Consider the following 95,176-nt stretch of genomic DNA (forward strand, 5'->3'; position numbering starts at 1 on the left):
TTTCCGGGGCCTGGGTATCGCGAAACGCATCAAGGACATGACTTTCCAACTTGCCCGCATGCGCTGGCCGAAAGCGAAGATATTCAGCCTTACCTCCGGCGCTGCCGTGATGAAGATGAATACCGAGCTGGGATATGTACCGGTTACGTTCTCCGACTTGACGGACGATGAGGCTTTCTGGCGAGGTTGCAACGGTTGCGTGAACCACGATATCTTGGAACGCACCGAACGTAAGTATTGCATCTGCACGGCCATGCTGTTCGACCCGGCCGATCCGCATCGTGCGCAACGAGAGCGGGAGGCCCGTAATCAGACTAAAAAGGACTAAATTAATACGATAGAAAAACAACATAAAATAAAGAAACGATGAAGAAGAAAGTAGTAGTAGCGTTCAGCGGAGGTTTGGATACCTCATTCACGGTCATGTATCTGGCTAAAGAAAAAGGATACGAGGTATACGCCGCTTGCGCTAACACAGGTGGTTTCAGCGAGGAACAATTGAAACAAAACGAGGAGAACGCCTATAAGCTAGGCGCCACGAAATACGTGACGATCGACGTTACGAAAGAGTATTACGAAAAGAGCTTGAAGTACATGATTTTCGGAAACGTGCTGCGTAATGGTACGTATCCGATCTCCGTAAGCTCCGAGCGTATCTTCCAAGCCTTGGCGATCGCCCGCTATGCGAACGAGATCGGCGCCGACGCTATCGCCCATGGTTCTACCGGAGCCGGTAACGACCAGATCCGGTTCGATATGACTTTCTTGGTATTGGCCCCGAACGTGGAGATTATCACGTTGACCCGCGATATGGCCTTGAGCCGCGAGGAAGAGATCAACTACTTGAAGGAGCACGGTTTCGAGGCCGATTTCACAAAGTTGAAATATTCCTATAACGTAGGTCTCTGGGGAACCTCTATCTGCGGTGGCGAGATTCTTGATTCCGCGCAAGGATTGCCCGAGAGCGCATATTTGAAACAGGTGGAGAAGACCGGCAGCGAGCAATTGCGCATCGAGTTCAAGAACGGTGAGGTTCATGCCGTGAATGGTGAGGTGTTCGAGGATAAGATCGCCGCTATCCAGAAGATCGAGGAGATCGGGGCCGCTTACGGTATCGGCCGTGATATGCACGTGGGCGATACGATCATCGGTATCAAGGGACGGGTCGGTTTCGAGGCTGCCGCTCCTATGTTGATTATCGGGGCGCACCGCTTCCTAGAGAAATATACGTTGAGCAAATGGCAACAATACTGGAAGGATCAGGTAGCGAACTGGTACGGCATGTTCTTGCACGAGAGCCAATATCTGGAACCGGTGATGCGCGATATCGAGGCGATGTTGCAAGAGTCTCAGCGTAACGTGAACGGTACGGCTATTCTGGAGCTTCGTCCGTTGTCCTTCTCTACCGTTGGCGTAGAATCTGAGGATGACTTGGTGAAGACGAAATTCGGTGAGTACGGAGAGATGCAGAAAGGTTGGACTGCCGAGGACGCTAAGGGCTTTATCAAGGTTCTTTCTACTCCGTTACGTGTTTATTATACGAACCATAAAGACGAAGAGATATGATTAAATGCGGAATTATAGGCGGAGCGGGTTACACGGCGGGTGAATTGATCCGCCTGCTCCTAAACCACCCTGATGCCGAGCTTACATTTATAAACAGTAGCAGTAACGCCGGTAACAAGATCACGGACGTGCATGGCGGTCTTTATGGCGAGACGGATTTGGTGTTCACCAGCGAGTTGCCGTTAGATAGCATCGACCTTCTGTTCTTCTGTACCGCTCATGGCGATACGAAAAAGTTCATGGAGAGCCACACGGTCCCCGAGAACGTGAAGATTATCGACCTGAGCATGGACTACCGGATCGAAGGCCCGGAGCACGATTTCGTGTACGGCCTGCCGGAATTGAACCGCCGCCGGATTTGCAACGCCCGGCATATAGCGAACCCCGGTTGTTTCGCTACTTGCATCCAATTGGGCGTATTGCCGTTGGCGAAGCACTTGATGCTGAATTCCGACTTGCATGTCAATGCCATCACGGGATCAACGGGAGCGGGCGTGAAGCCTTCTTCCACCTCTCACTTTAGCTGGCGCAACGACAACATATCGATCTATAAGCCTTTTACGCATCAGCACTTGGCCGAGATCAACCAAAGCTTGAGCCAGTTGCAGAAGAGCTATTCAAGCCGGATCAACTTCATCCCCGTACGCGGTAATTTCTCCCGTGGTATATTCGCCACGACATACATCGATTGCAAGATCGACTTGGTAGAGATCCGACGTATTTATGAGGAATACTATGATGATCACAGCTTCACGTTTATCACTGATAAGAACCCGGATTTGAAACAAGTGGTAAATACGAATAAATGCTTGATCCACTTACAGAAAATAGATGATAAGCTTCTTATCATCTCTATGATCGATAACTTATTGAAGGGTGCTAGCGGCCAAGCAGTCCACAACATGAATCTATTGTTCGGGTTGGAGGAGACGGTTGGTTTACACTTAAAACCCTCCGCGTTTTAAAAAATACTATAAAGATGAATTTATTCGACGTATATCCATTATTTAATATAGAGATCGTACAAGGCAAGGGATGTCATGTATGGGATAGCGAGGGAAACGAGTACCTCGACTTATATGGCGGCCATGCCGTGATCTCGGTGGGGCACAGCCACCCTACTTACGTAAAGGCGATTACCGAGCAGGTAAATAAATTAGGCTTTTACTCGAACTCGGTTATCAATAGCTTGCAACAAAAATTAGCGGATAAGCTAGGGAAGGCTTCCGGCTACGATGATTATTCGTTGTTCTTGATCAACTCCGGAGCGGAGGCGAACGAGAATGCGTTAAAACTGGCCTCTTTTCATAATGGCAAGAAGCGGGTGATCGCATTCAAGCACGCCTTTCATGGGCGTACCTCCGCCGCCGTACGTGTGACGGATAACCCGAAGATCATCGCTCCGGTAAATGAGGATCTAGCGGTTACTTATCTTCCATTGAACGACGCTTCCGCCGTAGAGGAAGAGTTGAAGAAGGGGGATGTATCGTCCGTGATCATCGAAGGTATCCAAGGTGTAGGTGGCATCCAATTGCCAACGGATGATTTTATGCGTGAGTTACGCAACCTGTGTACGACTTATGATGCCTGTCTGATCTTGGATGAGATTCAATCCGGATATGGAAGAAGCGGTAAATTCTTCGCGCATCAATATGCCGGTATCAAGCCGGATTTGATCTCAGTAGCGAAAGGTATCGCCAATGGCTTCCCGATGGGTGGGTTATTGATCAGCCCGAAATTCAAGCCGGTTTATGGTATGCTCGGCACTACTTTCGGCGGTAACCATTTGGCTTGCGCGGCCGCTATCGCCGTTCTTGATATAATGGAAGACGAGCGTTTGATTGATAACGCGGCAAAAGTGGGTGCCTATTTATTGGAAGAGCTTCATAAACTTCCGGGTATCAAGGAAATTCGGGGCCGTGGTTTGATGATCGGTATCGAGTTCGAGGAATCTATCAAGGAAGTGCGTAGCAAACTTCTCTTTGAAGAGAAAGTGTTCACGGGCGTAGCCGGAACCCATACGATCCGTCTGCTTCCTCCGCTTTGCTTGACGATGGATGAGGCCAAGGAATTTATCCGTCGCTTTAAGAAAGTCCTAAACGCTTAATTGTTCTTTATTTCATAAAAAGGGAGGATGTCTTAATCAGCGTTCTCCTTTTTTCATTCCTCCCCAACAGCTACGTAAATTAAGTATCACCCTTTGTCAAAAAAACATCATTCCCTTTTCCGAAAAAAACACTAACTTTACGCAGTCTAAACTTTGAGTCTCTAATTACTAATGAACACGATCGATGAAATATCTATTTATAGGAGTATTCACTTTGTTGTGCCTATTTGCCTGTCAATCTAACGATTCCAAATACATCATAAAAGGCACCCTACCCACCGCGCAGCAGGATGGGGAATGGATTTATCTGGCACCCATGGAAAACGCCTCGATCGAAAATATCGATTCTACGAGAATAGAGAACGCACGGTTTACTTTCCAAGGAACGGGAGAAGAGATGAAAGTCCTCCGTATGCGTATCCTCTTGCGTCTCAAGTTTCAAGAGTTACTGGTCGTAACGGAACCGGGTGTGACCTCGGTACGGATAGACTCCATCAGCTCGGCCTCCGGTACACCGCAAAACGACGCCTTGCAGCATTGGAAAGACCGGAAGCAAAAGACCGATGGCGAATCCTATGCCCTATGGACAGCGCTTAAGACCTGCTCGCCGGGAGATTCCATCCGCATCAAGCAGACATGGGATTCCTTGAGAGTAGAGACGCAAGCTTTTAATTATGCGTTCATGAAAGAACATATCAACCAAACGGTCGGGAAATTCCTCTATAAGATGATAAAAACCTCCTTGACCGAAGAGCAACGAAAGGAACTGGATGAAGCGAATCATTAAACAGGATCTGTCGATCACGCTAGCGGTACTGGCGATAGCGATCTTCGCTTTCTTCTTCTGGATGTACCCCTATCATTTGTTCCACAAAGAGCAAATGATGCTGTTCTTGTACAGCGGTGAGTTTCTCCGTGGATATTTTCAGGAGGAAGCGTGGCTGGCTTGTCTCACCGGCGATTTCCTCACGCAATTCTTTTATTATATCGGGGGAGGCCCGTTCATCCTAAGCGTTGTCTTAACTTTATTTGCCCTGCTTACCTATCGGACATTCCGGCAATTCGTCAGCAAGAGATACGCCCTTCCTCTTATGATACTACTTGTATTATGGGAGGCCGGAAGGTCTTGCGGACTCGCCTATCCGTTATCCGCGACTCTCTCCTTGATCGGAGCAGAAGGTGTTTTCCTGTTATATAGCCGGAGCCAAACTGAGGGGCAACGTCTTCTTACCTGCATTCCTGCCATGCTTCTTTGCTATTGGTGCTTCGGGTACGGGGCATGGCTCTGTCTGGCCCTTATGCTGGCCGCCGGAATCATAGCGCACCATCAAAAGCTAAGTGCCCTGCTCGCGGTTGGTATATTGCTTCTTCCAGCGACCCAATATCCCGCTACCACTTGGTGGAGTAAGCCGGATCTCGACCGGGAGTATGTACTCAGCCTCGATGTGGAACATTATTTCGGAAATATACAAAAGATGAGGAAACATCTCGAGACAGACCGCCAAATCCTTTGGGTGACCTATTACCGGAACCTGTACAATGCCACGCATCCATCCGAGATCAACTCACCCGTGTCTCTCTCCCGGAACCTCCTAGCGTGGAATCAACCGGGTACGAATGGGTTGATCCTTCCCGTAAACCCATCTGCTTCTTTTCTCTCTATCCTATTCGCCAACGAGTTATGGTTCACGTTAGGAGATATGACTATGGCCGAGCATTGCGCCATGCTAAGTATGATCTTCTCTCCTCGCAATTCGGGTAGCCGTATGATCAAACGGCTGGCTGAGATCAATCTGGTCAATGGGGATGATGAAGCAGCTCTTAAATATCTACGTATATTAGACAAGACACTCCTTCATAAAAGCTGGGCCGAAAAGAGAATACCCGGTCAGCAAACCCCGCGAGTAAAGGAGTGGCTGGAGAAGAAACGCAGAGACATCCCGACCCAAGACCAACTACGTTCCGGTAACGATGCCGTGACTTCCTTACAGAACTTAGTCGCCTCGAACGCCGGCAATCTCCGTGCTTACGAATACTTACTCTGCTATCATTTACTCTCCAAAGATCTCCGTTCTTTTGTAGAAGATTATGTACCGGGTAAGGTCTCTAGTCCCATTTTCGCCGAGGCCCTGCTGATCCATCTCGCCCGCCAAGGTAATATCCGTGCGGAAGAGCTTATAAAATACCAAATCCCGGTAGAGATAGCGAAAGAATTCGCCGATTATACCCGGCTTTATGAGGCAAAGGACACGAGTTTGAAAGAGAAATACGGCAAGACCTATTGGTTCTATTATCATTTTGCGACCACAGAGCCCGGAAAGGAGAGTAAGCCATGAAAGAAGCAAGAATCATGAAAGAGAACATAACCTATTACCTCGTCTGGATAATCTGCTTGCTGGCAGGATGTGCCCCTACCCCGAAGCAAATAGAGGATACCACAGACCCAATCCCCATGTATCCCGATTATACGGATATCATGATTCCCACGAATATCGCCCCTCTCAACTTCTTATTGAGAAACGATGCGGACGCTATGCAAGTAACTTTGAAAGGGGAATCAAAAGAGATACAATTATCTTTCGGAAAGAAAGCTATTTTCCCTTTAAACCTATGGGAAAGCCTTTTAGAGCAGGAAGTGGGCAACCGCCTACAAATAACCGTAGTCGCCCGTATCAAGGGTAAATGGTTTCGTTACCCCTCTTTCTACTGGCAAGTAGTTCCGGAGAAACTGGATAGTTATATAAGCTACCGACTTATAGAACCCGGCTACGAGGTATGGAACAAGATCCAATTATACGAGCGGGAGATCAATACCTTCGAGGAACGGGTTATTGCCGACAACAAAGATACCGACGGTTCTTGCATGAACTGCCATATTTACGGAAATAAGAAAGGAAGTTTATCCATGTTCCATTTACGGGGAAAGCAAGGAGGCACACTGCTGAACCGTAACGGACATTTGAGGAAGTTGAAACTGAGCAACGACAGTCTGCCGAATGGGGCTGTCTATGGCGATTTCCATCCATCGGGGCAGTTCGCCGTTTTTTCCACGAATATTATCATCCCTGCTTTTCATTCGTTAGGAAGTAAGCGGTTGGAAGTCTATGATACGACCTCCGACCTAGTGGTCGCCGATTTCAGAAAGAAACAACTCATCACCTCCCCATTGACTAGCCGGAAGGATGAGTTAGAGACCTTCCCAACTTTCTCGCCCGATGGGAACTGGATCTATTATTGTTCCGCTCCTCTCCTGCCGTTGCCCGATAGCATCCATAGCCTAAAATATTCCCTATGCCGCATATCTTTCCATAAAGATACCAAAGAATGGGGCCAACGGATCGAGACCGTATGGGATGCCCAGAAGCATAATGGCTCCGCCTGCCATCCCAAGATATCGCCCGACGGTAAATACCTGCTTTTCACGGTAGCCGATTATGGAACCTTCCCGATCTGGCACCGAGAAACAGACCTGCATATGATGAACCTCCAGACCGGGAAGATAGATACCTTACCTGCCGTCAACTCCGATAAATCGGATACCTACCATAGCTGGTCCTCTAACAGCCATTGGTTTGTCTTTGCCAGTAAGCGGGATGACGGACTATACGGAAAGCCTTATTTCTCTTACGTGGATAGTACGGGAAAAGCCTATAAACCGTTCGTACTCCCGCAAGAGGATCCGGAACATTGCGATATCACGTTAAAATCTTATAATATACCTGAATTATCCACTAGCGAGCTTCCTTTCGACGCTGAAGATGTACAAGAGATCTACTACGACGAGGAAGCTGAGACTTTTAAATAATAGAATCATGGAAAATACACGTAAATATAGATACATAAGAGGAATCGCCTCCTTATTATTCGGCTGTGCGATTTGCCTGTTTTGGGGACTTTATTATCCTCATCATTTACATTACCACGAGCAATTCCAGTTATTCCTGTTCACGCCGGAATATGGAATCGACAAATGTCTCCATCCCGGAGGCATCGCTGAATATATAGCGGAGTTCCTGACGCAGTTCTATTATTTCGCTTGGGCAGGGGCTACGATCTTGGCGATCGTTCTCGTGCTTATCCAACGGCAAATAAACTGGCTGGCCAAACAAATGGGGGCTTCCGACTTTTGGTATCCGCTCAGCTTTCTCCCTTCCATCCTGCTCTGGGTATTTTTATGTGATGAGAATGCCCTGCTGGCATTCCCCGTCTCCATAACTCTCGCCCTCTTCGCTCTAGTCATCCAGCGAAAAACTGCTCATTCATGGGGACGAATTATCTATACGCTCCTAATGATGCCGGTGCTCTACTGGATCGTAGGTGGTGGGGCCTATTTCATCTTCGTGATCGGAGTAGCAATCGGGCATTGCATCAAATCCGTGCCAGCCACATACAACAAATCCTATATTTGGATTCCTATCTACATCTTGCTTGGAATCCTATGCCCCCTATTGGCACAAAACCTCACGCAATATCCATTGCTTAGCCTCATAACCGGTATCGATTATTATCGTTTCCCCATGATCGTTCCCAACACCCTATTACTGACAATCGCTACCGTAGCCATAATGCCCGGGGCATTAGCCTTGCTACCCCCACCGGCAAAGGGTACTAAAGTTTGGATGGCCGCTATCCCCACCCTGCTCCTTATCGGTGGTGGCACATGGATCTATGCCGCCAGCAATCCGGATAAGGAAGAGGCCATGAAATACGACTACCTCACCCGCATGAAACAATGGAACAAGATTATCAAAGCGGCGGAAAACAAAGAACCAAATTCCCCCTTCTCCGTGACCTGCTTAAATCTGGCTCTCGCCAAGACCGGACAATTAGGGGATCGCATGTTCCATTTCTACCAGAATGGAACGGAAGGATTGATCCCGACCTTCCAAAGAGATTTTACCTCACCGCTCCCAACCAGCGAGATATTCTATCATCTGGGAATGATCAACTCCTCACAACGCTATATGTTCGAGGCGATGGAGGCTATCCCCGACTATAAGAAAAGCGGACGTGCCTATATGCGTCTGGCCGAGACCAACTTGATCAATGGACAATACGCAGTCGCCGCCAAATACCTGCGGGCTTTGCAGCATACCTTGTTCTATAAGAAATGGGCGACCAACGCCATGAGCTATCTAAATAACGATGAAAAGATAGAGAAGCATCCCGAATGGGGATGGTTGAGAAAAGCCCGATATACGGAAGATTTCTTGTTTAGCGACACGGAAATGGATGTCATGCTAGGCTTATTGCTGCAACATAACAAAAGTAACCGGATGGCTTTCGAGTATATGTTAGCCTATGTCTTACAAAAGAAGGATCTGGAACGCTTCATGAAATATTATCCGCTGGGAAAAGATCTAGGCTATAATCACATACCCATCTCTTATCAAGAGGCATTGATTTTCATTTGGACACAGCAGCATCCTAATTTCCAAGGCCTTCCTTGGAGCATCTCCCGCAACGTATTGGAAGGGGTAAGCGAGTTCGCCCGTGTCTATATGACGCAGAAAGACTCCGAGCCTATCCTTCGCCCGAAATACGAGAAGACATTTTGGTATTACTTATTATTCAGAAAATAAACGGCCATGAGAAAGCTTATCTTATTATATAGTATATGTATAGCGTTATTTACCGCCTGTGGGGATTCGGTGGTATCCCCCGAACAAATAGAGAAATACCCGTCCATCTATCCGGATTATATCGGGGTAACAGTTCCCGCCACGATAGCTCCAATGAATTTCTCTTATACGGATACCTCCTATGAGCGGATAGATGTTATCGTAAAAGGGCACCAAGGCAAAGAGGTACATATAAACGCGAAGCATGTCAATTTCCCGGAAAAAGAGTGGAAGCAACTGCTCACCTCCAATCAAGGCGATAGTTTACTCTTTACTGTCAGTATCAAGCAAAAGGGTAAATGGAGTACTTACAAACCTTTCCCCATGTACATCAGCCCCCACCCGATCGATTACGGCCTAGTATACCGAAAGATCGCTCCCGGTTATGAAGTCTATAGCCGTATGGGTATTTATGAGCGTGATCTATCGTCTCATAAAGAAAGACCTTTGGTGGAAAACACGCTGGTCAAAGGTATGTGCGTAAACTGCCATGCCTTCAATCGTACGGACCCGAGCCATTTCAGTCTTCACATCCGAGGAACGCATGGAGCCACTTTTATGAGAACCGGCAATAAGGATGAATACCTCAACACGAAAACAGATCAGACAATCGCCGCTTGCGTCTATCCCTACTGGCATCCCGGAGGCGAATATATAGCGTATTCCACGAACAACACCCGGCAATCGTTCCATACGGTTAAGGACGAGCGGGTAGAAGTCTTGGATTTGGAATCTGATGTAGTCGTTTACCATCCGGCAGATCATCGTCTACTTCTTTGCGATTCTTTGCAAAAGAAAGACAGGTTCGAGACCTTCCCCGCATTCTCCCCGGATGGTCGTACGCTTTACTTTTGTTCCGCCGAGGCTAAAAAGATTCCCGAAGAATATAAAGAGATAAGATATAATTTATGTAGTATCGATTTCGATCCCTCTACCGGTACATTCGGGAGCCGTATCGATACGTTGGTGAACGCTGAGGCTTTAGGGAAAAGCGTATCTTTCCCCCGTCCTTCCTATGACGGCAAATATATTATGTTCACCTTATCCGATTACGGAAACTTTTCGATCTGGCATAAAGAGGCGGATCTATGGTTACTGGACTTGACAAGCGGAGACCTCCGCAAGCTATCCGAAGTAAATAGCGATGACACCGAAAGCTTTCACAACTGGAGTAGCAACTCCCGCTGGTTTGTCTTCAGTAGCCGCCGGGGTGACGGCCTTTATACCCGCCTTTATCTGGCTAGCATGGATGAGAATGGCAAGATAAGCAAGCCCTTTCTCCTTCCCCAGGAAGATCCGGAAACCTATTACGATCGCTCTGTCTATTCCTATAATGTCCCGGATTTCACGAGCGAGCCTATCAAGATCGACACAAGGGTATTTGAAAAGAAGATAACCTCGAAAGAACGTATACAGGTACAAGCTAAGAAATAAAAATAATACCACTATCCGATAAAATAATACTAGATTGTCTGCCCGATACCTCTTACATTTGCGTTCATAAAGAAAGACAGTTATCATGAAGAACACGAAATTAATTACCATGTTATGCCTAGGGGCATTAATCGCCTGTTCACCGTCGAAGAAAGGACTAGAGCCGACAAGCGAACAGGTTTCGCCGAGAGGACGTTTAATAGAGAACCTACGTGCGATTCCACAAAAAGGAATCATGTTCGGACACCACGATGATACGGTTTATGGGATCGGATGGGAATTTGACGAAGGAGGCTCAGACGTGCGAAAAGTATGCGGCGATTATCCGGCCGTTATCAGCTTTGATCTTGGAGAGATCGAACTCGGGGGAGATAAAAGCCTTGATAAAGTACCTTTCGAGAAAATACGCAAGGAAATCATCAACCAATATAACCGGGGAGGCTTGGTATCTTTAAGTTGGCATCCCCGTAACCCTAAAACCGGAGGGGACGCTTGGGACGTATCAGACCATGCTGTCGTGAAATCGATCCTTCCGGAAGGGGAGAACTATGAGAAATTCCAAAGTTGGCTAGGCAAAGTGAATGATTTCATCCTTTCCTTGAAAACAAGCGATGGCACCAAGATTCCCGTCCTATTCCGTCCTTGGCACGAACACACCGGAAGTTGGTTCTGGTGGGGACAGAATTTATGTACCACGGATGAATACAAAGCGCTATGGCGAATGACCGCCGATTATCTAAACGCTCACGGAGCAACAGACCAGATCGTATACGCTTATTCCACAGGTACAGAGCCGCAGGATCAAGCGTCTTATCTGGAACGTTACCCCGGACATGACTTGATCGACGTCCTAGGCTTCGACGCTTACCAACGGGAAGATAAGGATTTCTTCTTGAAAAGCATGGATACCAGTCTTTCAGTAATAGACAGCATAGGCAAAGCCAACCATAAGATCATAGCGGTCACGGAGACCGGCTACGAAGGGATACCAGACTCCACATGGTGGACGGGAACCCTGCTGCCTGCCATGGAGAAATATCCGGTCGCTTATGTATTGGTATGGAGAAACGCCCGTGAAAAAGTCACTCACTTCTTTGGCCCTTATCCCGGACAAGCCTCTGCCGAGGATTTCAAGAAGTTCTTTGAAAATCCGAAAACATTGTTCGCCTCCGATATCAACCTATATAAATAACATCATACATAACCAGATAAATCACGTCATATCCAGTTGTAGAGACGGGGCGTGCCCCGTCTCCCACCATCTGATAATATCATTTAAAGCAAAAACATCATGGAACAATTTCAAGAAAAAGTAAACGAACTCTTCGCTAAACACGAAACCTTGTTAAGCCGGAAAAATATCCCTTTAGAAGACGGAAACGGAATCTTCACCCGTTATCAACACCCTGTACTGACAGCCGCACATACCCCGATCTTCTGGAGATATGACTTAAATGAAAAGACAAACCCCTACTTGATGGAACGCATCGGCATGAACGCAACCATGAACTCCGGCGCAATCAAATGGAATGGTAAATATATATTAATGGTACGTGTAGAAGGAAGCGACCGTAAATCCTTCTTCGCCGTAGCCGAAAGCCCGAACGGAGTAGACAATTTCCGTTTTTGGGATTACCCGGTAACCATGCCGGACGATCTTGTCCCGGCCACGAATATTTACGACATGCGCCTAACCGCTCATGAAGACGGCTGGGTTTACGGAATCTTTTGCGCCGAGCGCCATGACCCGAACGCAGCTCCCGGAGATCTATCCTCGGCAACCGCCACGGCAGCTATCGCCCGGACAAAAGACTTGAGAAACTGGGAACGTCTCCCGGATTTAAAGACCAAGAGCCAACAACGTAACGTCGTATTACACCCGGAATTCGTAAATGGTAAATATGCCCTTTACACCCGCCCCCAAGACGGATTTATCGACGCGGGAAGTGGCGGTGGTATCGGATGGGCCTTGATTGATGATATCACGCACGCCGAAGTCAAGGAAGAAACCATCATCGACCAACGTTACTACCATACGATCAAGGAAGTGAAAAATGGCGAAGGCCCCCACCCGATCAAAACACCGAGAGGCTGGTTACATCTCGCCCATGGCGTACGGGGATGCGCCGCCGGATTACGTTACGTGCTTTATATGTATATGACCGCGTTGGAAGATCCCACGAGACCTATCGCCACACCCGCCGGCTATTTCATGGCTCCGGAAAATGAGGAACGGATCGGCGATGTATCCAACGTTTTATTCTCTAACGGATGGATCGCGGATGAGGATGGAACCGTATATATTTACTACGCATCCTCCGATACCCGTATGCACGTGGCTGTATCCACAATCGATAAATTGGTAGATTACTGCATGAACACTCCGGCCGACGGGCTGACTACGACCGCATCTGTCGAGACGCTGAAAAAGCTGATCGATCGAAATCTTCCACTCCTGAAATAACCTACAAAAACCACTCATATGATTAAACTAACAGAGAAGATAGGCTACGGTTTCGGGGACATGGCATCGTCCATGTTCTGGAAACTGTTTGGCGCTTACTTGATGATTTTCTATACGGACGTATTCGGATTACCGGCAGCAGCCGTAGGTACGATGTTCTTGATAACTCGTATATGGGACTCGGTCTTTGACCCGATTGTCGGCGTCGCGGCGGATCGTACGCAAACACGCTGGGGAAAATTTCGCCCTTATTTGCTTTGGCTGGCGATCCCGTTCGCCGCTATCGGAGTGCTCACTTTCACGACTCCTTCTTTCGGACAAACAGGTAATTTGATCTATGCCTATATCACCTATTCCTTGATGATGATGGTGTACTCCGCTATAAACGTGCCTTACGCATCCCTGCTTGGAGTAATGAGCCCGTTGCCACAAGACCGCAATACCCTTTCTACGTATCGAATGGTATTCGCTTATATCGGTAGCTTTATAGCTCTGTTGCTATTCATGCCGATGGTACGCTTCTTTAGCGAAAATAGCGATGAATTGGCGGATCAACAACATGGATGGACCCTAGCGGTCGTAGTTATCGCTATCCTGTGCGCCATTCTCTTTTATGGATGTTTCGCATGGACAAAAGAACGGGTAAAACCGATTAAAGAGCAACAAGGCTCGTTAAAAGATGACTTGAGAGACCTATTGCGCAACAAGCCTTGGTGGATACTATTGGGAGCAGGTGTCTCCGCTCTGGTTTTCAATTCCATCCGCGACGGGGCTACCGTATATTATTTCAAATACTTTATCGTTGAGGAAGCCTATGCCAATGTATCTCTTTTCGGAGTCTCCTTCGTCTTAAGCGGATTATATCTGGCGGTAGGACAGGCGGCAAACATTATCGGAGTAATCTTGGCCGCCCCATTAAGCAACCGGATCGGAAAGAAAAGAACCTATATGGGCTCCATGCTGATCGCCTCGGTCTTAAGCATCCTCTTTTTCTGGCTCGACAAGACGGATCTAGCCCTGATATTCACGTTCCAAGTGTTCATCAGTATTTGCGCCGGTAGTATTTTCCCCTTACTTTGGTCCATGTACGCCGATTGCACGGATTACTCAGAACTAAAAACCGGGAACCGTGCCACAGGATTGATCTTCAGTTCCTCGTCTATGAGCCAGAAATTCGGATGGGCGATCGGCACGGCTATCACAGGCTGGCTGCTCGCTTTCTTCGGATTTCAGGCCAATACCGTACAAAGCGAGGAAACGATTAGCGGAATCAAGATGTTCCTCAGTTTCTTACCGGCCGTAGGTACGATCCTGTCTGTTGTATTTATCGCTTTCTATCCGCTTAGCGAGACAAAGATGAAGGAAATCACCGCTACATTAGAAACCAAAAGAAAAGAAACAAATGAATAAAATCACCGAAGATTTACAAAACGAGGTTCAATGGGAGCTAGAGAACAATATCCTCCCTTTTTGGATGAACCGAATGATTGATAATGAGTATGGTGGTTTCCATGGGCAAATCACGGGAAACGGCCAACGAGTCGTACATGCCCCTAAAGGCGCCATCTTGAACGCCCGTATCCTATGGACATTCTCCGCCGCATACCGTTTATTACGAAAGCCGGAATATCTGGAAACGGCGACCCGTGCAAAACGCTACCTTATCGATAAATTCTACGACCAAGAATTCGAGGGTATTTACTGGGAATTAGACTATACCGGTCAACCGGTGCAAACCAAAAAGCAAATCTACGCCTTAGGATTCGCTATCTACGGATTAAGCGAGTACAACCGGGCTACCGGAGATAAAGAAGCGTTGGATTATGCGATCCGTCTCTTCAAGGCGATCGAACAATATAGTTTCGACCCGGAAAAGAACGGTTATATGGAAGCCTTTACGAAAGACTGGAAACTGATAGAGGATATGCGACTCAGCGACAAGGATGAGAATGAGAAAAAAACAATGAATACCCATCTGCATATCCTCGAACCTTATACCAACTTGTACCGGGTATGGAAAGACGAGCACCTCAAAAAACAACTCCGAAACTTGATCCTGATTTTCACCGACAAGATTTTGGATCACCGTACCTATCATTTAAACCTCTTTTTCAACGAGGATTGGGAAAGCAAATACCGTATCATCTCCTACGGTCATGATATAGAGGCATCTTGGTTACTGCATGAGGCCGCTATCGAATTGGGAAACAACGAGATCCTTCAGAAAGTAGAGCCTTTGGTTCAAAAGATAGCGATAGCGGCCGAAGACGGGTTATTAGCGAACGGTAGCCTCATTTACGAGTATCACCCGGATGAGAAGAAAGCCGACACGGACCTGCATTGGTGGGTGCAAGCCGAGAATGTAGTGGGTCATTTCAACTTGTATCAACATTTCGGAGATGAGCCTGCCTTAGGCACAGCCTATACATGCTGGAAATTCATTCAGCGTTATTTGATCGACAAGGAACAAGGGGAATGGCATTGGAGCGTATCGCTCGATCACGAGATCAATCGCGAGGATGACAAGGCCGGTTTCTGGAAATGTCCCTATCACAACGGACGGATGTGTATGGAGATTATCGAACGACTTACCGGCGAATAGCCGTCCGAAAGACCGCCTGCCGGCTCTTTTTTATCAGATTAACAACCGTCGGAAGTTTCCGACATCAAAAAAAACAAGCGATATGAACAAATTCTATTGGATGGCGATCGGCCTCCTTCTCGGTTTGGTGAACCTCCGGGCCGAGATCAAGCTGCCAGCTTTGGTAGGCGACAACATGGTACTCCAACAAGCCACTAAAGTACGGCTCTGGGGAAATGCAACCCCAAATTCAAGCCTGAAAGTCCGTAGTTCTTGGGACAATACGGAATACACGGCCCAAGTAAACGATCAAGGCAGATGGGAAATCTGGGTTCAGACGCCCTCGGCCAGTTTCGAAAAGCAACAGTTAACATTAGAGAATGGACAAGACAAGATTGTCTTGCATGATCTTCTGATCGGCGAGGTATGGTTCGGTTCCGGCCAATCTAATATGGAAATGCCATTAAGAGGTTTCTGGCACTGCCCTATCGAGGGAGGTAACCACGCTATCGCTACATCCGGGAAATATAAGAACTCGATCCGTTACGCTACGATCCAACGGGTCGGAGCCTTGGAACCGAAAGATTATCCGGTAGGTGGCGAATGGAAAGTATGTGATCCGCGAAACGCCCCGGAGTTCGGAGCTACCGCCTATTTCTTCGCAACCCTGTTGACCGAGGTGTTGAACGTGCCGGTAGGTATCATCAATTGTAGCTGGGGCGGCTCCACAGTGGAAGGTTGGTTGCCCAAAGACATCCTGCGGAATTATAGCGATATCGATCTATCCTTAGCGGGTAACGATGAGAAAATCCATCCGATGCTACAACCCATGATCATGTATAACGGAATGCTGAAACCAGCCAGCAAATATACGGTCAGAGGTTTCCTATGGTATCAAGGAGAGTCAAATGTCGGACACCCGGACTACGCTAAACGCCTAGCGACAATGGTAGAACATTGGAGAGGATTATGGGGACAAGGAGAATTACCTTTCTATCTGGTAGAAATCGCCCCTTACGAATATGGAGAAGGAGACCAAGCCGCGTACCTTCGTGAAGAGCAATACAAAGCCACCCGGTTGATCCCCAATAGCGGTATTGTTTCCACAAACGATCTGGTACAGGATTACGAGAAACGGCAAATACACCCCAAAGAGAAACAAAAGATCGGTGAGCGTCTTTGTTATATGGCTCTAAACAAAACCTATGGTTATACAACCATCGCTTGTGAGGGCCCCCAATACGATCATATGGAAATAGATAAAGATAAAATCATTCTTTTTTTCAAGAATGCGGAAGATGGCTTCAATCGAGATAACGGGATCATAGGCTTCGAGATAGCCGGAAAAGACATGCGTTTCCACAAGGCAAACGCAACTATAGACGCTAACAAGAAAACCGTTATTATCTCAGCTCCGGGCGTAAAAGCCCCAATAGCCGCTCGTTATGGTTTCCGGAATTTCCAAATTGGCAACTTGCAAAACATACAAGGATTACCGGTGCTTCCATTCCGCACGGATAAATAAAACGACTTAGAAAATAAAACACAATACGTTATAATATTCAAGCTTGTTCATACGTAATGTCTTATTTTCATTTGTAAGACGTATTTAGTTTTTATTTCATTCTATTGTGATAATAGAAATTACCCTCCTAAAGTATTAGTAAACTTAATTCTTCCCATAAAAAAATGGGAGATCTTATTTTACAAGGAATCAGAGACCTCCTCTGATTCCTATTTATTTTTCATTCATATCATAATGTATACAAAAAATGATAGTTTGTATACAGACCATACTAATACATTGCGCTTTTTTTGCATCTAGATTTACTGAAGGGGGAAATATTTGTATAACAAACTAAATAACAATAATTTCATGAACAAGCTTATTAACAGAATTTCTCCGGAAACATCTGAAAACCGAATCTTACACGCTGGCTTTAGTATCATATTGATGTCAGAGGAAATAACACAAACCTTATCTGGTTTATCCAGCGATATGATTATTTTTATCTTAAGCGGATCCATAACTATATATTCCACTAAAGAAGAAAAGAAAACAATCGGTGAACAGTATATGATCTTTCTAAGATCATTTGAAAATTATACATATGATATCACCCTAGGTTCAAAAATCATCATTTTCTTTTTTGACAGTTTAACGATGAATGAGTTACCGTATTACCAACATCCGTACGGAATATTACCTCAACCTATCTCTAAGTGGATAGAGCTGAAAATAGTGGAACCTTTATACGGTTTTCTAGAACTTGTCGGACAATATCTTGAAAATAATTTCCTGAACTACCCTTTGTATGAATTAAAGAGAACGGAATTATTCTACTTATTGAAAAAGCTTTATAGAAAAGAGGAATTAGACTACTTTTTCTATTTATCAAGTACGCATTCAGCAGAGTTTGAGAGACTCATCGCCGAGAATTATATAAAAGCTAAAACAGTAACAGATCTAGCTCAAATGATAGGTTACGGAGTAAATTCCTTTCGGATGAAGTTTAAAAAAGTTTTCGGTATTCCAGCCTACGAATGGCTGATGCAAGAGAAATCCAAACGACTATTGGTCGCCATAGCTAACAGCGAGGATGATTTTAAGAACATAATAGATGAATTCGATTTCTCCTCGCATTCGCATTTCTACAAATTTTGCAAGGCACGCTTTGGATATAGTCCCACGGAGCTAAGGAAAAAACTTAAATCGTTGTAGAAAACACCCCCTATCAGAATATACATTTAAATTGTCAAGTTGTATAACTCCTAATAAGTTATGCTCATTTATCTTTGCCTCATTGATTTTAGACACCTATCCGTATGGATGATCTAATAAAAGATAGTGTATAATGACCACCATATTTTTTAATGTTTTACTATTCCAAATTAAAGACTGGGATAAAATTTGTAAAGAAGAGGGTAAAATGACATCGCCGATAATTTGCTATATTTTGCTAGGGGTTATCTTATTCATAATCTTGATGCGTATACTTTCCATATTGCAGTTTTTGCGATTGAAGCGGAAGGTAAAGAAACGTATTTCCCCGAAACACGATAAACCTTCCTGTAAATAAAGCCTCAACCCACTTACATACATTAATAATTAAAGGAAGAACCAATTCGCTTCTTTCTATGTTTATATAGGAAAAGCGTTTAGATCATGGGCTTCAACATTCCTTACACAGACAAAAAGCGGGTCGTAATTATCGGGGGCGGATTTGGAGGGTTAAAACTAGCTGAGAAATTGAAAAAGAGCAAGTTTCAAGTAGTCTTAATCGACAAGAACAACTATCACCAGTTTCCTCCCTTGCTTTATCAAGTAGCGTCCTCCGGCTTAGAATATAATGAAATATCCTTTCCATATCGAAAGATATTCCAGAAGAGAAAGAACTTTTACTTCCGGTTGGCAGAGGTATATGGCGTCAATCCGAAAGGGCATACCATTCAAACCTCCATCGGCGAATTGGAATATGATTATCTTGTAATCGCCGCTGGAACTATCACCAACTTCTTTGGAAACAAAACGATCGAGGAACAGTCTCTACCCATGAAAACGGTAGAAGAGGCGTTAGCTTTACGAGACACCTTATTAATTAATTTAGAGAAAGCGACTACTTGTACGGACCCGGACGAGAAGCAAGCTTTGCTAAATATAGTTGTTGTAGGTGGAGGGGCTACAGGTGTAGAAGTATCCGGCGCTTTATCCGAGATGAAACGGTTTGTTTTGCCGAAAGACTATCCGGATCTAGGAAACTTTCATATGAATATCTATCTGATAGAAGGGTCCCCTAAATTACTAGGGGCCATGTCTCCGGAAGCCTCCTCCAACGCTAAACGCTTCCTTGAGGATATGGGCGTTAACATCATTCTTCAGAAGCGTGTCGTGGACTATAAGGATGGGAACGTTTTCTTAGATGACGGACAAACCATACCCACTAGAACCTTACTTTGGGTAAGTGGTGTGAAAGCGGTTCATTTCGATCATATCGAAGGAGAACTCTTGACCCGGGGGGAACGGATTATCGTCAATGAATGTAATCAAGTAAAAGGCTTATCCAATATATTCGCCATAGGAGATGTCTGCTGGATGACAGAACCGGATTACCCGAACGGACATCCGCAAGTCGCTCAGGTAGCGATTCAGCAAGGTGAGTTATTAGCCGAAAATCTACAACGGATCGAGGCTCTAAAAAAACCGAGACCTTTCCATTATAAGAATTTGGGAACTTTAGCTACTGTCGGCAGGAATAAAGCGGTTGCCGATTTAAATAAGGTGAAATTACACGGATTTACGGCATGGTTGGTTTGGATGCTCGTACATTTACGCTCCATCTTAGGAATCAAGAATAAGCTAATTGTACTGATCGACTGGATCTGGAATTATTTCACGTACGACCGTTCCATGCGTTTCATCTTGTTCATCCAAAAGCACAAACAAGATGGAACACAGGGCACGGAACCTACTTTATAAACGATAAGTCAACGTAAGCCAAGCTACCCGGGCATCACGATTGCGCTTTTGCGTCATTTCTAAGTTCGGGGCATCAATAATCGTTGTTTCTTCTAAACTATCGAATATATTGTTGATACTTAAGTTCGCGCATAATTTACGATTGAGGAAATATTGAGAGAGACCGGCATTTACGCTATAACGGCCTTTGATCTTACCTTGAGGCGTAAGCTGGTCGGAAACGTAGAAGCCGTCTACCTGAAAATCCGTAGTCGGCGTAATACTTACGTTCACATTCCCCTTGACATCCCAGCAAACCAAGGATTTCTTCTCGCCATAGCCTACCGTACGCCCATCGATCTCGTCCCGATAGATATCCCCGGAGAAACCGACCGTCAAGATACGTACCGGATTCCAGCTACCGGACAAGTCGGCTCCGACTGCTTGGCTATGTCCGATATTCTCTTTCTTCCAAACCGTCTCATCATTTACTTGGCCAGCGATCTCCATGATACGATTCGTACGATTCCGGTAATAAATAGCCGGAGTCAAACGAAAACGGGGAGCCGAAAACTGATATCCTAGCTCTACGTTATGTATAAACTCATCCTTCAAGTCCGGATTCCCCTGTATGATATGGGTAGGATCACTGTTATTCAAGAAAGAGCACAAATAGCTGCCATTCGGACGAATCGCCCGTTGCTGATAACTCAAGCTTAAACGATTGCTCTTATTCACCTCATAAGTAAAACGGGCACGAGGATACAAATGAAAACGAGAACTCTTGTTCTCTTTGCCTTTTATCCCCTGCCAATAAGGGTCGTTGATCCAAGAAGGGCTAAACTCATTCATCTTAAAATGACTAAATTCCGCCTGTATCCCTATCTCCGCGTTAAAAGCGCCCCAATTCTTAACCACGTCCGCATAGATCAAATTCAGATAACGGTTGAAATCGTAATTATACGATTTCGCCGGACTTAACTCAAAACTACCGTCCACCTTATCAAAAGCAGCCGTCAGATAATCCTCGTTTCGCGCACGACCTATATAACCAAGCTTGAAATCCCAACCATCGATCTCCTGCCCATATCCAAATCCCCAGAAATAATTATGTTTCGTATGGTCGATAAATTGGTTATCCTCCGAGATGATATTCCCGTTTTGAGGATTCTCATTCTTGAAATCATTATCCTCATCATACGAGAAATTATTATAGTTGAATACGGTATAAAAACCTTGATTCTCCGAAATCTCATGGTTCCAATACGCTTCGGCGGCATAAGCTTCCTGGCGCTGGTCGTTATACCGGTTACGGATCACGTACTTCATTTGCTCCCCTTTCGGGTTGAATACCCGGTTGTTAATGCGTCCATACCGGCTATAATCCATCAAATGATACAGGCCATGCACGGTGATCCGGTCTTTCGCGGAAAGATCATAGTCTACTTTCATATCCGCCACATGTACGTCCGGACGAGCCGTGGCATTATTATTCATCTCCGTCCGGTTTTTAGCGGTCGCGGTCGATTTGCTGAAAGATCGTTCCCGGTATTCCCTCCTATAATTGTATTTCGCGTTGATATGGAATTTTCCGGGATGCAAATTCAATACCGCTCCTGCGTTATATCGCTCATTCCATCCCGCCCCAAGCGTAACATATAGAGGGGAATCTCCCGTTCCATACATACGAGGCACCAGATTGAGTATGCCCGCGTCACCATCCGGCACCGCATTAATCGGAGGAAATGCCCCTAATGAGATCTGGTTAAAGAACAGGGCGGGAAGTTGGATCAGCACGTCACCGCTATATTCTTCCAGCAAACCGTAAGGAACTCCATCGACAAGCATCCCGACATTACCGGAGCCCCTGTATGTAACGGCTCCTTCCATATCGGTTATGACAGAAGGCAATTGGCGAAAAGCATCCGCCGCCGTATTGGTAACGCTACTCAAGTTATTATCTACCCGCAAGATTTTCATCCCGCCCCTCTCGCTCAACCCGGCGAAACGGGTACCCTGAATCTCTATGTTCCGGATCGTAAGCGTCGTATCGGCAGGAGTCTGCGAGAATACCGGCATAGCCAATAGAGCGGCCAATGGAAGAAGTAAAATTTGTCTCATATCATTATCTATGGTTTATAAACAAAAAAAGTCTGTATGTTCAACGCATACAGACTGTCCTCAAAACTCGTTTACTGATTATTATTCAGCAGGAGCAGCTTCTACGGCAACAGAGTCAGTAACCTCAACAGCTACAGAATCAGTAGCGGCAGCATCCTCTTCTACTACAGGAGCTTCCTCAACTACAGTAGCCTCTTCTGTTTCAGCAACAGATTCGGTAGATTCAGCAGATTTGTTGCCACAAGATGCGAATGATACAGCTGCGATAACAGCAGCAAATGCAACTAACTTTTTCATTTTGTTCTTAATTTAAACGGTCTATAATATCTTGTTGTTGTAAAACGATGCAAATGTATGTATTAATCATATATGTTGTACAACATAAGACGTTTTTTTTTGAATTATTTTCTACCGCTTTTACAATATGCTGAATATTAGCTGCGTTTGCTTTCTATTTATTTATCAATAATTACTGTATAGGTAACGCTTAATGCTTTTCTTCGGTGTTTTCTCAAATTCTGTCGGATACAATTGTATCTCCGAGATCGTTTCGTAAGGAGCCAGGAGCTTGTTCAACTCTATCCTATTTTGTTCCATGATAACTGGAAGATCCGTATGCGAGATACCCGTACTATCCACCGTATCGTAATCCGGATACACCATCCCGATCAATTTCCCGTTTTTCTCCACGACCAAACTCTCCATCACGAATGGCAAATTGTTCAATTTGGATTCAATCTCTTCCGGATAAATATTTTGTCCGCTAGCGCCCAAGATCATCGTCTTGCTACGTCCACGTATAAAAATACGGTTGTCATGATCGATCGTACCCAAATCACCAGTCCTTAGCCAGCCATCTTCCGTGAAGACATTTTGGGTTGCCTCATCATTCTTATAATAGCCTTTCATTACGTTCTCGCCCGATACTTGAATCTCGCCTACCTTATTATAAGGGTCTTCCGAATCGATACGGACTTTCATGATCCCTTTCAAGATCTGTCCGCAAGAACCGGGCACATACTCATTATTATGGTCATAACTGATCAACGGGCCACATTCCGTCATACCATAACCGATCGTGAACGGGAATTTGATCTTATACAAGAAATCCGTTACTTCTTGATTCATGGCGGCGCCCCCCACGATCACTTCACGGAAACGTCCTCCCAAGGCATCCACCAAATGTTTGCGGATCTGCGCATAGATACGTGAATCCAACAGTGGGATATTCAAGGCCAACTTCAAGGTTCGCTTATTCAACTGAGGAAGGATCATCTTCTTATAGATCTTCTCCAAAATCAGGGGAACCATCAAGATCAAGTTCGGCTTCACCTCCTCGAATGCCTTTAATAAGATCTTAGGAGACGGCACCTTACCTAATAAATAGACATGCACACCGAATGCCATGGGTACCAATAAATTGAAAGCGCAACTATAGGCATGGGCCAGAGGCAGGAAACATAACTCACGTTCACCCCGGAACAATAGATCCAGTGTCCGGGCATACGTCACGTTTCCGGCTAAATTATTCCCCGTCAACATAACCCCTTTGCTAAATCCGGTCGTACCCGATGTATAGTTGATCTCTACCACCTTGTCATTATCCAACTCAGCGTATTTGATATCCTCTTGGGTGAAGCCATCCGGATATTTCTCGGTCATCTTCTCATCCAGCGATTTCATCAACTTCTGGATATTCTCCCCATCCCGTTGATGCAAGCAACGATAATCAGAAAGAGAGAATACGCCGCGAACCTCCTCGATCTTATCTTCCTCCAAAGAATCCCAAATCCGGTCGCTAACAAACAAAAAGACAGATTCCGAGTGGTTAATAATATGATGTACATCATTCGGATTAAAGTCCTGAAGAATAGGCACGATAATCGCCCCATAAGTAACAACCGCCATATAAGCGATGCACCAACGGGAGCTGTCTTTACCGATCAACGCGATCTTGTCTCCACGACGGACTTGGCACTCATGGAATAAAAGATGAATACGTGCGATCTCCGTTGCTACATCACCGAAAGTAAAGGTTTTACTTTTCCCGTAATCCGTTAATGCCGGCAAGGCCCAGTTTTCCTTGAAACTCTCCTCGTAAATCTTAATGAAATTCTCTTTGATCATAGCACACTTTTGTGAAATTCGCGTAAAAGTAAAAACAAATCCTTACTTTTGCCATGATATAACCTATAAATTTAAAATAAGAATGAAAAGAATCACTCTCGCATGGGCATTGACCCTCTGTAGTTTTATTACATTTATCGCCTGTTCATCCCCAGATGTTGGAGAAAGAAGCGTAAGCATTATCCCCGCTCCGGCCCAAATGACAGTAGGCGAAGGTACATTCACGATCCATCCCGGCATCGAGATCGGTTATGCGGACGAATCCTTAAAGGGTATGGGCGAGTTGCTATCCAACGAGATAGAAAAGTTGTCCGGCATCAAGCTGGCTTCTGCCTCAGACAAAGAATCGAATTGCATCATCTTCCTCGAGTTGACAGATCCGAAAGAGTTCGCCGACCTGCCAAAAGCTTATGGATTGAGTCCGAAAGATAGTGTCCCCGTAGATGAGTCTTACTCCCTCTCCATCCAAAAGAGAAACATCTACATCAAGGCCACTACCCTAGAAGGTATCTATCGAGGTATCACTACCTTGAAACAAATCGTGGGTAGTAACCTACAACCCGGAGGCGAGAAGATTTATCTACCGCTACTGGAAGTGAAGGACGCACCTCGTTTCGCTTGGCGCGGACTCTCTTTCGATGTATCTCGTTGCTTCTTCGATCCCGAGGAAGTGAAACAAGTGATCGATATGGTCGCCTTATATAAGATGAACGTACTGCATATGCATCTTTCCGATAACCAAGGCTGGCGTATCGAGATCAAGAAATATCCCGAGCTAGCGGAAATAGGAGGTCAACTTCCCAACAACGGCAGAAAAGGAGGCTATTATACGCAAGAGGAGTTCAAGGATCTCGTTAATTACGCGAAAGAACGCTTCATCACGATCATCCCGGAAGTAGATATCCCGGGGCATACAGCTGCCGTATTCGCCGCTTATCCGGACTTCAAGAACGCTGTCAAATTCAAGACCAAGGTTAACATCCCGGGGCAGGCCTTCAATGCCCTCGACGTAGACGATCCGAAAGCGATGCAATTTACGGAGGATGTTATCGCGGAGCTAGCCGCTTTAGCACCCGGAAACTACATTCATATCGGAGGCGACGAGGCGATCGGCTTACCCCATGATAAGTTCGTCCGTTTTATAAATAAGACACGGGAAATCGTACTGAAGAATGGAAAGAAAATGGTCGGCTGGCAAGAAACCGCCCGTGCGGATATCTCGGAAGGCGATGTCATCCAGCACTGGATTTATCTGAAGCAAAAAAGCGAGAACTCTTCTAAGAAAAAAGATAATATACCTGCCGAATATAAAGAGATCATGGCCTTATTCGCCGAATTCATGAAAGAGGCACCAAAAGATCCGGGACTTGGTATATCCAAAAAAGCGAAAGTGATTCTCTCGCCGAGCGGTTACGTTTATCTGGACCATAAATATCTGGAACCAAGTGCGGACTCCACCCAAAACGCGGAGCAAGAACGTCTGGGCATGGCCGCCTATGAGAAACAAACGATCCAAGAAATGTACGACTGGGACCCGATGACCTTCAACCCAACTGTAGAGAATCCTCAAAAAGATGTAGCGGGTATAGAAGCCGCTATCTGGTGCGAGACGATCACCAATTTCAGAGATCTGCAATTCCTGTTAATGCCCCGTTTGGCTGGTGTCGCCGAAAAAGGTTGGTCCAAAGTAGAGAACACACATTGGGACGAATATAAAGTAAGACTTGGCGCGCAAGCCCCCTTATGGGAAAAGGCCGATTGGAACTATTTTAAATCATCCTTAGTGGATTGGAAATAACAGTACAAAATCTTCATAATATTACGAATATTTCGAAATAAATTAAATATCTTTGTCCTATTAACTTTAGGACAAAGATATTTTTATGAATAAATGGCTTATTATATTTGCGATATTACTAACCGCTTGTACCGGCACAAGCGAGAAATCAGAGGAATGTATAACAATTGACCTAGCAACTGTTTTTGACCATCAACCTCAAGAAGTAGCCTTAAAGAAATGGGCGAAATCCATCCAATTCATCCCTCTGCAAACGAATGACTCAATCTTGATCAAATACATCTCCCGCATTATTAAACACGGCGATAAGCTATTGGTGCAGCATGATAACAGAGCTTCCGTTTTCGACTTGGCAGGAAAATATTTATACGATATCGGCAAACAAGGAGGAGGTCCGGATGAGTTTAGTCGTATATCCGGACTAGAACCTCATGATCATCTTATTTATATAAAAGATAGCCCCATCCGAATAAAGATATACGATTGGCAAGGGAAATTCCACCAAACCATTCAAATTCCGGATAAGAACATCCGGGGATTTTATCCCCTCCCTAAGACGAACGTTATCCTAGGTCACGTACCCAACCTCTCTGGCAACGCACCCATTCGGTTCTATTTTTGCCAAGATACAGTCATATCGGATAGCATACCTTACTATAAATCTTATACAGAACCTCCTTTCGTCATGACATTTACCTATGAGTTCCGTCCTTTCGACGGAAATAAGATTGCCGCATTTAAGGAGTTGTTCTGCGATACGATATTTAAAGTTTCCAACGACATGAAGCTAATTCCTTATGCCGTCCTCGATCTAGGTAAATACCGAACGCCCGAGGAACTCCGTTATAATATCACGATAGACGATATAAAAAACGACCTGTTCAGGACAAAGACGATCCCTGTCATACCCGGGCAAATCGGAGACCGGCTCTATATGCATAACTTCTCCGATAAAGATACCTATACATTATATTATGATATAGCGGAGAAGCAATTAGCCTATGTACAATTCATATACCCGGAAAACTCATTTGAACTTCCCGAAGAAGCCTATTTCACTCCCAAATACATCTCAAACGACAACCGTTACCTAATCGATTGGGAGCAACCCGAGAATGATAACAATCCGGTATTAATCTTAGTGGAGCCCTAGTTGCCGTATTTCCTCTATCGGCACAATAAACAAAACAAGGCCGCAGCAAGGACTATTCGATAACAAGTCTTCATAAATAATGTTGCTTGACTGTATCTATTCCTTAAGTTCACGGCATGGTTTTTACAGACCACGTCATGGTTTATACAGACCACGACGTGAATCGCACAGACCACGACGTGGTTTGTAGAATATATCCAATAGTAAAGAAGAATAGATAGGCTTCCGGAAAACTATTTATGCAATAGTAAAGAGTTTTTAAGTCCATCTCAATCCGAACTCTTTACTAATCCGGGCTTAATTAGTACCTTTGCACTCTAACTAAATCGAAAATGATAGATCAGACCGTATTTAACAATAAAAAGGCCGCTTATTATACGCTGGGTTGCAAACTAAATTTCGCGGAGACCTCTACCATTGGAAAGCTATTAGCCGAACAAGGGGTACGCAAGGTGCGTCCCGGGGAAAAAGCGGATATATGCGTGGTGAATACTTGCTCCGTAACGGAACTGGCCGATAAGAAGTGCCGGCAAGCGATCCGCCGGATCAGCAAGCAACACCCCGGTGCCTTTATCGTGGTGACCGGTTGCTACGCACAGTTGAAGCCGGAGGAAGTCTCCCATATAGAAGGCGTTGACTTGGTTCTTGGCGCCGAACAGAAATTAGAGATCCTTCAATATCTAGAGAACCTAGAAAAAAAAGAACACGGAGGAACTGTTATCGCCTCACAAAGCAAGGATATACGTTCCTTCTCCCCTTCTTGCTCGGCCGATGACCGTACACGTCATTTCTTGAAAGTACAAGATGGATGCGATTATTATTGCTCCTATTGTACCATTCCTTTCGCCCGTGGAAGAAGCCGGAACGGGACGATCGCCAGCATGGTGGAACAGGCGCAGGAAGTCGCACGTAAAGGAGGCAAGGAGATCGTATTGACGGGCGTAAATATCGGGGATTTCGGCAAAAGTACCGACGAGACCTTTATCGACTTAATCCGGGCTTTGGATGAGGTAGATGGAATCGTACGCTATCGTATCTCTTCCATCGAGCCAAATCTGATTACCGACGAGGCCATAGATTTCGTGGCCCATAGCAAACGTTTCGCTCCTCATTTCCATATCCCTTTACAAAGCGGCAGCGATGCTGTCTTGCAATTAATGCGCCGCCGTTACAACACTGCTCTTTTCCGTCATAAGATCGAAAAGATCAAGGAAATAATGCCGCATGCTTTTATCGGTGTAGACGTAATTGTTGGAACCCGTGGCGAGACAGACGAGTACTTCGAGGAGGCCCGCCAATTCATCGATAGCTTGGATATAAGCCAACTGCACGTGTTCAGTTATTCGGAACGCCCGGGTACCCAAGCGCTGAAGATCGATTATGTAGTAGACCCAAAGACCAAACACGCACGCAGTCAACAACTCTTGGATATCTCAGACCAGAAACTTCATGCCTTTTATGAGGCCCATATCGGACAAGAAGCGAATGTCTTATTCGAACACACCAAGAAAGACGGCAAGATGCACGGTTTCACCGAGAACTATATAAAGGTAGAAATCCCTTATGATGCCACCTTGGTCAATGAGACCCGCAAAGTCGTACTAGGCGGCTGGAATGAGGATCGCACCGCATTAATAGTCAACAATCAATCATCAACCGTCAACTAAGATGTGGGATAAAATACAATATGCCTTTCTTTATAGCTGGGTAAAAGTACACGCCTTACTTCCCATGCGAGCTTTATACGTGTTATCAGACATCCTATATGTCCTTATCTATAAGATAGCCGGATACCGGGTAAAAGTAGTGCGCCGTAATATAACCGCCTCTTTCCCGGATAAATCCAAGGCTGAGTGGCGTCAGTTGGAACGCCGGTTCTACCATCATTTCGCCGATTATATCGTGGAAACGATTAAATTGGCCCATATCTCTCTGGATGAGATACAACAGCGAGCCTATCTGAAGAACCCGGAATTGGTTGACCAACTTATGGAGAAAGGCCATACTTGCTTCATCCTCACGATGGGGCATTATGGCAACTGGGAATGGTTCTCCGGATCGACCACCCGTTTCGAGGACTCACGCATCTATCAGATATACCGTCCGTTAAACAACAAGGCCTTTGATAAGCTATTCGCCGATCTCAGGACACAGTTCGGTTCTTTCGGCATCAAGAAAAACGATACGATACGGGATATCATCAAGTTAAAACAAGACAAAACCAAATCTGTCGTCATCTTCTTGGCGGACCAGACACCCAGCAAGGCCAACCTGCATTATTGGACCGAGTTCCTTCATCAAGATACAGCCATATTAACCGGTCCGGAGCGTATCGCACGGAAACTGAACCTGCCTGTGATCTTCCTCGATACCCAAAAAGTAAAAAGAGGATATTACACCGTAGACATGAAGCTGATTACGGAGAATCCAAAAGAGACTCCGGAAAATTACATCACCGAGCGATACGCACGACTTTTAGAGAAAATGATCTTGCGTGATCCGGCCTACTGGCTATGGACCCATAAACGTTGGAAACATAAACACGAGCAACAAGGATGAAAAAAGTAGCGATTGTCATCTTAAACTGGAACGGAAGAAAGCTAATGGAGGAATTCCTTCCTTCCGTCGTATCCAACTCTCCGGAATGGGCGGAGGTTATCGTAGCAGATAACGGTTCTACCGATGACTCGATCGAGATGTTGAAAGCAAAATTCCCGACCGTCGGCATTATCTCCTTCAACCAGAATTATGGTTTTGCCGAAGGATATAATCAAGCGCTCAAAAGGCTCGACCATGAATATTGCGTTTTATTAAACAGCGACGTAGAAGTTACTCCCAATTGGTTAGATGCCCCGATTGCCACTCTCGACTCTGATCCGTCAATCGCTTGTGTCCAACCCAAAATACGGGCTCAACGAAATAAAGAATACTTCGAGTACGCGGGTGCGGCCGGAGGATACATTGACAAATACGGCTATCCATTTTGTCGGGGGAGAATCTTGCATATCGTGGAAAAGGACGAGGGGCAATACGACACTCCCGCCGATATCTTATGGGCGACAGGAGCCTGCTTATTCGTTCGTACGGCTACGTATAAGGAAGTCGGGGGATTAGATGCCGGATTCTTCGCACATCAAGAAGAAGTCGATATGTGCTGGCGTTTACGTTCACGGGGATATCGGTTGGTATGCGTCCCACAATCCATCGTTTACCACGTCGGTGGAGCCACCTTGAACGCGGAAAGTCCCCGCAAGACCTTCCTCAATTTCCGGAATAGTTTGCTGATGCTTTATAAGAACTCCCGGGAAGCTGATTTAAAGCATGTGATGCGCATTCGCTTTTGGCTGGACTATATCGCCGCCGCTAAGTTTCTGATGGAAGGTCATATCCAAAATGCGAAAGCGGTTTATGAGGCACGGAAAGCCTATCACCAGCTGAAGCCGGAATATGCGCCCAAGCGTAAAGAGAATCTGGAGAAAAGTACACTGAGCACCATCCCGGAACTTATGCGGGACAGTTTAATTCTGGCATTTTATCTAAAAAGGAAGAGGACATTCAAAGCGATAAAGGATAGACGATAAAGAAACCGGCCTTCTTACTTCCCCTAAGGAGAAAAAGAAGACCGGAGAGCTTGGAGATAAGATAGAGAATAGATTATGGATTACTATTCTTTTACTTTTTTAATAGCTTTATAAATCTCACTATATGAATCTCGACCTTGATACTTCTCAGCAAGTTCACAAGCTTTAATCATTTTTGCATCTGCAATCATATCCCTTACCCAGCTATCTTTTTCCAGATATTTACGTGTTTTGCCGTATGTTGGAAGATAGCGCTTCAAAGCCCTTTCTGTAGCTGCTGAATCTAGGAAATGACGGCAAGTATCCTCAAAATGCAAAAGGAACCAATATTCGATTGATTGCAAACTGTCGCACAGAATAACATTACCATTCTTCTCATATTTCTTTTTCAGAGCTGCCATCTTCCTATTTTCAGCATCTGATCGTCTGCTAACATCGGCATCGAAAACACAGATTACAAATACATCTTCATTTAGAAGCTCCTTTATCTTTTTATCAATCTTCTCGATACTATTATTCTCAAACAGACGTGGAGATATAGAGTATCTGTAGCCTAGAAACTTTTTAAGATGACTGAAATAAAACAATTCAGTCAGTCCTTCACCCACAATATGAATGACTTGTCTAGTGGCAATATTCTTTCTAACTTTTCTCATAAGGCCGGTATTTATAGATTAGGAACTGCCCCAAATTTACCAAACTTATACGCCTTTTGTAGAGAGCTTATTCTATTCAAGCCTTTGAAATCAGTTAGAGGATATAGTACACTGGCTCCATCTGTGTTCTTCTCGGCGAACCAGATATTATCTTTTCTAAGCAGATCCTCTTCCCCCAACAGACCGTCATAATGAGTAGTAAGCAGTAACTGAGCTTGCTTTGACTCCTTCAAGAAACGTTCAATCATATATTCGATCAACTTAGGATGAAGAGATGATTCTATTTCATCTACAGCAAGGAATGCATTGCTTCCAATACTATTTTGTATCTGGGATGCCAAGCCGAATGTTCGTATGGTACCATCTGATTCATACAACTCCGGGAACTCATAGTAATCATTCCCCCCCAACCCGGAAGAGACCTTGTGCTGATACATGGTATAATTTACTACTCCCTTTTTAGTCTCCTGCTCTTTTGAAGAAATATTCGAAATATTGAAGTCTGCTTCCTGCAAATACCTTAGGATATATTCTTTGGCAGTTTCTTTTTTAATTGCCTCTTCTGCATAGCGGCTAAGTGATGATGTAGGTACTATCGCAGGCATCATTTGTTTAGTCAAATACTGAAGGGCTGTTTCCATTTCTGCAATATTGGTATTTACCTGCATGTAAGCTGCAAAGACAGACATATTAGGTAAACACTTTAAGGTTATTTCCTCTTTTGCAGCCGTACTGATTTTAACTTTTTGACCAAATTTGATGGAAGAGACATTGTTTTCCATGCTACGTTCAAAAACAGTGGCCGGTTGTTGACTGAGATAATAAATCAAGGTTTCCCGGACAATGTGCGTAGTCTCCAACAATACGGAATAGACATATCTGATAGCCTTGTCTCCATTCATGGCATAAAATGAAACAGAAAACTCTGATGCTTGTTCTTTACTTGTTCTATTTAGCAAGAACGGAACAATCTTAATTAGCTCCGCTTTATTAAGTGGAGTGCAAGTTATAAAGGACCTTATAAAATCGCAAACCTTAATAATATTACTTTTTCCTGAGGCATTGGCTCCATAAATGACAGCTAACTTAAGTAATTTTACATCCGGAGCCAGCTCAACAACATGATATGACTCCAAATCCTTACTCTTATCTGCCTCAAAGCTAAGAACTGTCTCATCTCTGAATGAGAACATATTCTTGAATTTAATTTCAGCTATCATATATCTATTGTTTTCTCACAAAGATACATATAAAAACCGAATACAAGGTATTCAGGCAATAACAACATGCGTATCCATAAGCAATCATTTATCTTATAACAGCGCTTAGATACCAATAATACATTTTTCTCACGCCATCCTCTATATCCACCCGGTGATGCCATCCCAACTCATGCAGTTTGGCCACATCGGTCAATTTACGCATAGTTCCATCCGGTTTTGTGGGATTGAACTCTACCTTACCTCGATAACCGGTTGTTCTCACGATCAAATCTGCCAAAGTAGCGATCGAAATCTCCTTCCCGGTACCTATATTAATATGGCAATTACGGATATCAGTATCTCCTTGCGAATAAGTATCCTTAAAATCCACATGTTCCATGATATATACGCTCGCATCTGCCATTTCCTCACTCCATAAGAACTCTCGAAGCGGCTTACCAGTTCCCCATAGCTCCACCTTATCCGAAGAGATCCCATAACGAGCCAAAACCAAAAGAATTTCCTCTTGGGAGCAATGTCCATCAATACCCTCCACTGGACGGGCATCTAAATCCCGGCAAACACCTTGCCAATCTCCCTCATTCAAACACTTGCCCAAATGGATCTTCCGTATCATAGCTGGCAATACATGGCTACGTTCCAAATCAAAATTATCATTCGGGCCATATAAATTAGTCGGCATCACAGCGATATAATTCGTACCATATTGCAGATTAAAACTCTCGCACATTTTCAACCCTGCGATCTTGGCGATCGCATACGGCTCATTCGTGTACTCCAGCGGAGAAGTCAGCAAAGCGTCCTCTCGCATCGGCTGCTCCGCATCACGTGGATAAATACAAGTGCTACCTAAAAATAACAATTTCTTGACCCCATGGCGAAAGCTCTCACCAATCACGTTCTGCTGAATCTGTAAGTTCCGGTAGATAAAATCAGCCCTATACTTACTATTCGCCATAATCCCCCCTACATGAGCGGCTGCGAGAATCACGTACTCCGGCTGTTCCTCATCAAAAAAGCGCTTGACAGCGATGCCATCCAATAAGTCCAGCTCTTTATGCGTACGTCCTACCAGATTCTCATATCCCTTTCTTTCCAGATTCTCCCAAATGGCAGAGCCGACCAATCCTCTATGGCCGGCTACATATATCTTAGCGTTCTTCTCCATCATTTCACGATGCCCTTCTCTAGATACTCAGCCAAATTAGTACGAACATGCGCAGAGGCACGTTCCACGGCCACCTTCGCCATATCCGCGTCCACCATTATCTTCACCAGTTGCTCAAAAGAAGTCTTTCGCGGATTCCACCCCAGCTCACGTCTCGCTTTCGATGGATCTCCCCAAAGATTAACCACATCGGTGGGACGATAGAAATCGGGAGATACCTCCACCAGCACCTTTCCCGTCTTGCGGTCGATTCCCTTCTCATTTTCTTCCTCACCTTGCCAGTACAATTCAAAGCCCACATAACGGAAAGCCAATTCGCAAAACTCCCGTACGGAATGTTGCTCACCCGTAGCGATCACGAAGTCCTCCGGTTTCTCATTTTGAAGGATCAGCCACATACATTCCACATAATCCTTGGCATACCCCCAATCACGAAGCGACGATAAATTACCCAATAAAAGCCTGTCCTGTTTCCCTTGTGCGATACGTGCGGCAGCCAACGTGATCTTACGAGTCACGAAAGTCTCGCCCCGTCGTTCCGATTCATGGTTAAACAAGATACCCGAGCAGCAAAACATATGATAAGCCTCCCGATACTCCTTTACGATCCAATAACCATACAGCTTCGCCACCGCATAGGGGCTATACGGATGAAAAGGCGTTTTCTCATTCTGAGGAACCTCCTCCACCTTCCCATATAATTCGGAAGTAGAGGCTTGGTAAATACGACAAGTACCCGTAAGATCATTTTGCCTTACCGCCTCTAGAATACGTAATACCCCGGTAGCATCCACATCAGCCGTGAACTCCGGTGAATCAAAAGAGACTTGCACATGGCTCTGCGCAGCGAGGTTATAAATCTCCGTAGGCTTTACCCTCTTCACCACCTGCGAGAGACTCGTGGAATCCCCTAGATCCGCATAGTGAAGATGGAAAGCGGGATGGCCTTCCAAATGCGCGATCCGTTCCCTGAAATCAACAGATGAGCGGCGAATGGTGCCATGTACATCATATCCTTTCTCCAAAAGGAATTCGGCCAAGAAGGAACCGTCTTGGCCGGTAATACCAGTAATTAATGCTACTTTTCTCATTTTATTTTCATGTTTATCTTTTCATATTCATAGATCTTGATAGTCCATTATACTGAAAGTTTATGTGAAGCAGTCCGCTTATTATCATTGTAATATTAATTCTTTCTTTTATTGTCTTGTATCCTTTTAATATATCGTAGATGATGTTCTTTCTCACTAATTGTCGAGAACCGATCCTTTATTTTCTTTGCAGGGACACCTCCCCAAATTTCACAGTCCGGAATGTCTTGTGTCACTACAGCTCCAGCCGCTATTACCACCCCTTTGCCGATAGTGATACCGCCCACGATTGTAGCACTATGCCCTATCCATACATCATCTTCAACAATCGTTATGCCATTGTACCCTCTTGAACTATTCCAGATAAGTTCACCCACAGTATCAAACTGATGATCATTTCTTCCGACAAAACAAACACGTCCGGCTATCAAGATATTATTTTTAAATACGACATCAGAAGCGATATTGCAATATTCTCCAAACTGGACGTTATGACCAATACTTATTTTCATGCCTCTGGCAAAAGTAGTGTGAGCCATAACTCTCACGAAACCATTGTATTTCACCCATGGATATTTCAAATGAAATAAATACCATGTTCGAACAATGTTCATTATGTAGCGTATGGCAAACGTTGTCATACCTGCCCCTTTCGGCATGTTATGATAATCTATTTTCACTTGTTTCGATTAATATTATAAAAAGCAGATACATAATTGTCAAAAGAGCATGGCATCAAGTTTGCCCTAGATAAAGGCTTATTGGAATATTTCCGACAGGCTTGCCTTATTATGTAAATGAATTCTGTTTCATTCATGGGATCAAATAACATTCCATTGCCTTTGGTCACAAAATCCGTGGCACCGATATACTTGCTTGCCACCACGGGACATCCGTAAACCAAAGACTCATTAATAACAGCGCCAAAGGGTTCATACCTACTCGGCAGAATAAAAAAATTGGCTATTTCATACCATGCATACAAACCGACATCGGTATGAAATCCGGCAAAAACCACTTTGTCTTTCAGCCCAAGTCGCTTTGCTTGTTGTTGCAAGCTTTCTGATAGTTCCCCCTCACCTACAATGACCAATCTATAATTTACGATTTGTGCTTTTGCAAACGCATTTAACAGCAAATCCAACCCTTTTGCTTTTACTAACCTACCTGTGTAAAGAATAACAGAAGTCCCTGCCAAACCATATTGTTGAATGTATTTTTGAAGGATAGGTTGAAACTGTGAGCGATAAGCCAACAATGTTTGAGGATTCTGTATATTAGGACATACCTCTATCCGCAATCGGGGGAATCTTCTTTGATACCATTGCTTCACAGCATCACCATAGACTATAATCCCATTGCTGTGGGTCAATACATAGCTCCTGGATTTAGCCTTCAATCCGGAAGATATTTCGGCCATTTTCAAGTTGTCAGATGTTGTCAGATAATAGTTGTAGTGAAATAGCCCCATTTGCTTATACAAGGCTACCAAAATACTTGTATAGGAATACTCATGGGAGAAAATGACATCGGGATCTATTTTTTTGATTAAATTGAAAATTCCCAGACGTACAGGCCTATTTCCAATCCTGAATCCTTTAGTCAAGAAAAGGACCTTAATATTCTCCAGTTTTTCCAGCAATTCTTTCCTGTTATAGGTGAATCCCTCACTGTCAGCATCCGTAAATGCGATGGTCATGTCATAATATTTACCCATCTCATTAAACACATCAATCCTCCATGGAGATAGGTACTGGTAAAAGACTAATGCTTTCAACTTATTCATCTTCCTATACAGTAATAATCAAAGCCCAAATGTTGAAGTTCTTCTGCGTCATAAATGTTCCGCCCATCAATGATGACCGGATTGTTCATCAATTTCAGTAATAGGCTCCAATTGGGTAGCCGGAACTGTTTCCACTCAGTCTGTATCAATAAAGCATCCACTTCCAAGACAGTATCATACATGTCTGCGGCATATTCCACACCCCCGCCCATACGACGACGGCATTCCTCCATTGCCACAGGATCATACACCCGTACTTTGCATCCTTCCCTCAGCAACCGATCAATAGTGACCAATGAAGTCGCCTCACGCATATCGTCTGTTTCCGGTTTGAAGGCAAGTCCCCAAACAGCAATCTTTTTCCCTTGCAAAGCCCCTTTATAATGCTTGAACAATTTATTGAAAAGTACACTCTTTTGCTTTTCATTCACAGACTCCACCGCATTTAGCACCTTCATTTCATATCCATGCTTCTCTGCGGTCTTTATCAAAGCTTTAACATCCTTCGGGAAACACGAACCGCCATAACCGCAACCCGGGTAAAGGAACTTGCTTCCGATACGGCTGTCCGAACCTATTCCCTTTCGCACCATATTCACATCAGCTCCCACCAATTCGCATAAATTGGCAATATCGTTCATGAAGCTGATACGGGTAGCCAGCATAGAGTTTGCTGCGTATTTTATCATTTCCGCACTGGGTATATCGGTAAATATTACCCGGAAATTGTTCAGCAGGAAAGGACGGTAAAGTTTACTCATCAACTCCTTGGCTCTTTTCGATTCCACTCCTACCACAACCCTGTCTGGCGACATGAAATCTTTGATGGCTGCTCCTTCTTTTAGAAATTCAGGATTGGAAGCTACATCAAAGGGAACATTCACACATCGTTTATCAAGCTCTGCCTGAATAACAGCCTTCACTTTTTGGGCAGTCCCTATAGGAACTGTTGATTTGGTGACAAGCAGGGTATATTTCTGAATATTCTCACCAAATTGTTTTGCCACTGCCAATACATATCGTAAATCGGCACTTCCGTCTTCATCGGGAGGTGTCCCCACGGCACAGAACACAATGTCCACATCATTCAAGACAGACGTTAGATGGGTCGTAAAGCTCAACCTTCCTTCACGAAAATTGCGCATCACCATTTCATCCAATCCGGGTTCGTAAATAGGAATCCGACCGTTCTGTAAGTTTTCTATTTTTTCTCGATTCACGTCCACGCAAGTGACATGAACACCCATTTCCGCAAAGCAGGTGCCAGAAACCAATCCGACATAACCTGTACCAACAATTGCTATATTCATAACTATCTTTTAACGTCTTTTCCTGCATGTCGCATATACCTGTGAAAAGAATCCTATGATTGTTTTTCTCAATCCCACAAGTCTCATCGTGAATATAAGCGGATGCTGAATTTTGTTCTCAAACTTCTTTAATTGTATATCTTCCATATTTAATATGACAGGAAGAGCCACTTTCAAGAAAGGGATACCATGATGTGTTGATCTAAATGGCAGTAAATGGATTCCCTTTGTGTCTCCCAAATATGACCGCTGCTCGATGTCCCATCTGGATTGATTGGAAAAGAAATAATAAATATTCATCATAGGCATAATAAATGGGACAATATCAAAATACTTCCTATAAGGACCATCCTTTAATCTAAAGATTAGCGGATTTGTCTTTTCATTACTCTTTGTTAATAGGGATGTCAATTCTACTTGAGGATTGAAAGCAAATACCCTTTCGACTTTGAGGATGGAACCATACAAAATGGCCGCATAACCACCTGCTGAACTGCCAGACATGATAGTACGGTATCCATCGGTTTCATTTTTCAGAAATTCGATTAGTCTTTCCGGAGAATCAATGCTTTGGTTGATACCGGACAAATACCACTGCTTGAATACATCACGAACAAAAATATGTTTATACGCTTTTTCTATCCTTAAATTATACCATTCAAAGAAGTTTTTCTCTACAATCCTTTTCCTGAAAATATCTTCAACGTTTGGATAATATAGATCATTGCTGCAAAAATAGACAGCACAATACGTTTTATCCTTACATTGTTCATTATACTCAATCAGATAGTTGTGTTGGGTATCATACACATTACGTACAATATCCGAATCTGTTTGAAAAACAAACATGGATTTATTTATTGTTTCCATAATTGCGGAAATAAAACTCTTATATGAATTGTAATAAAATGCTTGACGGCTGTCACAAATCCGATGTGCCTTTTTTCAAAAAGGAAAAAAGGTATCGGTTCTGCATACCCTAAGGGGGAATAAAGATTTTTTATCCGCCTAATGAACGGGATCTCTTTTCTTGCCCATGCAGGCAACTTTGGATTGCTCTCGCAAATGCCTAGATATCCAGTAGCAACATAATTCTTAAAGCCGGCTTTCCGTACCCTATATCCATAATCAATATCTCCAATGGCATGACGATAAGTCCAATCAAGATTGCCAACCTTTTTAAAAACACATTGTGGTATCAAAACGCAATTTCCATTAAACTTTTCACATTCCTGCAACTTTCCATTAGGAGTTATTTTTTGCGAACCATCATATCCGCTATACGTAGTAACGCCTTTTTCCCTTAACCTCATTGGTGCTACTATTACGGCCTGATGATTGCATTTTGCAGAATTATCTAACAAAGTAAACAACGCACCGTCAAATAAATAGCTATCATCATTCAACCATAGATAAAAATTATAATCTTGTTTGGCAGCTTCTTCCCATGCCCTATACATTCCTCTGTTCCAAAATAAGTTACCATCACCTTTGATAATATGAACTTTCGGGAATTGCCTTTTAATCGCTTCCGGTGTTCCGTCCGTACAACCGTCATCGGTTAGATAAATATCGAGGCGCAAATAATTTGGCAATACTTGTTTATAAAGATTTTCCAAACATCTCAATGTTTTATTCTTCCTGTCATGAACTGTCAGTAATACGGCAATGTTTGCCTCTATCTGTTCCATTTTAAGATCCTTGATATAACTTGAATATTTGCCTTACGTTTGTTGGCAGAAAAAACTTTCTCATAACCATTTCATATCCGTTCTTGATTATCATTTCCTTTTCACCGCTGTTTGTCCTTAGCTTTTTGATTGCTTTTACGATCTCAGTCGATTGCTCTGGTATCAATAAAGAGCACAACTGTTCTTTATTGAAATCCCGCAATCCGGGAACATCATATAATATTGCCGGAATTTTGCAAGCCAAGGCTTCTATAGTAGTTAAGGAGATGCCTTCATAGTGTGAAGTCATAAGATATACATCAGAAACAATAAGGAATTTTCTCACCTCTTTTTGATTTCCCATAAAACGAATTTTGTTCTCAACTCCAAGTTTTCTTGCCAAAGTTTTTTCTTCTTCGGTAGTATCTCCTTGTCCAAGGTGAAGATACATTAGATTATTTTTTTCTTTTAGCAAATCGGGAAGTGCTTTGATAATGTCATGATGCCGTTTATTAACACTACAACCTCCTACGGAAATTATAACAAAACTATCTTTTGAGATGCCAAGTTCTTTTCTAACAGCTTGCTTCTCTGCCTTATCAGCCGGAAAGAATCGTTTATTCCCAAACCAATTATAGATTTTTATCGTGTCATTATGATAATATAAACGTTCATTATCGTACACACTATCTGATATCGTTTGGAATTTACAACTCAACAAATTCTTTGCACTCCATCTTAACCATATATGGTAAAGGTATGAAATAGGTCTGGACTTAAAGCAACTATGAAAAGTGTAGACAGAACGTATTCCCGCCAGACATGCAACCAAAGCCATATCCCATTTCATATTCGATGCATGGGTATGAATGACATCTATTCCTTCTTTTTTCACCAACCGGACTATTTGTTGGCAATAACTCCATCTGGTAATCAATCCACTCGGACAAGGTAGATGATATACTTTGTAACCTGCATCTTTAAACATGTCGGCATATTTACCCAACCTTTCTGCCGAATTTATAACATACAATTCACACCCAAGGCTTCTAAATTCATCGGCTGCATCAACATACATGATCTCAGCCCCAGAAAATTTCAATTCGTATAAAACATGCAATATTTTCATCGCTTATAGAATTACAACTTTTTAGTTACTTTGTGGATCAACAATTATTCAATAAATATACTACAGCTTCATTTCATCATTCATAAAAGAAAAAATCTGATTCAGCTAACCACATTTCAGTCATCTTACTTTTTTTGAAGAAAGCTCTGATTTCCATCTCTTTCTGTGCGGAAAAAACACGCTGATCCCCTAATCGAACCACTTTACCAGGACTACCTGCTATAAGTATTCCATCATCATGGTAACCTAAAAAACTCTTATTCACAAAACTCCTACTTGCCACAATGGTATTGTCGGGAAGTTGAGTACCCCGCATAAGGGTAGTAGAATTTCCAATCCAGTTCCTATTCCCCACTTCGATAATTCCCACACAATCCTTTACCAAGCCGTCTTTCTGAAGTATATAATGAAAGTTCGTATCACAACAAACACAATCGAAAGCGAACTGGCTATACGCTCGAATAAATATCCGATTGTTACATAAGATTTTACATCCACCTGAAAAACAGACATTTTCTCCCAGTTGCAATATTCCATCATTGATGCGCAAAGTACAGCCTGAAGAGAATTGAACGTCACCTTCTAGTACCATCGTACCATTTATCATAAACAATAATGAGGGAGCTGGGGTTGGATAAAAATATTCATGATTCTTGGCAAACTTGACTATTCCAAAACGAGGAGAACAGAGAAGCTTTACCGAAGAATTACTTATGATTAATTGCGTTTTCCCATAAATGACAATCGGCAAATGAATAGCTTGCTTGAAAGGAAGCAACTTAAAGTTTACAACCAATGTCTTCCATACATGAAAATGATATTTTCTGTATGTCTTCATGATTAATCGAAGTAAAGCATACATAAATCACCAATAACAATTGTTTTCTACTTTATCGCTATGTACCGTACGATATGCGTCTGGACTAACCCATGCAGGATTAGAAAAATATTTCAAATAGCAATCTTCTGGAAGCCCCACATCAAGTGCAATTTGTGGATTTTTCCAACGAATACCCTTGATACCAAACATCAATTGCAAGCCACCGCCAAAATGAACGGCTTGTTTGCCTATTTTTTTCACATGTGCAGCCAAAGGAAATCCATAAGCTCCGCATCCTATCAGACAGATATCAAAATCCGCTTTTCCTATTTCCCGCTTCATCCATTCCAGTGCGTCAAACCAATCTTTGAAACCTTGGTTGTCGCCACCCAGACTTTGTACAGCCTTTACTGTCCTTAGCTCAAAGTCCGGCAAAACATCTTTATTGTCAAACAAATCAGAACGATGGGCGTATTGCGCTTCGATCAGTTCGGCAAACGGATGAATCACAACAACCTTCTTCCCTTTCAATACTCTTGACCAAGGTCGAGATGTTACGAATGGATCAAAGAAAGATAAGGGTATAAATAATGGATTGCACATATAAGGTCGGAGAATATGTAATCCTCTCTGTACGGTCTCAAAAGACCCACATATATCCAGCAAAGAAGCGTCTTGAAGCATCATTTCGCAAAACCGGGAAAGATGCTCAATGTCAGGAGGGAAGAATCCACTCCAATTTTGCATTTGGTTCATGACGTTCTTGTTCCACCACCAATCAGAGACATCACCTCTCAGATATTTTTTTAGAAGAGGTTTTCCTTGGCGAATGCTTAAGTAATTGAGAATGCAAGCCATTTCCGTAGCTCCGAAGCGTGCAATCATGCAAGGCCTCTTGGAATCAAGTAAAGTATAGATTGCATCCGAAGCTTTCAGAGGATCGGTTTCTTCAACTATGACGGCTGATTTCTGAAATCCAGTCATCTTGCCATAAATTTTACGCAAGCTCCTCCATAGCACTGTTTCTATGTACGTCATTTGTTTACCAATTTAAATATTGTGGATTAATTTTATTCAAATCACATTTATCACCCCATGTAGGATACCTTCTTAACCTCCAGCGAACTTTCGTCAGGTTTATGTAAAGAATAGCGACTCTTGGATAATGCGCTATCAAGCTGAGCTCAAAAGGATAAAACAACTTTTTGACATCAAAGGAAAGACGTTGTATAAAACGGAGCAACGCTTCGTTATCTTTAAGAGAAAGTCTCCTTTTAAAGTCATGAAACAAAAAATACCTAAGATAAATATTCAAAGATTCATTCCCTTTTTCACTTACCCGCAAGCTATCTTCCATACCGATATTGTAATACATCAATTTGGATTCTTCAGCTTGAGGCGTATTGGGGTTTTGAGTCGTTTGACCTGGCACATCCCCCCTATACTTATTTAAAGGAATACCACAATAAAAAACTGGCGCTATCAAAGCAACAGCTTGTATAAGAAGATAATCTTCGTGATAAATCATGTGTGGAATATACCTATGCGTCCGATTAAATACGCTTTTCTTTAAGACAGTTCCGCTTGTCTGCCCAAACAGAGAAACATTATGAAACAGATTAATTTCTCCTTGATAATTCTCAAATCCTTTTGGTATACAATAAATAGAGCGAGAAGCACCTTGAGCGATAAATGCACATAGAAACAATCCGCATCGGGGGTTGTTTTGAATATGTTTGGTCATGATTTTCAGATAATCGGGATGCCATTCGTCATCGCCATCAAGCAAGGCTACATATTCACAGCGAGCTTCTTCTACCCCCCTATTCCGAGCGACACTTACGCCTTGATTTTCTTGATGAAATATCCGTATCCGGTTGTCGTGAAAATGTTGCTGGATTATCCCCACTCCATTGTCAGTCGATCCGTCATCGACTATAATGACTTCAAAATCCTGATACTCCTGTTTGAAAACCGCATTCAAAGTATGCACAATCGTATGCGCTTTGTTGTACAAAGGAATGACAATAGAAATCATATTACTTTTATAATTTTGTTATTAATATACTTCGATCCGCGATTTAGCATGAATGCCGTTACTATGGATAGTGTATAACATACTATTATCAATGTACCTCCATAAGAATAATAGTTTTTCGATAAATAAATAAAAATACCATGTACAAGATATAATTCATAGGAAATTCCTCCTAAAAATTTAAGACTAGTCAAGTTTACAATTCCTAATACCTGAATCACCCATACCATCACTATGGGCAATGTGACGTTTAATGCGATGAGAGAAGCGATTTTCATTCCATCAGAGACAAATCTGAGATAAATGAATATAAAAACCAACAAAAACAATATTGATCCAACAAAAAATGAGATCAGTTTTTTCCGCACAAACGATTGAACACCCTGGCTCATACAGGCATATTCTATACCAATATTAAAGGACAAGACGGACGTATACCACCAATAACCCCAGCCCAACAATAAAATGCAAGCGATATAGGCAAAAGAGCCAATCCACATCCAATTCAACGCTTTTCTACCTTGCACTCCGCATATGGAAAAAACGGCATGAAAAAAGATGTATAAAATGAAAAGTGCATACATATACCATGAATTGGGCAAAGGAGGGTTGCCTAAAGTCATTTCGTAGCAAATATTCCATGCAGACAGATGTTCAAAACACATCCTTATACAGATAAAAATACAGGTCGCAATGAGTAAAGGCGGTAACAGTTTCAAAAACCTTTTTTTATAGAATGAGTCCAAGTAAATTTTCCCTTTCTTATGTAAAGAAGCCATCAAACCATATCCGCTTATGAAAAAGAACATGGATACGGCCCCTCCTCCGAAAAAGGTAAACTGACTGACAAGCATACGAAAAGACGGCGATAAGCCCGGAAAAGAAGTGACACCGGACAAATGATGCAAAACGATTAACAAAACCAATATGCCCCGCAGGGAAAGGGTTCGGTCTACATTGAACGGACTGAACAATATCTGTGTTCCATTCCACCGATGTCTGAAAACAGTTAATCCCGCAAGAATCACCAATGCAATATAACAAATGCAATATAAGTACATGAGTTTATTTATCTGTCACAGGTAATCGAAAATACTTCTATACACGATGTCGTTAGAAGAAGCCAACCAAATAGATGGTGTGCTGAAAAAGCGGAAAGCAAAGCACAGCGGAACAGTTATCAAATAATAGTCACATAAACTCCCCTTTGCCGTAAAGAAATAGGGAACCACTAACGGCATGAAAAAGAAACGGATGATGAAATAACGGGTCTGCATGAGCGGCATCGAGGTCATGAGCAGGCACATGGAAATCAAAATCAAGAACAAGTTGTTAATATAAAGTTCGCACTTTCGCCGTTCGCTATCAAAGAAAAACGCTTTGACATAAAGAATAACCGTAACCGCCAAGAACGGATATACCGCCGAAGGCTGTATAATATCTTTCAATGCATATGCATTTGAAGCGGTAGCTAACCGCTGGAATGCATAAAAGCTACTGGAGGAAAATATGGACAGGTTGGTAAACAGGATGTAAAGTAATCCAAATCCCAAGACGATGTAGATGTAAAAGCGAAAAGAAGCTTTCTTTCCTAAACGAATAAACAAGAATGGAATAAAAAAACCTGTCATAGTATGCGTGAAAAAAGAGATAACCAGCAAAGGATAAAGAATACGTCCGTTGGTGCATCTTTCAATAATGGCATACAGCATCATTGACATGGCGAACTGCTGGCGCAGCAAATTATTGCAGATGCCATTCACTTCTGTCACAAAAGCAAATAGGCACAAAGAAGCAACAAGGAAACGGGGGTCAGCTTGAATATAGTTCCAAAATTTATAAATGGCAGCAAATGTGAACATATAGGTCAAAGCAACAATGAAATTCGCATAAGAAAGGAAATCTCCGTCAAACAGATAATAGCCTATCAGATTAAATGCCTGCCAGACATATTCCTTTGTCGTGAAAAAAAGATAAGTGAGTGTGTCGGTTATTGCCGCATTATGAAAATTATAATAATAGTTCCCCGCCCAGTCACTCGGCTCTCCTAAATGGAATGACCGTGTAGACTGCAAACACCACATGAACAAGGTAAGAATAATGACCAAGTAGAATGCCATTGATTTTTCTTTTGAAACAAAAACAAAAAACAATGTTGACAGTACCCCCAAAAAAGGGTTAAGCAAAAAAATCAGAGCCAATGCTGCCTGAATTTTCCAAACTGCTTTATTGTCGGTTATTTTTATCTGACAGTCCATCAATGATACCTCCCAATAGTTCATGATTCCTTTTTATTTGTCTTTATCAAAATAAATAGGCTATACAAGATTCTCCTTTCTTCCTTTTGGCAGCAGATGCAATAGAATGAGACTGCAAATATTAACATGGTCAATGTCACCGAGAAGACCAAGGAAGATATGGAATTTACAGCAATCGCCATCATACACGGATATGCAATGACCAATGTGAGCAGGACGGATGCGGATACAGGTAGTATCGCTTTAAGGATAAAATAGCGAGCCGGTATGTTACAATCAGTTCTTGCGCAATACAAAGCTATGGAATAAGTCATTATCGCACCAAAAAGCAATGCGATTATATACATGAAATAAGGTTGAAAACCCATATGGAAAACTATATATATAAGAGGTAGCTGAATGATATTGGTAAAACTGCTTAATATCTTAAAACGCCTGATACGACCAGTGGCTTCTATTGCCCTTGGAACGGTTACACACAAAATGTCGACAAAGGTCTTCAACAACTGAAAACGGATAAACACCACAGTCCACTCTGGAACTTCTTTTAGCCATATTTTTAAGATGTAGGGTGCCTCCAGAAATACAGGAATCGCAATTATCGAAAATAGTGCAGATGAGAATTTGGATCCATAAATTACAGATTTCAAAAACAGATTCCCATCATGGGCACCTGCACTCTTTCCAATTACCGGATTCAAAGCTTTAGTCATACCCGATGATAAAGCTTGTAGCTGCCCGTTCAGTTGAGTCGTGATACCCTGTGCCGCATTCAGAAGCGTTCCAAAAAAGTGGTTCAAAAGAACGCTTTGTCCCTGTATACTAATGATTACAATCATTGTATTCAACAGATTCCATCCGAAAAAACTTGCCATTTCTTTCATCGTATCCCGATCGAAATAATGTTGTATGGACAAGGTACATTCAGCATAATGTTTATGGCAATATAATAGCATGATAGAAAGAGTGATAAACGGAATACATGCCATCAATACCCCATAAACTATCAGCCTGTCATGCGATGCATATACACAGGCAAATGCCACAAACAGTTTTAAGACAGATTCCAGAATACCTACAAAAGCATAATAGCGCATATTCTCACGGGAATTAAGTACCGCATCGTATGGAACAGTCATGACCGTAAACATCGTACTAGCCACTAATCCCCCATAAACTATTTGGGCGGCATGAGCTCTTTCCATGGGTATGTTCAGAATCCCGTTAAAAAAAATATATCCATTGATTATCAATGCTATTCCCGCAACAATTGCCACAATGAAATGTAACAGGATACTAACATTGAATATTACCGTTTTCTTCTCATAGTTTCCGGAACCTTCGGTGTAGGACATAAAGCGTTGTGTGGCACTTGCCATGGATATATTTAGGAATCCCAACATCGCAATGGTGCCCCCAACGATATTAAATACGCCAAAATCCGAAGCCCCCAACGCCTGAAGAATGATACGGGTGGTGTACAAAGAGATGAACATAGTGATGCCCATCCTAACATACAGATAACCGGTATTCCTAATTACACGTGCGACCGTTGTCGACATAGTATCTATTACTTTCCTGTTATATATTCAAAACCTTTATCTGATCGTATTGCCAGTCATTGCAACGAACCTCATCTACAAAGCGCTATGGTATGCAATAATCAATTCTCATCTGTATAGTAATTATAAGAATGATATCCATATTTATAACCATAGTGTCCACCCCCCATGTCAGTCCCGTTAAGAACAAGCGACATGTTTTTATATGTATTTTTACGATAGATTTTTTCCAGTTCCGGCAACATGGCGCGATCCAGAAAACCTGCCCGAACTATAAAAATAGTGTAGTCGGCATATTGTCCAATGATCTGAGAATCCGCCATGATGTTGACAGGGGGACAATCAATGAAAATATAATCGTACCGAGTACGCACCTCCGCCAGCAGTTGTCCAAAACGGGCGTTGAGAAGTAATTCGGTCGGGTTCGGCGGAATGGTACCTACCGGAAGGACATGTAGATTATCGGACAAAAACCGTTTCCCATTCTCATCAGTGTATTCTGAGTCAGCATCCAGTTCTATTTTCGAAATGAAAAGTTTCTCGATGTCATTGAATTCACCAGCCAGATAATCACTCAACCCTTTTTTGTGAAAGTGAATAAACTTGGATACGGCATTCCTACGCAAATCGCCATCAATAATCAAGACTTTACTTCCTTTGACAGCCAGACTAATTGCGGTATTTATTGTAAGAAATGTTTTTCCAGAACCTTGAACGAAAGAAGTCAGTATAATTATTCTTGATTTTTGTTCCTTATTCACAATAAATTCCAGATTAGTCCGCAATACACGGAAAGCCTCATTCATGATGTCGCGTTTTCCATTCTCAACAAGTATGGCTGGAGAGTCCCAATCTGTTTTCTTTCCGTGAAAGTAATTTTTTCTTCTCTTTTTGGAATTCCACTGCGGAATTTCTCCGAGGAACGGTAAGGAAAGTTCCACCACATCCTTTTTATCACGTACTTTCGTATCTAAACTCTTCTTGATGAGAAGAATGGTTGCTGGTATCAATAAAGAGAGGACAAATGCGAACAGAACAATTTTTCTCTTTTGTGGCTCTACAGGAATATCATTTCCATAAGGAGGTGTTATGACACGTGTATTGTTGGTGATGAATGCCTGTGCCAGTTCGTTTTCCTCCCGCTTTTGAAGTAAAAACAGGTAGAGAGATTCCTTCACTTTCTGTTGCCGTTCAATAGATAGCAGGAACTTAGCTTGGCTTGGATTTGCCGCAAGATGTGCCGTAACCTGACTTTTGTCTTTTTGAAGGCTTCCTATCTGCATCTCAAGTTTGTGGTATTGGTTATCTATGGAAGCGATGATGGCTTTACGTAATTCAGCCAGAACTTCGTCCATATCCATAACCAGCGGATTCACTGTGCTACTATTGGCCATCAATCCATTACGTTGCAGTAATTTCCCATTATATTCCGATATTTGATTTTCGATACTCATATTCTCAATGCCGGAGTTGACAGGTAACAATTTCTCCTTGTTGGCATTGTCCAACAGATAATTCCGAACATAGCGAGTCATATATAATTGGTTGTTCAACGATAAGAGTTGTGCGTCAGCAGCACTGTTCTGTGATATGTATAAGTCAGAAGCTGCCTGTACATCCGGAAGCAAGTTCTCACTTTTATAAGAAGATATGTTTTCATCCACGCTTCCCAACTCACGTTCTATTATATTAATACGCTCGTTGATAAACATGGAGGTGGCCACCATTATCTGATTTTTGTCTTTCATCCAATTCTCGTTATAAACAGCTACTAACATGTTGAGTATTTCTTCTATTCTAGATATGCTGGTATCTTTGAAAATCAATTCCACAATAGAGCTTTTTTCATTGTACTGCGTGACGGTAAGTTTGTTGTTGAAATTTCTTATCGTAGATAACAGGGGATCTATCGTAACATGCAGGACATATTCGTTATCGGCCGTATATATGGGCGTAGGCTCAATGAGCAATCGTCCCAATGGAGATGCTATCGTATCAGAAAGAGTGGCACTGATGTCGGAAGGAAGTGAAATCGCATCCCCTTTCCAGATAAAATCTGATAACTTAACTTTGTTGCCTTGGAGGTGCATAGTAAACTCTCCGGACTCGTTACCCTGCCAATCGGGCATGGATACCAAGACGGGTAAGAAAGGACCATATAGTTCCTTACCATGAAACCTTCCCGGAATGGCATAATGAATGTATAGATTCAACCGCTTCACAACTTCGGTCATAATGGAAGGAGATTGCAGGGCAACTATTTCGTCCAAGACATTCGATTTAGGCTGGATGATACCTAAATCTTCAAAAGATTCGAAATTCGAGGGAAGCGATTTGCCTTGCATGTCACTTTGAATTTGTATCGTCATGGTACGACTAAAAACAGATGGGGATCTTAGTACATATACTACTCCCATACTAGTAATCAACAATATGGAAACCACAAACCATTTCCAATTTAAGATACAAAGAGAAATAAAATCTTTTATTCTAATAAAGTCTATTCTATCTTCTTTAGGAATTTCCATAAAATACGAATTATAAAAAGATTGATATTAATGAGGCAATAAGTGAGGTCACAGAAATCCAGAAAGATGTACTCCGAATCGTATTGCCATTGACCGTGGATTGATTGGCACGGACATTACCCGGTTCCACATAAACAATGTCATTCTGTTGCAAATAGTAAGCTGGGGATGAAAACAGATCCTCTGCGGAACATAAATTTACGCTATAAGAATACCGTGTGCCGCCATTCTCTCGTAATACAAATACTTTGTCCCGTTTGCCATAGATGGTCAAGTCTCCGGCCATACCGATAGCATCAAGCAGTGTGACCTTGTCCCGGTCTATGCTATAGCGCCCCGGCGTTTTCACTTCACCCAGAACCGAGATGCAAAGATTGGCGAACTCGACTGTTACCACAGGGTCTTTTAACAATTCGCGGGAAATCAACTCCTCTTTTATCAATGAGGCGATTTCTTTCCTTGTTTTTCCGTTTACATTTATTGCCCCCAATACCGGAAATTCTATATACCCCTCCAAATCAACCGTATATGAAAGAATACCGGAATTATTACTTGTCGTGCCAATAGCTTTAGCCGTGATTGCCAAATTGAATAATTCAGCCAACTGAGGTTCCCTGCTGTTTATCAGAATCGTTATCTTATCGCCGGGGAGCACTTTGATATAGTGGGGAGAGAGTGAAGTGAAAAGTTCACTCTCTCCGGGTTTCAAATCTTGAAAATAGGCTATTCTTTTACTTGAAGAACAAGAAGCTAAAAAGCACAAGAATGTCAATACAAGCAGGTACTTGTCTAATTTCCGGTAAAATACTTTCATAAAATCAATTGGGTTAAGGATTATCATTCCTTTTCGTTAGTTTCATTATCGTTTTCTCTGAAGAAACAGTTGTTATTATATACTCCCGTTTTTCGTTTTCGTTCGATTTCCCTTAGTAGCAATTCTGGCAGAGTAAATAGAATCATTCCACACCGCTTCAATTGCTTCTTGGGTTCTCTGAATATTCTGTACACGAACTCCAAGTGCCATTTGATGATCCACTTTGGAGCACGCCTTGCTTCCACGCCACTATAGAATTTAAAAACAGCCCCAACCGCAATCATGACCCCTCGTTTCAAATGGGGCTTTAATCTATCCATAAAATATTCTTGTTTAGGAGCTCCCAAAGCTATCCAAATAATATCAGCCTCGTCAGTTTCTATTTCTTTGGCTATGTTGGCATAATCAAATTCCTCTACCGACATATAAGGAAGTTCCAAGAAGGTCATATCAGCCACATCCGGGTTTTCTTTTGACAAATTGCTCTGCAACCCTCTCAATATGGCTCGTGATGTTCCCAAGAAGATCATCCTGTACTTCCTGCTATGAATGATGTCCATAAAGATTTGGCTTCCGCAATATTGCTCATAACGCTTTCCGTAAATCCAATGGATATACAACGGGACGTAACTGCTGTCACAAATGGAGAACATCCCACCATTGACTGTTCTCAGATAGTCAGACTTCCTGTTCGCTGTGCCCAACACTACACCATCTACTACACAGATATAGTCAGAACCTAATTTTTCCAGCTGCCGTGCTATAGAAGTATGAACCCGTTGTTTGTCAAACTCGTAGTGGATATTAAAGAATGTATTCATAATAACATAATGAATAGGTTTATTGTACAATCAATAAGTAAACTTAATCAGTCAGAAGAAATTATTTTTTTAATATTTCCTCATAATGCCTTACTAACTTTTTTGCTTTTGCTTCCCATGTTAGCTCTTGTCTCTTTTCTAACATTCTGGTTGATATGTCATTCAAGACAGCTCGGTTTTGATATAATAGTGAAAGTTCATGAGCAAAATCTTGAACTGATTTATAAGGATTAGATAATTCAACTGTAATACCTGCAAAATCTTTTACTATAGGACCAAAACCGCAAGTGTTAAAACACAGTATCGGCAATCCTACCGTTATGGCTTCAAGCACCACCGTGGATGTAGCTTCCATGATTGAAGTAAAAAACATCAAATCAGATGAAGCCATCATCTTCAGAATTTTATCATGAGACACATTCCCATGCCAGTGGCATTTCGAGGCTATTCCACAAATTTCGGCCATACGTTTCATTTCATTCACGGCATCATCGTTCCCTGTACCACAAATATGCAGTTCCACATTCCGCTGATTCATGGCTGTTATTGATTTAATCGCTATTGGAAGTTGTTTGCGAAAGTCAAATTTTCCTATCCATATAATTTTAAAAGGCTCGTCAGATTTACTTGTTTTTCTCCGAAAAGTAGAATTGGAGTCAATTCCAGTTTCATTGATTAGTAAACTGTTTTTCTGATAGTGATTCGATAGGATATCACTGACACTTTTTACAGCGGAAATTAATATATCCGCTTTTTGAATGGCTGCATGAACCCTTGACGAATATAAGTATTGATATTGGTTAATTATATTTTTAAGATAATTAAACAACCTCTGCTTCATTGGAACTCCTAGCAGATATTCCATTGGCATCAATTCCATCCCTCCGATGGGTCCCCAAACAAAAGGAACTTCTTTGATCTTCCACAAATAACCTGGTTCACGAAATCCAATCATATTCAGTTGATGAAGAATATCTATTCGGTTATTTTTTATAATTTGTTTCGCTATTTTCAACGTTTGTTTTTGCCAGTTCCGATAATACCAGTAAAACCTCCAGTCACCTTGGTTCCAACACATCTTTCTCACTTTAGTGGGAAGTGGATTGTAATAAAAATGAAGATGATCCTTTTGAGAAAGTGACATCATAGCCTCCTCTATGTTATCCCGAAATTCACCCTCAGTTATCACATACACATTGCAGTATCTGGCGATGTTGACAACCCAATTCCACCCCATTCCTTGTTCGCTGCCCCAATAAGGATTGACAGCATAGGCATTTACAAGAACATTTATCATTTTCGTTTAGTGCTCAAATTAGAGTATACACCAATGTATAGGCACTTTTATAGTACCTATCTAGTGTTATGTTAAAAATTAAACGTCAGATAATCCCAAGTCTACTTATCTTGTAACTTCACTGTACTGATTATACTATGATTGAGCCCTAATTTGACTACCAACCACTCATCTCACACTCAGCCAATCTTTGTGCATGACTCAGTGACAAACTTCTTATACCTTTATATATAGATATGTATTCCACCTCCGGATCTTCTTCTCCAAAGATAGAACGTAGATTGGCGATAGTTACCAGCATATCTTTTGCCGCACCCTCCAGTTGAAACCAATTTAAAGTTCCGGGGGGATCGAAAACTTGGGAAACATTATAATAATCATTAAGAGACATGGAGATATTTTGGGCATCATCCCAACCCTGTGTCGATTCGCAATAGTTACCTCCAATTTCCAAATCACTCTCTTCAACCTTAACTAGTACAGCATTACTTGCCGAAGCCAACTGCATGATTTGACGAATCAAATCCTCATTATCTGTTTGGAACCGGATCTGTATGGTTACATCCGCAGTTCGAGAAGGACTATTGGCTCGCTGCCGGGTAAGACAGGCTTGTCGTAACCGAGCTTCCTCTGTTTTACGCTCAGCCTTTACATCACAATCGTCCAGCATTTTCCGCACATGGAAGGTCACGGAATGGGGCTTGGCTGTTTTTTCCATACAAGTGAAAGGCAGTAAAACCGTAATAAATTTTTCACTAACGGCCTTGACCGCATCTATGTCACACGACACGTACATCGCCCGAATGGCTTTTATCGCTAAATCGGCATTATGATTACATGTCTCCAACAATTTTATATATTTCTTCGCTTTCTCCATACCGTGGAAATGCCATGCCAACTCCAACACATTGTCCGGTTCTTCGGGATAATGACGGTGAAGTGATTTTTTATATTCTTCTTTATTCATTGTATATTATATGGAGAGAATTACCCCTTGATTGTTTTTGAAGTGTTTAGATATTTTTTGCAGATATTCCACGCTTTGTCACAAACTATATAGTTTCGCAATATCATCCGGATGTAAAAGCAATGAACAGTTTTCACCTAAAACTCTTTTTTAATATGAACAACACGAATTTCCGAATCCGCCCGTACTCCAAAAGGGAGTTGGCGAGGCTCTATTTTCCGGATACGGTCAACGAGGAATCTGCCATCGCAAACCTCCGCAACTTAATGAAGCATAACCCCCACCTGATCGCCGAATTGAAAGGAGCGTACTATAAGACTTATAACAAGACGTTTACACCTAGGCAAATAGGCATCATCGTACAGTATCTCGGTGAACCGTAAGCGGGGACTGAAGCCATTAGTTATTCACTTCCCGAGCCGCTAGTTATTCACTAGGTATAGCCGTTAGTTATTCACTTGACAAGCCATTAGTTATTCACTTCGGAAATGCCTTAAACGAAACAACCGGAATGAAACCGAAAGCATCGGAAAGTGAGGTTTTCGACTTCCTTACTTTTGTATCAGTCAATGACATTGATAAAAATAACAGAGTATTCACTATTAAAATTTTAACATTATGGCACAGCCTTTTTATGCTAGAAAAATCGATTTGAACATTGGCCCTCGTAAGGGAGAAACTGTTTACAGTGCTCAAGCTTATTATTATGGTACAATCACTACCAAGCAGGTGGCTACCCAGATCGCACAAGAGTCGGCCTTGACACCAGCCGACGTGATCGGGGTCATCGAACGTCTCGCTTATTTCTGCCAAACCCACATGGCGCTTGGTTACAAGATCAAGCTGGACGGATTGGGCATCTTCTACAACGAGTTGCTCACCGAGAAAAGCGTAAGCACACCCAAGGAGGTGACAGCCAAGCTGGTGAAAAGTATCCGACCGGCGTTTAACGCCGAGTATACGATCCTTAACGGGACGTTCCGTTATGCGCTCCTGCCCGAGAAAACCAATTTGGTGAGAATCGACTTTAAGGGTGGGGTACCTATCGTAACTCCCGAGGAAGGGGATTCCGAAAGCCCCGGTGAGATCTGATTTTCATAAACTATACATTATTTACCTCAAAATTTGAACAGACATGAGCAAATCAAGTAAAATCGATTGGAAGAAAATAGTCCAAGCTATCGTACAGGCTATTATCGCAGCCTTAACGGCATTAGGTGTATCTTCCTGTGTTTCTCACTTCTAAATTCTAGTGACAATGACGCAAGAAACATTTCCCATGATTGTCGGCGGAGAAGAGACGCTCAACGAGCGTACCCTGCTGACGCAAGTGGAAAGCGGATTAATGATGAATGGGGCGGACTCTGTCCGCTTCATCGTCATACATTGTTCCGCTACCCAAAGTGACCGTGACTATACGGTGGAACAGCTTCTCCGTGACCATAAGGTACGGGGATTCCGTACCATCGGCTATCATTTCTATATCCGCAGGAGTGGAATCGTGACACAGCATCGCCGACTGCTGGAAGTAGGTGCCCATGTCCGTGGACTCAATCGTTGCAGCATAGGTATTTGTTATGAAGGCGGATTGGATGAAAGCGGCAAAACCGCCGATACCCGTACCCCGGAACAGAAGGAGCAATTGAGGGAACTCCTGTGGAAACTCCACACGCTCTTTCCTCATGCGCTTATCGTGGGGCATCGTGACTTGCCCGGCGTAAAGAAAGCTTGTCCCTGCTTCTCGTGCGATGAATATCGTTACTTGTTCCATTAACTATCCCGGGAAATGTGTCGCTATGATGCCTTGCAACATTCGAGAGACATTTCCCGATATTCTTTTCTTCATAACACTTTCTTTCCAAAGCTTAAGGCTATGAATATCAGTTCCACAGAGTTGATAATAGCCGTTTTTCAGTAGCCACTCCTCCTTACCTCGAACCTCCGGACCATATGCACCAATCAAGGAAAGGAGATTCAATTGGAACCTCACGTTCATACCTTTCAATCGCCAATAATCTTTCTCATTCATATAGGTATATCGTTCGGGATGCGCCAGTACAGGTATATAGCCTTTTGCCTTGATCCGAAGCAGAATATTATTTAATCCCATCGGAGGATTAAAATAGGAAGTCTCCACTAGCAAATGTTTTTGAGCCTTGCCAATCGGCAACAAGTCTTCCGAGGCCAGTCGCTCCTCAAATAAGTTATCCAACATGTATTCCGCAGCTAAATGGAGAGCTATACCTCCGGAATAATATTGAAGAAGAAGCTGGAAACGTTCTCTCAATTTCTCGCTCGTGTTGGGAATGTCTTCCATGACATGGGGAGTAAGCCAAATAGATTTAACTCCTAGTTTCTCCAAACAATCCAACGTATCCAAAGATTCACCCAACGTCTGTATACCATCATCCACCCCGGGTAATATATGTGAATGGTAATCAGTAAATCCCTCCAAAATACCGCTTCCCACAAGACTGGTCTGCTTTTTGAAAAACCACATCCTATTTATTCCTCTTTCGTATATCCAGCGTAGCCGTAATGGTAGCCATATTTGTAGCCATAACGGTTACGAATAATGAGAACTCTTATTGATATAAAATTAATTGATTTCATTGATGCTACTTTTTTCCTTGTAAAGGATGATACACCGGTTGATGATAAGATGTATCAATGCCCACAACAACATATTTAGTACCAATAACCAAGTAAGATTTAAAACCGGGGACAGCAGGATATTCATCCCTATGAAAAAGAAGGAGATTAACAGGACCGTCACCAATACCGTACGGACACGCATACCAGTCCGCAACAACTTATGATGGATGTGATTCTTATCCGGTAAGAAGGGATTCCTGCCTTTACGTAATCGATGCAACACCACACGGAAGACATCAAGAAGAGGAACCAAGAGCGTCGAGAATGCTATAACCATATAAGGGTTTGTCCGGACCTCCCCATCTGAATGTACGACACTTAGTTGTATTACCAAGAAGCTGAGGATATAACCGATCGTCAAGCTTCCTGTATCCCCCATGAAAAGTTTGTGCCCACGCTGAGCGTTGCCAAAAACGTTATAGAACCAGAAAGGTATCAATATACCTAACGTAGCTAACGCCAACAATGCATAAAAATAAGATCCGTTAGATATACAGATAGCCGCCAATACGGTAAGCGCGATACAACTCAAGCCGGAAGCCAAGCCGTCTATACCGTCAATCAGGTTAATAGCGTTGGTTATATAAACGACTATCAAAACCGTCAAAGGAATACCCACCCACGAAGGAAGCATATAAATTCCGAACAAACCGCCTAACGAGTTAATCCATGCCCCCGGCAACACCAATAGGATCGCCGTAAAAACCTGAACAACAAATTTGTAACGATAACCGACACCCACCAGATCATCTGCCACACCAATGAGATAAAGTAGCATACAACCACTGACCCAAAACAGTAACTCCAACAAACTTCGATCGGTTAGCAAACGAGCTATCGGAATCCCAACGCAATGGAACAGACCGATTATCAAACAGAGCGACACGAGTATCGCCGGGAAGAAAGAGATACCTCCCAAGCGGGGAACAGGTATGGAATGCACCTTACGCTCGTCGGGCTGATCAAACAATCGTTTCTTATAGGAGATCAACAAGATATTGGGGATAAGTATCAATCCCTGTAAAATGGATATCAAAAAACCACCTGATAAAAAAAGACCGGTCTCTATTATCGTTCTCATATTTTTTGAATAAAGCTTTGTGGGATATAGGAGGTCGCTACGGCACAGACCCCCTGAATGGCGACAACCAAACGGCTGTTTTTCTTGATCCTGCAGATATATCCTTCCGCCCCCTTGAATTTCCCGTCAATCACTCTCACACGTTCTCCCCGACAAAACTTGGTACTGTCAGCCCCCAAATATTCCATTCCTTTCTCGCCGGATGACGTGACCAACATGAAAATATTCATCTCCCGGTCCGGAATGATAAGTGGCACCTTTTTCAATTCCTTATCTCTTGTATACAGGATCACCTTGTCCGTGAATTGCCTCTGTATCTCCATCGCACGCAATGTCGTAGAATGAAAGAACAGGATTGAACTGATAATTGGTTTACGTATGATCTTTCTTACTCCATTCCGCATGACCACCGCATACTCACAAGGGAAATAGCAATCGATATCATCCTTCTTGAGGGATTCCTCGATCTCAAAAACTTTGTTATAAAATACTTTTAGCGCAAACCAATGGTTGCCGTCAAGTGTTATTGTTTTCAATGAATTATACCGTTTTTATTCATGTACAAAGAGGATATACCTTCCATTCCTGTATTTCCTTATTTTTTGATTAAAGGATATACAGCAATCAAGGTTAATCCGGCTATTTTTATATAAAATTCCGAAATGAGGACCATTCCTGACTACAGTGAATGGGAAACCCTAACCCTATATTTCTACCGTTTCTTGGTAAGAAACAGTACAAATAGTTATTTATCTTATTATCAAATATATAATATATATATAAACTACTTTTTTACTCGGTTTACTCAATTTGATACTCGAAAAAAGATAAGGTTGTTGTCGAAAAAAGTATACACTCTCATTTTCCAGACCAGACAAAGAATAATAGAGAAGAAAACAATTAACGTATTTATATACGCTATTTGTTAACGAGTTACATCAACAGAGGATACAATTTATATCCAAAAATCCCCCCTTTATTTTTTTGTTTTGCAGATTATAATTACATTTGCGACGTATTTCTAAGATTTCTTACCAAGAGACAGTAGAATTTAGATCTTTTAAAATCCCATTATTCGCATTGTCTATCAACGAGTTATCCAAAGAGTCCAAATAAATAAGAGTTGTTTTCTCGGAGGTATGTCCCATTCCTGCGCTGATAACCGCAACAGGGATATTATGATTGCGTGCAGCGGTAGCCCAACTATGGCGGGGAGTGTATGAAGATAGAGGCAATGTCTCACCGATTAACTTCCCCAATCGCTTTAATTTCTGATTATGGTAATTCAATCCCGTTTGGTATTGCAAATAAGCCCGATCCGGATTTTCATCGGTAATGATTGGAAATACATAGGGAGTTTTCGAAGAGTCCGATAGATATCGTCTCAAGATCGCCTCTATACAAGGTTCAATACGCAACGTCAGGTTTTGACCGGTCTTATGGCGACAGTAAGTAATTACCCCTTTACCTATATTTTCTTTTTTCAAATAAGCCATATCCACAAACGCCATCCCTCGAGTACTATAGCTGAATACAAACAAATCCCGGGAGAGAGCCAAAGCCGATGAATAAGACAGGTCAAGTCTCTGCAATTTCAAAATGGTCTTTTCACTAACGGCACGTTTCGATGTCTTGGCGATCCCGGTATATACCTCATGAAAAGGAAAAGCTTGCTCCACAAGTTGCTCTTGTACAGCTTTATTATAAGCGGCACGCAAGATTCTCATATAAAATGAGCTACTATTCTTACTCACTCTCCTTCCCCATAGCCATTTCTCATATTTGCAAGCCGTATCGGAGTCTAATGCGGTGAGAGGTATATCACAATTCTCTAAAAAAGAGGAAAAGCTGTTCAATGTTCGTAAATAATTACGGGAAGTACTGAATTGACCGCTATCATGAAGGAGTCCAATCTCTTTTCTCAAATAGTCCAACATTCCGGTTTCAGTTTTTGGAGATCGAAATCTCCCGATCACATCGGACAAGGTGTATTCATTCCCTACAGCATCTAATTCCCGAATGATTTTCCGGATCGCAGCTAAGTCCGCATTTATTCGTTTCTGATAAGAAAAAATAGTTTTTTCATTGTCAGGCGTAACAACCAACTCTCGTTTCTCCCCATTCCACCAATGAGGAAATATCCGCATATCGGTAGTTATTTGCCTATTCTCCTGTCTGTGACAAAGTTGGTAACAGACAACACCCGCTTTGCCTCTCACCGTCGATGGACGAAACTTTACTTTTATTGTAGCCATACTTTTTTAAGCCAATTTTACACTAGCCAACCCGAAATGTCAATAGGTAGACAATAATAATTATCATAGAAAATCTATCATAATGTCCTCATTCAGGAGCTATTTAAAACATATGACTCACCCAAAAAGTTGTTTATAGGAGATATCTATCAGATTTTGCTAAAAAGATTGAATTTATGAAAAGAATAGTCTGCAACTAACACTTAATTATTTCGACGATATTCGGTTGGAGTGACCCCATAGCTTTGTTTAAAAGCCGTACTAAAATAACGAGCGCTGGAAAAACCGACACGGTCCGCTACTTCCTGAATACTGATATCCTTATGAGATGAAAGCAACCGAGAAGCCTCGACCATACGAAACCGAATCACATAATCACCAACCGAGACATCCGACAAATGACTGAACTTGCTATAAAGCGTCGTTCTACTCATCGCCATCGCAGAGGCGATAAAAGGCACATTCAAATCCGGATTACTCAAGTTCTCCCGAAGCAACGTATTCAATTTACACATGAATTGTTCGTCCGCATTGCTTGTCGCATCCTCTTTTGGAGAGAATAGACAACCGGACTCACGATAACGCACACGAAGTAGGTCTCGCTGTCTCAATATATTCCGTAGAATCACCAACAAGGAATCTATATCAAACGGCTTCGCCAAATAGATATCCGCCCCTGATTTATACCCCTCTACCGAACTTGCTTGATCCACCCTAGCGGTCAATAGAACCACAGGAATATGGCTAACCGCTACGTCGTTCTTGATTCGGTAACACAGCTCAAAACCATCAGTCCGAGGCATCATGACATCACTGATTACAATATCCGGCTGACATTGCCTCAAGATTTCCCAAGCCTCTTCCCCGTCTCCGGCTACAAAAACCTCCTTAAACTCTGCCTGCAAGACACCGAGTAAGTAGTTACGCAGCTCTATCTCATCTTCAACCACCAACAATGTATATTTAGCAAGCTCCGTATCTACCTGTACTCCGCACACATCTGTTTCCGGCATGTCAGTGCCCTTCACGCTTAAATCGATAACCCTATCCGGTTCCGCGGCAACAAACGCTTGCGTGAAAGGAAGGTCGAAATAGAAAGTGGCACCTCCATCCTCATTATTGTAAGCACCTATACTTCCGCCATGCAACTCTATAAGTTTCCGGGCATAAGCCAACCCGATCCCACTCCCTTTACGGTCGTGTTCACCTTGGTAAAAACAGGTAAAAAGACGGTTTATATCCACATGTCTCAATCCGATCCCCTGGTCCGCAAGGAAAACCCGCACATTCTTATCCATACGCTCCGTACCAATGACTAATGAGGTATCCGGATCGCTGAATTTCATCGCATTTATCAATAAATTAGATAAAACGACACGGCATTTGGAAGTATCAAAGGGTACTTTCTCTACTGAAGCATCCAACTGGAACCGCACAGAAATCCTACGGGCTTCGAATTCCATGATAAAATCATCCGTTACCGATCGTATCCAATCGTTAAGATCGTAAAAACGAATATCCATAACATCGCCGTTCGTATCAGACTTCTGGGCATCGAGCACCATATCGACGATCTCCCGCATCCGGCAAGTTTGCAACAACAAACCATCCAATTGCCGGGATACATCTTTATCCGTCACCTTTCCGGATTTCAGCAAACGTTTGAGCGGAGCATAGATCAAAGTAAGCGGCGTACGTAATTCATGGCTGATGTTCACCATGAAACGGACTTTTTCCTCATAAAACTTTCGTTCATGTTCTTTCATGGCCCAAGCAAGTTTCCGTTCTTTGCGTCGCATAACAGACCAGATCATCCCTCCAATTGCCGCAAACACAATCACCCCCATCGCAATCAGGAACCAAGCGCATCTCCACAAAGGAGGCTCCACATCTACTGCCAATAATCTCAAAGGAACACTCCAGTCTCCATTCTTCTTGCTATAGGAAACCCATAATTCATAGTTGCCCGGAGAAAGCGCCGGAAATGTAAATGCATGGCTTGAAGTCTCCAACAACTCCTCACGGTCTCCCTTGATGTAAAAACGGAATAATTTCTTCCGCATCAAATCCTTCTCTTTCACGATAACACTTAACCCAAAAGAAACATAATCCCACGGAATGGAAATAGCCTGTTCCCCGGATATACCATCGGGATGAATCGGAGCCCCATCTAAAGCCAAATTAATCATGCTTACAGAAAAATCCTCTTCCTCATGAATGTCATAGTCGGGCCGTATCCTAACCAGCCCTTCCACCCCAGAAATATAAATATTACCGGAAGAAGCCTCAAAAGCAGGTTCCGGAAGAAACTCACGTGTAAAGACACCGTCAGATTCCCCAAAAACGATTACACGCTTCTCTTCCGGTACATACGCATACAACCCTTCATGAGTACTTATCCAAAGGCGATCAGAACGATCAAACGCAAGAGACGTTACCCCAATAAAACGATCCTGATCAACCGTGTCCAATCTTTCCGAGAGACGGTCATAAACATATAGACCGGAAGATGTCCCCAACCAAAAACGGTTATCTTTATCTTGTTTTACCGCAAGTATCGTACCGATATCCTCATTCCTCACAAATAACGGACGTAGTTGCTTATGCGGGATATCCAACACATACAAAGCTGCGGAAGAACTTATGTAACAAGAATCGCCTTGTATGAAACGGGGTGCAAGCAAACTTTGCGGTAACAGATCTTCCGGTAAAGGCTCAAATTGTTGTTTCCGCCGATTATACACAGACAAATGATTATCGGATAAAAGACAAAAACAGTCCTCGTCTAAAGGAAATAAACGAATCGAATTACCTCGTAAGAATAAATCCTTTCGCACATGCCCCCAATTTAACAAAAACTCCCGGCATTCTCCTGTATTTTTATTAAAATGATAAAGCCCTACACCAAACAAAGATAACAACAATTCCGAATCGCTATACGGCATGATAGACACCACCTTCATCCCCGCAGTCTGAGGATATTTCCGGAAAGTCTCTTTTTGCGGATCAAACAAATCAAGACCTCCCCCATCCGTTCCTATCCAGATTTTCCCATCACGATCTTCATACATGGAAGTGACCGACTGAAAACTCAAACCGTAAGAAGCCCCGGGAGGAGCATCCCGATAAGTCGTCATAAAAACAGGTTTGATGCCGATCAATCCTCCCCTGATACTGCCCGCCCAAACATTATCCTCATCATCGATATACAGACAGGCGAAAGAATTTACCGGCAACGAATGGCGATCGCCCGGAAGATGCATAATCGCTCTTACGGTCTTATTTTTGTAATTATATATATTGATACCACCTCCGTCCGTCGCCAGCTAAAGTTCGCCATCTTTCTCGCACATATCTTGCACGATATTATGAGTCAATCTCTCCGGGGTTTCCAAATGCTCCTGCAATCTCCCCTCTCGATCATAACAAAAAACACCTTTATTATAGATAGCCACCCATATTCTCTTGAATGAATCTATATACATGGAGGGGATATTCCCTTTGGGGATAAACGACACACGTTCCATATCTCCGGTGTCTAGCGAATACCACCAAAGCCCTTTTTCCAGAAAAGACAGTATGACCTTCCTCTCTTTTTCGTCATACAAATAAACATAATTAGGCGAAAATTCAAACGGACTTTCCTTGAACTTACACCGGATCATTTTCTTTTCCGCATAGGAATAACAAAAAACACCTTGCTTCCCTAAAAAATAGATTCCTTCCGGCATGAGGAGGCTACAAGCAGCGACCAAAGGTTGACCGTCTATTTCCTGACGTACAAATTTTCGAGTACCACGATCGAAATATGCCAATCCGCGACTAGTTCCTACCCAAACATTCCCCTCCGCATCTTCCTCTAAAAAAACAATATCATTATAAGGAAGAGAATTCGGATTCTCTCTCTCCTCCTGATAAACGGTTATTTTTTCCCTATCGAAACGATTCAACCCAAACCGGGTACCAATCCACATAACACCTCTTTCATCTACCAGTACACATTTCACGGAAGACTGCGATAATCCGTTTTCCAAAGAAATTTGTTTAAAATAATACTTAGGAGCTGCATAAAGAGACTCCGCTAAACACACAAAAAACAGCAATAGATATAATTGTAAAAACCTCCAAAATACTCGCATAGTTGTATATCACCCATTGTTCGGCAAAAACACTAAATCGTCCGAAATATAAGGCTTGCAGAGTCTAAAAAAAACGTTTTTTGAATTTTCACGGACGATTTTGGACCCAAGAAAATATCCTTAAAGCATAGATTTGCAGCAAGTGAAAAATTAAACAAAAAAGCATATCATTAAAAATTATTCTTATGTTACGTACAACGGGTATATATTTTATTATTTTGGTTATGATACTTGTAAAATGTTTCCTTCCGGACGAAAAACCGGAGATCATTCCTTTCCCCTTGCAAAGTGTATCAGACAAAGGTGATTTCACATTCAACAAGGCAACCCTCATTAGTGTAGAAAATGAAAAACAGGCTATGATCGCTCGGGAGTTGACCGATCTATTCACGCTTTCCGCCGGATTCACCCCGGAAATAAAAATACAAGACAAACGAGCCAATATCATATTCCGCACAGACAGAGAACTAGCGGCCGAACATTATAAACTGAATATAGCCCCCTCTTGTATTCTAATAAAAGCATCCGGACAAAAAGGTTTCTTTTACGCAATGCAAACCTTACGTTTTCTGCTTCCTCCAGCAATAAACAGCCAAACTCAGGTAGAGAATATTCAATGGAACGTACCGGGAATGACCATACTAGATGGCCCCCGATACAGCAATCGGACCGTGGCAATACACACACCTTTCACTCTCATCTCGAAGGATAATCTCAAAGAATTGATCGATCACCTAGCCATGTTAAAAATAAACAGACTTCATTTCACACAAGAAGTTCATGATACGACACCTGAAGGACAGCAAAAAATGAAGGATATGAACCTGTATGCTAAATCCAAGAAGATCACGATCTCAAACGGGACAACACACACCCATGATATCATATCGTATCTCCCGTTCCAAGCAGAGCGACTTATCTGGAAAGCAAATATCTCCGATTGCGATGAGGATAAGAAAAGGTTATTCCAATATTTAGCGCCCATCGCAGAAAGAAGCTGGTCTGGTAATTTGTTAGCCCATCGCCTCACGCAAGATATCGATCAAGATAGGCTTCAATCCGCTTACGAAACATTCCACGGCGATCACCATCAGTATCAATCCCATCAAACGCATCATCACGTTATTTCCAGTCTCTCCCAATATACGTACCAGCCGGGTAGAAGCTTGCAAGATCAAGAATGTGATAAAATAGACCAATGCGATTATTCCGATCAACGTACCCTTTAAGGTGAATGTCGAAGCGTCATCCATAAGCATGATTGCGTTGGCGATCGCTCCCGGACCACACAACATCGGAATCGCCAGAGGAGTAATGGATATATCATCCGCATAGGTTTTCACCTCTTCCTCTTTCAACTTTGCGTTGGAATAGCGTGCCTGAAGCATATCAAACCCGATCTTGAAGATAATAAAGCCGCCAGCTATGCGAAAGCCGTTTGAGGAGATACCAAAGAACTTAAACAGGAACTGACCGGAGAAAGTAAAAACCATCAAGGTGATGAACGACACGATCGTGGCCCTTCGGACAATCGCTTTCCGTTCATGGTCATTCATACCATTGGTCATGGTCAAGAAAACCGGCATCGTACCGAGTGGATTGGTCAACGTAAAAAACGAAGTGAAACATAATAGGGCGAAAGGTAACAAGTCTTCCATATCAATAATTTTTTAATTGGCTAATGTGCCAATATGCCAATTAGTTGAAGAGAGAATGATTGGCACATTGGTACATAACATATTATCACATTATTTACTCATCCCAGACCAAATAGGCTGAGACCAACCAATGATTCAGCTTATTCCCATCCACTTCTGCCGCTTCCGGAATACTCACCGTCAGCGTATGATGGCCGGGTTGGATATCTTTCAACGCTACCTCTTCCGGTATCACATCCGATCCGGGACACCAATTAGAGCGGGAAAGATCCGAAGACGCCAAGGGTTCCTCTACTTCTTTCTCCGAATATCCCTTCTCGGTGATATAGGAAGCCAGACGCTTTCTCAACCAAACCCCGGTAGCCGGATTAAAACGACGGAAAGAAGCGCAGTCCGTACGCCAAGGAACAAAATCCAAGACTGGAACTCCATCAACGGAAACAATATTCTGTTTTTCCACGAACTCATCCCCGCCGGAATGACCGCCATGTCCCGTAACGATATATTTCAGACGGACATCACGTGCGCCTTGAGGAATATCAAAATCCAATGACACGTCCTTCCGGGCGAATATATCCGGATATTCCTGCCCGATATAATAAACCGTATTCATCAACGGCTCTACATGTTTCTTCGGCAAAGCGTCGCAAGTCAGATCGGACTCATCCACATCAATCGTCATGCTTGCGACGTATCCTTCCGGTGTCCATGTATCGATAAAGATTCCAACATAAGCACCACCTTCCAAAAGAGGATACAAATCGGTTATGTCTTGCTCCCAGCTTACGCTATCTTCCCAATGGTCGACATACACCGGTTTACGATGTTTCGTCAAGCTATCCTCGGGACTACTGTAATGCCCTACTCCGAACGGAGTCATGAAACGCATCAATTCCACGGTAGGTTGATAATCCGTCCCGGGGATGATACCGATCATCTTCTCCAGTTTCACGCTATCCACCGCAGGAAACTCCTTCTCGCCTTTAGCGATATTCAACAAATTAATGCCCGAGGCATTTGGCAATACAAAACAAGACCCGGATTTATCCCAGCGATCTCCATTCGAAGCTACCGTAACCCGGAGTTTGACGGAAACGTTTCGCTTATATTTCGGCAATGTTACCTTCTTCAAGATAATACGGCCATTCACCAAATGATAGATACTGTCCGGTCCCGGAGCGTTAAAAGCGGCGGGATATACATCCGGAGCGAAACGTATGCGGGTATCATTAAATACCTGTACGGAATAATCTCCCATCGACGGTAATTCTTTATGTCCGCAAGAAGCGGTACATAGAAAAACTCCCGTCAAGGAGACAAATAAAGCCAATTTTTTAATCATTTTGTCTAGAATTTAGTAAGCTCCTTAATAAGCTGCTTTTGTCCGGCAGTCTTATCGGCGTGCGTACAAGGACCGGTCACACAACCGCCCTCGCAAGCCATCACTTCTATAAACTGCGCGGGAGCCTTTCCGGTTTTAGCGTAAGCGCGTAATAATGCCACATTTTTCTTTGTCAGGTTGGCTACCTGCACGGCATTTACGTTCTCGTCCTTCAAATAAACCTTAACGGCGTTGATCACACCACCACTTTGGGCGAAGCCATGCGCCTCACGGACAGCGTTAAATAATACGGAGAAAGGCTGGGCCTCCTCGATCTTGATACCCAATCCCTCCAATACGGAACCTACTTCCTCAAACGTAAGTGTAAAATCCACGCACGGATCTAGTTTCACCTCTTTTCGTTTCGCCACGCACGGGCCAACAAACACGATCTTCGCATCCGGATATTTTTCCTTCACGATACGGGCCGTATAATACATCGGAGATCCAGTAGAAGAGATGTATTTCTTTAAATCCGGGATATGTTTCTCGGCCAATTGCACGTAAGACGGACAGCAACTAGTGGTCATGAACGGTTGTCCTTCTTTCAATTTCTCGATCAATTCTTCCGCCTCATGACGGGTGGTTTCCATAGCGCCTTGCGCCACCTCGACCACTTCCTCGAATCCCAAGGACTTGATAGCGCCATACACTTTTTCCTTCGGAGCGCTAAACTGAGCTAAGATAGACGGAGCGACAATCGCTACCATCTGTTCCTTATTCCGCAAGCGTTGCAAGATATCGAATACTTGCGAGATCTCGAAGATAGCACCGAACGGACAAGCATTCACACATTTACCGCAATATATACATTTAGACTCGTCGATATGCTCCACCCCATACTCGTCCTTGCTGATCGCCTTAACCGGACAAACTTCCTCGCAAGGGATCGGGATATAAACGATGGCATGGTACGGACAACTTTGGTGGCATTTACCACAGCTGATACAAGTTTCATGATCAATCTCGGCCTGACCGTTTTTCTTGAATCGGATAGCGTCCTTCGGGCAGTTCATATAACAACTACGAGCCACGCAACCCCGGCAAAGATTCGTGATCTCATAATTCACGGAGACACAAGAGGAACACGCCTCATCCACTACACACATGATATTTTCCTTCTTATTCTCCGAGCGGAACAAGGCACGCTTCGCATACTCTGAAAGCGGTGTCAACTCATCTTCCTCGTCCTGCATATCAAAACCAAGCAAAGGCAAGGTTTTGTATTTCCAGACGGCACGTTCCTTATGTACACAGCAACGGCCCCTCACTTTCGATTTTCGGGGACTCAACTCGATCGGCAAGCGATCAATTTCTTCTAGAAGACGGTTTTCTTTCCAGAGCTTTACTAACTTCGCCAGCAATCCGTGACGAACAATCATTACGTTGTTGGTAAATGCCATAATGTTATCGTATTTGTGCTTTTAGTATATCGTATATCGCATCACTTCTTTACAAACGCGAAGGTAAATAAAAGTTTCTAAACAGAAAGAAAGCTTTCTTTAAGAATTATCGAAGCACTATGAATATCTCCGCCAAACGGAGGATTTAATTTAGACAAGACAAGTTCCACCTCCGTGATCTGTGGAAATCTCTCTTTCAAAGCCTTCAAGATACGCCCCGCCGCGTGCTCGAGAAGTCTCGAGGGGATAGCCATTTCTGCTTTCACGGTTTCATATACTGTGGCGTAATTGATCGTATCGCTTAAATCGTCGCTCCATACCGCGTTCTCCAACGGAGCTGTCAGTATCAAATCTACGATAAAAGTATTCCCAACCCGGGTCTCTTGGGGTGCCACGCCATGATAGGCATAGAATGTCATCCTTCGTAATTCAATCTTTGTTGTCATAATCTTTTAATTTATCTGTAAATGTATAGAAAGTAAACCTTCCTGCAAAAAAATAGTCTTATATTTGTCAACCAAGTAACAACACATTATGATGGGAATAAAACAAAAAGATGAAAATTCCGCAGGCGGATTACACAACGCCTTGGCTGCGGGGACAACGATAAAGGGTAATATTATCACAGAGACAGACTTTCGCTTGGATGGAAAAGTAGAGGGAGATATCAGTTGCAACGGCAAGATCGTTATCGGCCCCAAAGGTAGCGTAACAGGCAATATCGTATCCGAGAATGCTGAGATTCTCGGTGAGGTAGATGGCTCCGTAAAAGTAAGCGCAAAGCTTATTCTAAAATCAACAGCAATTATCAAGGGAGATATATATACCCAATCCCTAGAGATCGAACCAAACGCACGGTTCAACGGAGCCTGCTCGATGTGTTCCGAGAAAAAGAAAGCGGACAAATAGACTGAGGGCCGCACTTTTCGATACGGCCCTTAGTCTTTCTTATTTTCGTCCAGCCTCTTTTATCAACGAGACTATCTTATTATTCAGGTTATCAGCCTGTAAAAGCTGTTCCAACGTAATATGCATCCGGTAGCGCCAATAATGCGTTGAATTCGCAGGAACGTTAATACGCTCGGATTCTATATCCTTCCGCTTGATAGAATCATCCATAGCAAACCAATCCTGCAACGGAATAATCGTCAGCATGGAACGAGTCTTCAAATGATTAGAAATAATCTGGGCAACGATTTCAGCCGTACATTCATCCGGGGCCTCACCGATCCGTTGCAATACATGGTTGTAATAACGCTGTGTCTTCTCCGGATCTTCTTTCCACCAATTACGAAGAGGAGTCATATCATGTGTAGAAGTCGTACAAACCGAATGATAAGGCAGATTGAACATATCGGAAAATTCCCGCTGTGGGCTCTTCGGCATACGCTCAATCTCCAAGCTTAGTATTTGCAACTTATTCATAACCTCGGGAACAGAGGCGGGGATCATACCGAGATCCTCTCCACAAACCAACATCTCCGTGGACGCAACCAACGGTGTCAAACGCTTAAACGCTTGCGCCTTCCAAAAATCATTATGGCGATGATAGAAGAAATGCCAGTATAACTGATCGAACGCATAACGGTCGGAACCACTCAATTCCCGATAGATATAGGATTGATTCGCCGAGATCCGGGGATGAAACTTATCGGTCTCTCTTGGGTCACGAAGAAATAATACCTCATTCGCAATCGTAAACAGGCCATTCTTGATCCGTAGGGAAACAGGATCCGCCTTATCCGCAAACAACGCCTCAATCTTCCTTTGCGTATCACAGAACGGTTTTAACACATAATGCCGGGAGGAGGATTGTGCCAAATAAGCACCTATCACCTCTTCTGTATTTTCCTCAAACAATTCCGATAAAAATTGTCGATTGATATGTGGGGTCGTGAAACGAGATTCGTTAAAATTCAATCCATACTGCTCGATCTCTTCTCTCGAGAACGGCAACGCTGGATTGAAATGACCACAAAGCCCTTGCACATATTCACAAGGAACCTCCCATATTCGGAAAAATCCCAAGATGTGATCTATACGGAAACAATCGAAATAATCACTTAACTTAGCGAAGCGTTTTTTCCACCAAGAGAAATTATCTTTCTCCATCGCATCCCAGTTATAAGTCGGGAACAGCCAGTTCTGACCGTTCATGGAAAAGTCATCGGGGGGAGCACCCGCTTGACCATTCATATTAAAATATTTCGGTTCCGTCCAAGCCTCTACACTAGTGCGGCTCACGCCAATGGGCAAATCACCTTTCAATACAACTCCATTCTTACGGGCATAATCCGATACCGACTTGAACTGGTTGTGCAATACATATTGCAAGAAATAAGAGAACGAGATCTCCGGCCATGCGTCACTATCTTCCCGGCATAGGGCGCGAACACGTGTCTTATTGTAAGTAGAATTACCTTGCCATTGAGAGAAATCCGATGTCCCATAACTTTCCCGCAAGAAGCAATAAGTAGCGTAAGGCATCAACCATGACTCATTTTGCGCCAAGAACTCTTTAAACTCCGGCGTATCTAATACAGCCTTACCCTCCCCTGCGAAATATTCTTGACAATAACCCAATTTATATTTCAGTACTTCCTCGTAATCAACCGTATCTTTTGCGTTTAATTCTTTTTGCTTCCCTGCATAAAAAGCAGCTCTCTCCGGATCTTGCAAGGTCCCCAAAGCCGATAAATCCACATACATGGGATGAAGGGCATAAATAGAAATAGCGCTATACGGATAGGAATCCACCCAAGTATGGGTCATCGTCGTATCATTCATAGGTAATACTTGAATGATACGTTGGTGCGTCTTTCTAGCCCAATCCACCAACATGTGTAAATCTCCCAAATCACCTACCCCAAAGCTCTTTTCCGAGCGCAAGGAAAAGACGGGGATAACCGAGCCGGCACAACGCCATAACGGTAAGCTATCCCGGAAGTAAAGACCAGATATAACAACGGTCTCACCCTGTTTCTGGGGAACAAGACTTAGAATACGATTCTCATCACTCTCCCAATACAAAGGTTGACGGGAATCATTATCCCAAACCAAAAATTTATATTCTAAAGGATACCGTATCTCCGCAGCGTCTAAATCAATATGCCATTCCGGGAAAGTATCGCAACTCAACAATAAAGCCTTGTCCGGATGCCAGTTACCTAAGCATTCTTGATTTCCAGTAATGGCTACACACTGATTCTTTTCCACCCGGGGAGCGGATATCTTTATCACCAATTTTCTTCCACTTCTAACGACCCTCTCATGTGTATTGCAGGGATGAGCGAATAAACTTTTGGTGAAAGCAGAAGAATAAAAGGCTAGATTATCCGGACGGATTTGCCAATAATCATAAAGGATGTAAGAATCAGATTGTCCATCCAATACAATCCGGTGATTCTTCTCCCACTCCTCAAAGATCTGCTTATCATTAACACTTAAGAAATATCTATATTCTATATCTTTTATATCGGGTGGAAGATCCAGTTCCAGTTTCCAGTTTCCATCCCCAGAGTAATTCATCTCCTTAGCCAAAGCAGGTTCCCAAGAGCCTAATTCCGGTATGGAGCCCACTACACATAACTTCTGTCCCCAAACGGTATGGAAGTTTATATTAAAAGTGACTTTCATGGTATATAGATTTAGTCAATTATTTAACCGCATTTAGAGGCTCCGCAATTCGTGCAGATCAAACAACCTTCTTGATAAATTAAGGTCTCCAACCCACAGTTCGGACATTTCTGCCCTTTCGCTTCCATGCCGTTCGGTAAATATTTCTTCAAGGCCCGTTCCACGCCATTCTTCCAAGTATTGATAGACTCGCTATTCAACTCCATACCCTGTACCAGTTTTATAACCTGATCAATAGGCATTCCGTAACGGAGCACACCGGAGATCAATTTAGCGTAGTTCCAATATTCCGGATTAAACTTGCCATCCAAACCTTCGATTGTCATTTTATAACCGCGTTTATTCTTGAACTGGAAGTCGTAATGCTTATTACCATCCTCATCATAGCTCTTGATGATCGTACCTTTAGAAACGTTTTTAGGTAACATGATACCCTCGTCATCATCGGCCAAACCGGTAAAGATCTCATACGGACGGCCATTCAACAAGCCGACGAAAGCGATCCATTTCTCACGGTTATTCTGAAATTTTACCACATCCGCATCCAATTCACGAGGACGGGTAGATACGATAACCGGTGGTTGCATGCAGTTACAATCCTCTTTTTTCTTCTTTTTATCTGTCGCAATCAAGACACCGGAACGAGAACCATCTCGATAAACAGTACATCCTTTACATCCGCATCTCCATGCCTCAACATACAAAGAGTCTACCAACTCCTCACTTACATCGTTCGGCAAATTGATCGTTACGCTGATAGAATGGTCCACCCATTTCTGAATGCGTCCTTGCATACGGACTTTTTGTAACCAATCGACATCATTGGAAGTCGCTTTATAATAAGGAGACTTAGCAACTAGCTCCTCCACTTCTTCTTGTGTATATTTCTTACTTGCCGAATAACCATTCGCTTGCATCCACGTTACAAACTTATGATGGAATACGATATACTCCTCGAAAGCGTCGCCTGTCTCATCCACGAAATCCACACGAGCCTCGGAATCGTTCGGGTTTACTTTGCGGCGGCGCTTATATACCGGCAAGAATACCGGCTCTATACCGGAAGTGGTCTGTGTCATCAAGCTAGTCGTTCCTGTCGGAGCGATTGTTAAGCAAGCGATATTACGACGGCCGTATTTCAACATATCCTCATATAAAGCAGGATCAGCCTCACGCAAACGGTTGATGAACGGATTTTTTTCCTCACGCTTCGCATCGAATATCTCAAAGGCACCACGTTCTTTCGCCAACATTACGGATGAACGATATGCGGCCAAAGCTAATGTCTTTTGTATAAGTTCCGCACAATCGGTTGCTTCTTCTGTTCCATAACGCAAACCTAAAGCGGCAATCATATCGCCTTCCGCCGTGATGCCCACACCTGTACGACGTCCTTGCAAAGTCTTTCGTTGGATCTTTTCCCACAAATGACGCTCTGTTTGTCTTACCTCCATGGATTCCGGATCCGAGTCGATCTTAGCCAAGATCATCTCGATCTTCTCCGACTCCAAATCAATAATATCATCCATAATCCGCTGGGCCAAACCTACATGCTTCTTGAACAAATCATAATCGAAATAAGCGTCCGGAGTGAACGGATTTACCACATATGAATATAAATTGATTGCTAACAAACGGCAACTATCATACGGACAAAGAGGTATCTCGCCACAAGGATTCGTGGAAACCGTACGGAACCCCAGATCCGCATAGCAGTCTGGTACAGACTCACGTAAGATCGTGTCCCAGAATAACACACCCGGTTCAGCGGATTTCCAAGCGTTATGAATAATTTTTTTCCATAAGCCAGAAGCATCGATATCCTTCACATAAACGGGAGAATCCGAATCAATTGGATATTGTTGCTTATAGGTACCGCCATTAACCGCGGCATTCATGAAATCATCATCAATCTTCACAGATACATTTGCACCTGTAACCTTACCTTCCGTCATCTTAGCGTCGATAAACGCCTCCGAGTCCGGATGTTTAATAGAAACGCTCAGCATCAAAGCTCCACGACGGCCATCTTGGGCCACCTCACGGGTGGAATTCGAATAACGTTCCATAAACGGAACCAACCCGGTAGAAGTCAACGCGGAATTCTTAACCGGAGAACCTTTCGGGCGGATATGCGAAAGATCATGGCCTACACCACCACGGCGCTTCATTAATTGTACCTGTTCTTCGTCAATACGAATAATCGCACCATACGAATCCGCTTGCCCGTCTAATCCGATAACAAAACAATTAGAGAGTGAGGCAATTTGATAATCATTGCCAATTCCCGTCATCGGACTTCCTTGCGGAACGATGTAGCGGAAATGATCAAACAGGTCGAAAAGTTCTTGTTCCGACAACGGATTCGGATACTTTTTTTCCACACGGGCAATCTCACTTGCCAAGCGATGATGCATATCATTCGGAGATTCCTCATAGATATTTCCAAACGCATCCTTCAAGGCATATTTATTTACCCATACTTTAGCGGCGAGCTCGTCACCGGTAAAGTAATCCAATGAAGCCTTAAACGCTTCGTCAAAAGTGTAAGTTTTACGATCCACAATTATTATATTTATTTTGCGACTGCAAGTTTACGCATACTTTACCAGTTATCCAAATTACCCTACGTTAAAAAGAATACTTATTGAAAAGTTTTCCAAAACCAAACTCGCAACCCCACATTTTCAACTACTTAAACAAAACCAAGCATCAAATAGTTTTCCAAAAAGAAAACTTAACACTTACACGGATTTCCCAAAACAAAGAAGGACGTCTCTTTAGAGAGACGTCCTTATCCTACTATATAGGGATTCTTAATTTAGTTCTTGAGCAAGACCTCGATTTCCTCTACGGAAGACCGGAAAGACTTACTAGTCTCAATCTGGTCTTTGATCGTCTTACAAGCATGCAAGACCGTCGCATGGTCTTTCTTTCCTACAATCTTTCCAATATGGGAAAAAGAGGAGTCCGTATATTTCTTCGCCAAATACATCGTGATCTGACGGGCTTGCACGATCTCACGTTTACGGGAATTAGTCTGGATAACCGATTGCTCCAAGTTGAAATACTTGCAAACGATCTCCTGAATCATCTGTACGGAGATCTGTTTCTTCTCCAACCGAACCGCTTGGCTAACCACACGTTTCGTCAACGGCAGATCGATCTCACGATTATTGATAACCGCATTAGCCATTAAAGAGACGAGAATACCTTCTAAGTCACGGACATTCTCCGTCACATTATTAGCGATAAAGTTAAAGACCTCATCCGGAATCATGATTCCGTCATGGTTGATCTTATTCTTCAGTATCTTTTTACGTAGATCCAGATCCGGACGGCTCAACTCAGCCGTCAATCCCCATTTTAAACGGGTGATCAAGCGCTCTTCCATCCCTTGCAAATCCACAGGAGGTTTATCAGAAGTCAAGATAAGCTGCTTACCTAACTGGTGCAGGTGGTTGAAAATATGGAAGAATGTATTTTGAGTCTTATCCATACCGATCAACTCCTGTATATCATCTAACAGCAGCACATCGATATTTTGATAAAAATTCAAGAAGTCATTAGTCGTATTCTTACGGATAGCATCTGTAAACTGTACCCGGAACAAATGCGAAGATACATATAACACTTTCTTTTCCGGATGCAACTCCCGGATACGGGTTCCGATCGCATGGCATAAGTGAGTTTTACCCACTCCTGACGGACCAAAAATAAACAACGGGTTAAACGTAGTCTTTCCCGGATTCTGGGCAACAGCCTCACCCGCCGTACGAACCAGCTTATTGCTCGTACCCTCGAAATAATTATCAAAATTATACTTCGGGTTCAACTGAGGGTCCAAATCCTGCGGAGCAGTCGTCATAAAAGGATTCGGAGCTTTGTTAGCGTCCTTGGGAGTGACTTTCTTTACAGCGGTGGAAGCATTCTCCGCCGGATAATCAACCGTACCACCAGTGGTCTTATCCACCATGATACGGTAGTTAAGAATGGTTCCTTGACCGATTACACGATACAATGTAACTTTCAAAACATTAACATACTTCTCTTCCAGATACTCATAGAAGAATTGACTAGGCACCTGTATGGTAAACTTCTTGTCTTCGTATGATAACGGAACGATAGGTACGAACCATGTGTCAAAAGCTGCCTTAGGCACAATATCCTTTATGACCGCAAGGCACTTATTCCACAATGTTTGATAATCAGTCTGCATGTTTTCTTTCTCTCCCACTAATACTTTTTACATTCGGACTACAAAGTTTAGAAATTAATTCCGAAAAAAAAAGTGCTATTTTGTTTGGTAAATATGAATTTTCAATATCCCTTTTAGATTCAGATAGTTACTAATACCTATCTGATTTACTGCTATTTAGATCGACCAACGTTCAAAAACCCTTTATTTTAGAGACCTCTACAAAAGCGTAAACGCTGACGTCCGGTGACGGAATAAGGCCTCAGGAAGTATCTATCTCACTTTACCTAAAGGCCTTATGCGTATAATCAGCAGGAGTCCCCTAACTTTTTGTCTAATTAGAATGATTCTAAATAACGTCTTTTATACTATGATTTTTTAACATAATCAAAAAACAGAGAAATGGACGTATCTTTTCGGATTCTCCCTCAAATCTAGCAATAGCTTGGAGGCGTTGTCCATCGTGCTGTTCAGATTATCATACAATCCTTTGTCGTTCAACAATAAGCCGATGCTATTATCCGTCGAGTTCAATTTATCCGTAGTCAACTTCAAGTTCGCCAAGGTCGCATTGATGGAATTGACCGTTGTAGCCAAATCCAATTCTTTCAAGTTGGCGCTCACCTCCGAGAAATTATCCGTCATCGTCTTCAAGTTATTCACGATACCCGGTACATCCTTACTCAACATCTGATTCAACTGACGGGTAGACACCTCTAGGTTGCTAGTCGTTTTTTCGATATGATTCAAGGATTGAGCCAAGGCCGGATGAGCGATCAAGGTTTGCAAGCTACCCAAAATCGTGTCGATCTTCGGCAAAAGGTTCTCAACACTTGGCAAGATCTTCTCCTGTACGGATTGCATCATATCCTCTTCCATTCGTCCCTCGAGCGTAGAACCCGGCTTCAAAAAGTCATCCACGTAAGTGTTCAAATGGATATGCAACTCAGCTCCGCTTAAGAAAGTATTGACAACCGCTATATAACTTCCCTTATTCAGCCTCATCTTATCTTCCAAACTAACCTCAACGATGATCTTACCGGTCGTATCATAGTCATAAATAATATCACGAACCAATCCCACCTTAAAACCATCCACAAATACAGGGCTGGAAATCGTCACCCCCTTTACGTTGCTGAATGATACGTAGTAATGGTTCACCGGTTGAAACAGGTTAATACCCTTCAGATAATTAATGCCTAAATACAATAACGCCAGACTTACGATCGTCACAAGTCCGATCTTCGCCTCTTTAGTGAATACACTTTTCATTTCCTTTATTTATAATGTATAATTTATTCCTATATCATTAATATTTCACCTTCTTCCCATCCTTAAAAGCGATGATGAAGGCATCTTTAAAATCCTTAGCGATCGTTCGGCGCATCTTCCGGATCGAGTTAAAATCCGAAGTCTCGCCATACGTGTATTTATAGATACCTTTCTCCACATAGAAATCCACGTTCTTGTACCCCTTAAATAACCGGGAGTTCGCAGGAAGCTTCTTATTGGAAGTCAAGAATTGTATCTTATATATAACCTTTCCTTTCGTGTTCCTGTTCACGGAAGTGGTAGAAGAAACTGAGGTTTTCTGTCTTGTGGCTTGCTGTTTTTTATTTAAGATATCAGCCTCGCTCCCCGGAGGCGGAGTTTCCTCATTCGCTACGGGAGCAGCGACAACTCCGGAAATATTTCCTTTACGACGATCGTAATTCTTCTTATATTTGCAAAAAGCATCGTACAACGCTTCCGCCAATTTATTTTGTCCGGCGGCGGTTCTCATGAACTGCTCTTCTTGACGATTCGAGATATACCCCAACTCGACCAGAACACTGGGCATGCTCGTTTTGCGAAGCACCAAAAAACCAGCCTGTCTTACGCCACGGTCTACCCGCTTACAAGCCCCGAACGATTTCTGTATCTCGGAAGCCAGACTAATACTTTGCTCCATATGCTTATTCTGCATAAACTCGAAAATGATATATGACTCCGAAGAGTTCGGGTCAAATCCCTCATACCGTTGTTGATAATTATCCTCCAACAAGATCGCTGAGTTCTCGCTCATAGCCACCTCTAAGTTCTCTTCGCTACGGGCCAAACCCAGCGTATACGTCTCCGTACCTTGCACGGTACTTCCACGCTTTACGGCATTCGTATGGATAGACACGAAAAGATCCGCCTTATTCCGGTTCGCTATATTCGCACGTTCGTCCAACTCGATAAAACGATCCGTCTTACGAGTATAGATCACACGCACATCCTCCGCATTATTCTCTATCAATCGACCCAATTTTAAGGCGACAGCGAGATTTATCTCCTTCTCATTAATATTCGCCCCTCTAGCGCCCGGATCCTTCCCGCCATGCCCAGCATCGATCACGACCGTAAAAGTCTTCTCTCTCGCCTGAAGTCCGGGCAAGAAAAAAAACAACGCAAATAGCAAGTTAATATATAGAAAAGACTTTTTGCTCACTTTCTAAAATTATTGCAAATTCGGGAACAAATGTAGCGCTTTTTTGCTGATTGACAGATGTCTTTTTTTATAATTAAAACAAAAAAAGAGGGCAGTTTCGAAACTACCCTCTTTTATGATATATTAAAGTATCTATTATTCAGAAACAACCTCGAAAGGAACCTCAACGGAAACCTCTTTGTGAAGTTTCAAAACAGCCTTATAGCTACCTACTTCCTTAACAGACTCCTTGATATAGATAATCTTACGATCGATATTCTCGAAACCAGCCTTAGCCAAAGCCTCAGCAACTTGGATATTCGTTACAGAACCGAAGATCGTACCTGTAGAGCTAGTCTTAGCGCCAATCGTCAAAGCTACACCCTCTAACTTAGCGGCCAAAGCCTGAGCATCTTCCTTGATCTTAGCCAATTTGTGGGCACGTTGCTTCAAGTTCTCAGCCAATACTTTCTTAGCAGACTCTGAAGCGATCACTGCCTTACCCGTGGGGATTAGAAAGTTACGTCCGTAACCGTCTTTTACTGTTACGATATCGTCTTTGTAGCCTAAATTCACTACATCTTCTTTCAAAATAACTTGCATATTCTGTCTCCTCTTAATTAATTATTTCATCAAATCGGTCACGTAAGGAAGCAAAGCCAAGTGACGAGCACGCTTTACAGCCTGAGCTACACGACGTTGGAACTTCAAGGAAGTACCAGTGATACGACGCGGAAGGATCTTACCTTGCTCGTTCAAGAATTTCTTCAAGAATTCAGGATCCTTATAATCGATATACTTGATACCGTTCTTTTTGAAACGGCAATATTTTTTCTTCTTAACGTCTACTGAAGGCGGAGTTAAATATCTGATTTCTGATTGAGTTGCTGCCATAATTAATTATTCTCCTTTACTGTTTCTTTAGATGATTTCAGATTTCTTCTCTTAGCTGCATATTCTGCGGCATACTTGTCTTGACGGAAAGTCAAGAAGCGGATCACACGCTCGTCACGACGGAAGTTCAACTCCAACGTAGCGATAACACTAGGATCTGCCTTGAATTCAACCAACTGGTAGAAGCCTGTTGTCTTCTTGTCGATAGGATAAGCTAACTTGCGCAAGCCCCAGTTCTCTTCATTCACGATCTCAGCTCCTTGAGCTTTCAGAAGGTTCGTGAATTTCTCTACCGCTTCCTTCATCTGAGCGTCAGACAAAACGGGAGTCAAAATGAAAACGGTTTCGTAATTGTTCATAAAACGCTGTTTAATATTGATTAATAAAAATTTTTGCGGTGCAAAGGTAGTGATTATTTGATAACTGGCAAATAGTTATACAACTTTTTTCAATCTCAGACTCATTTCACTCGTTTTAGCACCAACATCCAAAAATTCATGGCCTCCTCATTCCGGATCGTTTTCGCTTGCAAGGATAAAGTGGCCGTACCTTTCGATAGAGGAATCGTACCGACAGAGCAAGGAGCAAATCCTTTCACATAAGACTCCTCCCGGAGAACCCTATCCAAATCCGCACCGAGCATGGGTTGGTCATTTACTTGATCCAATGTAAATACAAGATTCTCGGCATCCCGGTCCGTACGAAGTTCAAAAGTAGAGCCTATATTTCGTTTATCGCAAGTATAATAGATAAAAGCCTCGAACAAGCCGGATTCCTCAACCTCCACATTCCAGCTTATCTCCGCTTCCGGGCTTTTCCAATTCGTAAAATAAGAACAATTCGGATAACGGTTGGAGCGTTCGATCGGGCCAGATATCCTCGCATCCCGGGCCGGTAGCTTTGAATAGGTTTCCTGCGGATGACCGATTATAAACGGACGGGTATCCTTCTTCGGGAAATCCGCCAGTAACTCATCCTTAAACCAATTCGAATAACGCTTCATCCGCTCATATATCTCGGGTTCTTTATCCGATACATCCTTCCGTTGCGCACGATCTATATCCGTTTTATATAAATGATCTTCCGCATCCAATAGATAATATGAGATACGCACACTCGTCTTACCTCCCCAATAACTATATAAAACCCGATCTATAGCAGGAGCTTTCTCATCCAGCAATCGCTGTCCCCAATCGATTCCGTCCAGTTTCCTTAACGGGGTATATTCTATTCCCGCCAAACCTAATAAAGTAGGGATTAAGTCTATAGCCCCAGACAACTGGGTTTCCACGGCCCCTTTCCTTATGTGTCCCGGCCAACGGATACAAAACGGCGAACGAACACCCCCTTCATCCGTAGAGCCTTTTCGCCCTTTCATTCCACCATTCCACCGGAAACTATTCGGGCCGTTATCCGAGAAATAAATAACAATCGTCTCTTGTTCCAAATCCAATGAATGTAACAAAGACAATACACGTCCGATATTCCAATCTAAATTCTCGGCCAAGGCCAAAGCCGCTTTCGTAAACGTAGTATCTTCTTGCTCCGGGAAAGTAGCTCGCTGCGACAAGGTACGATCTTTTACACGGTTCCACCAACTATCCGGGACTTGCATCGGACTATGAGGTGTGTTATAAGACAAGAACATAAAGAATGGATGTTCTTTATGATCACGTATATAATCCAAGGCTTTATCGGTCAGATCATCTATGATAAAGCCCTCGCCCGAAATAATCTCTCCGTTATGCTCCAACACCGGGTTCCAATAATTCCCCCAATGCCCGGAACAAAAACCATAGAACTCCTCGAAGCCCCTTGCGTTCGGATGGTAGGGATATTGCGTACCACTATGCCATTTTCCAAATAGAGAGGTAGCGTATCCGGCCTCCCGGAAATATTCTGCGATCGTTTTCTCTCCTAGATTAAAGCGCTCGCCTCCCCCGGTCGTAGAATTAACGCCACTCCGTACATGATAGCGTCCGGTCAAGAACTCCGCCCTCGTCGGGGATGACACCGGACAGACATAAAAATTCTCCAAGATCGTTCCCTCATGAGCGATACGATCTATATTAGGAGTTTGCACGAAGGTATTCCCCGTGAAGCCCAAATCGCCCCAACCTTGGTCATCCGATAACATTACGATGATATTGGGGAGCTGTTTTTGAGCGAAGGCCGGAATACAACCGGCCCCCACTCCCAAAACACTAAACAATACGCCTAACTTTGTCATTCGATTCAACTTTTTGCCTAATCAAGATTACCTTTATTGCGGACGGCTATATCCTTGATCCAACAATTTCTTCAACAACGCAGAAAGCTCATTCGCAATGCCTTTCTCACGCAAGAAGAGATTATTACTCTCCAAAGAATCGGTCCGCATATTATAAAGTTGGCCTTTCGGTCCATTCTTCACCGGGGATAAACGGGCGGGAGCCGTAAAACCACCGGAGCCCAGACAATCGATATATTTCCAATCTCCCTTCTTGATCGCTAATTTGCCGGAGCCGGACAAGTACATGATCTGGTCTCTCGTCGAGGCATTCATATCACCATCCAATACTTTCTTAAAGCTAAAGCTATCCTCTGCCTGTCCTTTAGGAAGGGATTGACCGGTTAAATCCGCCAATGTAGCCAATATATCTACCAAGCCAACCGTTTGGGAACAAACCCCGGGGTACTTGATATGATCCGGCCAATGAACAATCAGCGGAACATGATGACCGCCGTCCCACGCATCACCTTTCTGCCCACGGCGGCTCCAGTTACTTTGATGCCCGTATTGCTGGATATCCTCCTCTTCCCATGCGCCTCCGTTATCACTGGCGAAAATGACAATCGTATTCTTCTCCAGACCTAATTCCTTTAGTTTGGCATTCACCCGAGCCACGACATTATCGATATCGCCCATAAAATCGCCATAGGTACCTAACTCGGTAGATCCCTTAAACTGAACGGTGGGCAGCCATGGGGTGTGCGGACCGGTTAACGGCATATATAAAAAGAATGGCTTGTCCTTTCGTCCTTCCCGATCGATAAAAGCGATACCCTCATCTACGATTGTCGGGAAACATTCCTCAAACTTAAAGGAGCGCGACATCTCTCCGTTACGCCACCAAACGCCCCGTTCCCAATAAATATCATTCTCGTTCGTATGTTTACGATCCCAAGCGTAAACCGTCTCATCCTGTTTCTTCGGATAAGCGTCCGCCGTCAAGATGACATCCGGGTCCACGACACGGTCATTACGCACGAACGCATAAGGCGGCATATCCAAGGAAGCCGGAAGGATGAAAGAATAGTCAAACCCTAATTCCGTAGGGCCTCTTTTTACAGGGGCGGAGAAATCCGTATTCGTATAACCAAATTTCTTAGGGGTAAGAATCTGTGGTTTCGAGTCATCTTTCAACTGCCAGTCGAGCCCTAGATGCCATTTCCCGACACAAGCGGTCGTATAGCCGGCATTACGCATCAAGGAACCGATCGTCAAACGCTCCGGTTCGATATATGGAGACAAGTACCCCCAATACTCGGACTTCTTCGGCGTACGGAAAAAATAACGTCCTGTCACTAAACCGTAGCGTGAAGGCCCACTCAACGCACCCGCAGAATGGGCATCCGTAAAACGGATACCGTTCCGGGCCAATTGATCGATGGCCGGCGTACGTACCCTAGCATATGGATTATTGCATCCAACATCCCCGTAGCCCATATCATCCGCCAGAATGATCACGACATTGGGGTGCTTTTGGGCGAACACCACCGGCACATATAGTAAACCGGTGGCTAATAAAGACAACTTGATCTTCATATATTATTTTCTATTCGTTAATAACCTTGATTCTGAGTCAGGTTCGGATTCGCCTGCCGTTCGCTTAATGGAATCGGGAACAATAGCTGGGTTTCCGTATACACCTTACCCCAATTCGTCTTATAGCCGATAAAGTCCACATATTCCCCGGATTTATCATCCCGGATCTTACGGGTGCGTAGCATATCAAACCACATCTTATTCTCATAACATAGGTCAAAGTAACGTTGGTTCCAGACTTCCTTCAAGAAAGCGTTCGCATTGGTCTGCCTGAACGGTGCTAATCCGGCCCTTCCTCGTATTTGGTTCACGATATCGATGGATTGCTGGTTCGGAGTACCATCCGCGTTCACTTGCGCTTCCGCATACATTAATAATACATCCGTGTAACGATATACACTCCAGTTCAAGTCCGACTTCGCCGTATTATCAATAGCCACTTGATCAAAAAACTTATAGATATAATAGCCATTCAAATCCATAAACTCCAACTCTGCCGCTCCCGGAGAGAACTTACTCGGATGCCCCTTGTAGTTTGTAAAGAAATATTGCTTCTCTTCCGTACGCTTATCTCCTTTCTCAAAGCTTTCCACGAATTCTTTGGTAGGGATCAGGCTACCATATTCCAAATCGTAGGCGGAAATGCCGGAACGAGAAGGTAAAAAGATACGTACTGACTCGTTATGCCGCTTGTTCAAGGAGAACTGAACTTGATAAATAAACTCTCCCTTATTATTCTGCGACGGAAGCCGTAGGCTCTCATAATCCGTGAAGAGCGTATACTCATTCGATTTTATAACCTCCAATGAACGTTTAGCTGATTCTGCGTAATAAGATTTACCTCCTTGCAAAGGATAACCGGCATACGTAAGATAGACATCCGCAAGAAGCGCTTTCACCGCTCCCATCGAGACACGCCCTGTATGATCGCTAAAAGTCAGATCCGATTGCTCGGCCTCCAACAAATCCGGAATAATGATCTCATCATAGATTTCCTTTACCGGGGTACGAGATACTTGCAGCTCTCCCAACTCCGACTGTACGGTCGTAATCTTAGGGACATCGCCAAAGATACGTACCAAATAGAAATAATACAAGGCCCTCATAAACTTCACCTCGGCCATGTAGCCATTAATCAAGGAAGCATCCAGATTCTCGAACTCCCCGAGTTTTTGAAGCGCGAGGTTACAGTTCGCGATACCGGCATAACAATCTTGCCACCAGTTCTCGATATATAAAGAACGATCACTCACCAGTAGATCCTGAAAGTCCTTATAATTCGATTGGGAATTCTCGGAAGTAGCTTTGCCAGTCATATATTCGAGCAATAAGATCGTATTACATCCCCAACCCGGGGTCATCTTATTAAAGACCGTATTCTTCAAATAAGCCGAATTCGTCAAGGCCAAAGCGGACTCCTTACTTGTCAACTTTGAATCGGTAGTCATTGTACCGGTAGGTTGCTCATCCAAGAAATTATTACAAGAAGACAAGAATAACGCACATAATGAGACGATATAGATTTTATTTATTTTCATAACTCAATCGCATTAGAATTTAACATTTAAACCAAAAGTAAAAGTACGTGCCTTAGGCTCGCTGAAGTCGTCGATACCTTGTCCGAAAGCAGCATCCTCATAGGTCGTAACCTCCGGATCATAGCCTTTGTACTTCGTGATACAGAACAAGTTCTGAGCACTCGCGTAGATTCTCAAATCCTGTAACTTTATCTTCTGGAGCAAGCTCTTGCTGAAAGTATATCCCAAGACGAAGTTCTGCCCCCGAACGAAAGAACCGTTCTGCATCCAATGTGAATCCGGAAAAGAATCATAATACGATTTCATCGGACGACGCTGGGCGACCATCGTATGCTGGTTTTGCGGAGTCCAAGCGTTCAAATTCGACTTGAAGCCATTCGCTACACCCGACCGGTCTTCAGCATTATGAGTAGCGCAATTCACGACATCATTCCCGAACACGAAGCGGAGATCGAACGAGAAATCGAAGTTCTTATAAAGAAACGTATTAGAGATCGTCATGGTCCAGTCCGGGGAGGTACAGCCGATAATCGTATTATCCTCGCTATTGATCTTCCCGTCGCCATTCAAGTCCTCATACTTCACGTCTCCCGGAAGGCGGTTGTATTTAGCCGCTTCAGCGGCCTCGTCCTCCCCCCAAGTTCCCAGACGACGCAATCCCCATAGCGAACCAACAGGTTCACCGACACGCAGGATCAGCATATCCCCTTGCGCATGGCGGGGTTTCGGATAAATATCCTCATCATTCTCGCCTAAGTTCAATATCTTATTACGGTTTACGTTAAATAATACTGTAGACATCCAGTTGAAATTATCCGTTTGGATATTATGCGTATTTAAGGTCAACTCAAAACCTTGGTTCTGCACGGAGCCGATGTTCCGCATGATCGTATTCAATCCAGAAGTTCCCGGGATCGGGGCCTCCAATAATAAGTCGCTCGTCTTTTTATAATAATAATCCAAAGACAGATCGATACGCTGATTCAATACACTCACATCGACACCGGCATCCCATTGCAAGGTCTTCTCCCATTTCAAGTCCGGGTTACCGAACGTACTGCGGTATAGAGCCGTATAATAGTCATTACCAAAAATGGTATTCTCCGAGCCTAGCTTCTGGTAGAAAGCGTAATTGCCGATCTCTTGGTTTCCGGTCTCGCCGATACTAGTACGTACCTTTAAATTATTCAGCCAATTGACACCTTTCAAGAAGCTTTCCTCCGAGGCTCTCCACGCAAAGGCGAAAGAGGGGAAGAATGCGTATTTATTATTCTTTCCGAATTTGGACGATCCGTCGTAACGGCCTGTGGCCGTAAATAGATAGCGGTCTTTCAAGGTATAATTGATACGCGCGAAATAAGAGTTGATAGACCAACCGTAATCTTCCGATTTCGACGGAATCGTCACCGTTCCCGCTCCCAGATTATGCCATTGGTAAAAATCATCGCTGAAATTCTGCGAGGTAGCTTCCACGCTTTCGGCAACTCGCTGCTGCCAGCTTAATCCAAGCATCACATTCATGCGATTGTTTTTATTAAACTCCTTATTATAATTAAAGTAGTTCTCATTCTGCCAATACATTTCCTTCAAAGTCTCTATCGTAGCGATACCTCCCGCCGTCTTACTGAACTGGATCAGATCCTTACCCGAATAATAATTACGTTTCCTATTACTGGCATCTACGGCGAAAGTAGACTTAAAGTTCAAGTCGTCCGTGATCTTGAAATCCAGATATAGGTCGGCGATCGTCTGGATATTGGAAGTCTCGTTCACCATCTCTTCCAGATACCGGGAAGGTGTATCCTGTACCGCACCGGGGAAATCACGGTTGCTTCCCCAAGAGCCATCGGGATATTTTACGGGAATCAACGGAATTGCTTCCTGTACCAAACGCTTTACTCCATAACTTTTGTAATTATCGTTTCCCTTATTATAATTGAACGACATATTGGCACCCATTTTCAACCAATCCCGAAGCTGGGAATCCAAGTTGATCCTACCGCTATACCGGTCTAGGAAACCGTTACGCATCAAGGCATCCTTATGCATATATCCCAAATGCACGCTATACAAGGTCTTATCGGCTCCGCCCCGGATGCTGACTTGGTGATTATGGTTGATAGCCGTTTGATAAGCCTCATCCTGCCAATCGGTATCATACAATGGGTTACCATTAGCATCGAACAAATTCGGCAGATCCGCCGGCGTCACTTTCTTGTACTTGCCTTGCGCATACCCTTCCGGATCATATTTCTGCCCGTTATCCATCGTGGTATTGTAATTCTGCCACCACTCGGAAGCGTTCATCAAGTCCAGTTTCTTCGCCATCTTACCGATAGAGACATAACCGTCGTACGAGATCTGCGCTTTCTCGTTCTTGATACCTCGTTTCGTCGTAATCATGATCACGCCATTCGCTCCACGGGCACCATAGATAGCCGTGGCGGAGGCATCCTTCAATACCTCCAAGGATTCGATCTCACTAGGATTCAACAGATTGATATTGCTTACGCCAATCACGCCATCTACCACATACAGAGGCTCATTCGATGAGTTGATAGAGTTATTACCACGGATACGCACCCGTACTTTCCCGTCCGGCGTACCGCCATTCTCAAAGATCTCCACACCGGAAGCCTTTCCCGCCAAGGCCTGCCCAACATTCACCACCGGCTTGCTCAACAGCTTCTCCGCCTTTACGTTGGTAACCGATCCGGTCAAGTCGCTCTTCTTCATCGTTCCATAACCTACGACTACCACCTCATCCAATGTCTGTGTATTCTCGCCCAGCTTGATAGAGAAACTCGTCTTTCCGTTCGCCGAAACCTCTTGCGTATTATAGCCGATATAGGAAACTTGAAGGACAGAGTTGTCATTTACCTCTAGCGTAAACTTTCCGTCGAGATCGGTAATCGTACCGTTGGTAGTTCCTTTCTCCACCACGTTCGCCCCGATCACAGGATCGCCGTTCGTATCGACAATCACACCCGATACTTGCTTTTTCCCCTTGACAGTCTTGACCTCTTCCGGCACGATGATCACATAATTCCCGTTTATTTTATACGTGTATCCCGTATTCTTTAACAGCTGTGATAAGACCTGCAATACTTCCATGTCTTTCTGATCCATCGAGACCTTTCTCGACACGTCCAATTGGCTATCATTATAAGCTATCTTATAAGCAGAGCTCGACTCTAGTTTCTCAAACGCCTGTTTCAATGAGATCGAACCTTCATGGAAGGTCACTTTCTGCGCATCGATAGGCAAGCTCCCAGCCATAGCGAGGCTCAGGCAAAGAATAGCGACACGTATAGATTTATTCCTGTTCATGCGATATTAGATTTTTTAGTTAAACATTTATATCTCCTTTGTAGTACGTACTCGCTATTAGGACAAGGGAAACGAGGAGCGCACCCAACGGAAAAACGTTAACGAATTATAAAAACCTAATATCTCCTTAACTCAATCAATATAGATCCCATCCTCTTTGATCTGATACTCCAAGCCGGGTATCATCTCCTTGACCAACATCATGATGTTCTCCAACGACTCATGCTTATTGAAATGGATCGTAAGCCGGTTGGAATGATAAGCGGAAGTACGCAAATGCACCTTCACGTTGTAGACACGTTCCAAGGTTTTCAAGATTTCCTCGAAAGAGTCGTTGTTAAACAACAAGCCTCCCTCTTTCCAATCCGAGTAATCCGAGGCCACCACCTGCCGCACGTCCATCTTTCCCCGGGAAGGGATGTAGACAAGCTGCTCGTTAGGCCTCAATATACATGGAGCCACCGAGGGATCATCGGGAAGAATCTTCAAGGAACCTTCCTCCAAGGTCGTTGTTATTTTCTCTTGGTCCGGGTAGGCGGATAAATTGAACTCGGTGCCCAGCACTTGTACCCGCATCGCTTTCGTCCGCACGATGAAAGGTTGCTCGGGGCGTTTTCGCACCTTGAAATATCCCTCTCCCACCAGATAGATCTCCCGCTTATCCCCAATAAAGTCAGATGGATAAAGCAGCAAGGTACCGGAATTCAACCAAACCTCGCTACCATCGGGCAAGGTGATCCGCTCCCGCTTGCCGGAAGGCACGAACTGTTCCATAAAAGCCAGTTTCTTGACATCCTGCGCATCCCTGTATAGATAATAAGAAACACCCAACGACAACAAAGGAATCAGCCAGATAGCGGCGATACGTACCCACGCCGGGATACGCAGACGGCGGCGGGGCCTCACGCCCAATGTATTCTCCAACCGGGCGAAAGCCATCTCGCTCCGCTTATCCGCCTCCGGGAAACCGATCTCATTCCAGATATCCCGTAAAGCCTCTTCCTTTTCCCGCTCGTCTCCCGGCTCCGCCAATCGCTGATGTACCCGATCCACCATCTCCCCGGAGAATGAATGATGGAAAAAGTATTTTAATATCTTTTTTATAGGACTCATTCCTGCTTTTCTATTTTATCTTGTTTATAGGACCTCCTTTTCCCGCTTTACCCCCAAGCTATTAACACATCATAACAAGAAGGAAAGTCAATACCGCGTTCCGCAATTCCTTTAGCGCTAGGTTCAAGTGGTTTTCCACGGTCTTTTTTGAGAGTTGTAAATTCTCGGCAATCTCTGTGTTCGACAATCCCTCATTACGGCTCATCCGGTAGATCATCCTCCGCTGTGGCGGCATGGTCTCTACAATCATATCCACCAACAATCGCAAATCCTTAGCGACTAAATCCTCATAAGGCGTACTTCGCTCCTCGTCTTCCTCCGAAGCACTCTCCAAGCTCACGAGATTCACCCGGCGGGATTCGATATAATTGAACGCCGTATGCTTCGCCAGCACATAGAGGTAGGAACCGAACGTCCTCACTTCCGTGAAACGACTCCGATGCGTCCAAAGCTTTAGGAAAATCTCTTGGGTCAAGTCCTCGGCATCGTTCTCGGACTTCACGAGTCCCAGCACGAAATAATAGACTTTCAGATGGTAACGCATGAACAATTCCCGGAAAGCGGTATGATTTCCAGCGGCAAATTGTTCTAAAATGGATTTTTCATCTGTCATCTCGATTAACTCCTTTCACGATACGGTGGGAGCAAATAAAGTAATAATAACCGGCCGTAAGAACGCTTTTCTTGTTAATAAATACAAAATTGAAAGGAATCCCCCGTATATCAAGCCCTCCCTTCCCGAAGATTTAAGGCTTCTAAAGGCATCCTTTAGCCGTTTTCTCCGTACCTATTCATCTTCTACCATCCGTTGTATGATCATCCACCAACTGTTAGAAGATCATGCAACGGATGGTGGATGATCATACAACAGCTGATAGAATATGAAAGTCTACGCTCGAAATCCTTTAAATGTAGGTTTCTTTCGCCTAATGTGTGATGAAGAATCGCTTACCGCTTCCTTATGTTCTTTTTTTTGTCTAAGTTTGTTCCTTCAATGACATTCAATATGTATTGGTTACATCATTCTATCAATTTACTCAAGATCGTGCCCTTTTTGGGCGGTTGGTTATCCGACCGGTTGCTGGGAGACCCGGAAGGTTGGCCCCATCCTATCGTATGGTTTGGCAAAGCGATCAGCGCCGGAGAGAAAGAGTTGAATAAAGGCTCCGAGCGGGTCCTAAAAGGCGGCATACTGGCAGTCGTGCTTATCCTTGGCGTGTATTTAATCTGCGAGTGGATATTGTCGTGGGCTTGGATCATACATCCGCAGTTCAGTGGGTTGCTGACGGCTGTCGGCGTATTTTATTGCCTATCCGGAAAGACGCTTATCAAGGAAGTGAAGGCGGTGTTCGAGGCCGTGGACCGTAGCACGGAAGAAGGACGGCGGCAAGTGGCACGGATCGTGGGGAGGGATACCTCGAACCTGTCGCCGCAAGAGATACGGGCGGCGGCGTTGGAGACCTTGTCCGAGAACTTAAGCGACGGCGTGATCGCCCCGATGTTTTGGTTTGCCCTGCTGGGGTTGCCGGGGATGATGGCTTACAAGATGGTGAATACGCTGGACTCGATGATCGGTTATAAGAATGAACGTTACCTTGAGTTCGGACGGATAGCGGCGCAAATCGACGATATCGCCAATTACATCCCGGCCCGCCTCACGGCCTATTTGATGTTGCTGGTCTCCAATAATTGGGGGAAAAGGGATTTCGTACGGCGTTTCGGCCCTGAACACGCAAGCCCTAATTCCGGTTATCCAGAAGCGGCCTTGGCGGCGGTCTTGGACTGCCAGTTCGGGGGGACGCACGATTATTTCGGCAAACCGGTGGAGAAGCCTTATATCGGAACGAACGCGAGGCCTTTCACGACCGAGGATATGCGTATCGCCATTCAAGTGAATAGTAATACGGAACTGTTGATGGGTGTGATCGTCACCCTTATTTTACTAATAATATAATATTAATAATATGGAAATTAGATTAAACAAACTGATAAGCGAAGCCGGTGTTTGCTCACGCCGGGAAGCGGACAATTTCATCGAGATGGAACGGGTAACCGTAAACGGCAAGCAACCGCACGTAGGCCAGAAGGTCACGGCGGAGGATCTCGTATTGGTGGACGGTGAACGCTTGAACGTAGAGAAATATATCCGCCTGCAAGAGGAGGAGAAAAAGGAGATGCAGCAAGAAAAAGAATTACTCGGCACGCTCCGGAAAGCGAAACCCGAGAACAAGGGAGGCCATGAAGGCGCTAAAATGGAGAAGTTCGGAAAGTTCAATAAATACGCTGCCGCCCGTAAGGCGCAGAAAGAGGGAGGCTGGAAATCCAAGACCGCCAAGCTTACCGACGAGGAGAAGTTATTGCGGGATGCCTTACGCCCCAAGTTCGGAAAGGCACTGAGCAAATCGGCGGTGGCGCAGCGGATCGCCGCCAACCCGAAATCGGCCGCCCTTCGGAAGACGAGCAAGAACAATCCGATCAACAAGGCTAAACGTGCCGCCCACCGGAAAAACAGGAATCACGAAGGCGATGAGTAAGAAAGTGATCTTAGTGACTGGAGGACAGCGGTCCGGCAAGAGCGGATACGCACAGAGGCTCGCCTTATCGCTGTCGCCCAAACCGGTTTACCTAGCTACCTCCCGAATCTGGGACGAGGAGTTCCGGAAGCGGGTGGAACGCCACCAGCGAGACCGTGGACCCGAGTGGACCAATATAGAGGAGGAGAAATACCTAAGTTGTCATGATCTTACCGGTCGTGTCGTGGTGATCGATTGTGTAACCCTTTGGGGGACGAACTTCTTCTTCGATAATCAAAGCGACGTGGAATTATCCCTCTCCCTCCTGAAAGCGGAGTTCGATAAACTCTCCCGGCAAGATGCCTGCCTGATCTTCGTGACAAATGAGTTGGGTATGGGAGGTGTGCCGATAGACGAGGTGCAACGGAAATTTACCGATATGCAAGGCTGGCTCAACCAATACATCGCCTCGAAGGCGGACGAGGTTGTCTTGATGGTCAGCGGAATCCCCGTCAAGATCAAGGAATAAGAACAACGACTTATATAAAATACTACTATCATGATACAATTTCACATCGAGGCCCCGGACAAAGGGCTGGAGGCCGCTTTACAAGACAAGATCGATAATCTGACAAAGCCGAAAGGCTCATTGGGAACGCTCGAGGCGCTCGCCCTGCAAGTGGGATTGATCCAGCAAACCTTATCGCCTGTCTTGCGTCATCCCGTGAACGTAATCTATGCATCGGATCACGGCATCGCCGACGAGGGTGTAAGCAAATCTCCCAAGGAGGTAACTCGCCAAGTGATCCATAATTTCTTGAACGGAGGAGCGGGAGTTTGCTACCTTGCCCGCCAGCATGGGTTTGAGTTGAAGATCGTGGATGGCGGCGTGGATTTCGATTTCCCCGTTATCCCCCAACTTATCGACCGCAAGGTGCGCAAGGGAGGAACCCGTAACTTTCTTCACGAGGCGGCCATGACCGTGGAGGAAATGGAGAAAGCCCTTCAATACGGAGCCGATATCGTGACGGATTGTTACAACGAAGGCTGTAACGTGATCAGTTTCGGAGAGATGGGTATCGGGAATACGGCGGCTTCCAGCATGTGGATGACTTGCCTCACGCAAATCCCATTGATCGACTGTGTGGGGGCCGGTAGCGGACTGGACAGCGAAGGCGTACGGCATAAATACAACGTACTGAAACGCTCGTTGGAGAATTACAAAGGGGATGGAAGCGCCTTGGATGTAATGCGCTACTTCGGAGGGTATGAGATGGTTATGGCTGTAGGAGGCATGTTGCGTGCCGCCGAACTGAAGATGATTATCCTCGTGGATGGTTTTATCATGACGAATTGCGTATTGGTGGCTTCCCGCTTATATCCGGAAATGCAATCGTATTGCGTATTCGGGCATTGCGGCGACGAGGCCGGACATAAACGGATACTGGATTTCTTGGGGGCAAAAGCATTGCTCGATCTAGGGCTACGGCTGGGAGAAGGTTCCGGCTCGGTATGCGCTTACCCGATACTCGACTCCGCCGTTCGCATGATCAACGAGATGCATAGTTTCAAGCAAGCGGCAATCACTAAATATTTCTGATATGTTGCGGATACTCGCTGCGTTTATATTCTTTACTCGGTTCCCGTTCTGGCGGTTGGCGGAGGTTCCGGCGGCCTGTTTCAAGAATATCGTGAGCCATTGGGCGTTGGTCGGTTGGCTGACGGCTGGTTTGTCGGTATTGGTCTTGTACGCTACCTCCTTGATTCTTCCGCCATCCGTGGCGATCTTATGCGCCATGATTGCCCGATTGCTGATAACTGGCTGCCTGCATGAGGACGGGCTGGCGGATTTCTTCGATGGTTTCGGCGGCGGCACGAGCCGGGTACGCATATTGGCGATCATGAAAGACTCGCATATAGGCAGCTATGGGGTAATCGGACTGATTTTCTACTTCGGACTGTTCTACCTACTAGTAAGCAGTCTCCCGATCGAGCTAGCGGGATGTGCCATACTGGCTGGAGATCCTTTTTGCAAAGGCGTCTCCAGCATGATCATCAATCGCCTGCCTTACGCGAGGAAAGAGGAGGAAGCCAAGAACAAGACCGTATATAGCCGAATGACCTCTCGAGAATATGTATTTAGCATCATTTGTGCTTTCTTACCATTATTATGGCTTCCCCAACCTGTTTACTTACTAGCGGGTATATTCCCGGTTATCACTTGGTACTTCCTCACCTCTTTCATGAAGAGAAAGATACAAGGATATACGGGAGACTGCTGTGGAGCGACTTTTCTTCTTTGTGAGTTAAGCTTCTATATGGGTTTCGTGATCATCTATCAAACTATATAATTATGGAGATTTATTTAATCAGACATACCTCTGTCGATGTTCCCGCCGGCTACGCCTACGGGCAAACCGATGTTCCATTGAAACCGACCTTCGAGGAAGAGGCGGAAGAGGTAAAAAAAGGCTTGAGCGATCATACGTTCGATAAGGTTTGGACAAGTCCCCTTACCCGCTGCGTGCGCTTAGCTAATTATTGCGGCTTTCCGGAGGCGGAGAGAGAAGACCGTATCAAGGAGGTGAATTTCGGGGAATGGGAAATGAAATCGTGGAATGAGCTATCCTCCGATCCCCGCTCAGAGGCTTGGTTTAAGGATTGGGTTAATAACCCGACTCCAAACGGTGAATCCCTACAAGATCAATACGACCGGGTTAGCGACTTCTTGAATGAGCTTCGCAAAAGCGGGCTGCAAAAGGTATGCCTGTTCGCGCATGGCGGGGTATTGACTTGTGCCCGGGTCTACGCTGGCGAATATCCTTTGCAAGACGCTTTTAAGAACGTACCCTCTTACGGGGCTATCGTAAAATTAGTGCTGGATTAACCAAAATCCGGCACATTTCGAAAGGATAAGATGCGGCACGCCACATCTCTACAACGGCTGGTGTATATACCAAAAAAAGGAGCCAATC

General features: G+C 43.6%; 78 protein-coding genes and 2 pseudogenes (1 of these 80 running past the window's edge). 33 read left to right on the top strand and 47 right to left on the bottom strand.

What is annotated here, in order from left to right; translation table 11 throughout:
* From DWX84_RS09860 to DWX84_RS09940, 16 genes are all read left to right on the top strand, one after another.
* Window positions 1-328, top strand: the 3' portion of a protein-coding gene (locus DWX84_RS09860) for a GNAT family N-acetyltransferase (RefSeq protein WP_005865603.1). It extends 266 nt beyond the left edge of the window; the window shows 328 of its 594 coding nt (coding positions 267-594); its start codon lies beyond the left edge, outside the window; its stop codon occupies window positions 326-328.
* A gap of 38 nt (window positions 329-366) precedes the next feature.
* Entirely contained in the window at window positions 367-1,566 is a 1,200-nt protein-coding gene (locus DWX84_RS09865; RefSeq protein ID WP_005855223.1) for an argininosuccinate synthase, read from the top strand.
* Window positions 1,563-2,531 (top strand): N-acetyl-gamma-glutamyl-phosphate reductase, encoded by a 969-nt coding sequence (gene argC / locus DWX84_RS09870; RefSeq protein ID WP_005855221.1) that lies wholly within the window; start codon window positions 1,563-1,565, stop codon window positions 2,529-2,531. The genes DWX84_RS09865 and argC overlap by 4 nt, the downstream gene beginning before the upstream one ends.
* A gap of 14 nt (window positions 2,532-2,545) precedes the next feature.
* Window positions 2,546-3,673: an aspartate aminotransferase family protein gene (locus DWX84_RS09875; RefSeq protein WP_005855219.1), complete on the top strand. Its 1,128-nt coding sequence runs from the start codon at window positions 2,546-2,548 to the stop codon at window positions 3,671-3,673.
* 184 nt (window positions 3,674-3,857) lie between these two features.
* Entirely contained in the window at window positions 3,858-4,460 is a 603-nt protein-coding gene (locus tag DWX84_RS09880) for a DUF4369 domain-containing protein (RefSeq protein WP_048928329.1), read from the top strand.
* Window positions 4,444-6,009 carry a DUF6057 family protein gene (locus DWX84_RS09885; protein WP_048928330.1) on the top strand — a complete coding sequence of 522 codons (1,566 nt, stop codon included), beginning with the start codon at window positions 4,444-4,446 and terminating at the stop codon, window positions 6,007-6,009. The genes DWX84_RS09880 and DWX84_RS09885 overlap by 17 nt, the downstream gene beginning before the upstream one ends.
* A complete protein-coding gene (locus DWX84_RS09890) occupies window positions 6,006-7,478 on the top strand; it encodes a PD40 domain-containing protein (protein WP_048928331.1) in 1,473 nt (490 codons plus the stop codon). Before DWX84_RS09885 ends, DWX84_RS09890 begins: the two co-directional genes overlap by 4 nt.
* 7 nt (window positions 7,479-7,485) lie before the next feature.
* Window positions 7,486-9,255, top strand: a complete 1,770-nt coding sequence (locus tag DWX84_RS09895; protein ID WP_048928332.1) for a DUF6057 family protein — start codon at window positions 7,486-7,488, stop codon at window positions 9,253-9,255.
* A 6-nt stretch (window positions 9,256-9,261) separates the two neighbouring features.
* Window positions 9,262-10,728, top strand: coding sequence for a PD40 domain-containing protein (locus DWX84_RS09900; RefSeq protein ID WP_048928333.1), 1,467 nt, complete (start codon window positions 9,262-9,264; stop codon window positions 10,726-10,728).
* A gap of 85 nt (window positions 10,729-10,813) precedes the next feature.
* Window positions 10,814-11,920, top strand: coding sequence for a glycoside hydrolase family 26 protein (locus DWX84_RS09905; protein ID WP_048928334.1), 1,107 nt, complete (start codon window positions 10,814-10,816; stop codon window positions 11,918-11,920).
* A 99-nt stretch (window positions 11,921-12,019) separates the two neighbouring features.
* Entirely contained in the window at window positions 12,020-13,192 is a 1,173-nt protein-coding gene (locus DWX84_RS09910) for a glycosidase (protein WP_005865585.1), read from the top strand.
* 18 nt (window positions 13,193-13,210) lie between these two features.
* Window positions 13,211-14,602: an MFS transporter gene (locus DWX84_RS09915; protein ID WP_048928335.1), complete on the top strand. Its 1,392-nt coding sequence runs from the start codon at window positions 13,211-13,213 to the stop codon at window positions 14,600-14,602.
* Window positions 14,595-15,794, top strand: coding sequence for an AGE family epimerase/isomerase (locus DWX84_RS09920; RefSeq protein ID WP_005865581.1), 1,200 nt, complete (start codon window positions 14,595-14,597; stop codon window positions 15,792-15,794). Before DWX84_RS09915 ends, DWX84_RS09920 begins: the two co-directional genes overlap by 8 nt.
* 82 nt (window positions 15,795-15,876) lie before the next feature.
* Entirely contained in the window at window positions 15,877-17,298 is a 1,422-nt protein-coding gene (locus DWX84_RS09925; protein WP_005865579.1) for a sialate O-acetylesterase, read from the top strand.
* Window positions 17,299-17,649: 351 nt separating this feature from the next.
* Window positions 17,650-18,495: an AraC family transcriptional regulator gene (locus tag DWX84_RS09930; RefSeq protein ID WP_005865576.1), complete on the top strand. Its 846-nt coding sequence runs from the start codon at window positions 17,650-17,652 to the stop codon at window positions 18,493-18,495.
* Window positions 18,496-18,939: 444 nt separating this feature from the next.
* Entirely contained in the window at window positions 18,940-20,250 is a 1,311-nt protein-coding gene (locus tag DWX84_RS09940; RefSeq protein WP_048928337.1) for an NAD(P)/FAD-dependent oxidoreductase, read from the top strand.
* On the opposite strand, the gene DWX84_RS09945 is transcribed toward DWX84_RS09940, so the two are convergent.
* From DWX84_RS09945 to DWX84_RS09955, 3 genes are all read right to left on the bottom strand, one after another.
* Window positions 20,245-22,350, bottom strand: coding sequence for an outer membrane beta-barrel family protein (locus DWX84_RS09945; protein WP_048928338.1), 2,106 nt, complete (start codon window positions 22,348-22,350; stop codon window positions 20,245-20,247). The genes DWX84_RS09940 and DWX84_RS09945 overlap by 6 nt on opposite strands.
* A gap of 81 nt (window positions 22,351-22,431) precedes the next feature.
* Window positions 22,432-22,647 (bottom strand): hypothetical protein, encoded by a 216-nt coding sequence (locus DWX84_RS09950; protein ID WP_005855187.1) that lies wholly within the window; start codon window positions 22,645-22,647, stop codon window positions 22,432-22,434.
* A 165-nt stretch (window positions 22,648-22,812) separates the two neighbouring features.
* Entirely contained in the window at window positions 22,813-24,477 is a 1,665-nt protein-coding gene (locus tag DWX84_RS09955; RefSeq protein ID WP_005855185.1) for an AMP-binding protein, read from the bottom strand.
* A gap of 82 nt (window positions 24,478-24,559) precedes the next feature.
* On the opposite strand from DWX84_RS09955, the gene DWX84_RS09960 reads away from it, so the two are divergent.
* The 5 genes from DWX84_RS09960 (at window position 24,560) to DWX84_RS09980 (ending at window position 31,009) form a co-directional block, all read left to right on the top strand.
* The gene (locus DWX84_RS09960) at window positions 24,560-26,275 is read left to right on the top strand and encodes a family 20 glycosylhydrolase (protein WP_048928339.1); all 1,716 of its coding nucleotides are present in this window, start codon (window positions 24,560-24,562) and stop codon (window positions 26,273-26,275) included.
* Window positions 26,276-26,360: 85 nt separating this feature from the next.
* Window positions 26,361-27,428 (top strand): 6-bladed beta-propeller, encoded by a 1,068-nt coding sequence (locus tag DWX84_RS09965; RefSeq protein ID WP_048928340.1) that lies wholly within the window; start codon window positions 26,361-26,363, stop codon window positions 27,426-27,428.
* A 332-nt stretch (window positions 27,429-27,760) separates the two neighbouring features.
* Window positions 27,761-29,095, top strand: a complete 1,335-nt coding sequence (gene mtaB / locus DWX84_RS09970; protein WP_048928341.1) for a tRNA (N(6)-L-threonylcarbamoyladenosine(37)-C(2))-methylthiotransferase MtaB — start codon at window positions 27,761-27,763, stop codon at window positions 29,093-29,095.
* 1 nt (window position 29,096) lies between these two features.
* Window positions 29,097-29,987: a lysophospholipid acyltransferase family protein gene (locus DWX84_RS09975; RefSeq protein ID WP_005865563.1), complete on the top strand. Its 891-nt coding sequence runs from the start codon at window positions 29,097-29,099 to the stop codon at window positions 29,985-29,987.
* On the top strand, window positions 29,984-31,009 hold the full coding sequence (locus tag DWX84_RS09980; RefSeq protein WP_044546465.1) for a glycosyltransferase family 2 protein: 1,026 nt from the start codon (window positions 29,984-29,986) through the stop codon (window positions 31,007-31,009). The genes DWX84_RS09975 and DWX84_RS09980 overlap by 4 nt, the downstream gene beginning before the upstream one ends.
* An 83-nt stretch (window positions 31,010-31,092) precedes the next feature.
* Here DWX84_RS09980 and DWX84_RS09985 read toward each other — a convergent pair whose 3' ends face one another.
* The 21 genes from DWX84_RS09985 to DWX84_RS10085 form a co-directional block, all read right to left on the bottom strand.
* Complete coding sequence (locus DWX84_RS09985; protein WP_005865560.1) at window positions 31,093-31,665, bottom strand: RloB family protein; 573 nt, start codon at window positions 31,663-31,665, stop codon at window positions 31,093-31,095.
* 11 nt (window positions 31,666-31,676) lie between these two features.
* The gene (locus DWX84_RS09990; RefSeq protein ID WP_005865557.1) at window positions 31,677-32,885 is read right to left on the bottom strand and encodes an ATP/GTP-binding protein; all 1,209 of its coding nucleotides are present in this window, start codon (window positions 32,883-32,885) and stop codon (window positions 31,677-31,679) included.
* Window positions 32,886-32,973: 88 nt separating this feature from the next.
* The gene (locus DWX84_RS09995) at window positions 32,974-34,056 is read right to left on the bottom strand and encodes a GDP-L-fucose synthase (protein WP_048928356.1); all 1,083 of its coding nucleotides are present in this window, start codon (window positions 34,054-34,056) and stop codon (window positions 32,974-32,976) included.
* Window positions 34,056-35,147: a GDP-mannose 4,6-dehydratase gene (gmd, locus tag DWX84_RS10000; protein WP_005865553.1), complete on the bottom strand. Its 1,092-nt coding sequence runs from the start codon at window positions 35,145-35,147 to the stop codon at window positions 34,056-34,058. The genes DWX84_RS09995 and gmd overlap by 1 nt, the downstream gene beginning before the upstream one ends.
* A 95-nt stretch (window positions 35,148-35,242) precedes the next feature.
* Window positions 35,243-35,827: a DapH/DapD/GlmU-related protein gene (locus DWX84_RS10005; RefSeq protein WP_009018610.1), complete on the bottom strand. Its 585-nt coding sequence runs from the start codon at window positions 35,825-35,827 to the stop codon at window positions 35,243-35,245.
* On the bottom strand, window positions 35,824-36,933 hold the full coding sequence (locus tag DWX84_RS10010) for a glycosyltransferase (protein WP_227713816.1): 1,110 nt from the start codon (window positions 36,931-36,933) through the stop codon (window positions 35,824-35,826). Before DWX84_RS10010 ends, DWX84_RS10005 begins: the two co-directional genes overlap by 4 nt.
* Window positions 36,930-38,243 carry a UDP-glucose/GDP-mannose dehydrogenase family protein gene (locus tag DWX84_RS10015; protein WP_048928343.1) on the bottom strand — a complete coding sequence of 438 codons (1,314 nt, stop codon included), beginning with the start codon at window positions 38,241-38,243 and terminating at the stop codon, window positions 36,930-36,932. Before DWX84_RS10015 ends, DWX84_RS10010 begins: the two co-directional genes overlap by 4 nt.
* 9 nt (window positions 38,244-38,252) lie before the next feature.
* Window positions 38,253-39,113 (bottom strand): hypothetical protein, encoded by an 861-nt coding sequence (locus DWX84_RS10020; protein ID WP_227154289.1) that lies wholly within the window; start codon window positions 39,111-39,113, stop codon window positions 38,253-38,255.
* Window positions 39,101-39,934 carry a glycosyltransferase family 2 protein gene (locus tag DWX84_RS10025; protein WP_005865542.1) on the bottom strand — a complete coding sequence of 278 codons (834 nt, stop codon included), beginning with the start codon at window positions 39,932-39,934 and terminating at the stop codon, window positions 39,101-39,103. The genes DWX84_RS10020 and DWX84_RS10025 overlap by 13 nt, the downstream gene beginning before the upstream one ends.
* 1 nt (window position 39,935) lies before the next feature.
* The gene (locus tag DWX84_RS10030) at window positions 39,936-41,042 is read right to left on the bottom strand and encodes a glycosyltransferase family 4 protein (protein ID WP_005865540.1); all 1,107 of its coding nucleotides are present in this window, start codon (window positions 41,040-41,042) and stop codon (window positions 39,936-39,938) included.
* 76 nt (window positions 41,043-41,118) lie between these two features.
* Window positions 41,119-41,880 (bottom strand): hypothetical protein, encoded by a 762-nt coding sequence (locus DWX84_RS10035; protein WP_227154287.1) that lies wholly within the window; start codon window positions 41,878-41,880, stop codon window positions 41,119-41,121.
* Between the two features lie 27 nt (window positions 41,881-41,907).
* Window positions 41,908-42,846: a hypothetical protein gene (locus tag DWX84_RS10040; protein ID WP_229103516.1), complete on the bottom strand. Its 939-nt coding sequence runs from the start codon at window positions 42,844-42,846 to the stop codon at window positions 41,908-41,910.
* Between the two features lie 58 nt (window positions 42,847-42,904).
* On the bottom strand, window positions 42,905-43,900 hold the full coding sequence (locus tag DWX84_RS10045) for a glycosyltransferase family 2 protein (protein ID WP_005865534.1): 996 nt from the start codon (window positions 43,898-43,900) through the stop codon (window positions 42,905-42,907).
* Window positions 43,897-44,961, bottom strand: a complete 1,065-nt coding sequence (locus tag DWX84_RS10050) for an acyltransferase (protein WP_005865532.1) — start codon at window positions 44,959-44,961, stop codon at window positions 43,897-43,899. Before DWX84_RS10050 ends, DWX84_RS10045 begins: the two co-directional genes overlap by 4 nt.
* Before the next feature lie 15 nt (window positions 44,962-44,976).
* The gene (locus DWX84_RS10055) at window positions 44,977-46,182 is read right to left on the bottom strand and encodes an EpsG family protein (RefSeq protein ID WP_048928345.1); all 1,206 of its coding nucleotides are present in this window, start codon (window positions 46,180-46,182) and stop codon (window positions 44,977-44,979) included.
* Window positions 46,179-47,666, bottom strand: coding sequence for an MATE family efflux transporter (locus tag DWX84_RS10060; protein ID WP_227157556.1), 1,488 nt, complete (start codon window positions 47,664-47,666; stop codon window positions 46,179-46,181). The genes DWX84_RS10055 and DWX84_RS10060 overlap by 4 nt, the downstream gene beginning before the upstream one ends.
* 155 nt (window positions 47,667-47,821) lie before the next feature.
* Entirely contained in the window at window positions 47,822-50,248 is a 2,427-nt protein-coding gene (locus DWX84_RS10065) for a tyrosine-protein kinase family protein (RefSeq protein WP_048928346.1), read from the bottom strand.
* Between the two features lie 10 nt (window positions 50,249-50,258).
* A complete protein-coding gene (locus DWX84_RS10070) occupies window positions 50,259-51,062 on the bottom strand; it encodes a polysaccharide biosynthesis/export family protein (protein WP_005865524.1) in 804 nt (267 codons plus the stop codon).
* Window positions 51,063-51,085: 23 nt separating this feature from the next.
* Complete coding sequence (locus DWX84_RS10075) at window positions 51,086-51,883, bottom strand: WecB/TagA/CpsF family glycosyltransferase (protein WP_005865522.1); 798 nt, start codon at window positions 51,881-51,883, stop codon at window positions 51,086-51,088.
* 61 nt (window positions 51,884-51,944) lie between these two features.
* Window positions 51,945-53,180, bottom strand: a complete 1,236-nt coding sequence (locus DWX84_RS10080; protein ID WP_005865520.1) for a glycosyltransferase family 4 protein — start codon at window positions 53,178-53,180, stop codon at window positions 51,945-51,947.
* 157 nt (window positions 53,181-53,337) lie between these two features.
* The gene (locus tag DWX84_RS10085; protein WP_005865518.1) at window positions 53,338-54,147 is read right to left on the bottom strand and encodes a hypothetical protein; all 810 of its coding nucleotides are present in this window, start codon (window positions 54,145-54,147) and stop codon (window positions 53,338-53,340) included.
* Between the two features lie 122 nt (window positions 54,148-54,269).
* Here DWX84_RS10085 and DWX84_RS10090 point away from each other — a divergent pair, with 122 nt between their 5' ends.
* The 4 genes from DWX84_RS10090 (at window position 54,270) to DWX84_RS10100 (ending at window position 55,921) form a co-directional block, all read left to right on the top strand.
* On the top strand, window positions 54,270-54,530 hold the full coding sequence (locus DWX84_RS10090) for a DUF4248 domain-containing protein (protein WP_009018605.1): 261 nt from the start codon (window positions 54,270-54,272) through the stop codon (window positions 54,528-54,530).
* A gap of 235 nt (window positions 54,531-54,765) precedes the next feature.
* Window positions 54,766-55,239: an HU family DNA-binding protein gene (locus DWX84_RS10095; RefSeq protein ID WP_005865514.1), complete on the top strand. Its 474-nt coding sequence runs from the start codon at window positions 54,766-54,768 to the stop codon at window positions 55,237-55,239.
* A gap of 43 nt (window positions 55,240-55,282) precedes the next feature.
* Window positions 55,283-55,393, top strand: coding sequence for a smalltalk protein (locus tag DWX84_RS21475; RefSeq protein ID WP_005865512.1), 111 nt, complete (start codon window positions 55,283-55,285; stop codon window positions 55,391-55,393).
* Between the two features lie 12 nt (window positions 55,394-55,405).
* A complete protein-coding gene (locus DWX84_RS10100; RefSeq protein ID WP_005865510.1) occupies window positions 55,406-55,921 on the top strand; it encodes an N-acetylmuramoyl-L-alanine amidase in 516 nt (171 codons plus the stop codon).
* Here DWX84_RS10100 and DWX84_RS10105 read toward each other — a convergent pair whose 3' ends face one another.
* The 5 genes and pseudogenes from DWX84_RS10105 to DWX84_RS10130 all read right to left on the bottom strand — a co-directional run bounded on the left by DWX84_RS10105 (window position 55,922) and on the right by DWX84_RS10130 (window position 64,277).
* Window positions 55,922-56,647, bottom strand: coding sequence for a tyrosine-protein phosphatase (locus tag DWX84_RS10105; RefSeq protein ID WP_005865508.1), 726 nt, complete (start codon window positions 56,645-56,647; stop codon window positions 55,922-55,924). It lies immediately after the preceding gene.
* A gap of 99 nt (window positions 56,648-56,746) precedes the next feature.
* Window positions 56,747-57,883, bottom strand: a complete 1,137-nt coding sequence (locus DWX84_RS10110; RefSeq protein WP_005865505.1) for an MraY family glycosyltransferase — start codon at window positions 57,881-57,883, stop codon at window positions 56,747-56,749.
* Window positions 57,880-58,419, bottom strand: coding sequence for a UpxY family transcription antiterminator (locus tag DWX84_RS10115; RefSeq protein WP_005865503.1), 540 nt, complete (start codon window positions 58,417-58,419; stop codon window positions 57,880-57,882). Before DWX84_RS10115 ends, DWX84_RS10110 begins: the two co-directional genes overlap by 4 nt.
* 495 nt (window positions 58,420-58,914) lie before the next feature.
* The gene (locus DWX84_RS10125) at window positions 58,915-60,138 is read right to left on the bottom strand and encodes a site-specific integrase (protein WP_005865498.1); all 1,224 of its coding nucleotides are present in this window, start codon (window positions 60,136-60,138) and stop codon (window positions 58,915-58,917) included.
* A gap of 203 nt (window positions 60,139-60,341) precedes the next feature.
* Window positions 60,342-64,277: pseudogene (locus tag DWX84_RS10130) on the bottom strand (two-component regulator propeller domain-containing protein).
* Window positions 64,278-64,501: 224 nt separating this feature from the next.
* Here DWX84_RS10130 and DWX84_RS10135 point away from each other — a divergent pair.
* Window positions 64,502-64,864: pseudogene (locus DWX84_RS10135) on the top strand (glycoside hydrolase family 20 zincin-like fold domain-containing protein); the annotation flags it as partial.
* A 426-nt stretch (window positions 64,865-65,290) separates the two neighbouring features.
* On the opposite strand, the gene DWX84_RS10145 reads toward DWX84_RS10135, so the two are convergent.
* The 4 genes from DWX84_RS10145 to folB all read right to left on the bottom strand — a co-directional run bounded on the left by DWX84_RS10145 (window position 65,291) and on the right by folB (window position 69,165).
* Window positions 65,291-65,935 carry a MarC family protein gene (locus DWX84_RS10145; RefSeq protein ID WP_005865493.1) on the bottom strand — a complete coding sequence of 215 codons (645 nt, stop codon included), beginning with the start codon at window positions 65,933-65,935 and terminating at the stop codon, window positions 65,291-65,293.
* A 94-nt stretch (window positions 65,936-66,029) separates the two neighbouring features.
* A complete protein-coding gene (locus DWX84_RS10150) occupies window positions 66,030-67,277 on the bottom strand; it encodes a PNGase F N-terminal domain-containing protein (protein ID WP_048928347.1) in 1,248 nt (415 codons plus the stop codon).
* Window positions 67,278-67,282: 5 nt separating this feature from the next.
* Window positions 67,283-68,719: a monomeric [FeFe] hydrogenase gene (locus DWX84_RS10155; protein WP_005855092.1), complete on the bottom strand. Its 1,437-nt coding sequence runs from the start codon at window positions 68,717-68,719 to the stop codon at window positions 67,283-67,285.
* Between the two features lie 77 nt (window positions 68,720-68,796).
* On the bottom strand, window positions 68,797-69,165 hold the full coding sequence (gene folB / locus DWX84_RS10160; RefSeq protein ID WP_005855090.1) for a dihydroneopterin aldolase: 369 nt from the start codon (window positions 69,163-69,165) through the stop codon (window positions 68,797-68,799).
* A 91-nt stretch (window positions 69,166-69,256) separates the two neighbouring features.
* Here folB and DWX84_RS10165 point away from each other — a divergent pair, with 91 nt between their 5' ends.
* Window positions 69,257-69,628, top strand: coding sequence for a polymer-forming cytoskeletal protein (locus DWX84_RS10165; protein ID WP_005855088.1), 372 nt, complete (start codon window positions 69,257-69,259; stop codon window positions 69,626-69,628).
* Window positions 69,629-69,667: 39 nt separating this feature from the next.
* Here DWX84_RS10165 and DWX84_RS10170 read toward each other — a convergent pair whose 3' ends face one another.
* From DWX84_RS10170 to DWX84_RS10235, 14 genes are all read right to left on the bottom strand, one after another.
* Window positions 69,668-72,355, bottom strand: a complete 2,688-nt coding sequence (locus tag DWX84_RS10170; protein WP_005865486.1) for a 4-alpha-glucanotransferase — start codon at window positions 72,353-72,355, stop codon at window positions 69,668-69,670.
* A gap of 23 nt (window positions 72,356-72,378) precedes the next feature.
* Window positions 72,379-74,919: an adenosylcobalamin-dependent ribonucleoside-diphosphate reductase gene (locus DWX84_RS10175; RefSeq protein WP_005855085.1), complete on the bottom strand. Its 2,541-nt coding sequence runs from the start codon at window positions 74,917-74,919 to the stop codon at window positions 72,379-72,381.
* Window positions 74,920-75,176: 257 nt separating this feature from the next.
* Window positions 75,177-76,574, bottom strand: a complete 1,398-nt coding sequence (dnaA, locus tag DWX84_RS10180; RefSeq protein ID WP_008774487.1) for a chromosomal replication initiator protein DnaA — start codon at window positions 76,572-76,574, stop codon at window positions 75,177-75,179.
* A 366-nt stretch (window positions 76,575-76,940) separates the two neighbouring features.
* Window positions 76,941-77,825, bottom strand: a complete 885-nt coding sequence (locus tag DWX84_RS10185) for an MlaD family protein (RefSeq protein WP_005855082.1) — start codon at window positions 77,823-77,825, stop codon at window positions 76,941-76,943.
* A 37-nt stretch (window positions 77,826-77,862) separates the two neighbouring features.
* Complete coding sequence (locus DWX84_RS10190; protein ID WP_048928349.1) at window positions 77,863-79,026, bottom strand: N-acetylmuramoyl-L-alanine amidase; 1,164 nt, start codon at window positions 79,024-79,026, stop codon at window positions 77,863-77,865.
* A gap of 135 nt (window positions 79,027-79,161) precedes the next feature.
* Window positions 79,162-79,608 (bottom strand): 50S ribosomal protein L9, encoded by a 447-nt coding sequence (rplI, locus tag DWX84_RS10195; RefSeq protein ID WP_009018599.1) that lies wholly within the window; start codon window positions 79,606-79,608, stop codon window positions 79,162-79,164.
* 21 nt (window positions 79,609-79,629) lie between these two features.
* Window positions 79,630-79,899, bottom strand: a complete 270-nt coding sequence (rpsR, locus tag DWX84_RS10200) for a 30S ribosomal protein S18 (protein WP_005637107.1) — start codon at window positions 79,897-79,899, stop codon at window positions 79,630-79,632.
* A gap of 2 nt (window positions 79,900-79,901) precedes the next feature.
* The gene (rpsF, locus tag DWX84_RS10205) at window positions 79,902-80,258 is read right to left on the bottom strand and encodes a 30S ribosomal protein S6 (RefSeq protein WP_005865478.1); all 357 of its coding nucleotides are present in this window, start codon (window positions 80,256-80,258) and stop codon (window positions 79,902-79,904) included.
* A 101-nt stretch (window positions 80,259-80,359) separates the two neighbouring features.
* Complete coding sequence (locus tag DWX84_RS10210) at window positions 80,360-82,129, bottom strand: arylsulfatase (protein WP_121961116.1); 1,770 nt, start codon at window positions 82,127-82,129, stop codon at window positions 80,360-80,362.
* A gap of 33 nt (window positions 82,130-82,162) precedes the next feature.
* Window positions 82,163-83,707 carry an arylsulfatase gene (locus DWX84_RS10215; RefSeq protein WP_121961117.1) on the bottom strand — a complete coding sequence of 515 codons (1,545 nt, stop codon included), beginning with the start codon at window positions 83,705-83,707 and terminating at the stop codon, window positions 82,163-82,165.
* Window positions 83,708-83,724: 17 nt separating this feature from the next.
* On the bottom strand, window positions 83,725-85,245 hold the full coding sequence (locus tag DWX84_RS10220) for a RagB/SusD family nutrient uptake outer membrane protein (RefSeq protein WP_121961118.1): 1,521 nt from the start codon (window positions 85,243-85,245) through the stop codon (window positions 83,725-83,727).
* A 12-nt stretch (window positions 85,246-85,257) separates the two neighbouring features.
* On the bottom strand, window positions 85,258-88,575 hold the full coding sequence (locus DWX84_RS10225) for a TonB-dependent receptor (protein ID WP_121961119.1): 3,318 nt from the start codon (window positions 88,573-88,575) through the stop codon (window positions 85,258-85,260).
* A gap of 132 nt (window positions 88,576-88,707) precedes the next feature.
* Window positions 88,708-89,688 (bottom strand): FecR family protein, encoded by a 981-nt coding sequence (locus DWX84_RS10230; protein WP_012056241.1) that lies wholly within the window; start codon window positions 89,686-89,688, stop codon window positions 88,708-88,710.
* Window positions 89,689-89,749: 61 nt separating this feature from the next.
* Entirely contained in the window at window positions 89,750-90,301 is a 552-nt protein-coding gene (locus DWX84_RS10235; protein ID WP_122377504.1) for an RNA polymerase sigma-70 factor, read from the bottom strand.
* Window positions 90,302-90,682: 381 nt separating this feature from the next.
* On the opposite strand from DWX84_RS10235, the gene cbiB reads away from it, so the two are divergent.
* From cbiB to cobC, 6 genes are read left to right on the top strand one after another with little or no spacing between them, the layout of a single operon-like run.
* Window positions 90,683-91,642 (top strand): adenosylcobinamide-phosphate synthase CbiB, encoded by a 960-nt coding sequence (gene cbiB, locus DWX84_RS10245; protein WP_121961123.1) that lies wholly within the window; start codon window positions 90,683-90,685, stop codon window positions 91,640-91,642.
* Window positions 91,643-91,652: 10 nt separating this feature from the next.
* Entirely contained in the window at window positions 91,653-92,222 is a 570-nt protein-coding gene (locus tag DWX84_RS10250) for a S4 domain-containing protein (protein WP_122377505.1), read from the top strand.
* Window positions 92,215-92,730, top strand: coding sequence for a bifunctional adenosylcobinamide kinase/adenosylcobinamide-phosphate guanylyltransferase (locus DWX84_RS10255; protein WP_122297646.1), 516 nt, complete (start codon window positions 92,215-92,217; stop codon window positions 92,728-92,730). Before DWX84_RS10250 ends, DWX84_RS10255 begins: the two co-directional genes overlap by 8 nt.
* Window positions 92,731-92,760: 30 nt before the next feature.
* A complete protein-coding gene (cobT, locus tag DWX84_RS10260) occupies window positions 92,761-93,801 on the top strand; it encodes a nicotinate-nucleotide--dimethylbenzimidazole phosphoribosyltransferase (RefSeq protein WP_008774498.1) in 1,041 nt (346 codons plus the stop codon).
* A 1-nt stretch (window position 93,802) separates the two neighbouring features.
* A complete protein-coding gene (locus DWX84_RS10265; protein WP_121961121.1) occupies window positions 93,803-94,552 on the top strand; it encodes an adenosylcobinamide-GDP ribazoletransferase in 750 nt (249 codons plus the stop codon).
* Between the two features lie 2 nt (window positions 94,553-94,554).
* Window positions 94,555-95,088, top strand: coding sequence for an alpha-ribazole phosphatase (gene cobC / locus DWX84_RS10270; RefSeq protein WP_005855050.1), 534 nt, complete (start codon window positions 94,555-94,557; stop codon window positions 95,086-95,088).
* Window positions 95,089-95,176 lie beyond the last annotated feature (88 nt).

Source organism: Parabacteroides sp. AF21-43, assembly GCF_003635435.1.
Classification (GTDB): Bacteria; Bacteroidota; Bacteroidia; order Bacteroidales; family Tannerellaceae; genus Parabacteroides; species Parabacteroides distasonis.

Coding starts and splice junctions, on each gene's coding strand:
- DWX84_RS10050 (WP_005865532.1), bottom strand. CDS start 44,961: ATGTACTTATATTGCATTTGTTATATTGCATTGGTGATTCTTGCGGGA.
- DWX84_RS10040 (WP_229103516.1), bottom strand. CDS start 42,846: ATGACTGGATTTCAGAAATCAGCCGTCATAGTTGAAGAAACCGATCCT.
- DWX84_RS09875 (WP_005855219.1), top strand. CDS start 2,546: ATGAATTTATTCGACGTATATCCATTATTTAATATAGAGATCGTACAA.
- DWX84_RS10035 (WP_227154287.1), bottom strand. CDS start 41,880: ATGAAGACATACAGAAAATATCATTTTCATGTATGGAAGACATTGGTT.
- DWX84_RS09945 (WP_048928338.1), bottom strand. CDS start 22,350: ATGAGACAAATTTTACTTCTTCCATTGGCCGCTCTATTGGCTATGCCG.
- DWX84_RS10145 (WP_005865493.1), bottom strand. CDS start 65,935: ATGGAAGACTTGTTACCTTTCGCCCTATTATGTTTCACTTCGTTTTTT.
- DWX84_RS09985 (WP_005865560.1), bottom strand. CDS start 31,665: ATGAGAAAAGTTAGAAAGAATATTGCCACTAGACAAGTCATTCATATT.
- DWX84_RS10250 (WP_122377505.1), top strand. CDS start 91,653: ATGGAAATTAGATTAAACAAACTGATAAGCGAAGCCGGTGTTTGCTCA.
- DWX84_RS09965 (WP_048928340.1), top strand. CDS start 26,361: ATGAATAAATGGCTTATTATATTTGCGATATTACTAACCGCTTGTACC.
- DWX84_RS10100 (WP_005865510.1), top strand. CDS start 55,406: ATGACGCAAGAAACATTTCCCATGATTGTCGGCGGAGAAGAGACGCTC.
- DWX84_RS09920 (WP_005865581.1), top strand. CDS start 14,595: ATGAATAAAATCACCGAAGATTTACAAAACGAGGTTCAATGGGAGCTA.
- DWX84_RS10170 (WP_005865486.1), bottom strand. CDS start 72,355: ATGAAAGTCACTTTTAATATAAACTTCCATACCGTTTGGGGACAGAAG.
- gmd (WP_005865553.1), bottom strand. CDS start 35,147: ATGAGAAAAGTAGCATTAATTACTGGTATTACCGGCCAAGACGGTTCC.
- DWX84_RS10025 (WP_005865542.1), bottom strand. CDS start 39,934: ATGGAACAGATAGAGGCAAACATTGCCGTATTACTGACAGTTCATGAC.
- DWX84_RS09905 (WP_048928334.1), top strand. CDS start 10,814: ATGAAGAACACGAAATTAATTACCATGTTATGCCTAGGGGCATTAATC.
- DWX84_RS09890 (WP_048928331.1), top strand. CDS start 6,006: ATGAAAGAAGCAAGAATCATGAAAGAGAACATAACCTATTACCTCGTC.
- DWX84_RS10265 (WP_121961121.1), top strand. CDS start 93,803: ATGTTGCGGATACTCGCTGCGTTTATATTCTTTACTCGGTTCCCGTTC.
- DWX84_RS10185 (WP_005855082.1), bottom strand. CDS start 77,825: ATGAAAAGTGTATTCACTAAAGAGGCGAAGATCGGACTTGTGACGATC.
- DWX84_RS09960 (WP_048928339.1), top strand. CDS start 24,560: ATGAAAAGAATCACTCTCGCATGGGCATTGACCCTCTGTAGTTTTATT.
- DWX84_RS10255 (WP_122297646.1), top strand. CDS start 92,215: ATGAGTAAGAAAGTGATCTTAGTGACTGGAGGACAGCGGTCCGGCAAG.
- DWX84_RS10020 (WP_227154289.1), bottom strand. CDS start 39,113: ATGGAAACAATAAATAAATCCATGTTTGTTTTTCAAACAGATTCGGAT.
- DWX84_RS10215 (WP_121961117.1), bottom strand. CDS start 83,707: ATGAAGATCAAGTTGTCTTTATTAGCCACCGGTTTACTATATGTGCCG.
- DWX84_RS09895 (WP_048928332.1), top strand. CDS start 7,486: ATGGAAAATACACGTAAATATAGATACATAAGAGGAATCGCCTCCTTA.
- folB (WP_005855090.1), bottom strand. CDS start 69,165: ATGACAACAAAGATTGAATTACGAAGGATGACATTCTATGCCTATCAT.
- argC (WP_005855221.1), top strand. CDS start 1,563: ATGATTAAATGCGGAATTATAGGCGGAGCGGGTTACACGGCGGGTGAA.
- DWX84_RS10220 (WP_121961118.1), bottom strand. CDS start 85,245: ATGAAAATAAATAAAATCTATATCGTCTCATTATGTGCGTTATTCTTG.
- DWX84_RS10090 (WP_009018605.1), top strand. CDS start 54,270: ATGAACAGTTTTCACCTAAAACTCTTTTTTAATATGAACAACACGAAT.
- cbiB (WP_121961123.1), top strand. CDS start 90,683: ATGACATTCAATATGTATTGGTTACATCATTCTATCAATTTACTCAAG.
- DWX84_RS10230 (WP_012056241.1), bottom strand. CDS start 89,688: ATGAGTCCTATAAAAAAGATATTAAAATACTTTTTCCATCATTCATTC.
- DWX84_RS10125 (WP_005865498.1), bottom strand. CDS start 60,138: ATGGCTACAATAAAAGTAAAGTTTCGTCCATCGACGGTGAGAGGCAAA.
- DWX84_RS09915 (WP_048928335.1), top strand. CDS start 13,211: ATGATTAAACTAACAGAGAAGATAGGCTACGGTTTCGGGGACATGGCA.
- DWX84_RS09900 (WP_048928333.1), top strand. CDS start 9,262: ATGAGAAAGCTTATCTTATTATATAGTATATGTATAGCGTTATTTACC.
- DWX84_RS10015 (WP_048928343.1), bottom strand. CDS start 38,243: ATGAATATAGCAATTGTTGGTACAGGTTATGTCGGATTGGTTTCTGGC.
- DWX84_RS10030 (WP_005865540.1), bottom strand. CDS start 41,042: ATGAAAATATTGCATGTTTTATACGAATTGAAATTTTCTGGGGCTGAG.
- DWX84_RS09880 (WP_048928329.1), top strand. CDS start 3,858: ATGAAATATCTATTTATAGGAGTATTCACTTTGTTGTGCCTATTTGCC.
- DWX84_RS09925 (WP_005865579.1), top strand. CDS start 15,877: ATGAACAAATTCTATTGGATGGCGATCGGCCTCCTTCTCGGTTTGGTG.
- DWX84_RS10070 (WP_005865524.1), bottom strand. CDS start 51,062: ATGAAAGTATTTTACCGGAAATTAGACAAGTACCTGCTTGTATTGACA.
- DWX84_RS09885 (WP_048928330.1), top strand. CDS start 4,444: ATGAAGCGAATCATTAAACAGGATCTGTCGATCACGCTAGCGGTACTG.
- DWX84_RS09865 (WP_005855223.1), top strand. CDS start 367: ATGAAGAAGAAAGTAGTAGTAGCGTTCAGCGGAGGTTTGGATACCTCA.
- DWX84_RS09940 (WP_048928337.1), top strand. CDS start 18,940: ATGGGCTTCAACATTCCTTACACAGACAAAAAGCGGGTCGTAATTATC.
- DWX84_RS09955 (WP_005855185.1), bottom strand. CDS start 24,477: ATGATCAAAGAGAATTTCATTAAGATTTACGAGGAGAGTTTCAAGGAA.
- DWX84_RS10060 (WP_227157556.1), bottom strand. CDS start 47,666: ATGGGCATCACTATGTTCATCTCTTTGTACACCACCCGTATCATTCTT.
- DWX84_RS10045 (WP_005865534.1), bottom strand. CDS start 43,900: ATGATTTCTATTGTCATTCCTTTGTACAACAAAGCGCATACGATTGTG.
- DWX84_RS10235 (WP_122377504.1), bottom strand. CDS start 90,301: ATGACAGATGAAAAATCCATTTTAGAACAATTTGCCGCTGGAAATCAT.
- DWX84_RS10155 (WP_005855092.1), bottom strand. CDS start 68,719: ATGGCATTTACCAACAACGTAATGATTGTTCGTCACGGATTGCTGGCG.
- DWX84_RS10150 (WP_048928347.1), bottom strand. CDS start 67,277: ATGATTAAAAAATTGGCTTTATTTGTCTCCTTGACGGGAGTTTTTCTA.
- DWX84_RS10105 (WP_005865508.1), bottom strand. CDS start 56,647: ATGTGGTTTTTCAAAAAGCAGACCAGTCTTGTGGGAAGCGGTATTTTG.
- DWX84_RS10075 (WP_005865522.1), bottom strand. CDS start 51,883: ATGAATACATTCTTTAATATCCACTACGAGTTTGACAAACAACGGGTT.
- rpsF (WP_005865478.1), bottom strand. CDS start 80,258: ATGAACAATTACGAAACCGTTTTCATTTTGACTCCCGTTTTGTCTGAC.
- dnaA (WP_008774487.1), bottom strand. CDS start 76,574: ATGCAGACTGATTATCAAACATTGTGGAATAAGTGCCTTGCGGTCATA.
- DWX84_RS09910 (WP_005865585.1), top strand. CDS start 12,020: ATGGAACAATTTCAAGAAAAAGTAAACGAACTCTTCGCTAAACACGAA.
- cobC (WP_005855050.1), top strand. CDS start 94,555: ATGGAGATTTATTTAATCAGACATACCTCTGTCGATGTTCCCGCCGGC.
- mtaB (WP_048928341.1), top strand. CDS start 27,761: ATGATAGATCAGACCGTATTTAACAATAAAAAGGCCGCTTATTATACG.
- DWX84_RS10085 (WP_005865518.1), bottom strand. CDS start 54,147: ATGAATAAAGAAGAATATAAAAAATCACTTCACCGTCATTATCCCGAA.
- rplI (WP_009018599.1), bottom strand. CDS start 79,608: ATGCAAGTTATTTTGAAAGAAGATGTAGTGAATTTAGGCTACAAAGAC.
- DWX84_RS10210 (WP_121961116.1), bottom strand. CDS start 82,129: ATGACAAAGTTAGGCGTATTGTTTAGTGTTTTGGGAGTGGGGGCCGGT.
- DWX84_RS09990 (WP_005865557.1), bottom strand. CDS start 32,885: ATGATAGCTGAAATTAAATTCAAGAATATGTTCTCATTCAGAGATGAG.
- DWX84_RS21475 (WP_005865512.1), top strand. CDS start 55,283: ATGAGCAAATCAAGTAAAATCGATTGGAAGAAAATAGTCCAAGCTATC.
- DWX84_RS09995 (WP_048928356.1), bottom strand. CDS start 34,056: ATGGAGAAGAACGCTAAGATATATGTAGCCGGCCATAGAGGATTGGTC.
- cobT (WP_008774498.1), top strand. CDS start 92,761: ATGATACAATTTCACATCGAGGCCCCGGACAAAGGGCTGGAGGCCGCT.
- DWX84_RS10095 (WP_005865514.1), top strand. CDS start 54,766: ATGGCACAGCCTTTTTATGCTAGAAAAATCGATTTGAACATTGGCCCT.
- DWX84_RS09950 (WP_005855187.1), bottom strand. CDS start 22,647: ATGAAAAAGTTAGTTGCATTTGCTGCTGTTATCGCAGCTGTATCATTC.
- DWX84_RS09975 (WP_005865563.1), top strand. CDS start 29,097: ATGTGGGATAAAATACAATATGCCTTTCTTTATAGCTGGGTAAAAGTA.
- rpsR (WP_005637107.1), bottom strand. CDS start 79,899: ATGGCAGCAACTCAATCAGAAATCAGATATTTAACTCCGCCTTCAGTA.
- DWX84_RS10165 (WP_005855088.1), top strand. CDS start 69,257: ATGGGAATAAAACAAAAAGATGAAAATTCCGCAGGCGGATTACACAAC.
- DWX84_RS10080 (WP_005865520.1), bottom strand. CDS start 53,180: ATGATAAATGTTCTTGTAAATGCCTATGCTGTCAATCCTTATTGGGGC.
- DWX84_RS10225 (WP_121961119.1), bottom strand. CDS start 88,575: ATGAACAGGAATAAATCTATACGTGTCGCTATTCTTTGCCTGAGCCTC.
- DWX84_RS09930 (WP_005865576.1), top strand. CDS start 17,650: ATGAACAAGCTTATTAACAGAATTTCTCCGGAAACATCTGAAAACCGA.
- DWX84_RS10055 (WP_048928345.1), bottom strand. CDS start 46,182: ATGAACTATTGGGAGGTATCATTGATGGACTGTCAGATAAAAATAACC.
- DWX84_RS10110 (WP_005865505.1), bottom strand. CDS start 57,883: ATGAGAACGATAATAGAGACCGGTCTTTTTTTATCAGGTGGTTTTTTG.
- DWX84_RS10065 (WP_048928346.1), bottom strand. CDS start 50,248: ATGGAAATTCCTAAAGAAGATAGAATAGACTTTATTAGAATAAAAGAT.
- DWX84_RS09980 (WP_044546465.1), top strand. CDS start 29,984: ATGAAAAAAGTAGCGATTGTCATCTTAAACTGGAACGGAAGAAAGCTA.
- DWX84_RS10010 (WP_227713816.1), bottom strand. CDS start 36,933: ATGAATAAGTTGAAAGCATTAGTCTTTTACCAGTACCTATCTCCATGG.